Consider the following 114,175-nt stretch of genomic DNA (forward strand, 5'->3'; position numbering starts at 1 on the left):
TCCTCGTGAGGCGCCGGTGACCCTCTACATCGATCCCCCGACCTGGCCGGGCCACGGCCGGCTCTGGTCCCACCTCGTCAGCGACGCGTCGTACGAGGAACTGCACGCCTTCGCCGAACGGCTGGGCGTGCCGCGCCGGGCGTTCGAGCGGGACCACTACGACCTGCCCGCGCACCGCTACGCCGACGCGGTGGCGGCCGGCGCGGTCGAGATCGGTTCGAAGGAACTGGTCCGCAGGCTCACCGAGGCGGGCCTGCGGCGTCCCAAGTACGCGGGCCGTCCCGTCTGACGGCACGGTCGGCAGGGGTGGCAGGGACCCTCGCGCTGCCCGGACCTGCCGACCCGGATCAGCCGCGGCGGACGAACAACCGCGGCTCGGCCGGCGCCTCCCCCCGCGGCTCCCGCGCCGCGCGGTCCGTCTCCAGCGGTGCCGGGGTGAAGCCCGCCCGGCCGGCCACCCGCTGCGAGGCCGGGTTGTCGTCGTCGATCACCGCGCCCAGGGCCTGTACGTCGTCGCGGGCCAGCGCCCACTCCGCCAGGGTGCGCAGCGCCTCTGTGGCGTAGCCGTGGCCGCGGGCCGGCTCGACGAGGTCGTAGCCGACCTCCACGCGGCCCTCCTCGTCGGGACGCCCGTGGAAGCCGATGCTGCCGACCGCGCGGTCGTCGTCCCGACGTACGACGACGAAGACCCCGAACTCCGGCTGGTGGACGCCCGACCCGTACGCCTTGAGGAGCAGCCCGGCGGCGTCCCGCGCACCGGGAAGGGGTGCGCCGCCCAGCCAGGTGAAGCCGCCGTCGCCGCCCGCCCGGAGGTCGGCGGCGGCCGCCGGGGTCAGGCCCTCCAGGGTGAGCCGGTCGGTCGGCAGTACCAGGTTGTTGTGCCAGCGCCACTCGGTGACCGGCGCCCGGCCGGGCAGGTCGCCGCGCCCGGTGGCCCACAGCAGGGCCGGCCAGGGTGCGGCGGCCGGGCGTACCCGGGGGAAGATCCGGGTCAGCACGCCCTCGCACAGCCCGGCGGGCGGCTCGTAGGGCACGCCCAGGCCCTCGGCGATGTCGTGGGTGTGCAGCAGCACCTCCGCGACGCCCATCGCGGCGAACCCCTCGCGGTTCGCGCTGCGGAACGGGTACGGGTGGAAGGCGCGGGCGGAGCGGGGCGTGGCGCGGAGGGTCGCCGCGAGCAGGGCCCCGCCCACCGCGATGACGTCCACGACGTCGGCGTTGCCGGTGCCGTCGTCGGGGGCGACGCGGAAGGGAACGCGGGCGGGGGCCCGGGCGGCCAGCCGGCCGGCATAGGTGAAGAGGTCGGCCGCGATGTGCTCGGCGGACTCCCGGCAGCTCCACTCCACCCGGCCGGCCCGGGTGCCCGCCCAGTCCCGGGCGGTCACCGTCCGCAGCAGCCCCGTGCAGCTCGCGACGGCCGCTTCCACCTGGTCCCCGCCCCATGTCTCCATGGGGGGCAGCGTAGGCGCCGGGCGGGCTCAGTTCGACAGCAGTTCCAGCTCCGCGCCGATGTTGTAGCGGGCGGTCGCCTCCCAGTGCTCCACGCCGTAGGGCGTCCTGAACAGCCTTGGCAGCTCCAGCAGTTGACGCAGTACGGCGGAGCGGCCCGCGCGGAAGGCGTCGTTCGGCACGAAGTGGTACTCCTCGCGCACGGCCGCGGTGTAGGCGGCGTACGCGGAGGGCGGGGCGGCGAGGATCGCGAGGTCGGCGTCGCACAGGACCTGGCCGTCGCGGTCCTCGTCGGCCGGGTCGTGGCCGACGGTCAGCCGTACCAGCCGGGCCACCTCGGCGGTCTTCGCCGCGGACACCCCGGCCTCGGGCAGGGCGCGTTCGGCGAGCCGGGCCGAGCGCTCCTCGTTCTCGGAGCGGTCGGGCAGGTAGACGGCGTCGTGGAACCAGGCGGCGAGACGCACCACGTCGGGGTCGGCGGCGTACGGCTCCAGGGTGTCGACGTGGTCGAGCACGGCGGTCAGGTGGGCGAGCGTGTGGTAGCGGCGCTGGGGCTCCCGCCAGCGGGCCAGGAGGTTGTCCGCGTAGGGGGCTGGGTCCGGCGCGTCGGGGCCGGCCGGGGCACGGGTGGCTTCCAGGGCCCGGGCGAAGCGGCCGCGCAGGGCGTCGTCCGGCGGGGCGAGGGCGGGGTCGTCTGCCATACGGCCATTGTGGCGGCGCCGGCCGGTCCTGGCGGTCCTCGCCCTGGCCGGGCGGCGGGCAGCGTACTCTTTGAATTGGACTAGACCTGTAGTCGCTCCAGACCGATGGAACGCTCCAGACCGATGGAAGGGGTCCTATGAGCTCGCGTGCAGTCCTGGAGGTGATCGCCCTCGACATCGAGGACGCGGTCGCCGCCCAGGCCGGAGGTGCGGACCGGCTGGAGCTGGTCACCGACATGGCCGCCGACGGGCTCACGCCGCCCCTGGCGGCCTTCGCCGGGATCCGGGCCGCCGTCGACATCGACCTGCGTGTGATGCTGCGGCTCGCGGACGGCTTCGCGGCCGGCGAGGTGGACCGGCTGGCCGAGGTCGCGCGCGAGCTGCGCCGGGAGGGCGCCGACCAGTTCGTCCTCGGCTTCCTCGACGCGGACGGCGACGTCGACCTCACGGCGGTGGAGCGGGTCGTCGCCGAACTGGACGGCTGCCGCTGGACGTTCCACCGGGCCATCGACCACGCGGCCGACCGGGACGCGGTCCGCAAGCGGCTGGACGGCGTCACCGGACTGGACACCTACCTCACGGCCGGCGCCTCCGGCGGCGTCGACGAGGGCCTGCCCACCCTCCTCGCGGAGGCGGCACGGTCCACGGAGCCCGGCTACGACCGGCAGCTCCTCGTCGGTGGCGGCCTCCGCCTCGACCACGTCCCGCACCTGCGCGCCGCCGGCCTCACCGCCTTCCACATCGGCGGCGCGGCCCGCCCGGACGGCTGGGCCGGCCCGGTGTCGGCGCGGGCGGTGGCCCAGTGGCGCGAGGCCCTGGACAGCACGGCGTAGCCGCGGATCAGTCCCGCGCGGTCTCCTCGCTCACCCACGCCAGGTAGGCGTCGCTGCCGTGGGTCACCGGTGTCGCGATGATCTCCGGGGTGTCGTAGTCGTGCACGCTCCTGAGGTGCGCCTCCAGGTCCGGGTACCGCTCGGCGGTCGTCTTGTACAGCACCCGCCACTCCTGCTCGGCCTGGACCGCACCCTGCCACCGGTAGACGCTGGTGACCGGCCCGTCGATCTGCGCGCAGGCCGCCACCCGCGCCTCCACGGCACCGCTCGCCAACGCCCGCGCCTTGTCGGCGGTGTCGGTGGTGGTCAGGACGGTCAGGTACTGGGACACGGCGTTCTCCTCCGCTGTCGGCCTGCCGGAACCGTACCCGGCGCACCGGGCGGGGCCGGTCAGCCCAACTGCTCCGGCAGCTCCGCCGCATGGGTCACGATCAGGCCCGACACGGCTCGGGTCAGGGCGACGTACAGGCGGCGCAGGCCGGTGCGTTCGTCGGGTTCGCCGTCGACGACGGCCCGGGGCTCGTCGAGGACGACGTAGTCGTACTCCAGGCCCTTGGCGAGGGAGGCCGGGACCAGGGTGAGGCGGGCGTCGGCGGTCGTCTCCTCGCCGGGAGCGAGGTACGGAGTGCCGGCGGCCGCCAGTGCCTGCGCCAGTACGGGAATCCGCGCGTCGGCGGCGATGAGGCCCACCGAGCCCTCGCGGTGCAGCAACTCCTCGCAGGCGGCGAGTACTTCGGTGTCCGAGGAGACCGGGCGCAGGGCGAAGAAGCCGGGGTTCTCCCGGACCGACGCCACCGGGGTCAGGCCCGGCGCGATGTGCGGGAGCAGCCGGGAGGCGTAGGCGATCACGTCGGTGGGGACGCGGAAACCGGCCGTCAGCTCCTCCACCACCGCGTCCGGCTTCCCCAGGTGCGCCAGCGCCTCGGTCCAGCTCCGGGTCGCCCACGGCGTGGTGCCCTGCGCCAGGTCGCCGAGGACGGTCGCGGAGCCGGTGGTGCAACGGCGGCCCACCGCCCGGTACTGCATCGGGGACAGGTCCTGCGCCTCGTCGAGCACCACGTGGCCCAGCGAGTGGGTCCGCTCCACCAGGTCCGCGGCCTCGTCGACCAGCACCGCGTCCGCCGCCGACCACTTGGCCGATCTCACCGACCGCACCGGCTTCGCCCACAGGATCGTCTTCTGCTCGTCCACGTCGAGGACCCCCGCCGCGTGCTCGGCGAGGAACTCCCCGTCCGTCAGCAGCCGCAGCACCAGCTTCGCCGGGTCGACCGGCGGCCACACCGCCTTCACGGCCGCCTTCACCGCGCTGTTGCGGGCCACCGCGTCCTGCACCCGGTCGTCCGGCGCCTCCCCGGCCCGCTCCATCTGCACCAGCACCGCGTGCGCGATCCGCTGCGGCAGCGCCTCGCGGGCGGCGCCGTAGCGGATGCCGCGGTCCAGCAACTCGCGGACGATCTCCTCCACTTCGTACGCCGGTACCCGCCAGCGCCGCGAACCGCGCACCACCACGACCGGCTCGGCCGGCATCGTCACATGGGAGTACAGGGCGCTGCGCAGCACCCGCGCCATCCGGGCGTCGCCCTTGACCAGCGCCGCCGCCGCGTCGTCGGTGCCCCGCACCTCGACGCGGGCCACCAGGTCGTCGACGGTCGCCTGCCGGACCGCCAGCTCGCCGAGCGCGGGCAGCACCTGCTCGATGTAGTGCAGGAAGGACCGGTTCGGCCCGATGACCAGGGTGCCGGTGCGGGCCAGCCGCTCCCGGTGGGCGTACAGCAGATACGCCACCCGGTGCAGACCGACGGCGGTCTTCCCGGTGCCGGGGCCGCCCTGCACGCACACCGTCCCCGACAGCCCGGACCGCACGATCTCGTCCTGCTCGGGCTGGATGGTGGCCACGATGTCCCGCATCGGGCCGACACGCGGCCGCTCGATCTCCCGCTGGAGCAGCTTGCTGGTGCGGGCGGCCTCGGCCGGGTCGGACAGGTGCTCGTCCTCGTACGCCGTGAGGTCGCCGCCGGTGTAGCCGAACCGGCGGCGCAGCCCCACGTCCATCGGGTCCCTCTTCGACGCGCGGTAGAACGGCTGTGAGACCGGTGCCCGCCAGTCGATCACCATCGGGTCGCCCTCGGCGTCGTGGACGTGCCGCCGCCCGATGTAGAAGCGCTCCCCCTGCGCCCCCTCGGCCCGCTCGGCGCCGGGAGCGTGCAGATAGTCCAGCCGGCCGAAGAACAGCGGGGTGTCGCTGAGATCGGCCAGCGCCTTGATCCGCTCGTCGATCTGGCGGGCCAGCACCTCGGCGTTGACCCAGTTCGCGGTCACGTCACTGATGTCGAGCGCCTCGGCGTCCTCCCGCATGGCCCGCAGCGCGGTGCGCGACGCGGCGAGGTGGGCGCGCTCACGGGAAAGAGGGCCCTCGGCGGCCTCGGCGGCCTCGGCGGATACAGGGGATACGGGGGATGCGGCGGACAACGGGCCGGACAAGGGGGTGCCTCCGGAAGGTTCTGCGGGTGCGGGTGCGGGTGCGGGTGCGGGTGCGCGGGCACGCGGTACGCGGCGGCGACGCGGATACGGTCTCGCGACCTCGGAAGCCGACCGGTTTCCGACCGGACGGCGGCACTCCGTGGGGAGGCGGGGAAGAGCGGAGATTCTAGGACCGGCATCCACCGGAACGCCAATGCTTTGCGCCCGCCCCCGGCCCCAGGTCGTACCCGCCGGCCCGATGCCCCTAGGGGACGCGGCATCCCCCGGACCGATGCCGGTCTTATGCCCGCAATCGCACCATGGAGACATGAGCGCAGCGACCTTCACCCCAGCCCCGGCCCCCGGCCGCCCGTCGGGCGCCACCCCACTGTCCGGCGCGCACCGGCACCGCCTCGGCGACGCGGTGCGCGCTGCCCGCGTCTTCGTGACCACCGCCTTCGAAGTGATCGTCCTCGGCGAGTACGCCGAAGAGGCGGGTGTGCACCGCAGGTAGCCCCGGCCGGCGTCAGCTCTCCGCGAGGAGTTCGTCCGCGTCCACGATCCGGTACGCGTACCCCTGCTCGGCCAGGAACCGCTGCCGGTGGGCGGCGAAGTCCTGGTCGATGGTGTCCCGCGCGACCACGGAGTAGAAGTGCGCCTGGTGGCCGTCGGCCTTGGGCCGCAGTACCCGGCCCAGCCGCTGGGCCTCCTCCTGCCGCGACCCGAAGGTCCCGGAGACCTGGACGGCGACCGTCGCCTCCGGCAGGTCGATGGAGAAGTTCGCCACCTTCGACACCACCAGCACGCTGATCTCCCCCTCGCGGAACGCGTCGAACAGCTTCTCCCGCTGCGCGTTCGACGTCTCCCCCTTGATCACCGGCGCGCCGAGGTGCTCGCCCAACTCGTCGAGCTGGTCGATGTACTGGCCGATGACGAGGATCTGCTGCCCGGCGAACCGCCGCACGATCGCCTCGGTCACCTTCCGCTTCGTCGCCGTCGTCGCGCAGAAGCGGTACTTCTCCTCCGCCTCGGCGGTGGCGTAGGCGAGCCGCTCGGAGTCCGTCAGGTTCACCCGCACCTCGACGCAGTCGGCGGGCGCGATGTACCCCTGCGCCTCGATCTCCTTCCACGGCGCGTCGAACCGCTTCGGCCCGATCAGCGAGAACACGTCCGACTCCCGGCCGTCCTCGCGCACCAGCGTCGCCGTCAGCCCGAGCCGCCGCCGCGCCTGGAGGTCCGCCGTGAACTTGAAGACCGGCGCGGGCAGCAGGTGCACCTCGTCGTAGACGATCAGGCCCCAGTCCCGCGAGTCGAACAGCTCCAGGTGCGGGTAGATCCCCTTCCGCCGGGTCGTCAGCACCTGGTAGGTGGCGATGGTGACCGGCCGGATCTCCTTCTTCGTGCCGCTGTACTCGCCGATCTCGTCCTCGGTCAACGAGGTCCGCCGCACCAGCTCGTGCTTCCACTGCCGGGCCGAGACGGTGTTCGTGACGAGGATCAGCGTCGTCGACTTGGCCTGCGCCATCGCGCCCGCACCGACCAGCGTCTTGCCCGCCCCGCAGGGCAGGACGACGACCCCGCTCCCGCCGTGCCAGAAGTTCTCCACGGCCTGCTTCTGGTACGGCCTGAGCGCCCAGCCGTCCTCGGCCAGCTCGATCGGGTGCGCCTCGCCGTCGACGTACCCGGCGAGGTCCTCGGCCGGCCAGCCCAGCTTCAGCAGCGTCTGCTTGATCTGCCCCCGCTCCGAGGGGTGCACCACCACGGTGTCCGGGTCGATGCGCGCCCCGACCAGCGGCGCGATCCGCTTCGAGCGCAGCACCTCCTCCAGCACCGGCCGGTCGGTGCTGGTCAGCACCAGCCCGTGCGCCGGGTGCCTGCTCAGGGTCAGCCGCCCGTACCGGTCCATCGTCTCGGCGATGTCGACCAGCAGCGCGTGCGGCACCGGGTACCTGCTGTACGACACCAGGGCGTCCACGACCTGCTCGGCGTCGTGCCCGGCCGCCCGCGCGTTCCACAGGCCCAGCGGCGTCACCCGGTAGGTGTGGATGTGCTCGGGCGCCCGCTCCAGCTCCGCGAACGGCGCGATGACCCGGCGGCACTCGTCGGCCTGCTCGTGGTCGACCTCCAGCAGCAGAGTCTTGTCGGACTGGACGATGAGAGGACCGTTCACGTACGCACATCCCTTCCGTACGGCCAAACCTCCAGTGTGCCGCACCAGCGGGCGATCACGGTCGGTCCGGAGTCAGTCGTCCGCCAGTTCCGCCACGCCCGTGATCCGGTGCAGCGGGTAGGTGCGGACCTCGTCCGCCGTGTGGTCGTACGCCGTCACGAAGCCGCCCTCCACCCGCACCGGGGCGATGACCCGCTGGCTGGCGGCGCCTTCGGCGTTGACGTAGCCGATCCACACCGCCTCGCCGGTGAGGACGGCGGCCTGCATGGTGGCGAGGGTCTCGGCCGAGGAGGTGCGGGGCAGCTCACCGGCCGCGAGCGGGGCGCTGTCGACCGGTTTGCGCGGGGCGGTGGAGGCCACGTCACCGGCGCGGACCGCACGGATCGCGGCGGCGAGGAGGGTGGCGTCGGGGACCGGCGGCCCGTCCGGGACCGGCTCGGGCGCGGTGCGCGGCGGGGTGCGGCGGGCGTCGGACCGGGTGATCAGCACATCGCCCTCGGCGGACTCCGCCGCCGGCGCGAACCCCATCGCCCGCAGCCCCTCCAGCAGCGCGGCCGGGTCCGCCTGGGCGGCCAGCACGGTCGGGGCGAGACGGCGCAGGCGCAGCCCGGCGGCCCGCTTGTCGGCCATGATCTCGTTCAGCAGCGCGTCGTCGTCGCAGCGCACGTACGCGGAGGCCGCGCCGACCCGCAGCCGGCCGTGGCGGCGGGCCACGTCGTCGATCAGGTACGTCAGCGGCTGCGGCACCGGCGTACGGGAGTGCTCGGCCAGGAAGGCGTGCAGGTCGGAGGCGGTGCGCCCGGCGTCCAGGGCGCGCCGCACGGAGGCCGGTGTGAACCGGTACACCGTGGCCCCGCCCTTGGACTCCACGTCGGCGAGCACGTCCAGCGTCTCGGCGAGCGGGCGCCGCAGCGGCCCGGGCGCGACCGCGGTGAGGTCCGCCTGCAGCAGCACGTGGTCCAGCGGCTCGGGCAGCAGCGGCGCCAGCAGCCGGACGGCCGCGGCCGAGGCGGCGGCCCGTGCCACCGGGTCGGCGGGCGCCGGCCGGTGGTGCGCCACCGGCAGTTTGTCCCCGGGGGTGTCCGGGATGTCGTCCTCGGCGCCGGCGGGCGCGTCGGCGTGCGGGTCCGTGGGCTCGGGCGGGTGTCCCAGCAGGGCCCGGCCGTGCCCGGCGAGCGCGCCGCGCCCGGTCACGCCCAGCAGTTCGGCCTCCTGCAGCGTCCACTCGGCGAGCCGGGTCCGCAGGTCGTCGTCGTGCCGCTGCGGGCCGCGCAGCGGGCGCTCCCAGCGCAGCCGGGCGAGGACCGACTCCCGGTCGGGTGCCGTGCCCTCGGGCAGCGCGGCGAGCAGGCCCAGCACCCGGTGGCGTACCTCGGGGGCCGCCGACCGGTCCAGGCCCGGGCCGAGCGCCGACAGCGGGCGCTCCTTGGCGTCCCGGCCGCCGACCAACCCCGGCGTCCGGGTCGCCGCCAGCCAGGTCTCCGCCAGCAGGGCCCACCGCTCGGCGGGCGGACGCTCCAGCCACTCGTCGTAGGCCGGGGTGGCGGCGTACCGCTCGTCGGCCTCGCCGTCGGACGCGAGCAGCCCGGCGCAGTACGCCAGCTCCACCCAGAACGCGGCGAGCGGCTCGGGCAGGTCCAGGGCGACCGCGGTGCGCTTGAGGTCGCGGACGCTGAGACCGCCCGACCGCAGCACCGGGGGCCCGCCCTCGTGCCAGTCCTTCAGCAGTTCCTCGACGGTCGCGGTCGCGGCGTACGCCTGGCCGGCCGCCGTCGCGTCCACGGCCCGGGCGGGGTGGACCGCCGCCGGCGCCACGGCCGGCGGCACCGGCTCCGGCGCGCGGTGCGCCCGCCCGCCGCGCAGGTGCAGCGCCGCCTCCCGGGGCAGTACGACCGTGCCCGGCGTCGTCGGCACCAGCAGCGCCCGGTCCAGCAGCCACCGCAGATGCGCCGCCGGCTCCGCCGTGACCTGCCCGTACGGCGGCCCCCACATCAGCCGGCCGAGCACCTGCCGGGACTCCTCCGGGGCCTCGCCGAGCAGCTCCGCCATCCGCGCGCGGTCGGTGAACAGCCCGGTCAGCGCGGCCACCGCGGACACCGGGTCGTGTGTCGACGGCAGCCCGGCCGCCGCCACCAGCTCCTGGATCCGCCCCGGCGACATGCCCGCCGTGGCCTCCCGCAGGGTGGGGCCGAGCCCGGTCGGCGACGGGTGCTGGGGGCCGGGCGCCAGCAGTTCGCGGGCGGTGCGCACCAGCCGCAGCCGGTCGTCGTCGCCCCACACCAGCGCCTGCTCGCGCAGCCCGGCCAGGGCCCGCGGCAGCGCGGCGGCGACCGCCGGGTCCGGCTCGTCGCCGGCCATCAGGCCGAGCAGTTCGTCGTACGTCGCCGGGTCTCCGGCCACCGCCAGCGCCTCGGCCGTCTGCAGCGCGAACCGGTCCAGCCGCTCCAGGGCCCGTACGACGGACGCCCGCGTGCCCGCGCGGGTGGCGAGCTGGGTGAGGTCGGTGGGCACCGGCGTGATGAGGTCCGGCCGGGCGCGCAGCAGGGCGGCCAGGGAGGCGTCGTCCCTGGCGCGGAGCGCTTCCGCCAGGGAGCGGGGGGCGGCCGTCTGGTGCTCGCTCATCCGGCCACGGTAGCGCCCGGGCGTCGCGGTGGGACCTCTTGTTCCGGCGGCCGCGGTCTCGGTGTGGCCGTCCGTGCCCGCGCGGCGCAGCCGCCGCACCGGCGCCGGCCCCGCCCCTCCGGCCGGGGAACGGGACGTTTCCCAGGTGTCTCCCCGGTGAATTCCGTCCGTACGTTCGCGTCAGAACCGGAACTGCGCCGCCCCCGCTCGTCACCCTGCGCGAGTTCGCCTGCACCTGCGGCCAGCCGCCCGCCGGCTCCCCCGCCGCCTTCCTCACCTACCTCACCGAGCAGGGCGGCCGGGACGTGCTGCGCTCCCACGGCAGCCGGCTCTGTTTCCGAGGTGAGCAACCCCCTGGTCTGCGAGCCGGCCTGACGCACCGTACGCGCGTGCCGCGCACCCCCTGCGCTACCTTCGAGCCACGGGAAATCACCGCATCGCACAGCCCCGGAGGGGACTTCGTGGGGATCGAGAGCGACCAGGTCGTCTACGAGTATCTGAGCCGCGTCGGTGACGTGGCGCAGCAGCGGCAGCTGTCGTCGGCCACGCGCATGCGGCTCGTCAACGAGCTGCGCGACGAGATCGACCGGCGCCGCGCCAAGGCGCCCGCCGACTCGCCCGCCGCCGTCCGCCGCATCATCGCCCGGCTCGGCACCCCCGACGACGTGGTCACCGCCGCCTCCGGCACCGGCACCGGCCCCGCGACCCCGTCGCCGTCGGTCCAGGTGCCGCCGGCCCGTCCGACGCCGGCCGTGCCGGTCCAGCGGGACGGTGCCGAGCGGCCCAAGGGGTTGTGGCGCAAGGTGCCGGGCCCCCGGGCCGCCGATCCGGAGCCGGCCGGCGGGCAGGGCGTTCCCGCGGCGGACGCCCCCGGCCTCGCGGGCCTCGACTGGTGGCGGGACGGGCCGCGCGGACCCGTCACCGCGCTCGACGACGACATTCCCGGGTTCGTCGGGGGCATCGAGATCCCCGAGCTGCTCAGGCCGGTGGTGCCGAGGAAGGAGCCCGAGAAGGCAGAGGACGCGGAGGGGGGCGAGAAGGCCGCGGGTGAGCGGGCCGTCGAAGTCGGGGCCGCGCCGGTCGTGACCGAGGACCCCGGGCCGCGCAGGCGCCGCCTCTCCCTTCCCGCCCGCCGCTGGAGCAACCCCCTGCTCCTCCTCGGCGCCGCCTCCCTCGTCGCCGGCGCCGTGCTCGGCAACGGCTTCGCCCTCCTGCTCGGCTGGGTCATCGCGTACGCCTCCCGGCGGCTCACCGACACGGAGACGAAGATCGCCGTGATGTGGCTGCCGGGGGCCGCGCTGGCCGCCGGTGCGGTGTGGCTGTGGGGACGGCGGGACGGGCGGTGGGGGCAGCCGATCATCGACGGGGGCATGGGCGCGGCGGTGGGGGAGACCTGGCCGTGGGTCCTGCGCGGGGCGGCGATCGCCTCCGCCCTGTTCCTGGTCTGGCGCTCGCAGCGCGGTAAGTAGCTCCCCCGGGGCCCCGCGCCCTCGCGCCACTGGCACCCGCACGCCCGGCGGCTCTCGCGCCAGTGGCACCCGCACGCCCGGCGGCCCGTACGCCGGTGGCCCCCGCGCCGGGTGGCCCGCACGCCCGGGCGGCCCACACCCTGGGGCCTCGCGCCCCCCTTGTCCCCGGCCCCGGCAAAATGGACCCCATGGCCACCGTGACCAGCATCCCCGCGCCCACCGTCGGATTCGATCTCGACATGACCCTGATCGACTCCCGGCCCGGCATCCACGCCGTGTACACGGAGCTGGCGGCGCGGACGGGGACGTTCATCGACGCCGACCTGGTGGTCACCCGGCTCGGTCCGCCGCTGGCCCACGAGCTGGCGTACTGGTTCCCGCCCGAGCGGGTCGACACCATGGTGGCCTTCTACCGGGAGCTGTACCCGGACTACGCCATTCACCGCACCGAGGCGATGCCCGGCGCCGCCGAGGCGATAGCGGCCGTACGGCGGGCGGGCGGCCGCGCGATCGTCGTCACCGCCAAGAACGAGCCGCACGCCGAGCTGCACCTGGCGCACCTCGGCATCGAACCGGACGCCGTCGTCGGCAACCTGTGGGCCGAGCAGAAGGCGCGGGCGCTGCGCGAGCACGGCGCGAGCGTGTACGTCGGCGACCACGTCGGGGACGTACGCGGCGCCCGCGCGGCCGGAGCACTGTCGGTCACCGTGCCGACCGGGCCCTGCCCCGAGGCGGAGCTGCGCGCGGCGGGCGCGGACGTGGTGCTGGACGACCTGACGGAGTTTCCGGCGTGGCTCGCGGACTACCGCGGGGCGGCGGCCCGCGCCTGACGCCGCCCGGCCGCCGCCGAGCGCAGCACACCGGCACCGGCCAGCAGGAACCCGACCCCCATGAGCATGCTCAGGCCGAACATGTAGGTGGGGAACGGCTTCGTGCCGAAGAATAGCGGGGCCACCGTGACGAGGGTGGCCAGGGCTCCGGCGAAGAACACCACGGCACCGGCGCGGATCAGCCGGTCACCGGGCGCGGCGGAATTCGTTTGGGTTTCGTCTCGCACCCGACCAGGGTAGTTCCCAGCGCGAAGGAACAACCGGGAGACGTCTTGTCAGCCGTCCCCCGACCATTAGCCTGGGTACCGGCGGGTCACGGTCGACCCGCCTGGGTTGTTGTTGAGCAGCTTTTCCCCGCAGTTTTCCGACGAGTACGAGGACGAGGACAGACGTGCCTACCGGCAAGGTCAAATGGTTCAACGTTGAGAAGGGCTTCGGCTTTCTCTCCCGTGACGACGGCGGTGACGTCTTCGTCCATTCCTCGGTCCTCCCCGCCGGAGTCGAGGCGCTGAAGCCGGGCCAGCGCGTGGAGTTCGGTGTCGTCGCCGGTCAACGCGGCGACCAGGCCCTGTCGGTGACCGTCCTGGACCCCACGCCCTCGGTGGCGGCGGCGCAGCGCAGGAAGCCGGACGAGCTGGCGTCCATCGTCCAGGACCTGACGACCCTCCTGGAGAACATCACGCCGATGCTGGAGAAGGGCCGCTACCCCGACAAGGCGTCCGGCAAGAAGATCGCCGGCCTGCTGCGCGCGGTCGCCGACCAACTGGACGTCTGAGCCGTCCTGTCCGTGTGAGCCGTCCCGTGCGCGCAGTGCCATGCGAGCCGTGCCGTGCGCGCAGTGCCGTCCGTCACGGGAAGGCCGGCGCGTCACGTCACGGGAAGGCCAGCGCGTCCGGGCCGAGGGGCGGGAGCAGGCCCTCGGCCGCCGCGCGGGTGAGCAGCCCGCGCACGGCGGCGTAGCCGTCCTCGCCCAGGTCGTGGGTGAACGCGTTGACGTACAGGCCGATGTGCTGGTCGGCGACGGCCGGGTCCATCTCCTGGGCGTGCTCCATGACGTAGGGCCGGGACACGGCCGGGTCGTCCCAGGCGGCGCGTACGGAGGCGCGGATCGAGTCGGCGAGCAGCCGCAGCGCCGCCGCGCCCAGCGACCGCCGGGCGATGATCGCGCCCAGCGGGATGGGCAGTCCGGTGGTGCGCTCCCAGTGCTCGCCCATGTCGGCGAGCCGGCACAGCCCGTAGCGCTGGTACGTGAACCGCGCCTCGTGGATGACCAGCCCCGCGTCGACCTTGCCGTCCCGCACGGCCGGCATGATCTCGTGGAACGGCATGACGACGATCTCGCCGACCCCGCCGGGAACGACGTCGGCGGCCCACAGCCGGAACAGCAGGTAGGCCGTCGACCGCTCGCTCGGCACGGCGACGGTACGGCCCGTCAGGTCGGCACCGGCCTCCCGGGTGAGCACCAGCGGCCCGCAGCCCCGGCCGAGGGCGCCGCCGCAGGGCAGCAGGGCGTACTCGTCGAGGACGTACGGCAGCACGGCGTACGACACCTTCAGCACGTCGAACTCGCCGCGCTCCGCCATGCCGTTGGTGAGGTCGATGTCCGCGAACGTCACGTCCAGCGCGGGGGCCCCGGGCACCCGGCCGTGGGCGAGGGCGTCGAAGACGAACGTGTCGTTGGGACAGGGGGAGTACGCGGTCCGCAGGCTCATACGGCTGTCCAACTCTCCAGTGCGGGGGCGAGCTTGTCGAAGGCCGCCGTCAGGGCCGTGAGGGCGTCGCCGATCCGCCAGGCGGCCCGGTCCCGGGGGCCCACGGGGTTGGAGACGGCCCGTACCTCCAGCACCGGCGTGCGGTGCAGCGCGGCCGCCTCCGCGACGCCGAAGCCCTCCATGGCCTCGGCCAGCGCGGACGGGTGGCGGCGGCGCAGCTCTGCGGCCCGGGCGGCGGTGCCGGTGGCGGTGGACACGGTCAGCACGGTGCCCACGGCCGCCCCGGTGGCCCCGGCGGCCTCCCGGACGAGCGGGGCGGGCGGCAGGTGGGTGACGGTTCCGAAACCCAGCTCGGTGACCGGCAGGAAGCCGTCGGGCGACTCGGCGCCCAGATCGGCCGCCGTGATCGCGTCGGCGACGACCAGCGACCCCACGGGCGCGTCCGGCTGGAAACCGCCCCCGATCCCGGCGCTGACGACCAGGCCGTACGGCCGCCCCTCGTGGGCGGCGACGGCGAGCGCCGAGCCGACGGAGGCGGCGGCGAGGGCCGGCCCGACACCGGCGACCAGCAGATCTGCGGCGCCCTCGCGCCCGGCCCGCGCCACCGCGTCCCGCTCGGCGGGGACGGCGGTGGCGATGAGGACCCGGCGCGGACGCGCGGACCCGGTGGCCCGTCCTTCGCTCACGTGTACCGCCGTGACTAGTTGTCCTTCTCCAGCTTGAACGACCACAGGCCGGTCGCCTTCTGGCTGTCGTCCTTGCCGTCGCCGGTGCGGATGGACACCAGCGTGGAGTCGCCCTGCGCGCCGTACTGCTCGTTGAAGAAGACGCTGCCCGGGATGGCCCGGTAGGTCTTGGTGCTCTCGTCGGTCAGCTGCTGGCCGTTCATCAGGATCGTCCAGTGCTTGTCGGCCATCTCGGGGTCGACGCCGAACCGCACGGTCTCGTCGGGGTCGACCTTGATCGACTTGATGTCCTTGTCCTTGAGGCACTCGGTGATCTCGGGGTCGGTGAGCACCTCGCCCTCACCGCCACACGTGGCCTCCTCGCTCACCGAGGAGGTGTCCACGGTGATCGTGGCCATCGGGGTCGGCTTGTCACAGGCCGACAGGACGAGCAGTCCGGCGGAAACGGCGCCGGCGGCGGCGACGGCGCGGCGGCGTCGCACAGCAGCGGATTGCAGGGTCATGGCCGAAGGCTATAGGGCGCGCCGGGTGGTCCCTCTACGCGGGGTGGGGCGTCGCTCAGCGTTACGCCACGCGAGTCGCCACGCGAGCCGCCGCCCCACGACCCACGCCGCCGCCCACGTCATCGCCCACGCCGCCGCCCGTGCCACGGCCCCGAAGCCGCCGCGCGGGTCCCGCCGTACGGGCCAGGCCCACGGTCGTGCCGTACGGGTCAGGGGCGTGCCGTACGGGTCACGCCACGCGGGTGCGCCGTGCCCCGCCGTGCCGGGCCGAGCCGAAGAGCCCCCGTACGGTCGTCACCCAGCCGAGCGCGAGCACGCAGGCGGCCACGGACAGGCCCAGCGTCCCGTTCAGCGGCATCGCGATGCCGACCGCGCCGCCGAACACCCACGACATCTGCAGCAGCGTCTCCGAGCGGGCGAACGCCGACGTGCGCACCAGCTCCGGCACGTCCCGCTGGATCAGCGCGTCCAGCGACAGCTTCGCCAGCGCCTGCGAGAGCCCGGCGACCGCCGCCAGGCACGCCACCAGCCACGCGCTGAAGAAGACGGCCGAGACGACCGCCGCGCTCAGCACCACCGCGACCACCGTCACGATGATCAGCTCCGGCGCCCGGGACCGCAGCCCCGCCCCCACCGCCGTGCCCAGCGCGTTGCCCACGCCCGCCGACACGGCCACCATGCCCAGCGACACGGCCGCGCTCTGCCCGGTCAGCGGATGCTCGCGCAGCAGGAACGCCAGGAAGAAGGTGAGGAAACCGGACAGCCAGCGCAGGGCGGCGTTCGCGCCGAGCGCGTGGGTGACGGCTATGCCCACCGTGCGTAGGCCCGGCCGCTTCACCGGCTTGAGGTGCGGCCCGTGCAGGTGCTCCTCGTCGGCGGCGAGCAGCGCGGTGTCCTCGCCCTTGGCCGAGTCCACCTTGTGGGGCAGGGAGAACGACAGGAACATCCCCGCGACGAAGATCACGAAGGCGCCGTAGAGCGGCCACCGCGGCCCGAGGTACTGGAGCCCGGCTGCGACCGGCGCGGCCATCCCGGTGGCCAGCAGCCCGCCCAGCGTCACCCGCGAGTTGGCCCGCACCAGCGAGAACCCGGGCGGCAGCAGCCGCGGCACCACCGCGCTGCGCACCACGCCGTACGCCTTGGAGGCGACCAGCACGCCCAGCGCGGCCGGATACAGCTCGATGCTGCCGGACACCACCGCCCCCGACAGCACCAGCGCCAGCAGCGCGCGGGCGGCCATCGCCCCGGCCATCGCGGCGCGGCGGCCGTGCGGCAGCTTGTCCAGGAGCGGGCCGATCACCGGGGCCAGCACCGTGAACGGCGCCATCGTGATCGCCAGGTACAGCGCGACACGCCCGCGCGCCTCGTCCGTCGGCACGGAGAAGAACACCGTCGAGGCGAGCGCGACGGTGATCATCACGTCGCCCGCCCCGTTCACCCCGTGCAACTCGATCAGCTTGCCCAGGCCCGACTCGCCCGCGCCGTGCGCGTGCGTCGCCCTGCGGATGCCCCGGGCGGTGCCGGTCACCGGGAAGCGCAGGGCGCGGCCCATCGCACGGACGGTCCCGGCGAACCGGCCGGACTCCGTCCCCCGGTCCCTCCCTCTGGAACCCCGTGCCCCACCGATACCGGTGGCGCCGGGGGGTGTCTTCGCGGCTGCCACCCCGCCATAGTGCCCCGAGAACGCCGTGTGTAGTGCCCGGACGGCCGGTGTGCCCCGGTACTTCTTTTCCGGCACCGCCCGCGACTTCGGTCTCCGGGCGGGTACGAATCCCACGTCGGTGTAGGCCGAGCGCCCGTGACCGGGTAGCGTGCGTATCTCAACCATCCCGCACAATGGATGGCACAGGTGCGCCCGAGCGCGATTCGAAACGCGGACGTCGACGCGGCCCCCAGGTCCGCTCCGTCCGCCGCCCGACCGCCGGCGGCAACGGCACCCGACAGACGGCGTAGGAGAGAAGCGATACCTGTGAGCGCAGCGACAACGCGAAGCCGCACCCCCGACCGCTTGTGCGCCGAGGCCGTCGACCTCGCCCGCGCCGCCGCCGAGGAGGCGGCCGCGCCCGGTGTGGTGGGCCCGCACGTCGGGATGGTGTCCGAGGGCGACCGCGTTGTCACGCACTTCTTCGAGTGTGCCGAGCCCGGGTACCGCGGCTGGCGCTGGGCCGCGACCGTCGCCCGCGCCTCCCGCGCGAAGCTCGTCACGCTGGACGAGGTGGCGCTGCTCCCCGGCCCCGACGCGGTCCTCGCGCCCGAATGGGTGCCCTGGAGCGAGCGGCTGCGCCCGGGCGACATGGGCCCCGGCGACCTCCTGCCCACCGACGCCGAGGACCTGCGTCTGGAGCCCGGCTACACCGGCGAGGACGAGCCCCCGCCGAACGCCGCCGTCTCCGCGGAGATGTCCGACCTCGCGGAGGCGGAGGACGCCGACGTGACCGCCGGCGTTCCGGCCGCCCTCCCCACCACACCCCGCCGCGGCTCCCTCGCCGACGTCGCCGAAGAGCTCGGCATGCGCCGCGCCCGCGTCCTGTCCCGCTACGGCCTGCACACCGCCGCCGACCGCTGGGACGAGGCCTACGGCGCCAAGACCCCCATGGCGCAGGCGGCCCCCGCGTCCTGCCTCAGCTGTGGCTTCCTCGTCCCCATCGGCGGCTCCCTCGGCCAGGCGTTCGGCGTCTGCGCCAACGAGTTCTCCCCGGCCGACGGCCGCGTGGTCTCCCTCACCTACGGCTGCGGCGGCCACTCGGAGGCGGCCGTCATGCCCAAGCCCCCGCAGCCGGCCGCGCCGGTCATCGACGAGACCCGCGTCGACCCCTTCCCCCTGCGCCCGACCCGCGACGCGGGCTCGGTCCCGGACGTGACGGACGAGGCGACGGCGGAGCTGGGGCACTCCTGAGGGCGGGGCGTGCGTCTTACTCTCCGTCGGCGAAGATCTCTTCGGCGGAGCTGACGGTGACGGCGTGGCCGAGCCAGCGGCGTAGCGTTTCAGGGGCGCCGCAGCCCTTGACGCGTTCACGGACGGATTCCGGAATGTCCAGGCCGCGTACCTCCAGGATGTGCAGGATGTCCTCGGCCCGGCCCTCGGCCCGGCCTTCGTCTCGGATCTCTTCGGAGAGCGATGACTTGTAGAAAGACAGGTCCACGGCCACTAGTTTGCTCCAAATCTGTGCGGATGGGTGCTTGCCCAGGCCCTGGGCGATGACCTCGACAATGGGATTGGCAAGATCGTCCGGTGTGTCCTTCAGCGCTTTGGTCATGGCCCTCAGGACGGCCTCGGCGTCCGGATGCGCGGCGTGGGCGATGGAGGCCAGCGTGGCGAGGGCCAGGTCCTTGCGGACTTCCGCCGGGTCGGTGATCACCGGCATGTTGTGCGGCCCGGCGACCAGGGGGCGGAGCGTGAGCGTCGGCCACTGGGGAGGGCCGAAATGAACCTCCTGCTCGGCCCACCGCGCGGTCGCGCGGTCCTGGCAGACGACCAGGAGCAGGGGCTGCAGTTCGTACTTGTTGAGCAGGAACGACGCGTAGTACGCCCAGCTCGCGGGCTTCTTCGGGTCCTTCTTGCTCTGCGCCTCGACGGCCAGCAGCAGGGGCGCCTCGCCCTCCGTCTCCAGCCGCAGCAGGGTGTCCACGCGGCGTTCGAGGGGGCGGCTCTCGGTGAGATCCGTCGGCTCGACGGTGACCGACGTGATGGGCGCGAAGGGGATGCCCAGCACCTCGGAGACCCGGGAGAACAGTTCCGGGTGGTCCTGGAAGACGAGCCGGGGTGGGAGGTCGACCCGGACGATGACTGGGGCATCGCCGTCGTCACCACCGTGGGACGACAGTTGAAGCTGCACCGGGAAGCGGCGGGAATGCGGGCGGGCCGGTTCGCGGAGGTGGTCGGCTACAGCGAGGACATGATTCCCGGGAGGTGCACGCTGGGACCGAGGGCGGTATCGAGGTGTTGAAGTTCGAGATCCAGGCCCAGGCTCTCCCGCCGGCGTACACCGATGCCGGCCCCCGCCTTGCCGTCACCCCTCCGCCTGGACCGACTTCCTGTCGTACGCCGTCAGGGGCTGACCTTCTCCCAGAACGCGGTGAGCGCCTGGGCCGTCTCCGTCGGGCGTTCCACGTTGGGAGAGTGGTCGGCGCCCGCGATGACCGCTCGGTCGGCGGCAAGACGCAAGGCCATGTCGTCCTGCCAACCGACCGGCCAGGCGTAGTCGGTGCTCCCGGAAATCACCAGCTTGGGGAGGGGAACGGCGGCCAGCTCGGCGGTGCGGTCGGGCTCGGTGACGAGCCAGCCGCCGGTCGTCGTCAGCTGTTCCGGCACGGTGCTGAGCCAGCGCCGGTTGAGGAACTCGGCGACTTCCACCGGGAGTTCGATGACCTCCGCCTCACCCTCGGCCTCCTGCATCTGCTCCCACAGCGCCTCCTTCCCGAGCACCGGCAGCCACTCCACGAGCTGTCGGACGCGCTGCTGCTGGGCGGGCTGGAGGGCGGCCGGGCCGGAACTCATGACGGTGAGGGACGCCCAGGGCGGGGGCGCCGGGGCGGCGAGGACGGCCGCGCGGGTGATCAGCCCGCCCATGGAGTGGCCGAGCAGGTGGAGCGGCCCCGGTGACTCCACCGCGATCGCAGCCGACTGCGCCAGTACGTCGAGCGCCAGCTCCGACTGCGCGTACGCCGACGGGTCCGCCGGCCCCGGCGATTCGTGCTGGCCCCGGCCGTCGACGGCGACCACCCGGAACCCCGCCTCGCCCAGCGGCCGGAGCAACGGCAGGAAGTCCTCCTTGCTCCCGATGAACCCCGGCACCATCAGCACGGTGCCCGCCCGCTCCACGCCGTCCGGCGGGACGGAGTCGAGGACCGCGAAGGGGCCGCGCCCGGTCTCCAGACGGCGTACCCGGGTCCGTGGCGGGAGGGCGAGGCTCGGGGGTCGGCTCATGGGACGGAGGGTACGGGAGGCCCGCCGACCCGGCCTGGCAGTCGTATCCGGCCCGGCCGCCGTCCCGGCCCCGCCGCCGCACCCGCCGTCGCGGTCGCCGACACCCCCCTCCCGGCCCCGCCGCCGCCCGCTGCCGTCCACCTCCGCCCCCGCGAGCGGTACCTTCGTCCTCACGTCGACGAGGAGAGTGAACGTGAGCAAGTACGTGCGGCCCGCGGCCGAGGGGGCCGATCCGTTCGGGACGGCTCGACTGCGCCGCGGGGTACTCGACGCCTGGGCCACCAGCCCCGCCCGCTTCCGCGAGGACGCCAACGCCGAGGAGGACCTGGTCCTCGGCGGCTACCGCGACCGCCTCGTCGTCGAGCTCGCGCAGAACGCCGCCGACGCGGCGGCCCGCGCCGGGGTGCCCGGCCGGCTGCGGCTGACGCTGCGCGACAACGTCCTCGTCGCCGCCAACACCGGCGCCCCCCTCGACGCGGCCGGCGTAGAGTCCCTGGCCACGCTGCGGGCCTCCGCCAAGCGGGAGACGAACACCGCCGCGGTCGGCCGGTTCGGCGTCGGCTTCGCCGCCGTCCTCGCCGTCACCGACGAGCCCGCCGTCGTCGGCCGGCACGGCGGCGTGCGCTGGTCCCTCGGCGAGGCCCGCCACCTCGCCACCGACGTCGCCCGGCACAGCCCCGGCCTGGGCGACGAGATCCGCCGGCGCGACGGGCACGTACCCCTGCTGCGCCTGCCGTTCGCCGCCGAGGGCATCGCCCCCGCCCCCTACGACACCGCCGTCATCCTGCCCCTGCGCGACACGGCGGCCGCCGACCTGGCCGAACGGCTCCTCACCGCCGTCGACGACGCCCTGCTGCTCGCCCTGCCCGGCCTGAGCGAGGTCGTCATCGAGGCCGGCGACGCCCCGGCCCGCACCCTGCGCCGGGACACCGAGGGCACCGTCATCGCCGTGTCGGACTCCCGGGACGGGCGGACCACCCGCTGGCGCACCGCCGCCGCACACGGCGCGCTCACCCCCGACCTGCTCGCCGACCGGCCCGTCGAGGAGCGGCTGCGACCGCACTGGTCGGTCACCTGGGCCGTGCCCACCGACGCCGACGGCGCCCCCGTACGGCCCGGCACCGCGCCCGTCGTGCACGCGCCCACCCCCAGCGACGAACCGCTCGGCGTGCCCGCCCTCCTCATCGCCTCCTTCCCCCTCGACTCGACCCGCCGGCACGCCGCCCCCGGCCCGCTGACCGACTTCCTCGTCCAGCGCGCGGCCGACGCCTACGCCGAACTCCTCGCCGACTGGCGCCCGGTGACCCCCGCGATCATCGACCTCGTCCCCGGCCCGCTCGGCAAGGGCGAGCTGGACGGCGCCCTGCGCCAGGCCGTCCTGGAACGGCTGCCCCACACGGCCTTCCTGCCACCCGCCGTCGCATCCTCCGAAGCCGGTACGGAAGCCGGTACGGAAGCCGGGACCCGAGCCGGGACCGAAGCCGGAACCGAGGCCGAGCCCGAACTGCCCGAGCTGCCCGAGGCGCTGCGTCCCCGCGACGCCGAGGTCGTCGAGGGGGCCGGCGCCGACACCGTGCGGGTGCTCGCCGAGGTGCTGCCCACCCTGCTGCCCGCCGGTCTCGAGCGCCGGGCCGAGCTGCGCACCCTCGGCGTCGGCCGGATCCCGCTCGCCGACGCCGTCGACCGGCTCGCGGGGCTGGAGAAGTCCCCCGACTGGTGGTGGCGCCTGTACGACAGCCTCGCCGGGGTCGACCCCGACCGGCTCTCCGGGCTGCCCGTGCCCCTCGCCGGAGGCACCTCCCAGGCTTTCGGCACCGGGGGACGGCGGACCACCATCGGACCCCGCCAGGTCCTCCTTCCCACCCCCGACACCACCGGCATCGATCCGGAGGTCCTGGCCCGTCTCGGCCTGAAGGTCGCGCACGCCGACGCCGCGCACCCGCTGCTGGAGAAGCTCGGCGCGCTGCCCGCGACCCCGCGGGCCGTGCTGACCACCCCGCAGGTGCGGGCCGCCGTCGCCGCCTCGCTCGACGACGACGGCGGCGCCTGGGACGAGGACACCCTCGACGCCGAGGAACTCGCCGACACGGTGCTCGCCCTCGTGCGCGAGGCCGGTCTGGAGCCGGGCGACGAGCCGTGGCTGGGCGCCCTCGCCCTGCCGGACGACGAGGGAGAGCTGGCGCCGGCCGGTGAACTGGTCCTGCCCGGCAGCGCCTTCGCGGCCGTGGTCCGGGAGGACGAACTCGCCGCCGTCGACGCCGAGCTGGCCGCCAAGTGGGGCGAGCAGCCCCTCGCCGCCTGCGGGGTCCTCGCCGGCTTCGCCCTGGTCCGCGCCACCGACGTGGTCCTCGACCCCGACGAACTGGAGCCCCGCGAGGGCGACTTCGCCGAACCCGACGACGCCGGACTGCTCGACGCCGTGGACGTGTGGGCCGAGGACGTCCTCGACCGCTTCCCCGGATCGCCGGTCCCGCCGGTCGCCACCGAGCTGGTCGCCGTCCGCGACCTGGACCTGGTCGACGACGACAAGTGGCCGCAGGCACTCGCCCTGCTGTCCCGGCCGCCCCTGCGCGACGCGCTGGTCCAGCCCGTCCGCGTCCTCCTGCACGACGGCACCCACGAGGTCGTACGGCCCTACACCGCCTGGTGGCTGCGCGGTCACCCGGTGCTCGACGGCCGCCGCCCCGCCGGTCTGCTGGCCGCCGGCGGCGACCCGCTGCTGCGCGGGCTGTACGACGAGGCGGACGCGACCGGGTTCGACGACGAGCAGGTCCTGCGGGCCCTCGGGGTGCGCACCTCGGTGGCCGCCCTCCTCGACGAGCCGGGCGGCGCGGCCGAACTCCTCGACCGCCTCGCCGACCCCGGCCGCACGGTGACCGGCGCCCAGCTGCACGGCCTGTACAGCGCCCTGGCGGAGCTGGACCCCGACCAGGTGACGCTGCCGGACGAGGTGCGGGCCGTGGTCGACGGGCGGGTCGAGGTCGTCGACGCCGCCGACGCGGTGGTCGTGGACTCGCCCGACCTGCTGCCCTTCACCGGGGGCGTTCCGCTGCTGCCCGTCCGGCCCGCCCGGGCCGCCGATCTCGCCGACCTCTTCCAGGTGCGCCGGCTGAGCGAGTCCGTCACCGGCGAGGTCGACTCCGAGGGCACCGAGCACGACGTACCGGAGCCGGTGGCGGTGCTCCTCGGCCCGCGCGCGCCGCGCACCTACGTCGAGCACGAGGAGCTGGTCGTCGACGGTGTCGAGATCGACTGGCGGCTGACCGAGGACGGCGTCCTGCACGCGGCCACGCTGGAGGGCGTGGCGGCCGGGCTGTCCTGGGCGGCCGGGCAGTGGCCGCGCCGGTTCGAGGTGGCGGCTCTGCTGGAGGACCCGTCGCGGACGGCGGAGCTGGCCCGGGACCGCTGGTTCGACTGACGGCCCGCCCCGGCCGTCACTCGGCGCCGGGCTCCAGGAAGTAGTCGTAGGTCTCCGGGTCGAGGGGGATGCCGGTCAGCTGCTGGAGGCGCGCCGCGTGGGCCCGCGTCAGCGGGTACACGTCGACCAGCCGGTCGGCGGGCACCCCCAGCACCGCGCCGAGCGCCTCCGCGCCGACCGCCGTGACGTCGGTGGTCGCGTCGGGAAGGTCCCCGTCCTTGGTGTAGCGGGTGAGCAGGAGGATCACGGCGTCACCTTTCGGGAGGGGGTCCGCGGGCTCGTCCGGACACCGGTCCGGTTCGAACAAGTGTACGGTCCTAGGTGGGGAAGCGGTGGTCGACCCACTTCCACACACCTTCCAGGGCGGCCGCCGCCACCACCGCGATCCCGACCGCGACCCACGGCATCTCCATCCCGACCAGCTTCAGCGCGAAGAAGTCCTGAAGCCACGGCACCACCAGCACCACCAGGAACGCCGCCCCCATCGCGGCGACCAGCAGCACCCGCCACCAGGTGTAGGGCCGGGCGATGATCGCCAGCACCCACAGGGAGATCAGGAACAGGGTCAGCGTGGCGGCGCTGGTCTCCGCGTCGAGCGCCCCGGCCCCCGTGTAGTGGTGCCGCGCCAGCAGGTACGTCGCGAAGGTGGCGGCACCGGCCACCAGCCCGCCCGGGATCGCGTACCGCATCACCCGCCGTACGAAGTGCGGCCGGGCCCGCTCCTTGTTGGGGGCGAGCGCGAGGAAGAAGGCGGGGACGCCGATCGTGAGGGTGGACAGCAGGGTCAGATGGCGCGGCAGGAACGGGTACTGCACCTGCCAGCACACCACCAGCAGCCCCAGCAGCACCGAGTACACCGTCTTGACGAGGAAGAGCGTCGCCACCCGGGTGATGTTGCCGATGACCCGGCGCCCCTCGGCCACCACCGAGGGCAGCGTGGCGAAGCTGTTGTTCAGAAGCACGATCTGGGCCACCGCCCGGGTCGCCTCCGAGCCGGACCCCATGGCGACGCCGATGTCCGCGTCCTTCAGCGCGAGCACGTCGTTGACGCCGTCGCCGGTCATCGCGACGGTGTGCCCGCCGGACTGCAGGGCGCCGACCATGTCCCGCTTCTGCCGCGGGGTGACCCGCCCGAACACGGTCGCGTCGTCCAGCGCCCGCGCCATCTCGGTCCGCTCCCGCGGCAGCCGCCGCGCGTCCACCGCGGTGCCCGCCAGCCCCAGCTTGGCGGCCACCGCCCCCACCGACACCGCGTTGTCGCCGGAGATGACCTTCGCGTGGACGTTCTGCTCGGCGAAGTAGCGCAGGGTGTCGGCGGCGTCGGGCCGCAGCCGCTGCTCCAGCACCACCAGCGCGGCGGGCTCGGCGCCGGAGGCCGGATCGGGGTGGTCCAGGTCCTGGGCGGCGCGGGCCAGCAGCAGCACCCGCAGCCCCTGTTCGTTGAGCCGCTCGGTCTCGGCCAGCGCCGGGGCGTCCGCCCCGAGGAGCACGTCGGGGGCGCCCAGCAGCCAGGTGCTGGTCTCGCCGTCGCCCTCGCTGAAGCGGGCGCCGCTGTACTTGCGCGCGGAGGAGAAGGGCAGCGACTGGGCGCAGCGCCAGTCCTCGGCGTCCGGGTAGGCGTCGATGATCGCCTGGAGGGAGGCGTTGGGCCGGGGGTCGGCCTCGCCGAGCGCGCCCAGCACCCGCCGTACGTACGGCTCCTCGTAGCCGTCGAGCACACGGAGCCCGGCGACGTCCATGCCGCCCTCGGTGAGGGTGCCCGTCTTGTCGAGGCAGACCGTGTCGACGCGGGCCAGGCCCTCGATGGCCGGCAGCTCCTGGACCAGGCACTGCTTGCGGCCGAGCCGGATCACGCCGATCGCGAAGGCGACGGAGGTGAGCAGGACCAGGCCCTCCGGGACCATCGGCACGATGCCGCCGACGGTGCGGGCGACGGACTCCCTGATGTCGTGTTCCTTGACCACCAGCTGGCTGATGACCAGCCCGATCGCGGTCGGGATCATCATCCAGGTGACGTACTTGAGGATGGTGGAGATGCCGGTGCGCAGCTCGGAGTGGACCAGGGTGAAGCGGGAGGCCTCCTCGGCGAGCTGGGCGGCGTAGGCCTCGCGGCCGACCCGGGTGGCGCGGAAGGCGCCGCCGCCGGCCACCACGAAGCTGCCGGACATCAGCGGGTCGCCGGGGTGCTTCACGACCGGGTCGGCCTCGCCGGTGAGCAGCGACTCGTCGATCTCCAGGCCGTCGGCCTCGACGCACACCCCGTCCACGACGATCTTGTCGCCCGGTCCGGTCTCGATCAGGTCGTCGAGCACGATCTGCGAGGTCGCGACCTGGCCGGCGACCCCGTCGCGGCGGACGGTGGGTCTGGCCTCGCCGATCACGGCCAGCGAGTCGAGGGTCTTCTTCGCCCGCCACTCCTGGACGATGCCGATCCCGGTGTTGGCGAGGATCACGAAGCCGAACAGGCCGTCCTGGATGGGCGCCACGGCGAGGGTGATCAGCCACAGCACGCCGATGATCGCGTTGAACCGGGTGAAGACGTTCGCGCGGACGATCTCCCCGAGCGTGCGGGAGCTGCGGACGGGAACGTCGTTGACGTCGCCGCGGGCCACCCGCTCGGCGACCTCGGCCGCGGTGAGCCCGGTCGCCGGGTGCACCGGGAGGGCTGCGGGAGCGGCGTCGGCATGCGTCATGCATTCGACGGTACGTGCGGATCCGGGCCTTCACCCGCCGAAGGCGCGGAAGATCCGACCAGGGGAGGAGGCGGGCGACGCCGGGGTACGCGGGACGCCGTAGGCCCGGTGCTACTCGGCGGTGACGGTCTCCTGGCCGGCCGCCTCCGCCGCCGCGGCCCTGATCGCCGCCTCACGCCGGCGGACGTACCAGATGCCGAACAGGCCCAGTCCGCCGCCGGTGAGGCAGGTCCACAGCCACCAGGTGTGCCCGTGGTCGTCGAACCAGCCGTAGAACGGCAGCTGGACGAGGAAGAGGGCGAACCAGATGATCGTGCCGCCGGTGATGGTGGCGACCACCGGGCCCTCCAGGGGCTCCGGCGCCTCGTGCTTGGGGGATCCCGTCATAAACCCGGCCATGGGCACAGCTTACGAGGTGGTCACGTCTACGCGCGGAGATGGTTGTTCCGGACGTCATATGTTCATACTGAAATCGTTTGCGCCTGTCCGCTTCTCTTCGTAGGAATCACCAAACGATGCCCACCTCGGCCCCCGCCAAGGTCCCAGCCCCAGAACAGCCGGGAGCCAGGCCCCCCTCCGGTGCTTTCGACCGCTACTTCCGCATGTCGGAGCGCGGCAGCACCCTGCCCCGCGAGATCCGGGGCGGTTTCGCCACGTTCTTCGCGATGGCGTACATCATCGTGCTGAACCCGATCATCCTCGGCAGTGCCAAGGACATGTACGGACATCAGCTGGACAACGGCCAGCTGGTCACCGCGACCGCCCTCACCGCCGCCCTGACCACCCTGCTCATGGGGGTCATCGGCAACGTCCCGATCGCGCTGGCCGCCGGCCTCGGCGTGAACTCGGTCGTCGCCCTGCAGCTCGCCCCCCGGATGTCCTGGCCGGACGCCATGGGCATGGTGGTGCTGGCCGGCCTCGTGGTCATGCTGCTGGTCGCCACCGGCCTGCGCGAGCGCGTCATGAACGCGGTGCCGTTCGGGCTGCGCAAGGCGATCAGCATCGGTATCGGCCTGTTCATCATGCTGATCGGTCTGGTCGACGCCGGTTTCGTCTCCCGGATCCCCGACGCGGCGCACACCACGGTCCCGCTCCAGCTCGGCTTCGACGGGCACCTCACCGGCTGGCCGGTCCTGGTGTTCATCCTGGGCGCGCTGCTCACGCTGGTGCTGATCGTGCGCAAGGTCTCCGGCGCGATCCTGATCTCCATCGTCACGATGACCGCCCTCGCGGTCCTCATCGAGGCCGTGGCCGACGTGCCGTCCTGGGGTCTGACCACACCGAAGTGGCCCGGCAACCCGGTCGCCAGCCCCGACTTCGGCCTGATCGGCGACTTCAGCCTGTTCGGCGGCTTCGAGAAGGTCGGTGTGCTCACCGGCGTGCTGTTCGTCTTCACCGTGCTGCTGTCGTGCTTCTTCGACGCGATGGGCACGATCATGGGTGTCAGCGACGAGGCCAAGCTGACCGACGCCCAGGGGCAGATGCCCGGTGTCAGCAGGGTCCTGTTCGTCGACGGCATCGCCGTCGCCGCGGGCGGCGCCAGCTCCTCCTCGGCGACCACGGCCTTCGTGGAGTCCACGGCGGGCGTCGGCGAGGGCGCGCGCACCGGCATCGCGAACATGGTCACCGGCGGTCTCTTCGCCGTCGCCCTCTTCCTGACCCCCGTGGCCACGATGGTCCCGGCGCAGGCGGCCACACCCGCGCTGCTCGCGGTCGGCTTCCTGATCCTGTCCGGCTCGGTCAAGGAGATCGACTGGGCCGACTACACCATCGCCATCCCGGCCTTCGTGACGATGGTCATGATGCCGTTCACCTACTCCATCACCAACGGCATCGGCATGGGCTTCATCACGTTCGCCGTCCTGCGCCTGGCCGCCGGCCGCGGCCGCGAGGTGCCGGTCCCGATGTACGTGGTCTCGGCCGTGTTCGCCTTCTACTACCTGATGCCGGCCCTGGGCCTCACCTGAGCCCCCTTCCGGCCGGAACCGGCCGCGCCTGTACCGCGAGCGGGCGGCTCAGGCGCGGCCGTAGAAGTTCTCGGTCTCCTCGACGGCGGTCTGGAACCGCTCGTCGAAGTCATCACGAATGAGCGTCCGGATGACGTAGTCCTGGACGCTCATTCCTCTTCGGGCGGCGTGTTCCCGGAGTCGTTCCAGCAGGTCGTGGTCTATTCGCAGGCTGAGCACACTGGTCCCCATGGGTACGAGGGTCGCGGCACGGTTCGGGCCGGTGGGTGCCGTTCCGCGCTCGTATCACCCGGATGAGTGACCTTGTGCTTCGATGGCCGGAATCACGGGCATCGGGCGCGCGCAGAGCGATCGACCGGGCGCACCCGGGTGGTCTTTAGTCAGGGTAATGAGTTAAGCTAATGAACATGCCGGACCTGACCCATGGCGACGACGACGCCGCCGTGAACTCACTTCGCTCCGCCGTGATGCGACTGTCCCGTCGGCTCAAGCACCAGCGGGTCGACGAGTCGCTGAGCCCGACCGAGATGTCGGTGCTGGGCACCCTCTCCCTCTGCGGCCGCGCCACCCCCGGCGAGCTGGCCCGCAAGGAGCATGTGCAGCCCCCGTCGATGACCCGCATCGTGGCGCTGCTGGAGGCCAAGGGGCTGGTCCGGCTGGAGCCGCATCCCGAGGACCGCCGCCAGAAGGTGGTCACCAAGACCGAGCAGGCCGAGGTGATGCTCGCCGAGAGCCGCCGCAAACGCAACGCGTTCCTGGCGGGCCTGGTCGAGGGACTCGACGAGGACGAGTGGGCGAAACTGCGCGCCGCCGCCCCCGTACTGGAGAAGCTCGCACACCTGTAAGCCGGCGTCGACAAGGAGGCGAACGCTTTTGAGTACGGGAAACGGAGCACACTCCGCCCCCGCACCTACTCCTCACCCCCACCGCGGGTCCTCGATGTTCTCCTCCCTGAAGGTCAGGAACTACCGCCTGTTCTTCATGGGCCAGGTCGTCTCGAACATCGGCACCTGGATGCAGCGCATCGCCCAGGACTGGCTGGTCCTCAGCCTCACCGGATCCGCCACGGCCGTCGGTGTCACGACGGCACTGCAGTTCCTGCCGATGCTGCTCTTCGGCCTCTACGGCGGCGTCCTCGTCGACCGCCTGCCCAAGCGCCGCGCGCTGCTGTTCACCCAGTCCGCGATGGCCGTCACCGGTACCGCGCTGGCCCTGCTCACCCTCACCGGTCACGTCCAGGTCTGGCACGTCTACGTCGCCGCGTTCGCCGTCGGTCTCGCCACCGTCGTCGACAACCCGGCCCGCCAGTCCTTCGTCTCCGAGATGGTCGGCCCGGACCAGCTGCAGAACGCGGTCAGCCTGAACTCCGCGAACTTCCAGTCCGCCCGGCTCGTCGGGCCCGCCGTCGCCGGCCTGATGATCACCGGCGTGGGCACCGGCTGGGCGTTCCTCTTCAACGGGCTGTCCTTCGTCGCGCCCATCGCCGGCCTGCTGCTGATGCGGACGCGTGAGCTGTACGCCGGCCGGCGCGCCCCGCGCGGCAAGGGCCAGCTCCGGGAGGGGCTGCGGCATGTCGCCGGGCGGCCCGAGCTGCTCTGGCCGATCGTCCTGGTCGGCTTCATCGGCACGTTCGGCTTCAACTTCCCCGTCTACCTGTCGGCCTTCGCCGACGACGTCTTCCACGCCGGCGCCGGCTCCTACAGCCTCTTCAACACCCTGATGGCGGTCGGCTCCCTGGCCGGGGCCCTCCTCGCCGCCCGGCGCGGCACCGCCAAGCTGCGGGTCATGGTCGTCGCGGCCGGCCTCTTCGGCGCCCTGGAGCTGATCGCGGCCACCGCCCCCTCGCTCTGGCTGTTCGCGCTGCTGATGACGCCGCTCGGCATGTTCGGCATGACCATCAACGTCACCGCCAACACCGCCATCCAGATGGCCACCGACCCCGCCATGCGCGGCCGGGTGATGTCCATCTACATGATGGTCTTCCTCGGCGGCTCCCCGGTCGGCGCCCCGATCGCCGGCTGGATCACCGACGCGTACGGCGTCCGGGCCGGCCTCGCCGCGGGCGGCGCGGTCTCCGCCGCCGCCGCGGTCACCATCGCCCTGGTCCTCGCCCGCGTCGGCGGCCTGCGCCTCTCCGTCGGCTGGCACCGCGGCCACCCGACGATCCGCTTCGTACCCAGGAACCGGGAGCCGGAGCCGGAACTGGCCGCGGTGGCGTGAACGGTTCTGGGCCGCCGGTACGACGCCGGCGGCCCCTGTTCCGTCGGTACGACGCCCGGCCCTTGCCCCGCCGGTATGAAGCCGGCGGCCCTTGCCCCGCCGGTACGAGGCCGGCGGTCCCTGTCCTGCCGGTGCGGCCCCTGCCCCGCCGGGTGATGCGGCGGCACTCTCGGAGGGCAGACGGGTCACCCGTGCCCGCTCGGGAAGGAAACCCTCGTGAGACTCTTCGCCGCCGTGCTGCCCCCGCCCGAGGTGGCCGACGAACTCGCCGCCGAGGTGGCGCTGCTGCGCCGGCTGCCCGGCGCGGACGGCCTGCGCTGGACCGGCCGCCCCGGCTGGCACTTCACCCTCGCCTTCTACGGCGAGGTGGCGGACGACGTCGTACCGGAGCTGTCGGCACGGCTGGAGCGGGCCGCGCACCGGGGCGGGCCGTTCGAGCTGGCGCTCAGCGGCGGCGGCCAGTTCGGGCACGGGCGGGTGCTGTGGACCGGGGCGCGCGGGGGGCTGCCGGCCCTGCGGCTGCTGGCCGACCGCAGCGAGGCGGCCGGCCGCAGGGCGGGCGTCGCCATGGGCGAGCACCGGCGCTACCAGGCCCACCTGACGGTGGCCCGCAGCCGGCGCGCGGTGGACGTCCGGCCGCACGTCGACGCCCTGCGCGACTTCACCGGCCGCACCTGGACGGTCGCCGAGCTGACGCTGATGCGCAGCGACCTGCCGGCCTCCGGCGTGGCGGGTGAGCAGCCCCACTACGAGCCGGTCGGCCGCTGGCCGCTCGGCGGAGCCGGTTAGGCTCGACACGTGGACCCTAAGACCCGGAACCGGATCATGGCCGGTGCGCTCGTGCTGCTGTTCGTCGTCGTCGCCCTGGCAGCGGCCCTCGGCAGGTGACGCCGGGGGCGCGGCGGTGACACCGGGCCCGGTCGCGGGCCGGCCGTCGTCACCACCCTGTTGCTCCTTGCCTGGAGCGGGCTCGAAGCAGTTGGCTGGTGGCCCATGAAGTACACGCAGCTCGGACGCACCGGACTCAAGGTCAGCCGACTCGTTCTCGGCACGATGAACTTCGGTCCGCAGACAGACGAACCCACCAGCCACGCCATCATGGACGCCGCCCTCGACGCGGGTGTGAACTTCGTGGACACCGCCAACGTCTACGGATGGGGCGAGAACAAGGGCCGCACCGAGGAGATCATCGGCAGCTGGTTCGCCCAGGGAGGCGGACGGCGCGACCGGACCGTCCTCGCCACCAAGGTGTACGGGAACATGGCGGCCGACGGCGACGTCTGGCCCAACCACGACAAGCTCTCCGCGGTGAACATCCGCCGGTCCGTCGACGCCTCCCTCAAGCGGCTGCGGACCGACCACATCGACCTCTACCAGTTCCACCACATCGACCGGTCGACGCCGTTCGAGGAGATCTGGCAGGCGATCGACGTCCTGGTCCGGCAGGGCAAGATCCTCTACGCCGGCTCGTCCAACTTCCCCGGCTACAAGATCGCCCAGGCCAACGAGACCGCCGCCCGCCACGGCCACCTGGGCCTGGTCAGCGAGCAGTGCCTGTACAACCTCGCCGAGCGCCGCGCCGAGATGGAGGTCGTCCCGGCCGCGCGGGACTACGGACTCGGCGTCATCCCCTGGTCCCCGCTGCACGGGGGGCTGCTCGGCGGCGTCCTCAAGAAGGAGGCCGCCGAGGGACGCCGGGCGAGCGGCCGGGCCGCCGACGCGCTCAAGGACACCACGACGCGCGAACGGATCCAGGCCTACGAGGACCTCCTCGACAAGCACGGCCTGGAACCCGGTGAGACGGCGCTCGCCTGGCTGCTGACCCGCCCCGGCGTCACCGGCCCGATCGTCGGCCCCCGCACCCCGCAGCAGCTGGACTCGGCGCTGCGCGCGCTGGAACTGGAGCTGAGCGAGGAACTGCTGACCTCCCTGGACGAGATCTTCCCCGGCCCCGGACCGACTCCCGAAGCCTTCGCCTGGTGAGGCAGCGGGGCCGGGTGAGGCGCGGGCCCGGGCGAGTCACCGGGCCTGGGCGAGTCACCGGGCCTGGGCGAGTCACCGGGCCCGGGTGAGGCAGCGGGCCCGGGTGAGGCAGCGGGCCCGAGGAGGAGCCGTCGCCCTCCGCCCGCACGCGAGGCGGGCCGGAGGCGGCGGCTTCGCCGTCTCCGCACCGGGCCGGGTGTCACTCGCGGGGGAACTCGTCGGTCCTGAGGACGAGGTCCACGGGCGTGCCGGTCATGTCGACGCTCGCCCCGAACGTCACGGACAGCTCCGTCAGGTACTCCCCGTCCTTGGGCTGGGTGTAGAGGTGGCACCTGCCCTGGTACGGGTCGGCGATCAGATAGACGGGGACCTCGGCGAGGGCGTAGGCGGTCTTCTTGGGGCCGTAGTCGTTGGCCGCTGTGTCCTTGGAGATCACTTCGGCCACGAATTCGACGTCCTGGTATCGCCAGCGACCCTTGCCGTCCTTGACCGAGCGCTCGGTCATCGCCGCCACGTCACAGGCGAATCCGTTCAGGTGTCCGGGAAAGTCGATCCGCACGTCCGAGGCCAACCGTCGGCGCGGGTACTTGCTGCGCAGCTGCTCGGCGATGTCGAGGATGATTTCCCAGTGCTGCTGACGCTGCGGCGACATGAAGATGTGCCCCCCGACGATCTCGACCTTCGTTCCCTCGGGGACGGGCAACTTCTCAAGCCACTCGAACATCACGTCCAGAGTCAGCTCGCCGCTCTCCTCGACCATCGCGATCCTGTCTTCAAGGACGGTCACCGTGGCGCTCCTCCCCGGCAGCCCCGCACCTGAGGGCGGCCGCGCGGTTCAACGATACGCAGGGCGGGAGGGACAGGGGCGGAATGGAATATGTCGGTCAACTAGTCCATGACGTCCGGGTCATAAGGCTCCCCCCACCCCCACGCCTGGTACATCGCCTCCGCGAACGCCCCCGCGATCTTCCGCTCCCCGCTCGCGTTCGGGTGCGTGCCGTCGTACGTGTCCAGGTGGATGTCGTACGACGGCGGCCACGACGCCAGCAGCAGCGGCGAGCGCGGCTCGTCGAGGTCGGCGAGCGCCTTCGCCAGGAGTTCATTGAAGCGCGCCAGCTCGGTGGCGAAGGACTCCTCGGTCTCGGCGCGCACGTTCGGGATCACCGGCAGCACCACCATCCGCACGCCGGGCCGCGCCGCCCGCGCCCCCGCCACGAACTCCCGCACGTTCCGCGCCGTCTGCTCGGCGTTCGTGTAGAACCCGAGGTCTATCAGGCCGAGCGACACGAGCAGCACGTCCGCCCGGTGCGCCCGTACCGCGTCCCCGATCAGCGGCGCCATGTGCAGCCAGCCCTCGCCCCAGCCGGCCAGATGGGCACGGGGGAAGTCCGGGTCCGCGTACTCGTACGACGTCGGCGCGTCCGTGGCCTTGTCGTACAGCGTCTCGCGCGGGCCGACCAGCGCGAACGGCCCCCCGTACGTGGTGCGCAGGTGCTGCCACAGCCGGTAGCGCCACGTGTGTTCCCCGGCGCTCCCGATGGTCATCGAGTCGCCGACGGGCATGAACCTGAGCATCCGCTCATGATGGATGATCGGGTGCGGAGCGCGGGACCCGGCGGGGTGTGAGGCCCACCACGCCGTCCGCCCGGCGGGACGGGTGGCAGTCTTGGTCGCATGCGCCGACCGTTCGCCCCGCTCGCCGTCCTCGCCGCCGCCCTCCTCACGGGCGCGTCCGCCGCGCCCGCCTGCGCCTCGGCGGTCTCCGCACCCGCCGCAGCGGCGCCCGCGTCCCTCGCCGGCTCCGCCTCCGCCTCGAGTTCTGCCCTCAGCTCTGCGGCTGCCTCTGCCTCTGTCCCTGCCTCCGCTTCCGCCGACGAAGACGAGGGGTTCACCATCAAGGACCCCCGCATCGTCGAGTCCAGCGGGCTGGCGGCCTCCCGGCAGCACCCGGGCATCTACTGGACCCACAACGACCAGGACACCGGCGCGTACCTCTACGCCGTCGACAGCGCCACCGGGAAGACCGTCGCGACCATCACCCTCACCGGCGTCGGCCGGCCCCGCGACGTCGAGGCGATCTCCATCGGACCCGACAACCAGATCTGGGTCGGCGACATCGGGGACAACGACGGCGTCCAGTGGGACTACGTGTGGGTGTACCGGCTGCCCGAGCCGGCCCGGCTGAAGGACCAGACGATCCGGGCCACGCAGTACGTGGTCAAGTACCAGGACGGCTCGCGCGACGCCGAGTCCCTGGTCGTCCACCCGAAGACCGGCCATGTCTACATCATCGACAAGCACGAGGACGGCGGCCACCTGTACGCGGGCCCGGACCGGCTCTCCACCACCGCCCCCAACGTCTTCAAGCCGGTCGCGCCCATCGACCTGTGGGCCACCGACGCCGCCTTCTCCCCGGACGGTCGGCGGCTCGTCGTGCGCGGGTACTTCGGCGCCGTCGCCTACGACTGGAACGACGGCCGGCCGCGCCGCATCGGCCGCCTCGACGTGCCCCTCCAGCGCCAGGGCGAGTCCGTCACCTACACCGCCGACGGCTCCCGTCTGATGTACGGCAGCGAGGGCGCCGAGAGCACCGTCGTGGCGGAGGACCCGCCCGGCGGCGGTGCCGGCGCCGACGGCAACTCGTCGTCCGGCGGAGGGAGTTCGTCGGGTGCCTCGGGCGCCTCCGGGGGCGGCGGGGGCGGGCTGGACGACGGCCTGACGCGGGGCGCCCTGGCGGTGGCGCTGGTGTGCGGGGCGGTGTTCGCGGTGCGGCGGCTGATCAAGCGGCGGTGAGCGGGTAGTCCCTACGGCCCACTTGACGTGCTCATGTGACGCCGGTTTCCTGGGAGGCACGGGCGGTGGGAGCGCTCCCACCCGATTCCGGGCCCGTCCCTCCCGAGGAGGAGACAGCGACATGTTCCACAGCTTGCGCAGAACGCTGGGCACGGCCGCCGCGGCGCTCGCCCTGGCGTTACCGCTGGGCATCGGCGCACAGTCCGCCCAGGCGGCACAGCCGCGGACGGCGCCGGACACGGCGGCCGGGACGGTGACGGCCGCCGACGCGGGAGCCGGCTACTGGCACACCAGCGGACGGCGCATCCTGGACGAGGCCGGGCAGCCGGTCCGGATCGCCGGCATCAACTGGTTCGGCTTCGAGACCGGCAACCACGTCGTCCACGGCCTGTGGTCCCGCGACTACAAGAGCATGCTCGACCAGATGCGCTCGCTGGGCTACAACACCCTCCGCCTGCCCTTCAGCGACGACATCCTCAAGCCCGGCACCACCCCCGAGAGCATCGACTTCTCCGGCGGCAAGAACGCCGACCTCCAGGGCGAGGACTCCCTCGGCGTCCTCGACCGGATCGTCGCGTACGCCGGCCAGACCGGCCTGAAGGTCATCCTGGACCGCCACCGTCCCGACTCCGGCGGCCAGTCGGCCCTCTGGTACACCTCGGCAGTCCCCGAGTCGACGTGGATCGCCAACCTGAGGTCCCTCGCCTCCCGTTACGCGGGTGACCCGACCGTCGTCGGCATCGACCTGCACAACGAGCCCCACGATCCCGCCTGCTGGGGCTGCGGCGACACGGCCCGGGACTGGCGCCTCGCGGCCGAACGGGCCGGCAACGCCGTCCTGTCCGTCAACCCCGACCTCCTGGTCTTCGTCGAGGGCGTGCAGACGTACAACGGCGTCTCGGGCTGGTGGGGCGGCAACCTCATGGGCGTCGCCGACCACCCCGTCCGGCTCGACGTACCGAACCGGCTCGTCTACTCCGCCCACGACTACGCGACCAGCGTGGCCCAGCAGAGCTGGTTCAGCGACCCGTCCTTCCCGGCCAACATGCTCGGCGTCTGGGACCGTTACTGGGGTTACATCTTCAAGCAGGACATCGCCCCGGTGTGGGTCGGAGAGTTCGGCACGACCCTCCGGTCGACCGTCGACCAGCGGTGGCTGGCCGCCCTGGTGGACTACCTGCGCCCGACCGCGACGTACGGTGCCGACTCCTTCCACTGGACGTTCTGGTCCTGGAACCCCAACTCCGGTGACACCGGCGGCATCCTGAAGGACGACTGGCAGACGGTCGACACCGTCAAGGACGGCTACCTCACGAGCGTGAAGGCACCGGGCTTCCCGGGCGGCGGCGGTGGCGACGGCGGCGGAGACGGTGGCGGGGACGGTGGCGGGGACGGTGGTGACGGTGGCGGTGGCTCCACGGCGGCCTGTGCCGCCGCCTACACCGTCAGCAGCGACTGGGGTGGCGGCTTCAACGCCGAGGTGAAGGTCACCAACACCGGCACCACGGCCATCGGCTCCTGGAAGGTGACCTGGACCTGGTCCGGCGCCCAGCAGATCACCAACATGTGGAACGCCTCGTACACCCAGACCGGTTCCACGGTGACGGCGGTGAACGCCGCCCACAACGGCAGCCTCGCACCGGGCGGTTCGGCGAGCTTCGGCTTCGGCGGCGCGCCGGGCGGGGCGGGCACGCCCAGCGTGACCTGCACGGCGAGCTGACCGCGGACCGAACGGACCGAACGGACCGAACGGACCGAGCCGGCCGGCTGACCGATCCGGCCGACGGGCGCCCGGTGGGCCACCGGGCGCCCGTCTCACGCTGTCAGGTGCTGTCAGGACAAGGAAGACGGCCGTGCCGCCGGTTCGGGGAGCAGGTCACCAGGGCCAGCGACAGATATGCGGGGATGGCCCCGGCCGCAGCGAACCTGACCGCCGCCCCGCAGTCTGCTCCCCGCACCCGCGGGGATGGCCCCACGCCGAGAGCCTGGGCGTGCGACATGGCTGCCTGCTCCCCGCACTCGCGGGGATGGCCCCGGGTCTCGGCGTAGCCCGCTGATCCGGGAGCCGCCTGCAATTCAGCGCCTGAGTACGTACGTTCGCACCGGGTCCTCGGTGACTTCCCGGAGGGGCGGGCCGGGACGGGTGGGTACACGCCAGCACTCCTCGTCGCGGGGCAATGGCAAGCGGTAGCCGGCCGCGCGGGAGCGCTTGGCCCAGCGGCGCCAGCGGGCGTCGCGGGGGTTCGGTAGCCGGTGGACGGGCGGTCCCGAGGTGGGGATCTCGCGTACGGGGGTCAGGGCGGCGCGCCGGGTGAGCAGGCGGGCGGCGGTCTCATAAGCCTGCCGGAACACGCGTCGCCTCCTGCCTCTCCGGGAGCGTGAACCGGGCCCACACGCATTTCCGGAACGGCTCCTGCCGGTGGCCCCAGGCGTCGGCCAACCCCTCCACCAACGCGAGTCCGCGCCCCCGCTCCTCGTCCGCACCGGAGTGGTGGAGCTCCGGGAGGTGCTCCCGGTCGGGGTCCGAGACCTCCAGCGTCAGGTCGGGTCCGTGGAGGGTGAGCGTGACCTCGACCAGGGCGTGCGAGACCCGGCAGTGGGCCACGGCGTTGGTGACGAGTTCGTTCGCCAACAGGGTGATGGTGTCGGCCGGTTCACCGGTGACACCCCAGTCCGCGAGCGCCTTGCGGATGCGCTGCCGTGCGGTCGGCACGTGCCTTTTGCGCTTGGCAATGCGGAAGGTTTCGGTTTCTGGCATGACTGGGAAGCTAGGGCCGCATTCGTAACCAACGCAATGCGAACCAATGAATACATGCAGACGTGTCGCTCGATCGTGTGATGCACCCCGACGTGAGGGGGCATGCATGGCATGGTTTTCCGCAGGAGAGGGGAGGCCCCATGCCCGCAGGTGGACGGCCGACGGTGCGCAGCAGGCGCCTGGGTACGGCACTCAGGCAGTACCGGCAGGCTGCCAAGCTCGACCAGCCGCAGGCCGCCGAGGTCATTGCGTCAAGTCAGGCCAGGATCAGTCGCCTTGAGAGCGGGCATGTCACCGCCCGTGTCATCGAGGTGCGGCTGCTGCTGGACGCGTACGGCGTCGAGGACCAGGAAGTACGCACCAAGCTGGAGGAGTTGGCCAAACACTCCAAGAATCGCGGCTGGTGGCTCGAACACGCCGCGCACCTGCGGCCGGACTACGTTGACCACATCGCGCTGGAGGACGACGCGACCTACATCCGCGAGTGGCAGCCGGCCATCGTGCCGGGGCTCCTGCAAACTCCGGCCTATGCGGAGGCCGTTGTCGCCGGTGGCCCTCACCCCATCGATCCGGAACGGGTCGCCGAGTTGGTGAAGGTGCGTGTGGGTCGACAGGCGAAGATCGAGGAAGGCGGAGCGTCGTACACTGCCATCCTCTGGGAAGCGGTCGTTGCGCATCCGCTCGTGCCCGTTGAAGTTCACCGGGAGCAGCTGTCCGCCATTCTGGAGGCCGGAGAGCGGAAGAACGTCACTGTGCAGGTGTTGCCGTTCACCGCGGGTGCACTGGGTGGCTCTGCCTCCGCCTTCTCTTCCTTCAGTTTCGACGAAGACCCGACGGTGGAAGCGGTCACCCTGGACAACCTGCGGGGTACATCGGTCCTCGAAGGCTCCGAAGACCTCACTGCTTACGCCAATATGTTCGACCTACTACGATCGTCGGCACTGGCACCGGATGCGAGCGCCGAACTCATCCGGGGCATACTGCGGAACTTGAAGGAAGAGACATCGTGACCGAGGTCGTAAGCCCCTTCTGGAAGTCGTCGTACTCGGGCCAGGAGAACAACTGCGTCGAGGTCGCCGACACCGCCCCCGGCGGCCGCGCCGTCCGCGACAGCAAGCAGCACGACGGCCCCCTGCTCACCGTCTCCCGCGACAGCTGGCAGGCATTCCTCCAGCAGTTCGCGTAGGCGTCGCACACGTACGAAGGGCGCCCGGCGAGACAACATCGCCGGGCGCCCTCGTCGTCGTGGGAGAGCCGTTACAGCTTCTCGATCACGTAATCCACGCACTTCGTCAGCGCCTCGACGTCCGCCGGGTCGATCGCCGGGAACATCGCGACGCGGAGCTGGTTGCGGCCGAGCTTGCGGTAGGGCTCGGTGTCGACGATGCCGTTGGCGCGCAGGACCTTGGCGACGGCGGCGGCGTCGACCTCGTCGGTGAAGTCGATGGTGCCGATCACCTGGGAGCGCTTGGCGGGGTCGGTGACGAAGGGGCTGGCGAACTTGACGTCCTCGGCCCAGCCGTACAGCGTGCGGGCGGAGGTGGCGGTGCGCCGGACCGCCCAGTCCAGGCCGCCCTGGCCGTTGATCCACTCCAGCTGCTGGTTGAGGAGGAAGAGGGTGGCGAGGGCGGGGGTGTTGTACGTCTGGTTCTTGCGGGAGTTGTCGATCGCCGTGGGCAGGCTGAAGAACTCCGGGATGTGCCGGCCCGACGCGTGGATCCGCTCGGCGCGCTCGATCGCGGCCGGGGAGAACACGCCGATCCACAGGCCGCCGTCGGAGGCGAACGACTTCTGCGGGGCGAAGTAGTAGACGTCCGTCTCGGCGATGTCGACCGGGAGGCCGCCGGCGCCGGAGGTGGCGTCGACCAGGACCAGCGAGCCGGCGTCCGCGCCCTCGACGCGCTTGATCGGCATGGCGACGCCGGTCGAGGTCTCGTTGTGCGTGTAGGCGTACACGTCGACGCCTTCCCGCGCGACCGGCTCGGGGTGCGTGCCCGGGTCGGCGGAGACGATGTCCGGGTCGGCCAGCCACGGCGCGAGCTTGGCGGCCTTGGCGAACTTGGAGCTGAACTCGCCGAAGGAGAGGTGCTGCGACCTGTTGTCGATCAGGCCGTGCGTCGCGATGTCCCAGAAGGCGGTGGAGCCGCCGTTGCCGAGGATCACCTCGTAGCCCTCGGGCAGCCGGAACAGCTCGGAGACGCCCTCGCGGACCTGGCCGACCAGGTTCTTCACGGGGGCCTGGCGGTGCGAGGTGCCGAGCAGGGAGGTGCCGGTCGCGGCGAGGGCGTCCAGCGCCTCCGTGCGCACCTTGGAGGGGCCAGCGCCGAATCGACCGTCGGCGGGCTTGATGTCAGCGGGAATCTGGATCTCAGCCACGAAGGGGAGCGTAGCCCCTGGGGGAAACCTGGTCGAAACGTCGTCCGTCGGGTGAGACGGATGGTGGACACGGCCGCCGCACGGGCTGCTTTGCTGGAGGCATGACTGGTCTGGAGGCAGTACCGGTGGCCGAGCTGGAGGCCGCGCTGCGTGCCGTGGTCCGCGGTGACGTCGCCTTCGGCGTCACCGCCCGTGCCCTGGTCACCATGGACGCGTCCAACTACCGCCGCGTCCCCCGCGGTGTCGTCGCGCCGCGCGACGCCGACGACGTGGCGGCCGTGCTGGCGGTGTGCCGGGAGCGGGGCGTGCCGGTGGTGGCCCGGGGCGGGGGTACGTCCATCGCGGGGCAGGCCACCGGCACCGGCGTGGTGCTCGACTTCACCCGCCACATGAACCGCCTGCTCGCCCTGGACCCCGAGGCCCGTACCGCCGTGGTGCAGCCGGGCCTCGTCCTCGACCGGTTGCAGGAGGCCGCCGCGCCGCACGGGCTGCGCTTCGGCCCCGACCCGTCGACCCACAGCCGCTGCACCCTCGGCGGCATGATCGGCAACAACTCGTGCGGGTCCCACTCCGTGGCCTGGGGCACGACCGCGGACAGCGTGCGCCGGCTGGATGTCGTCACCGCGCGAGGGCAGCGGCTCCGGCTGGGGCGGGGATGGGGGGCGGCCGGGTCGCCGGAGGGGCTGCGGGAACTGGTCGACGGCGGGCTCGCCCGGCTGCGCACCGGCTTCCCCGAGCTGCCCCGCCGTATCTCCGGCTACGCCCTGGACGCGCTGCTGCCCGAGAACGGCGCCGACGTCGCCCGCTCCTTCTGCGGCTCCGAGGGCACCCTCGGGGTGCTCACCGAGGCCGCCGTACGGCTCGTGGAGGCGCCACGCGCGCGTGCGCTCGCCGTGCTGGGGTACGGCGACGAGGGCGCGGCGGCGGAGGCGGCGGCAGGGCTGCTGACCCAGGGGCCTCTGACCGTGGAGGGCATGGCGGCCGACCTGGTGCGGTCGGCGGCGGAGCTGCCGCGCGGCGGGGCCTGGCTGTTCGTGGAGACCGGTGGTGAGTCTGCGGGTGAGGCACGCGCGCGTGCGGAGGCGGTCGTGCGGGCCGCCGACGCCGTGGACGCGCGGGTGGTGACCGACCCGGGCGCCCAGCGGGCGCTGTGGCGGATCCGGGAGGACGCCAGCGGAACGGCCACCCGGATGCCCGACGGCACGGAGGCCTGGCCCGGCTGGGAGGACTGCGCGGTGCCGCCCGCCCGGCTCGGCCCCTACCTGCGGGACTTCCGTGCGCTGCTCGCCGCCCACGGCCTGCGCGGCACGCCCTACGGGCACTTCGGGGACGGCTGCATCCACGTCCGTATCGACTTCGACCTGCTGACCCCGCCCGGCGTCGCCCGCTTCCGCCGCTTCTCGGAGGAACTGGCCGACCTGGTCGTCGCACACGGCGGCTCGCTCTCCGGGGAGCACGGCGACGGGCAGGCGCGCGCCGAACTGCTGCCGAGGATGTACGGCGAGGACATGGTCCGCCTCTTCGAACGGGCCAAGGTCGTGTGGGACCCCGACGACCTGCTCAACCCGGGCATGCTGGTCCGCCCGGCGCCCCTGGACGCGGACCTGCGCTTCGCGGTGCTGCCCCGCGAGCCCGTCCCGGTCGCCTTCGGCTACCCGGCCGACGGCGGTGACTTCGCGGCGGCGGTACGGCGCTGCGTGGGCGTCGCCAAGTGCCGTACGACGACGGCGTCCGGGCCGGACGTCATGTGCCCGTCCTTCCGCGTCACCGGCGAGGAGGAGCACTCCACGCGCGGGCGCGCGCGGCTGCTGCACGAGATGCTCGCCGGTGAGGTCGTCACCGGCGGCTGGCGGTCGGAGGAGGTGCGGGACGCCCTGGACCTGTGCCTGGCCTGCAAGGGCTGCCGCTCCGACTGCCCGGTCGGCGTCGACATGGCCACCTACAAGGCGGAGTTCCTGCACCACCACTACGCGGACCGGCGTCGCCCGGCCGCGCACCACAGCATGGGCCGGCTGCCCGAGTGGCTTCGCGTGGTGGACCGTGCCCGGCTGGCCCGGCCGCTGAACGCCCTCGCCGCGGTACGCCCCCTCGCGCGGCTGGGGAAGCGGCTGGGCGGCGTCGCCGCCGAGCGGGAGATCCCTGCGCTCGCTCCGGTGACGTTCAGCCGGTGGTGGCGGGGCCGGGGCCCGGAGCCGGAGAGCCGGGCCGCGCCCGGTGACCTGGTGGTGCTGTGGCCCGACACCTTCACCGAGTACCTCTCGCCGTCCGTCGGGCGGGCCGCCGTGCGCGTCCTGGAGGCGGCCGGACTGCGGGTCACCCTGCCGCCGACGGTGCGGCCGCGCGTACGGCCGGTCGGCGACGGCACGTCCCGGTCGCCCGCGGCGCTGCTGAGCGCCGCGGTGACGGCCCGGCGCGGCCGGGTCTGCTGCGGGCTGACGTACGTCTCCACCGGCCAGCTGGACCGGGCCCGTACGGTGCTGCGCCGCACCCTCGACCTGCTGGAGCCGGTGCTGGAGACGGCCGCGCCGGTCGTCGTGCTGGAGCCGAGCTGTGCCGCCGCCCTCCGCGGCGACCTGCCGGGGCTGCTGCCGGACGACCCGCGCGCGGCCCGGCTCGCGGACCGGGTCCGCACCTTCGCGGAGGCCCTCGAACAGCACGCCCCCGACTGGGCGCCACCCCGCGTGGACCGGCCGGCCGTCGGCCAGACCCACTGCCACCAGCACGCCGTGCTCGGCGACGCCGCCGACCGCCGTCTGCGGGCCGCCGCCGGCCTCGCCGGGGACCTCGTCGGCGGCTGCTGCGGCCTGGCCGGCGACTTCGGCTTCGAACGGGGGCACTACGAGGTGTCGGCGGCCTGTGCCGAGGAGCGGCTGCTGCCGGCGGTGCGCCAGGCACCCGGGGGCGCGGCCGTCCTGGCCGACGGCTTCTCCTGCCGCGCCCAGCTGGAGCAGCTGGGCGGGGTGCGGGGGCGGCACCTGGCGGAGGTGCTGGCCGAGGCGCTGGAACGGGAGGACGGTGAGACAGTGGCATAAACGCTTCACACACCTGACCGGGTCCATTACCGTGGACTTCGCAGTGCAGCACGATGAACAATGGGCCGACGGGCGTGCCCCGAACGGCGGCGCCCCGCCCCGGCGGCCCGCCCCCTCGGCCCGACAGCCCCGCCCCTCCGAGCCCCTGGACCGCCCGTGACCGCCCCTGAAGCCGCCGCCACCTCCTCGCCGCAGGCCGTCGCCGGCCGTGCGGTGACCCCGTCCCGCCGGGGCGGCTCCCTCGGGCCCGTCGGCCTGGTGCTCGCCGGCGGAGTGTCCGTGCAGTTCGGCGGTGCGCTCGCGGTGCTGCTGATGCCGCGGGCCGGCGCCCTGGGCGTGGTGGCGCTGCGGCTGTTCGCGGCTGCGGTCGTCCTGCTGCTGGTCTGCCGGCCGCGCCTGCGCGGGCACTCCCGCGCCGACTGGGGCACGGTGATCGTCTTCGGCGTCACCATGTCCGCGATGAACGGCCTCTTCTACCAGGCCCTCGACCGCATCCCCCTGGGCCCGGCGGTCACCCTGGAAGTGCTCGGCCCGCTGACCCTGTCGGTGCTGACCTCGCGCCGCGCGGTCAACCTGGTCTGGGCCGGACTCGCCCTCGCCGGCGTCTTCCTGCTGAGCGGCGGCGGCTTCGGCGGCCTCGACCCGCTGGGCGCCGCCTTCGCCCTCGGCGCGGGCGCCATGTGGGCGGCGTACATCGTCTTCAGCGCCCGTACCGGCCGCCGCTTCCCGCAGGCGGACGGGCTGGCGCTGGCGATGGCCGTCGGTGCGGTCCTCTTCCTGCCGCTGGGGGTCGCCGAGGCCGGCGCCAAGCTCGTCGACCCGGTGACCCTGGGGCTCGGAGCGGCGGTCGCCCTGCTGTCCTCGGTCCTCCCGTACACCCTCGAACTGCTCGCCCTGCGCCGCCTCCCCGCCGCCACCTTCGCCGTCCTCATGAGCCTGGAACCGGCCCTCGCCGCCGCGGCCGGCTTCCTCGTCCTCGGCCAGGCCCTGTCCACCCCGCAGGCCGTCGCCATCGCCCTGGTCATCGGGGCCAGCATGGGCGCGGTGCGAACCCAGGTGGGGAGGCGGAAGTCCCGGCGGGCCACGGGCGAGCACATGCAGAGCCAATAAATCATGCAAGCATGCTTGATTGTTTAGGGGCGTGCTGCCATGCTCCTCCGCATGGCCGACCCGACGCCCGTGTTCGACGACCTGCGTACCGAAAGCGACGAACTCGACCGGCTCGTCGCCGACCTGGGGCCGGAGCGCTGGACGCTCCCCACCCCCGCCCCCGGCTGGACCATCGCCCACCAGATCGCCCACCTCGCCTGGACCGACCACTCGGCCCTGCTCGCCGTGACCGACGCCGACGCCTTCCGCGCGCTGGTGGAGAAGGCCCTTCAGGCTCCGGAGTCGTTCGTCGACCAGGGCGCGGAGGAGGGCGCGCTGCTGCCGCCCGGCGAACTGCTCACCCGCTGGCGCCGGGGCCGCGCCGCCCTCGACCGGGCCCTGCGGGCCGCACCGCCCGGCGCGCGCTTCCCCTGGTACGGCCCGCCCATGTCGGCCGCCTCCATGGCCACCGGACGCCTCATGGAGACCTGGGCCCACGGCCAGGACGTGGCCGACGCGCTGGGCGTCGCCCCCACCCCGACCGACCGGCTCGCACACGTCGTCCGGATCGGCGTGCGCGCCCGCGACTTCGCGTTCGGCGCGCGAGGCCTGCCCGTCCCCGGCGAGGAGTTCCGCGTCGAACTCGTCGCCCCCTCCGGCGCCCTCTGGGCCCACGGCCCCGAGGACGCCCGCCAGCGCGTCACCGGACCCGCGCTCGACTTCTGCCTCCTGGTCACCCAGCGCGCCCACCGGGCCGACCTCGCCGTCCGCGCGGAGGGCGAGGACGCCGACCGCTGGCTGGACATCGCGCAGGCGTTCGCGGGGCCGCCGGGTGCGGGCCGGGAGCCCAAGGGGCAGCAGGCGTGAGGCCGCTGCGCGTAGGCAACGCCTCCGGCTTCTACGGGGACCGTTTCGACGCCGTGCGCGAGATGCTCACCGGCGGGGAGCTGGACGTCCTCACCGGCGACTACCTGGCCGAGCTGACCCTGCTGATCCTCGGCCGGGACCGGGTGAAGGACCCCGCGGCCGGCTACGCCCGCACCTTCCTGCGGCAACTGGAGGACACCCTCGGCCTCGCCCGGGAGCGCGGCGTGCGCATCGTCACCAACGCGGGCGGGCTGAATCCGGCCGGGCTCGCCGGGAAGGTGCGGGAGCTGGCGGACCGGCTCGGCGTCCCGGTGCGGGTCGCCCACGTCGAGGGCGACGACGTCCGCCCCCGCTTCCCGGAGAGCCTCACCGCCAACGCCTACCTGGGCGGCTTCGGCATCGCCGCCTGCCTGCGCGCGGGCGCGGACGTCGTGGTGACCGGGCGGGTGACGGACGCGGCCCTGGTCACCGGGCCCGCCGCCGCCCACTTCGGCTGGACGCCCGACGACCACGACCGGCTGGCGGGCGCGGTCGTCGCCGGGCACGTGCTGGAGTGCGGGGCGCAGGCCACCGGCGGCAACTACGCGTTCTTCCGGGGCCGCGACGTCCGCCGCCCCGGCTTCCCGCTCGCCGAGATCCACGCCGACGGCAGCAGCGTCGTCACCAAGCACCCCGGCACCGGCGGCTTCGTCGACACCGGCACGGTCACCGCCCAGCTGCTCTACGAGACCTCGGGCGCCCGCTATGCCGGCCCCGACGTCACCGCCCGCCTGGACACCGTCCGGATCGCCCAGGACGGCCCCGACAGGGTGCGGATCACCGGGGTGCGGGGCGAGGCGCCGCCCCCGGACCTCAAGGTCGGCCTGAGCCGGCTCGGCGGCTTCCGCAACGAGGTCGTGTTCGTGCTCACCGGCCTGGACATCGAGGACAAGGCGGCCCTGGTGCGCGAACAGATGGACGAGGCGCTCGCCGAGTCGCGCCCGGCCGACGTCCGATGGGACCTGGTGCGCACCGACCGGCCCGACGCCGACACCGAGGAGACCGCGAGCGCCCTGCTGCGGCTCACGGTGCGCGACCCCCGGCAGGAGGCCGTGGGGCGGGCGCTGAGCGGGGCCGCGGTGGAGCTGGCGCTGTCCGGCTATCCCGGCTTCCACGTGTCGGCCCCGCCCGGCAAGGGGGCGCCGTACGGCGTGTTCGAGGCGGCGCGCCTGCCGCAGGGCGATGTCGAGCAGGTGGCCGTGCTGCCGGACGGGCGCCGTCTCGCCGTACGGCCGCCCGAGGCGACCCGCCCGCTCGACGACGTCCCGGAGCCGCCGCTGCCCGAGCCGCCGCCGCCCGGGCCCACCCGCCGGGCGCCGCTCGGGCTGGTCGCCGGGGCGCGCAGCGGCGACAAGGGCGGCGACGCCAACGTCGGGGTGTGGGTGCGCACCGACGAGGCGTGGCGCTGGCTGGTCCACGAGCTGACCGTCGACCGCTTCCGGCAGCTGATCCCGGAGAGCCGCCCCCTGCCGGTCACCCGGCACGTCCTGCCGCACCTGCGCGCCCTGAACTTCGTCGTCGAGTCGATCCTCGGCGAGGGCGTCGCCGCCCAGCACCGTTTCGACCCGCAGGCCAAGGCGCTCGGCGAATGGCTGCGCTCCCGCCACCTGGACATCCCGGAGGCCCTCCTGTGACCGTTCTGACCTCCGCCCTGGACACCGCGGACCCCGGCCACCGGGCCAACCGCGAGGCCATGCTCGCCAAGCTCGCCGATCTGGACGCGGAGCACGCCAAGGCGCTCGCGGGCGGCGGCGAGAAGTACGTCGAGCGGCACCGGCGGCGCGGCAAGCTCCTGGCCCGTGAGCGCATCGAGCTGCTCCTGGACCCGGACACGCCGTTCCTGGAGCTGTCGCCGCTGGCCGCCTGGGGCAGCGAGTACCCGGTGGGGGCCTCCCTGGTGACCGGGATCGGGGTCGTCGAGGGCGTGGAGTGCCTGATCACCGCGAACGACCCGACCGTGCGGGGCGGGGCCAGCAACCCGTGGTCGCTGAAGAAGGCCCTGCGCGCCAACGACATCGCGCTCGCCAACCGGCTGCCGTGCATCAGCCTGGTGGAGTCCGGGGGCGCCGATCTGCCGTCCCAGAAGGAGATCTTCATCCCGGGCGGGGCGATCTTCCGCGACCTGACCCGGCTGTCGGCGGCGGGCATCCCGACCGTCGCGGTGGTCTTCGGCAACTCCACCGCGGGCGGCGCGTACATCCCGGGCATGTCCGACCACGTGATCATGGTCAAGGAGCGCGCGAAGGTGTTCCTCGGCGGGCCGCCGCTGGTGAAGATGGCCACCGGGGAGGAGAGCGACGACGAGTCCCTGGGTGGCGCGGAGATGCACGCGCGCGTGTCCGGTCTCGCGGACTACTTCGCCGTCGACGAGCCGGACGCGCTGCGGCAGGCCCGCCGGGTCGTGGCGCGGCTCAACCACCGCAAGGCGCACGGCGATCCCGGGCCCGCCGCGCCGCCCGAGTACGACCCGGAGGAGCTCCTGGGGATCGTCCCCGGCGATCTGCGCACCCCCTTCGACCCGCGCGAGGTGATCGCCCGGATCGTCGACGCCTCCGACTTCGACGAGTTCAAGCCGCTCTACGGGACGAGCCTGGTCACCGGCTGGGCGAGCCTGCACGGCTACCCGGTCGGTGTCCTGGCGAACGCCCAGGGCGTCCTGTTCAGCGAGGAGTCCCAGAAGGCCGCCCAGTTCATCCAGCTCGCCAACCAGCGCGACATCCCGCTGGTCTTCCTGCACAACACCACCGGCTACATGGTCGGCAAGGAGTACGAGCAGGGCGGCATCGTCAAGCACGGCGCGATGATGATCAACGCGGTGAGCAATTCGCGGGTGCCGCACCTGTCGGTCCTCATGGGGGCCTCCTACGGCGCCGGGCACTACGGCATGTGCGGGCGCGCCTACGACCCGCGGTTCCTGTTCGCCTGGCCGAGCGCCAAGTCCGCCGTGATGGGCCCGCAGCAGCTCGCCGGCGTGCTGTCGATCGTCGCCCGCCAGTCGGCGGCGGCCAAGGGACAGCCGTACGACGACGAGGCGGACTCCGCGCTGCGCGCCATGGTGGAGCAGCAGATCGAGTCCGAGTCCCTGCCGATGTTCCTGTCGGGGCGGCTGTACGACGACGGCGTCATCGACCCGCGCGACACCCGCACCGTTCTCGGCCTGTGCCTGTCCGCCGTGCACACCGCGCCCTTCGAGGGCGTGCGGGGCGGCTTCGGCGTCTTCCGGATGTGAGGGGTCACGTGTTTTCCACTGTGCTGGTCGCCAACCGCGGCGAGATCGCCTGCCGCGTCTTCCGCACCTGCCGCGAGCTGGGTCTCGGGACGGTCGCCGTGTACTCCGACGCCGACGAGAACGCCCTCCACGCGCGCGTGGCCGACGCGGCGGTACGGCTGCCCGGGGCGGCACCCGCCGAGACGTACCTGCGGGGCGACCTGATCGTGAAGGCCGCGGTGGCCGCCGGCGCGGACGCCGTGCACCCCGGGTACGGCTTCCTCTCCGAGAACGCCGACTTCGCGCGCGCGGTGCTCGACGCGGGCCTGGGATGGATCGGCCCGCCCCCGGCGGCCATCGAGGCGATGGCGTCCAAGACACGCGCCAAGGAACTGCTGGGCCTCGCCCCGCTGGACGAGGTCACCGAGGCCGATCTGCCGGTGCTGGTGAAGGCGGCCGCGGGCGGCGGGGGGCGCGGCATGCGGATCGTGCGCCGCCTCGACGACCTCAGCGCCGCCCTGGAGGGCGCACGCGCCGAGGCCGCGAGCGCCTTCGGCGACGGCGAGGTGTTCGTCGAGCCCTACGTCGAGCACGGCCGGCACGTGGAGGTGCAGGTACTCGCCGACGCGCACGGCACGGTGTGGGCGCTGGGCACGCGCGACTGCTCGCTCCAGCGCCGCCACCAGAAGGTGATCGAGGAGGCGCCGGCGCCCGGACTCACCCCGGCGCTCGCGGAGGAGTTGCGCGCGCTGGCCGTACGCGCCGCGCGCGCCGTGGACTACGTGGGCGCGGGCACCGTCGAGTTCCTCGTCGCGCACGACCGGGCGCACTTCCTGGAGATGAACACCCGCCTCCAGGTCGAACACCCCGTCACCGAGATGATCTACGGCATCGACCTGGTGGCCGAGCAGATCAGGATCGCCGAGGGCGCCGTCCTGGCCGACGCCCCGCCCCAGGCGCGCGGCCACGCCGTCGAGGCCCGCCTCTACGCCGAGGACCCGTCCCGCGACTGGGCGCCGCAGACCGGCCGCCTGCACCGCCTGACCGCCCCCGACGGCATCCGCCTGGACACCGGCTACACCGACGGCGACGACATCGGCGTCCACTACGACCCGATGCTCGCGAAGGCCGTCGCCCACGCCCCCACCCGAGCCGAGGCGATCCGCAGACTGGCCGGCGCTCTGGAACACACCACCCTGCACGGCCCCGTCACCAACCGCGAGCTGCTGATCCGCTCCCTGCGGCACGAGGAGTTCACCTCCGCCCGCATGGACACCGGCTTCTACGACCGTCACCTCGCCGCCCTCACCGCGCCCGCCCCCGACCCGCACGCCCCGCTCGCCGCCGCCCTCGCCGACGCGCACGGCCGCTCCCGCTTCGGCGGCTGGCGCAACATGCCCGCACAACCGCAGGTCAAGCGGTACGAGATGGCGGGGCGGGAACACGAGGTCCGCTACACCCACACCCGCGAGGGCCTGCGGGCCGACGGGGTGCGGGTGGTGCACGCGGACGGCTCGGCGGTCGTCCTGGAGGCCGACGGCGTGCGACGCCGCTACGACGTGGCCCGCTACGGCGACCGCGTGTACGTCAACACCACGGCCCTGACCGCCCTGCCCCGCTTCCCGGACCCGACCACCCAGCAGGCCCCCGGCTCCCTCCTGGCACCGATGCCGGGCACGGTCGTCAGACTCGCGGACGGTCTCGTCACCGGATCGGGCGTCCGCGCCGGTGAGCCGATCGTCTGGCTCGAAGCGATGAAGATGCAGCACGTCATCGCGGCCCCGGCGACGGGCGTGCTGACCGCCCTGCCGGTGACACCAGGACAGCAAGTGGAGGTCGGAGCCCTTCTGGCCGTGGTCGAGGAGACCGACCCGGAAGGGACGCGGGGAACAGCGCGAGCAACCACCCACGAGGACCAGCCCGGAGGACACCGATGACCACCCACATCGAACCGCAGGAACACAAGGCGCTGCGCGAGGCGGTCTCGTCCTTCGCCACCAGCCACCACGACCTGGACAACAGGGACCTCTGGCAGAAGGCCGCCAAGCTCGGCTACATCGGCGTCAACCTGCCGGAGGCCTACGGCGGTGGTGGCGGCGGCATCACCGAACTCTCCCTCGTCCTCGAAGAACTGGGCGCCGCCGGCAACCCCCTGCTCATGATGATCGTCTCCCCGGCGATCTGCGGCACCGTCATAGCCCGCTTCGGCACCGAAGCCCAGAAACGGCAGTGGCTGCCCGCGCTCGCCGACGGCAGCCGCCTCATGGCCTTCGGCATCACCGAACCCGACGCCGGCTCCAACAGCCACCGCATCACCACCACCGCCCGCCGCGACCCCGGCACCGGGGACTGGCTCCTCACCGGCCGCAAGGTGTTCGTCTCCGGCGTGGACATCGCCGACGCCACCCTCGTCGTCGGCCGCACCGAGGACTCCCGCACCGGCCGCCTCAAGCCCTGCCTGTTCATCGTCCCGCGCGACACCCCCGGCTTCTCCCGCCGCAAGATCGACATGGAACTCGACAGCGTGGAGAAGCAGTTCGAACTCGTCCTGGACGACGTCCGGCTCCCCGCCGACGCACTCGTCGGCGACGAGGACGCCGGGCTGCTCCAGCTCTTCGCCGGCCTCAACCCCGAGCGCATCATGACGGCCGCCTTCGCGATCGGCATGGGCCGCCACGCCCTGTCACGCGCCCTCGACTACGCCCGCGAGCGCACCGTCTGGAACACCCCCATCGGCGCCCACCAGGCCATCGCCCACCCCCTCGCCCAGGCGCACATCGAACTCGAACTGGCCCGCCTGATGATGCAGAAGGCCGCCGGGCTGTACGACGCGGGCGACGACGCCGGTGCCGGCGAGGCCGCCAACATGGCCAAGTACGCGGCCGGGGAGGCCTGTGTGCGAGCGGTCGACCAGGCCGTGCACACCCTCGGCGGCAACGGCCTCACCCGCGAGTTCGGCCTGGCCCGGCTGATCACGGCCGCGCGGGTGGCCCGTATCGCCCCGGTGAGCCGCGAGATGATCCTGAACTACGTCTCCCACCAGACCCTGGGCCTGCCCAAGTCGTACTGACGGCTCGTAGCGACCGCTCGTAGCGACCGCTCGTTCCGACCGCACCGACCACCACCGTCCGGCACCGCGCTGTGCGAGGAGGAAGCGTGTTCCGCAGCGAGTACGCAGACGTCCCGGCCGTAGAACTCCCCATCCACGAGGCGGTCCTCGGCCGGGCCGCCGAGTTCGGCGACCTGCCCGCCCTGATCGACGGCACCGACGGCACCACGCTCACCTACGAGCAGGTGGACCGCTTCCACCGGCGCGTCGCCGCCGCCCTCGCCGAGGCCGGCGTCCGCAAGGGCGACGTCCTCGCCCTGCACAGCCCCAACACGGTCGCCTTCCCGCTGGCGTTCCACGCGGCCACCCGCGCCGGCGCCACCGTCACCACCGTGCACCCGCTCGCCACGGCCGAGGAGTTCGCCACACAGCTCCGCGACTGCGCCGCCCGCTGGATCGTGACCGTCTCCCCGTTCCTGGAGACCGCCCGCCGCGCCGCCGAACTCTCCGGCGGCATCGAGGAGATCCTCGTCTGCGACAGCGCCCCCGGACACCGCTCCCTGATCGACATGCTCGCCTCCCGCGCCCCCGAGCCGCACCCCGCCATCGATCCGGTCGAGGACGTCGCGGCCCTGCCGTACTCCTCCGGCACCACCGGCGTCCCCAAGGGCGTGATGCTCACCCACCGGCAGCTCGCCACCAACCTCGCCCAGCTCGAACCGGCGATCCCCGCCGGCCCCGGCGAACGCGTCCTCGCCGTCCTGCCCCTCTTCCACATCTACGGGCTCACCGCCCTGATGAACGCGCCGCTGCGCAGCGGCGCCACCGTCGTCGTCCTGCCCCGCTTCGAACTGGAGACGTTCCTGGCGGCCATCCAGAACCACCGCATCACGGCCCTCTACGTGGCCCCGCCGATCGTCCTGGCCCTCGCCAAACACCCGGCGGTCGCCCGGTACGACCTGTCGTCCCTGAAGTACGTCATCAGCGCCGCGGCCCCGCTCGACGCCGACCTCGCCGCCGCCTGCTCCCGCCGCCTGAACCTGCCCCCCGTCGGCCAGGCCTACGGCATGACCGAACTCTCCCCGGGCACCCACGTCGTCCCCCTGGACGCCATGCGCGACGCCCCCGCCGGCACCGTCGGCAGGCTCATCGCCGGCACCGAGATGCGCATCGTCTCCCTCGACGACCCCGGCAAGGACCTCGGCACCGGCGAGCGGGGCGAGATCCTCATCCGCGGCCCCCAGGTCATGAAGGGCTACCTCGGCAACCCCACCGCCACCGCCGCCATGATCGACCCCGACGGCTGGCTGCACACCGGGGACGTCGGCCGGGTCGATGCCGCCGGCTGGCTCTTCGTCGTCGACCGCGTCAAGGAACTCATCAAGTACAAGGGCTTCCAGGTCGCCCCGGCCGAGCTGGAGGCCCTGCTGCTCACCCACCCCGGCATCGCCGACGCCGCCGTCACCGGCACCCCCACCGACGAGGGCACCGAGGTGCCGCACGCCTACGTCGTCCGCGGTCCCACCGCCGCCGGCCTCACCGCCGGCGAGGTCATGATGTACGTCGCCGAACGCGTCGCCCCCTACAAACGCGTCCGCCGGGTCACCTTCGTCGACGCCGTCCCACGCGCCGCCTCCGGCAAGATCCTCCGCAGACGGCTCAAGGAGCGCCCGTGACCCTCGTCGCCCGCACCCGCGTCCGGGGCATCGAGACCCTCACCCTCGACTCGCCCGGAACCCGCAACGCCCTCTCGGCGGCCCTGGTCGCCGACCTCGCCCAGGCACTCACCGAGTGCGCCGCGGACCCCGGCACCCGCGCCGTCGTCCTCACCCACACCGGCACCACCTTCTGCGCCGGGGCCGACCTGCGCGACCCGCCCGCCCCCGACGCGCTCGTGGCGCTGCTCCGGCAGATCGTCGAGCTGCCCCGACCGGTCGTCGCCCGCGTCACCGGACACGTCCGCGCGGGCGGCCTCGGCCTCCTCGCCGCCTGCGACATCGCCGCCGCCTCCCTCGACGCCACGTTCGCCTTCACCGAGGTCCGCATCGGCGTCGCCCCCGCCGTGATCTCCCTGCCGGTCCTGCCCCGCGCCGACCCCCGCGCCGTCGCCCGCCACTACCTCACCGGCGAGCGCTTCGATCCGGCCGAGGCGGTCCGCGTCGGCCTGCTCACGGCTGCCGGCGACGACGTGGACGCCGTACTGCGTCCCGTCCTCGACGGACTGCGCCGGTCCGCACCCGACGCCCTGGCCGAGACGAAGCGGCTGCTCACGACTAGGGTGCTGGAGGCATTCGACCGGGACGCGGACCACCTCACCGCGCTCTCGGCACGGCTGTTCGCCTCCCCGCAGGCCCGCGAGGGGATGACGGCCTTCCTTGAAAGACGGGATCCCCCATGGGTGCTGTGACCACAGTCGACCGCGTCCCCAAGCAGGACCGCAGCCGCGCCACCCGGCAGCGGCTGCTGGAGGCCGCCGTGGCCTGCCTCGCCGAACACGGCTGGGCCGGTTCCACGGTGACCGTCGTCGCCGAACGCGCCGGTGTCTCACGGGGCGCCGCCCAACACCACTTCCGTACCCGCGAGGACCTCTTCACGGCGGCCGTGGAGTACGTCGCCGAGGAGCGCTCCACGGCCCTGCGCGCCCTGTTCCCCGAGGGCGCGGCGGGCGACCGGCGGGCCGTGGTCGCCGCCCTCGTCGACCTCTACACCGGCCCCCTGTTCCGCTCCGCCCTGCACCTCTGGGTCGCCGCCTCCAACGAGGACCAGCTGCGCTCGCGCGTCACCGAGCTGGAGGCCCGCGTCGGCCGCGAGACCCATCGCATCGCGGTGGAACTCCTCGCCGCCGACGAGACCCGCCCCGGCGTCCGCGAGACCGTCCAGGGCCTGCTGGACATGGCCCGCGGGCTCGGGCTGGCCAACCTCCTCACCGACGACCAGCAGCGACGCGAGCGCGTGGTCGAGCAGTGGGCGGCCCTGCTGGACCAGGCACTGGGCTGAGCCGCCCCGACCGCCTACGGGCTGAGCCGCTCCACCCGCCAGCTCCCGTCCGGCTCCGCCACATAGCGCAGCCGGTCGTGCAGCCGGTTCAGCCGGCCCTGCCAGAACTCCACGCTCTGCGGCGCCACCCGGTAGCCGCCCCAGTGCGGCGGGACCGGCACCTGCTCGCCCTCCGGGTAGCGGGCGGCCAGCTCCGCGTACGAGGCGTCCAGCTCCGCGCGCGACGCGACCACGGCGGACTGGGCGCTCGCCCACGCCCCCAGCTGCGAGCCGTGCGGCCGGGTCCGGAAGTAGGCGGCCGTCTCGTCCCGGCCGGTACGCCGCGCCACCCCCTGGACGATGACCTGCCGGGCCATCGGGTGCCACGGGAAGAGCAGCGAGACGTACGGGTTCTCGGCGAGGTCCCGGCCCTTGCGGGACTCGTAGTTCGTGTAGAAGACGAAACCGTGCTCGTCGAACTGCTTCAGCAGCACCGTGCGCGACGACGGCCGCCCCTCGGCGTCGGCCGTGCACACGACCATCGCGTTCGGCTCGAACAGATGCGCCTGGGTGGCGGCCTCCCGGAACCAGCGCGCGAACTGCTCCACGGGCGTGTCGGCCAGATCGGACTCGGCGAAACCCTCCACCCGGTACTGCTTGCGCATCGACGCGGGGTCGGGCACGGGATCACGGACGGGATCGAAAGGGACGGCGTCTCGGTCGCTCACTGTGTCATCTTCCCGCATCCCCGGCCCCGGCAGACCGGCCCTGCCCCGACACTTACGTGGCACTCAGTGCCGCGAGGACTCCCCAAAGGTGGCACTCGGGGATATCGTGCTGGTACCCCTCCGGCCGGGTGACCGTCGGCCGAACGGGGCATCACCACCGCACGGGGCCCCGCCCGGGCACGCGCGGGGCAACCCTCCGGGACGGCCGCCCGGACCGCGAGCCGCCCCACCACACCCCGGCACACCCACAGCCCGGACGCCCCACCCGTCACACATCACGAGGAGCCGCCTGATGTCCGACTTCGTACCCGGACTCGAAGGGATCATCGCCTTCGAGACGGAGATCGCGGAACCCGACAAGGAAGGCGGCGCGCTCCGCTACCGAGGCGTGGACATCGAGGACCTCGTGGGTCACGTCTCCTTCGGCAACGTCTGGGGCCTCCTCGTCGACGGCGCCTTCAACCCCGGCCTGCCGCCCGCCGAGCCGTTCCCCATCCCCGTGCACTCCGGCGACATCCGCGTCGACGTGCAGTCCGCGCTCGCCATGCTCGCCCCCGTCTGGGGCCTGAAACCCCTCCTCGACATCAGTGCCGAGCAGGCCCGCGAGGACCTCGCCCGCGCCGCCGTCATGGCCCTGTCGTACGTCGCCCAGTCCGCGCGCGGCCAGGGCCGGCCCATGGTGCCGCAGCGCGAGATCGACAAGGCCGAGTCCGTCGTCGAACGCTTCATGATCCGCTGGCGCGGCGAGCCCGACCCCAAGCACGTCGCCGCCGTCGACGCCTACTGGACGTCCGCCGCCGAGCACGGCATGAACGCCTCCACCTTCACCGCCCGCGTCATCGCCTCCACCGGCGCCGACGTGGCCGCCGCGCTCTCCGGAGCCGTCGGAGCCATGTCCGGGCCGCTGCACGGCGGCGCCCCCTCCCGCGTGCTGCACATGATCGAGGAGATCGAACGCACCGGGGACGCCGAGGCGTACGTCAAGCAGTCCCTCGACCGCGGCGAGCGCCTCATGGGCTTCGGCCACCGCGTCTACCGCGCGGAGGACCCCCGCGCACGCGTGCTGCGCCGCACCGCCCGCGAACTCGGCGCCCCACGCTTCGAGGTCGCCGAGGCGCTGGAGAAGGCCGCCCTGGAGGAACTGCACAACCGGCGCCCGGACCGCGTCCTGGCCACCAACGTCGAGTTCTGGGCGGCCATCGTCCTGGACTTCGCGGAGGTGCCGGCGCACATGTTCACGTCCATGTTCACCTGCGCCCGTACGGCGGGCTGGTCGGCGCACATCCTGGAGCAGAAGCGGACCGGACGCCTCGTACGGCCCTCCGCGCGGTACGTCGGACCGGGCCCGCGCGACCCGCGCGAGATCCAGGGGCACGGCGACATCGCCCACTGAGCGGGAACCCCCGGGGCGCGGCCCACGCGCCCCGGGGCGACAGCGCTCACGCCGGTGTCAGCAGACCCGGGTGATGCCGTTCCGCCACCAGCGGGTGGGCCCGCAGCTTGCCCTTCAGTTCGTTGTAGCCGTACTCGGCGAACAGCGGGTTGGCCGGGTCTGCGGTGACGCCCGGCGCCGCCGACGCGTGCGGGAAGGGCAGCGGCTCCACGCGCGCGTCGAGGCGCGGGTTGTAGAAGAACGGCACGGAGAACCGCTCCACGGCCGACGGCGGTGACACCACCCGGTGGTTGGTGGCGACGAGGTACCCGTCGGTCGCGACCTCCAGCAGCTCGCCCAGGTTCACCACGAACGCGCCCGGCAGCGCCGGCACGTCATGGAACAGCCCGTCCTCGCGCTGCACCTGCAACCCGCCCACCGCGTCCTGCAGCAGCAGCGTCAGGAAGCCGTAGTCCTTGTGCGCGCCCACGCCCTGCTCGGCGCCGTCGCGCGCCCGCCCGGGGTAGCGCACCAGCTTCAGGTGCGGATGCGCCCGCTCCCCGAAGACCGGGTCGTAGAAGTCCGGCGGGGCACCGATCGCGGCGAGCAGTTCGCGCAGCAGCCGCTCGGCGACCCCGCTGAGCCGGTCGATCCAGTCCAGGGCGGCGGTGCGCAGCTCGGGCAGGGACTCGGGCCACTGGTTCGGGCCCTGCAGCCACCAGTAGGCGGGCTCGTCCGGGCCCGGTGCGCGGGCCGGCCGCTCGGCGCCGATGTCGAGCTGGTCCCGCCAGTCCCGGCGGCCGCCGGTGCGCTCGTCGCCGGTGCGGGTGTAGCCGCGGAAGTGCGGCGAGTTGACGTTGTCGAGGGCGAGCCGCTCGGCTTCGGGCAGTGCGAAGAAGCGCCGCATCGCCGAGTCGAGCCGCGCGGTCTGTGCCGCGCCGACCCCGTGGCCCACCAGCTGGAAGAAGCCGACGTCGTGCGCGGCGGCGTGCAGCCGCGCGTGCAGCACGGCCCGCGCCTCGGGGCCGCCGTCGGCGAGCGACAGGTCGATGATCGGGAGTTGCCGGTACGACGGAGTGGACCGGTGCGACGGGTCGGACGGGTACGTCGGGTTGGACGGGTACGTCAGGGTGTGCGACATGGGTGTGTCCACGTGGAGGTGAGGCGGCGGTGACCGCGGAAGGAAAAGGGGGCCGGACTGCTCAGAAGGAGCGTCGACAGCCCGTGCTCGTGACGCGGACGTAGTCCACGTGGCGGCGTCGAACGAGCGAAAGCATGCCCTCAGGGTACTGCGCGCCGGAGAATCCCCGTATGACGCGCCTCACGGCCGCAAGTCCTCCGGGAAACGCAGACGGCCCGTGGGCTTGGTCCTCTCAAGGAGGAGCCGGCCGGACGTACCGGCAGCCCACGGGCCGGGTGACTGCGTTGGATTGGCCGGCTGCGTGCGTCGCGCGCACGCCGGTCCGGCGCCGAACCGAGTACGACGGCGGGCCGTTAGCCCGCAGTCACCTCGCGCGTCCGGGATTCACTCATGTACCGGATCACCTCCTTTCAGCGATGGCACCCACCCTAAGAACCGGTCGGGCAGTCATCAACAGCTTTTTCGAGAAGCGCGGCCGCGGATCGCGGTCCCAGGCGTCGCGCCGGCCTTCCGGCGACCGTTCCCGGCGTGATCGCGCCGCCGGGGCGGACGGGGCCCGGTGCGGCGCGGGCGGTGGTGCCGGGCGATCACAACGATTCCTTCGCGATATTGCGGGAACCCCGTGTGGGCTGCGTCACGTTCCAGTTGAATGAAGGCCAACAACGGTCCGACGAGGGGCTGACGAGAGGCCGACGAGGGTCGGCCAGGGCCAAGCCTGCAGGGGGTCCACAGGTGAGTGCTTCCCGGCGTAGCGGGACCACGGACGAGCTGGGGCCGGACGAGCCCGAGCCGCCCGAGCGGGGCGGCGCCGCGAGTGCCGAGCACATCGGCGGTTCCGATCTGCTCGCGGCGCTGCTCGACGGCATGGACGCGGCGCTGTGCGCCTTCGACGCCGACGGCGTCGTCACCCACTGGAACCGCGAGGCCGAGCGGATCCTCGGCTGGAGCGCCGCCGAGGCGGTCGGCCGGCAGGGGTTCGCCGGATGGGCGGTGCGCGCGGCGGACGCCGAGGAGATCGAGCGGCGGCTGATGGCGGCGATGCACGCGCCGGGGCGCCAGGTGCACGAGTTCGCGCTGGTGACCAAGGACGGCGGCCGGGTCCTGGTGCGCACGCAGTCCGCCGCCGTACGCGGCCCGGACGGCGAACCCGCCGGCGTGTACTGCGCCTTCAGCGAGGTGCACGCGCAGATCGACCTGGAACGGTCGATCGCGCTGAGCGAGGCGCTGTTGGAGGACGCCTCCTGGGGTGTGGTCCTCGTCGACGCCGACCTGCGCCCCGCCGTCGTCAACGCGCACGCGGCCCGCGCGCTCGGCTCGGGCCGCACCGCCGTCCTCGGGCGCCCGCTCGGCGACCTGCTCACGCACGGTGTGGAGGAGGTGGAGAACGCGCTCACCCACGTGCTGGCCGAGGGCGCGCCGCCCGCGCTCACCGAGATGTGGGTGGGGGTGCGCACCCCCGACGGCGAGCAGCGGCGCTGCTGGCGCAGCGGCTTCCTGCGGCTGGCCTCGCCGCTCGCCGAGGAGCCCGTGCCGCTGGGCGTCGGCTGGCTGTTCCAGGACGTCACCGAGACCAAGCAGGGCGAGCAGGAGGCGTCAGTGCTGCGCTTCCGCACCAACCAGATGCACCGGGCCGCCCGCGCGGCGGCCGAGTGCGAGGACCCGGCGGAGGCGGTCACCGTCCATCTGGACTTCGCGCTGGCCGGTTTCGCCGACCACGCCCTGATCGACCGGGTGGCGGGCGGCACGACGTCCGGCGACGGCGGGACGACGCCGCTGCGGCTGGTGCGCATCGCCGAGACCCCGTCCGGCGGGCCGGGCCCCGCCGCGCTCACCGGCCGGGCCGGTCTGCCCGTGCGGTACGCCGAGGGGCACCCCGCGCTGCAGTGCGTGGCCCGCGCCGGTTCCGTGCGGGCGGGCAGCGGCGCGGTCCCGCAGGAGCGGTCCGCCGAGTGGGCGCGGGGCCGCCAGTGGCCGCAGGACACGGTCCACGCGCTGTGTGCGGCGCTGCGCAGCAGGGGCCGCACCCTCGGCGTCGTCACCTTCCTCCGGGGACGCGGCCGTACCGCCTTCGAGCGCTCGGACACGACCTACGCGGAGGACGTGGCCCTGCGCATCGCCGCCGCGCTCGACCTCGCGGACACGGCCCGGACGGCCGGACCGGAGGAACCCCGGGGGCGCGAGGGCTCCGAGGGGGCCGAGAAGGCCGCGGGATCATGGGGACCTGAGGGACCTGAGGGACCTGAGGGACCTGAGGGGCCTGAGGGACATGGGGGACCTGAGGGACCTGGGGGACCCTGGGCGCAGGGCGAGCGGTAGGCGCGTCAGTGGCGGTAGAAGATCCGGTCCCGGTACTCCTCCATCACGCGGCCGTTCCACTCGTGGCCCCCGTCGACGTTCCCGGAGCGCAGCAGCGGGGGTTCGACGCCGCGGTCGGCGAGGGCACCGGCGGCGGTGGCCATCACGGCCTGGAGGAGGGCCGTGGTGACGACCGTGGAGGCGGGCGCGAAGGGCGCGGGGACGGCGTCGTGGGTCAGCTCGGCGTCACCGACGGCGATCTTCGAGTCGAGGACGATGTCGCAGTGGTCCTTCAGGAAGCTCCCCGAGGCGTGCCGCGACTTGGTCTCGCTCGCGTACGCCACCGAGGTCACGCCGATGACCTTGACGCCGAGGGCGCGGGCGTTGAGCGCCATCTCGACCGGCAGGGCGTTGCGGCCGGAGAGGGAGACGATCACCAGGGCGTCGCCGGCCCGCACGGGTGAGGTGTCGAGGACGGCGCTCGCGAGGCCGTCGACGCGCTCCAGGGCGGAGCCGAGGGTGGCGGGGGTGACGTCGACCCCGACCACGCCGGGGACGGCGAGCAGGTTCATCAGCGCGAGGCCGCCCGCGCGGTACACGAGGTCCTGTGCGGCGAGGGAGGAGTGGCCGGCGCCGAAGGCGAAGAGGCGGCCGCCGGCGGCGACGGTGTCGGCGAGCAGGGTGCCGGCGGCCCGGATCCCGTCGGCCTCCTCGTCGCGGACCCGCCGCAGCAGTCCGATCGCCGCGTCGAGGAACTGGCCGCCGAGCGTACGGTCACTCATCCGAGGGGCCCCTTTGCCGTGTCCGGTGTCCGTGTCGCGGATCACGGTGCGGTCTGGACCAGTGCGGTGTCAATACGGCGTGGGGGCGGTCGGGAACCGGGCGGTTCCTTCCGTGCGGCACGGTTGTCGGCGGCATCCGGCAGAATTGGGCACAGGGCCAGCGCACGCGTTCGCCGGAGAGCCGTCGAGCCTCCGGGAGATCTCATCGAGGGGCACGTATGTCCGGACTGATCGACACGACGGAGATGTATCTCCGCACCATCCTCGAACTCGAGGAGGAGGGTGTCGTCCCCATGCGCGCCCGTATCGCCGAGCGCCTCGACCAGAGCGGTCCGACGGTTAGCCAGACGGTGGCCCGTATGGAGCGGGACGGACTGGTGTCGGTCGCCAGCGACCGTCATCTGGAGCTGACGGACGAGGGCCGTCGCCTGGCCACCCGGGTGATGCGCAAGCACCGCCTCGCCGAGTGTCTTCTGGTCGATGTGATCGGCCTGGAGTGGGAGCAGGTGCATGCGGAGGCCTGCCGCTGGGAGCACGTGATGAGCGAGGCCGTCGAGCGGCGCGTGCTGGAACTGCTGCGCCACCCCACCGAGTCCCCGTACGGCAACCCGATCCCCGGCCTGGAGGAGCTCGGCGAGAAGGACGGCGCGGATCCGTTCCTGGACGAGGGCATGGTCTCGCTGGCCGACCTCGCCCCGGGCGACGAGGCCAAGACCGTCGTCGTGCGCCGGATCGGCGAGCCGATCCAGACCGACGCGCAGCTGATGTACACGCTGCGCCGCGCGGGGGTGCAGCCCGGTTCGGTGGTGAGCGTGACGGAGTCGGCGGGCGGGGTGCTGGTCGGCAGCGGTGGTGAGGCCGCCGAACTGGCGGCGGACGTCGCCTCGCACGTCTTCGTCGCCAAGCGCTGACCTGCGCCCCGGGCGCGGACGGCGGGCCGCCGGGAAAGCGGCGGCCGGAAACCGCAGCGCCGTGTCGCGTCTCGTGCCAGTCTGTCGCTGAGGCACAGCCGAGGCATATGACCTAGGGGGCGGGAAGATGTGCCGCAGACGAGCGGAGGGCCCCGGCGCCCAGTGGCGCCGGGGCCTGTCCTCCCCTGTGCTGACCCGGAGCCCCGAGCTCTCAGGGTCATTCCCGTCGGACCGGTTTCCCCGAGCGGTCCGCCTCCCGCAGAAGATCTCCCCTCGACAACGGCGATCATTCCTTGAGTGTCGTCACTCGTACGAGGGGTGTTGGCCGGGAAGAGAGCGAGTCTCGAATGCGAGTTCGATAATCTGCGCGTGACGTGAGAGCGGCAACGGCAACAGCACCAGTACGCGTGAGAGTGGGCAGCGGCCGAGCGAAGCCAGGGGGTGCCGGACCAGTGGCGCGACGCAGCGACGTGACCGGGGCGGGAGGCGTACGCCTGGCCGCGTGGGAGTTCGGCGACCCGCCCGAGCCGGTGCCCGACCGTCCGATGCCCGTCCCGTTCCCGCCCGGCCGGCCGGCCGGAGCACCGGACGGCCACGGGCAGCGCGCCCCCGGCGTGCTGTTACTGCACGGCCTGATGGGCCGCGCCTCGCACTGGGCGGCCACCGCCCGCTGGATCGCCGAGCGCCACCGCGCCGTCGCCCTCGACCAGCGGGGCCACGGCCACAGCGAGAAGCCCCCGCGGGCCGCCTTCACGCGCGAGGCCTACGTCGAGGACGCCGAGGCGGCGCTCGAACAGCTCGGCCTCGCCCCGGCCGTCCTCGTCGGCCACGCCATGGGCGCCCTGACCGCCTGGCAACTCGCCGCGAAACGCCCCGACCTGGTGTGCGGCCTGGTCATCTGCGACATGCGGGCCTCCGCCCTCGGCGCGGCCTCGCAGCGCGAGTGGACCGACTGGTTCAGGTCCTGGCCCGTACCGTTCGCCACCCTCACCGACGTCCGCAGGTGGTTCGGTGCGGACGACCCCCGGGTCGAGCGGCCCGACCCCGCCCGCGGCGCGTACTTCGCGGAGATCATGCGGGAGTGCGCCGACGGCTGGCGGCCGGTGTTCGACCCCGAGCAGATGCTGCGCTCGCGCGAGACCTGGGTCTACGACGCGCACTGGGAGGAACTGGCGCAGGTGCGCTGCCCGACCCTGGTCCTGCGCGGACCGGACGGGGAGCTGGGGCGGGCGGAGGCGCAGGAGATGGTGCGGGTCCTGCCCCGGGGGGAGTACGCGGAGGTCGCCGACGGGGGACACCTCGTCCACTACGACCGGCCGGCGGCCTGGCGGGACGCGGTGGAGCCGTTCCTGGAGAAGGTGCTCAAGACCTGACCTGCCCCGCGCCCCGCGAAGGGCCGCCCGGGCCGGACCGGCTCCCTCCACCCGTTGTCGACCTGCGATCACCCGTTGCCGACCGGCTGCTGCGGTCACCCGTTGCCGGCCGGTTCCCCCTCCGCCCGATGCCGACCGCCGTTCACCCCTTGCTGACCGCCGTGAGGATCTCCGGCAGCCGGGCCGCCGTCCTCGGTGCCGCCAGCCGCAGCCCCAGCCAGGTCAGCAACGCCCCGTACCCGGCGCCGCACGGCAGCAGCAGCCAACTCCACGCGTTGCCGACCCCGGTGACGTTCCACCAGATGGACACCGCGATGACGGGCGAGCACAGCAGGGCCGCCGCGACCATGCCGCCCACGATGCCCGCCCAGGCGAGCCCCACCTGACCGGGAGCCACGTTCTTGTGGCCCTCCTGGGGGATGGAGTAGGGGAAGCGGGCCGACGTCCAGGCGCCGGTGGCCAGCAGGGCGCCGAGCAGCGCGAAGGAGAGCCCCAGCACCTCGGGCAGCCGGGCCCAGTCGCCGAGGAGCCCGGTCGTCACCACGGTCACCAGCGTCACGTACGGCAGGGTGATCACCAGCAGTGCCAGCGCCCGTCCGCGCAGCTCGACGTACGCGTCCCGCGGGGAGGAGATGGTCATGGCGACCGTCCAGAAGGCGGAGGTGTCCTGGCCGAACTGGTTGTACATCTGGATGCCGAGCATCCCGGCGGCGAAGCAGGCGAAGTAGACCGAGCCGGTGCCCTGCACCGCGTTGAACAGCGGCACGATCAGACCGATGGCCAGCGCGGTCACCCAGGCCGCCTTGGTCTTCGGGTCGCGCCACACGTACCGCAGGCCGCGCTCCATGACGGCCCCCGTCCGCCCCGTGGGCAGCAGCCGGGCGAGACCACCGGAGCGCCGCCGGCCCGCGCCCGGCTCGGCGGCCGGCAGCGTGGACCCGTCGGGCGCGGTCATCAGCCGGTCAAGGCTCGCCGCCCACGCACCCACCAGACCCGCCAGCGCCCCGGCGCACAGCAGGAGCTGCAGCACCGCCGCACCGTACGAGCCGTCGCTCGCCGAGTCGGCCGCGCCGACGGCCGCCGCGGGCGGCACCCAGCGCAGCACGTCCGCGACCGGGTCGAGCTGCCCCAGCCCCGACGTGCCGAGCCGCTGCACACCGAAGTTGACGACCTGCGCGCCGACCGCGACGACCAGTCCGCTGAGCACCGCGAGGTCCCGGCCCCGGCGGCTGGTCAGCAGCCGCATGTTCGCGGCGGCCACGGCCCGCGCGAGGGCCACGCACACCAGCAGCCCGAGCACGACGCCGACGGCCCCGACGGCGTACGCGAACGCCCCGTGCGCCACGGACACCACCGAGCCCGCCAGCAGCAGGACGGTGAACAGCGGGCCGATGCCCACCAGGGAGGCGGCGAGCAGCGCGCGCACCAGAGGGCGGGGCCGCAGCGGCAGCATCACCAGCCGCGTCGGGTCCAGGGTCTCGTCCCCGGCCGGGAAGAACAGCGGCATCACCGCCCACCCCAGCCCCAGCACCGCCACCAGCGGCAGCACCAGGGACGCGGCGTGCTCGTGACCGCGCAGCGCGATCAGCCCGATCAGCTGCAGCGCGGCGAACGCCACGACGAGCACGGCGGAGGCGACGTATACGGCCCGCCGCCCGCCGGACTGCCTCAGCCCGTTGCGCAGCAGCGACAGCTTCAGCCGGACGACGGTCGCGGTCAGCGGGCTCATCGGGTGCCGCCGCCCAGCCAGTCCAGATCCGACCCGGCGTCCCGCCCCGGCGCGCCGACGAGTTCCAGGAACGCCCGTTGCAGCGAGGGCGCGTCGCCCCGGACCTCCGCGAGGGGGCCCTGGGCCCGGATCCGCCCGGCGGCCAGCACCGCCACCCAGTCGCACAGCGACTCCACGAGCTCCATGACGTGGGAGGAGAAGACCACGGTCGCGCCGGAGGCGGTGTAGCGCTCCAGGACGCCCCGGATGGTCTGCGCGGACACCGGATCGACCCCCTCGAACGGCTCGTCCAGGAAAAGCACTTCGGGGTTGTGCAGCAGCGCCGCCGCCAGCCCGATCTTCTTGCGCATGCCGGTCGAGTAGTCCACGACCAGTTTGTGCCGGGCGCCGGCGAGGTCGAGCACGTCCAGCAGCCGGTCGGCCCGCCGGTCCGTCTCCGCCCCCGGCAGACCGCGCAACCGCCCGGTGTAGCCGAGCAGTTCCCGCCCCGACAGCCGTTCGAACAGCCGCAGGCCCTCGGGCAGCACCCCGATCCGCGCCTTCACGACCACCGGGTCCCGCCACACGTCGTGTCCGACGACCTCCACGCTCCCGGCGTCGGGCCGCAGCAGCCCGGTGACCATCGACAGGGTGGTGGTCTTCCCGGCACCGTTCGGTCCGACGAGCCCGATGAAGCGGCCGGCCGGCAGATCGATGTCGATCCCCCCGACCGCGACCTGCTCCCCGAACCGCTTCCAGAGTCCCCGCACCCGAACAGCCGCTGACGTCATGCGTCAAACCCTACGGCGGAGTCAACGGCCGGGCAGAGGCGCGCAACAGCGCGGGCGAGCCCGCCGGACCGGCACCCGCGGCCCTACCGGTCCCGCCCGCACGCGTACGCGAGCGGTGAGATCAGCTCCTCGGCGTCCGGCAGCCACCGGTTGGCCGGCGTCGGCCGGCAGGCCCACTGCACGGCGCCCCGGGACCCGAACCGGGTCGGCGGGGCGGCGACGTACGCGCCCTCGCCGAGCGCCGTCAGATCGAGGGAGGACAACGACCAGCCCAGCTTGCGCACCAGATCGGCGATCTTCACGGCGGCCCCCGGCAGCACGAAGAAGTGCATCCGCCGGTCCGGCGACAACGTCACCGGACCCAGCGTCAGTTCCATCCGCTCCATGCGCGCCAGCGCCAGGAACCCGGCCGTCTCCGGGACGGAGATCGCGTCGAAGGTGCGCCCGGTCGGCAGCAGGATCGACGCGGTCGGCTGCTTCTGCCACATCCGGCGCGCCACGGTCGCGCTGCCGGTGGCCTGGGTCGCCCAGTCGGGCCGGGCGGGATGCGCCCCCGGCGCAGGGCACCCGGCGTCTTCGCAGGAGCAGCGTTGCGCCCCGTCCACGGCTTCCAGCCAGGTGCCGGGAAAGACGTCCCAGTGTCGCTCCTCGGCGTAACGGACGGCGGTCTCCAGCAGCGATTGTCCGCGCTGCTTCGGGATCTGAGCGGCTTCGGTGCCCGCGATGGTGTCTTCCACGATGAACACAACTCTGGCGGTCACCAGGGGTTACGCCCGCGCGCGTGCGCGGGGGAGGTGCATCGCTCCGGGCTCCGGGGCGCATGGGTGCACGGGCGGGGGCGCGTGGAACGAACGGGAGCGGGAGGGGGTAGTCAGGAAGGGGGTCGGCATCCGCCTTTACCCCGGCAATCCTCGCATGCCTCGCATTTTCGTCCTGTGTGCGGGGCATTGATCTTCACGGCCGGATCTTTTCGCTTCATCAGGCTCGCAGGGGGTTATGCCATGGCCGCAAGGCCGCTTGTGGCGCGGCAGCCGAACGAACGGTTGCAGGCGCTCATCCAGGAAGCCGGGTGCTCGAACGCCGGGCTCGCACGCCGGGTCAACATGTGTGGCGCCGAACACGGGCTCGACCTGCGCTACGACAAGACGTCCGTGGCCCGCTGGCTGCGCGGCCAGCAGCCGAGGGGCCGGGCACCGGCGATCATCGCCGAGGCACTGGGCCGCAAACTCGGCCGTACGGTCACCATCGACGAGATCGGCATGGCCAACGGCAAGAACCTCGCCTCCGGCGTCGGCCTGCAGTTCTCGCCGACGGTGCTGGGGGCCATCGAGCAGGTCTGCGAGCTGTGGCGCAGCGACGTGGGGCGGCGCGACTTCCTGTCCGGGTCGTCGGTGGCGGCCTCCGCGCTGGTCGAGCCGAGCCGGGACTGGCTGATCTCCGCCCCGGACGCGCAGGTCGCGCGCTCGGCGGGGCCCCGCGTCGGGCAGTCCGACGTGGCGGCCGTGACCGCCATGACGCGGGCGCTGGTCGACCTGGACCACCAGTACGGCAGCGGGCACGTCCGCCCGGTCGTCGTGCACTACCTCAACAGCGTCGTCTCGGGACTGCTGGCCGGCTCCTACCGGGAGGCGGTCGGCCGCGACCTGTTCGCCGCGGTCGCCCGACTCACCGAACTCGCCGGGTACATGGCCGTGGACACCGGCCAACCGGGCCTGGCCCAGCGGTACTACATCCAGGCGCTGCGGCTCGCCCAGGCGGCGGGGGACCGCGGCTACGGCGGCTACGTCCTCGCCGCGTCCATGAGCCACCTCGCCGCGCAGCTCGGGAACCCGCGGGAGATCGCGCAGTTGGCGCGCGCGGCGCAGGAGGGGGCGCGGGGGCGCGTGACCCCGCGTGCGGAGGCGATGTTCCACGCCGCGGAGGCGCGCGGGCACGCCCTGATGGGCGACGTGCGCGCCGCGCAGGCGGCGTCGGGGCGCGCGGTCTCGGCGCTGGAGGCGGCGGATCCGTCGTCCGGCGACGACCCGGCGTGGATCGCCCACTTCGACCAGGCCTATCTCGCCGACGAGTTGGCGCACTGCCACCGCGATCTCGGCCAGGCCGAGGCGGCGGCACGCTGCGCCGAGCAGTCTCTCGCCGGCCACCCGGAGAGCCGGGCCCGCCGGCGTGCCATCGGTTACGTCCTGCTCGCCACCGCCCAGGTCCAGCAGCGCGAGGTGGAGCAGGCCTGCCACACCGGCCTGCAGGCCGTGGAACTGCTGGAGACCCTGCGCTCCAACCGCGGCGCGGAGTATCTGGAGGACCTCCAGCAGCGGCTGGAACCCTTCCGGGAGGAGGCGGTGGTGAGGGAGTTCGGGGCGCGGCTCGACGTCCAGGTCGCGGCCTGAGCGCCGTCAGCGGGGTCACAGGGCGGCAGGTCGCCTTCTGAGCTGCGTGGCACGGACTTTGGGGGACCCGGTAGCGTGAGCCGACGATTCCGAAGGTCCCCCATCAGCAGGAGTCCCGGTGACGCAGAGTGGACAGGGCGAGGAGCCCTCGTCGCGACCCGCGCGCGAAGGCATCGTGCTGCCCTCCGACGGCGGCGAACCCCTGCTGCCGGGCTTGTCCGGCGGCCCCCAGGGCCCGCCCGGCCACGCCGACGGCTACGGCGGCGGTTACGGCCACGGCGGGTACGGCGCCCCGGCCGGTTACGGCGACCAGGCCGGTTACGGTCACCAAGCCGGGTACGGCGACGCCGGCGCCGACGGCGGCGGCCACCTGCCGGGGCAGCAGCCCGGCCCGCCCGACGCCTCGTACGGCGGCCCGCAGCCCGGCGCGGTACCCCAGCCGGGTGCCGACGGCGGCTGGGGCGGCGGCTGGGACGCCGGCGCGCAGCAGGGCGTGCCCCCGCAGCCCGGCCCCGGCGCGCAGCCCGGCGCCGCGCCGCACGCCGGTCCGGGAGCGCACCCCGGGTCCCCGCCGCAGCAGCTGTCCGCCCCCGGCGGCTGGCCGCTTCCCGCGGACCAGCAGCAGTGGGGCTCCGCCCCGCCGCAGCCGGGGCAGACGGGGGCGGACCCGTGGGGCGGCGGCGCACGGTCCGGCGGCCCCGGCCCGCTGCCGCCCGAGAACGCGCCGCAGCCGCCGTACGGCCAGGGCCGGACCGCGGGCGGGCCGCTGCCGCCCGCCGCGGACGAGGGCGCGACCCAGTACATACCCCCGGTGACCGGCGCGCCGGGCGGCCCCGGCACCGGTCCCGTGGACAACGCCACCCAGTACCTGCCGCCGGTCGCCGCGCGCGCCGACGAGGGCGCCACCCAGTACATACCCCCGGTCCCGTCCGGCGCGCTGCCGCACGAGAACCGGGCGGAGCCGACGCGCTACCCGGGAGCCCAGGCACCGGCCGCCCCCGGCGGCTCCGACGCCGACGCCACCCAGTACATACCGCCGGTGACCGGTGCTCCGGCAGGCCCGCAGGGCGGCTACGGCGGTCCGGGCGCGCCCGGCGGCGACGGACGGCAGCCCCCGGCGGAGTTCGACAACCTCTTCCGCGGGGGTCCCGCCGACGCCGAGGCGCCGGCCGCCTCCACCCAGCAGATGCCGCGCTTCACCGAGCCGCAGTCCGGCGGCCACGGCACCCCGGCCGGCTACGGCGGCCCGCCGCAGGGCGCCCCGGCCCCGCAGGGCTCCTTCATCCCGCCGTCCGCGCGCCGCGCCGTGCACGACGACGCCGACGACCACGGCGGCCGCCGCGGCGGCACCGGCTCCCGGCTGCCGCTGTTCGCGGCGATCGGCGTCGCCATCGCCGTGGTGGGCATCGGCGCCGGCGCCCTGCTGGGCGGCGGGGGCGGAGGCGACGACAAGGACGACGGCAAGACCGTCGCCGCGTCGGCGCCCGCCGGGACGCCGTCGCCGTCGGCGACCGTCGACGAGGCCGAGCAGCAGGCGATCGCCCTGGACAAGCTGCTCGCCGACAGCGGCACCAGCCGGGCCAGCGTGATCAAGGCCGTGTCGGACGTGAAGTCGTGCGGCAACCTCGCGCAGGCCGCCGCCGACCTGCGGGCCGCCGCCCGACAGCGCGCCGACCTGGTCACTCGCCTGGGGGCCCTGCCCGTGGACAAGCTGCCCCAGCACGAGGCGCTGACCACCGCCCTCACCAAGGCCTGGCAGGCGTCGGCGTCCGCCGACAACCACTACGCCGCCTGGGCCGACCAGGTCGCCGCCAAGAAGAAGGACCTGTGCAAGAAGGGCAAGGCGCGGGCGACGGGGGAGACCCAGGCCGGCAACCGGGCCAGCGGCACCGCCACCGCCCAGAAGGGCAAGGCGGCTCCGCTGTGGAACGCCATCGCCCAGCCGTACGGCCTGACCCAGCGCCAGCCCAGCCAGCTCTGAGCCGGCTGCCCGGCGCCGGACGGCCGCCGGGCTCCCCTGGGTTCCCCGAGGCCGCCGGTCAGAGGTCGGCGGCCTCCAGCGTCCGCGTCACGTCGACGAAGCCGTTCCTGGCCGCCACCAGCCGCCCGTCACGGACCACCTGCAACGTCACGTCGGCGTTGACCAGGCGCGGCAGGCCGACCGAGCCGAGCCGCTCGGCGAAGCCCCAGCGCAGCGTCGGCGTGAGGCCGCCCGTGGTGACCTTCAGCCCGTCGTTCAGGGCGCCCCGGACCGTGTCGGCGCTCACCTCGCCGCCGCCGAGCGACTCCACGACCTTCCGGAAGACGGTGTAGGCGAGGTAGGTCGTCTGCACGCCGGTGTCGTCCGGGTCGATCCGGTTGTCGGTGAACGCCTCCTCGTTGATGATCTTCTTCATCTCGTCCCAGCGCTTGTCGCTGGACACCGGGTACCAGCCGGTGACGTACGACCCCTCGTAGGGGCTGCTCGCCCCGCCGGTGGAGTTGATCAGCGTCTGGTCGACGCTGCCGAGGACGGTGCCGGTGCGGACGTCGGCGGCCTTGTCGCCGGTGCGCCGGAAGGAGTCCATGAAGGTGCTGGTGCGGTCCCCGAGCACGGGCACCACACAGCCCTCGCCGTCGTCGCCGCGCCCCGCCGCCCGCAGCGCCCGCTCGGCCTCGGTGGAGTACTCGGTGGCGTCCTCGGCGGCGCGCTGGTCCCGGGCGCCGTCGTGGCCGCGGGACTTCAGGCCGGAGTTCAGCATGCCGGGCAGGGAGTCGCCGGCGATGGTGTCCGGGCGGATCAGGGCGACCTCGCCGCAGGTGCGGGCGAGCTCCTGGCCGAGGCCCGCCAGCAGCGCGGGCTGGCCGCCGTTGACCGGGTAGGACAGCGGACTGGTGAACTCGGCGGTGGTCACGCCGTAGCCGCCGATGTACGGGATGCCGGCGCCCTCCAGATGCGGCAGGAAGGACGCGGAGTACTGGCTGTAGGAGCCGACGACCGCCACGGCGCCCTCCTTGACGGCACGCCGGGCGCAGTCCGCGGCGCCCACCGTGTCGTTGCGGTCGTTGCAGGCCAGCACCTTCAGTTCCCGCCCGTTCAGGCCGCCCTGGGCGTTGATCCAGCGGGCGTAGGCGAGGGCGAAGGCGGGCATGCCGGGCTTGTTGGTGGCCGTGGTGTCCTCCGGCGCCCACGTCATCACGGTGATCGGAGTGTCGCCGGAACCCCCCGTGGTGCCGGGGAGGACTCCGCAGCCGGCGACGAGCGACGCACCGGCGGCCAGGGCGCCCGCGTGCAGCGCGGTGGATCTGAGCCGCCGGGTGAAGCGGCGGTACGTGGGGAGAAGGGGGCTTCGTGTACATCGCCTGCCGGTCATGGACACGCACGATTCCGTCACACCACTAACCCGGGCGTGACCCGAGAGCAACGGAAGGTGACGTGACGGTGAATTGGGGGAGCCGGGGCGCTGCGCGCAGGTCGCGGCGAGGGCGGGACGCGGCCGGTGTGACACGGATCGTACGATCGATGACCGTGCAAGCTCAGGAGAACACTTCCCGTCGCGGCCGTCGCTCATCCACCATGGGCGGCATGCCACTCAACGACATGCCGTGGTGGCGCTGGCGCAGCAATGTGCGCTCCGCGCTGCACATGCTCTCCGACCCGGCGTTCCAGCGGGACGTATGGCTGGCCGGTGCCGACGGTTACGGCGACGTCACCGACGCCGTGTACCGCCTGGTCGAGGACACCTGGCTGGACAACTGGTCCGCCGAGAAGTACGTCGGCACGATCTTCCGCGACTCGCAGGAGGCCGCGCTGGTCGACACCGCCGTGCTGCGGGTGCTGCGGATCATGCACCAGGTCGGGCCGGACGCGCCGGTCGCGGCCTATCTGGAGCACCAGGGCTGGCCGGACGCGGTCCGGGCGGCGCGGGACGCCCACGTGCGGCTCGCGGCGAGCGACGGCGACGACCCGGACGCGCCGCCGCGCAGCCTGGAGGTCCTGCGGATCATGACCCGGGCCGCTTAGGACCCGGCGCCGGGCGGGTCCGCGTTCCGGGACGCCTGCCCGGAGCGGGGCGCGGTATGGGACCCTGTGCTGCATGAACGAGCAGCCCACCCGAGCCGCCGCGGCCCTCGCCGACCAGTACGTCCTCACGCTGTCCTGCCCCGACAAGCAGGGCATCGTGCACGCCGTGTCCAGCTATCTGTTCATGACCGGCTGCAACATCGAGGACAGCCAGCAGTTCGGCGACCACGACACGGGACTGTTCTTCATGCGGGTCCACTTCTCGGCGGAGGCGCCGGTGACGGTGGACAAGCTGCGGGCCAGCTTCGCGGCGATCGGCGACTCCTTCCAGATGGACTGGCAGATCAACCGGGCCGACGAGAAGATGCGCGTCGTGCTGATGGTGAGCAGGTTCGGGCACTGCCTGAACGACCTGCTCTTCCGGGCACGGATCGGGGCGCTGCCGGTGGAGATCGCGGCGGTGGTGTCCAACCACACGGACTTCGCCGAGCTGGTGGGCTCGTACAACATTCCGTTCCACCACATCCCGGTGACGAAGGAGACCAAGCCGGACGCGGAGGCGCGGCTGCTGGAGCTGGTGCGTGAGGAGCGGGTGGAACTCGTGGTGCTCGCCCGGTACATGCAGGTGCTCTCCGACGACCTGTGCAAGCAGCTGAGCGGGCGGATCATCAACATCCACCACTCCTTCCTGCCGAGCTTCAAGGGCGCCAAGCCGTACCACCAGGCGCACGCCCGGGGCGTCAAGCTCATCGGGGCCACGGCGCACTACGTCACCGCCGACCTCGACGAGGGGCCGATCATCGAGCAGGAGGTCGAGCGGGTGGGGCACGACGTCACCCCCGACCAGCTGGTGGCCGTCGGGCGCGACGTGGAGTGCCAGGCACTGGCCCGGGCCGTCAAGTGGCACGCCGAGCGGCGCATCCTGCTCAACGGCCGGCGGACGGTCGTCTTCGCCTAGCCGAGCCCGGCCGACTGCCGAGTCCGGCCCCCGGTGGAAAGGGTGCCCTCCGCCGTCGGCCACCGCCTACATCCGGCTCAGTGACGCCACCGAGAACAGCACGTCTCTGATCGCCCCGCGGTCGCCCACCTGGCCCGCCGCCGCCTCCTCCGGCGGAACGCGGCCTGCCGCGAGATGGCAGAACTCCACGCCGTCCAGGGCCACGTGGGCCACCTCGTGGTCGGCGGAACCGAGGGCGGCGGGGGAGTCGAGCGGGATGTGCCACTGGCCGCCGCCGTGGCCCTCGATCTCCAGACGGAGGCTGCGGCCGGGCCGGCCGGCGGTGACCAGGCCCTGGACCGGTTCGGCGAGACCGGCGCGGCGGCGGGCCGCGAGCGCGTCCGGGAGCAGCCCGGCGGCCCGTTCGATCAGCTGGTTGAGATGGCGGGGCGCGGGCGGCCCGTGGGGGTAGTTCACGGCGTCCGCGATGTCCTCCGCGTGCACCCAGCACTCGAACGCCCGGTCCAGCATCGCGTCCCGCAGCCGCAGTTCCACGCCCGCCCCGAACGCCACCCCGAGCTCCCCGGCACCGCCGTCGGCGCAGGACGCGGTCCGCACGATCGCGTGGGTCTGGTCCCGCCACGGGCCGCGCACCGACCGGGTGTGCGGGAAGCGCGCCTCCTTCCAGTACCTCTCCGTGCGGTCGGCCGGGGTCGCGACCGGGTCGTCCCCGCCGGTGTCGGCGGTGCCGGCGCCCTGGTGCAGCGGGTCCGCCAGGCCGAGCGCCACCGCGACCAGCCCGTCCACCGCCAGCAGGTGCGCGATCACCCCGGCGACCGTCGTACGGCGCCGCCGGGTCGCCTCGCCCTCGTACCACCGCAGCCGTACCGGCGCGTGCCACTCGGCGTCGCCGAAGTCCTGCAGCAGGGCGTCCAGGCGGGCCGTCTCCGCGTCGTAGGGCGCGACCCACTCGGGTACCGGGATGCGCGGCGGGCGCCGGTCCAGGCAGCCGTCCAGGACCCGGGTGCGCAGCCCCGGGTCGAGGTCGAGGCTCTCCGGGCGCTGCAACAGGCCGACCGCCTCGCGCAGTCGGCGCGCCTCGTCCGCGCAGGAGCCGCAGTCGCCGAGGTGCGCCTCGACGGCGGCGGCCTCCTCGGCCGAGCAGGCCGCCAGTGCCCAGGCACCGAGCAGCGCCTTGAGCACCGGGTGCTCCAGACGCGGCGGCGTCGCCGTGTCCCCCTCGTCATTCACGCCGTGCGTGTCCTCCCCCTCGGCACGGTCGGACGGCATCGTGGTGTGGGGCGCCGGAGGCGGCTGGTCAGGTCCGCGTCCGTCGCCTCGATGCCCGCCGTGGTCGGTGCGATCGGTGTGGTGGCCGGTGTGGTGCGTGTGGTCGTCGTCGTGCCTGTGGTCGGTGTGGTGGCCGCCGCGGCGGGCGGGGTGGTCGCCGCGCCCCTCGGTTCTTCCCTGGGACCCGCCGCGGCCGTCGTACGCCTCGTGCCGTCCCGCACCGGTCACGCCGCACCCCCGTACCCGGGCGGGGCGCCGGGGGCCGCGGAGTCGTGGGCGGTGGCCAGCAGCTGCAGGCCGAGGCGGAGGCGGCGACGCGCCTCGTCCTCGGTGATGGCGAGGTCGGCGGCCGCCTGGCGGTAGTCGCGGCGCTGGAAATAGGCCAGCTCCAGGGCGGCGCGCAGTGGGGCCGGCATCGACTGGACGATGTAGTCGGCGCGGGCCGCCACCGAGGCGTGCCGCACTCGGTGCTCCAGCTCCTCGGGGGTGCCGGGGCCGCCGAGGGCGAGGGCGGCGGTCCCGGTGGCACGCAGCCGCTGCACGGCGAGACGGTGGGTGAGGGCGGCGACCCAGGTGCGCAGGGGGCCCTGCCGGGGGTCGTAGGCGTCGGGGTGCTCCCAGACGTGGCGGAAGACCTCGCGGGTGACGCGGTCGGCGGCCTGTTCGTCTTCGAGCACCCGATGGGCGAGTCCGTGCACGAGTGAAGCGAAGCGGTCGTAGAACTCACCGAGGGCGGCTGCCTCGCCGCGGGCCAGCCGCTGCTGCATCGTGCGGTCCCAGCGGGCCGGTGTGTCCTTCGCCGCCATGTGAACCCCCTCACCCCGTGCCTGCGTCAAGCCTGCGTCCTCGGTCCCTCCGAATGTAGTCGGCACGTCCGAAAGCGCACGCCCCTTTGTCGCGATGTGCGCCCCCCGTGCGATCCGTGTCCGCCCTCGATCGAACCGGATCGAATACGACGGAAACAAGCCTCTTTCCTTTGGTTTCTGTTTTCCGGCTCGTGTTTCGGGGAACGGCCGCTGGGCAGCCGCGCTGCAAGGAGGCGAAGGGACCGCTTCCGTACCGGCGAGTGAAGGGCGTGGTGGTGGCTTTCAAGGTGACCTGCGGTGAGCAGGCCGGATGGGCCGTGCTCCAGGTGTCCGGGGAACTGGATCTGATGACCTCGCCGGTGCTGCGGCAGCGGGTGCACGACGAGGTGGCGGACGGGCGGCGACTGGTCGTCCTCGACCTGTCCGAGGTGCGCTTCTGTGACTCCAGCGGCATCGGCGTCCTGATCGCCGCCCGCCGGCTGCTGCGCAGTTGCCAGGGCCGCCTCCGGCTGGTCCTGCCGGCCCGGGGCGCGGTGGAGGGCTCGCACGTCAACCGGGTGCTCGGGGCGCTGGGCGTGCGGCGGCTGTTCGACGTGTACGTGGACGTGGAGGACGCGGTGGCCGAGGGGTCGGAGCCGCTGTCGGCGTAGCGCGAAGAGCCGGGGACGGGACGCGAGACACCGTGTTCCGTCCCGTCCCCGGCTCTTCGCCGTTGCCGGGGCGCCGGACTACGAGGGGCTGTTGTACCGCTCGATCATGTGCATGCTGTTGAAGGTCCAGCTGCCCGCGGGCGCCTCCCAGCTGTGCAGCGGCGAGTTGAGTGTGCCGTCCGCCTTGCTGGTCCAGGTGATGGTCTTGACCCTGCCGTCCGCGTATCCGTAGACGGTGGCGAGGTCGTCGCGGCCGTCGCCGTCGTAGTCGCCCGTGACGATCTTCATGCCGGAGCGGGTGTAGTTCCCGGCCGGGGTGCTCCAGATCTCCGTACGGTCGCCGAACGCCCCGTTGCCGTCGAGGGTGAACCGGATGACCGCGTCGTGGCCGTCGCCGTAGTCGTACCAGCTCACGATGTCGTCGTGGCCGTCGCCGTCGAAGTCACCGGAGTGGATGCTGGCCCGGTCGAAGTTCCAGCCCGTGCTGTTCCAGCCGTGGACGGGCTCGTTGAATCCGCCGTCGGCCTTGGCGAGGAAGGTGATGAGCTTCACCTCACCGCTGGCGTAGCCGTACAGCGTGCCGAGGTCGTCGCGGCCGTCGCCGTTGAAGTCGCCGGTGGTGAACTTCATGTTCGAGGCGGTCCAGCCGTCGGTGCGCTGGAACGAGGAGAACGGCGCGCTGAAACCGCCGACGGCGTTGGCGAGGAAGGTGTGCAGCTTGTCGCTGCCGTCGGCGTAGTCGTACCAGACGGCGATGTCGTCGCGGCCGTCGCCGTTGAAGTCGCCCGCGTTCGCGGTCATGCGCGAGAAGGTCCAGCCCGACGTGACCTTCCAGGAGTGCAGCGGGTTCTGGAAGGTGCCGTCCCCGTTGCCGAGCCAGGTCAGCAGCGCGACGTCCCCGTTGGCGTAGCCGTAGAAGGCGGCCACGTCCGCGATGCCGTCCCCGTTGAAGTCGCCGGTCAGCCGCTTCATGTTCTCGGCCCAGTAGTTGCCGGGGGCGGTGTACCACCCGTGCACGGGGCTGTCGAACCCGCCGTTGTCGGTGGCGAGGAAGGCGTGGATCTTGTCGCTGCCGTCGGCGTAGTCGTACCAGTCGGCCATGTCGCTGCGGCCGTCGCCGTTGTAGTCGTGGCGCGGCGCGCTGTTGCTGGACCACTTGGAGACGCCCTGGGCGTCTCGGACGACCAGGTCGCCGCCGGGCCGCAGGGTGGCGGTGCCGCCGGTGGCGGCGGTGGCGGACTGCCACAGGACGGTGGTGCCGGCGGCGTCGCGGACGACGAGGTTGCCGGTGGTGTCGAGCGCGGCGGTGGCGTCGGGGTGGCCCGCGGTGCCGGCGGACCACAGGGTCCTGCCGGCGGGGGAGACGACGGCCAGGTCGCCGTCGGTGCGCATGGTCAGCCGGACCCGGCCCGCGATCAGACTGTCGCCGGAGGACAGCCGCTGTCCGGCGGTGAGGCGGGAGGCCGGCATCGCGCCGATGTCGTCGACGCGGCCGGCGATGGCGCCGTTGCGGGTCTGGGCGGGGTCGGAGCCGAAGCAGCCGCCCTGCCAGGAGCGGCTGCCGACGCCGACGAGTTGCGGGGTGCCGCCGGTGACGCGGAGCAGCGGGGCTCCGGCGTCGCCCTTGCAGATCGCGTCGTCGGCCGTGGTGCCGTGGATGTCGACTTCGGTGGCGGTGACGGCTTCGACGGTGAAGGAGGCGGTGTGCAGGCCGGTGGGCGCCCACTCCGTCCTGGTGCGTCCGTAGCCGGGAACGGTGAGTGTGTCGCCCTGGGCCGTGGGGGTGGTGGAGACCTTGACCGGGGTGATGCCGGTGGCGGGCTGTGCGAGGCGGGCCAGGACCAGGTCGCGGCCGGGGCGGGGCACGAGGTCGACGATCTCGCTGACGTGTCCGCCGGTGGTGGTCAGGTCGGTGCGGCCGACGGTGGCGACGGTCTTCTCGGCCGGTGCGCCGGGGGCGAGTTCGCCGGAACCGCCGGTGAAGCAGGAGGCGGCGGTGAGGATCCACTGCGGGTCGACGAGAGCGCCGGTGCAGGCGTGCAGGGTGTCCTCCCCGTCGCCTATCTCCAGCCGTGCGGTGAAGGCGTAGCCGCCGTCCGTCACGGCGGGACCCGTGACGGCGTGCGCCGACGCCGGCAGTCCGGCGGTCAGCAGGGCGGCGGCCAGGAGGCCCGTCGCCATGGCGGTACGGCGTGGAACATGTCTGGTCATGAAGCGGTGTTCACTCCTGCCGATAAGTGACGATAAAGGGAAAGAGGAGCCGGGCGAGTGCGAACCGCTTCGCAGTCCGGCAAGGGCGGAGGGGATCTCGCGCGCCCGCCGCCGCATTTCTCGGAATCCGCGAAAGGGGGGCCGCGTCGGTCATCGCCCGTACCGGCCCGGATCGTCCGTCCCGTGGGCCGGGGGCCGGTTTCACTGCTTTCCGCTCGACCGCGGACCGCGCAATGGCGGACGGACCGCCGTGTCCCCGGACGTGGCAGTCTTCTCTCATCGCCGGACATCCCCCCTTGTGTCCAGACGGCGAGCACCGAAATGCAGTGAGCTCGAACGTCTTCACCCTACACACGTAACTCCGGGGTCCGGCGGACGGGTTCGAGGGGCGTTATCACGCCATGTCCGAAAACCTTTCCCGCAGCCGGTACTTGAGCACCTTCCGCAGGGTTTCATTGCGCGGCAGGGCGTCCACCACTTCCAGTTGCTCCGGCAGTTTGTGCACCGACAGACCGCGCGCCCGCAGATACGACGTCACCGTGTCGAGGGTCACCGCGTCCGCCCCGTCGGGCTGTTCGACCACCGCGCAGACGCGCTCCCCGCGGTCGGGGTCGGGCAGGCCGATCACCGCGGTGTCGGCGATGTCCGGATGGGCGCACAGCAGGTCCTCGATCTCCTTGGCCGAGATGTTCTCGCCCTTGCGGATGATCACGTCCTTGCGGCGGCCGGTGAGGACGAGGTGGCCGGTGGCGGTGAGGTGTCCGAGGTCCCCGGTGCGCAGGAATCCGTCCGCGTCGAAGACCTCCGCCGACTGGGCGGGGTCCAGATAGCCCCGGCAGACCGCTTCGCCGCGCAGCCGCACCTCCCCGTCCACGATCCGGATCTCCATGGACTCCGGCGGCCGTCCCTCGGTGGTCGCGAGGTGCTCCGCGGTGTCGTCGGGCGACCCCATGGTGATCATCGGGACTTCGGTCATGCCGTACCCATGGGTGAGCTGGACGCCCATCTCCCGGACGACGGCGTGGTACAGCTCGGGCGGCTTCGGCGCCCCGCCGCCCGCGAGCAGCCGGAGGGAGGGAACGGCCTTCTCGCCCGGCGGCAGTTTGCGCTGCTCGGCGAGGAACATCGAGTAGAACGCGGTGGAGCCGCCGGCCACCGTCACCCCGTGGCGCCGGTACTCCGGCAACGCGTCCGGCAGCGCGAAGTGCTCGAACAGCACCGCCGGGAAGCCGTACAGCAGCAGCATCACCGTGTAGTCGGGGCCGCCGATGTGCGCGTAGGGGAACGCCACCGAGCCGACGTCGTCGGCGGACAGCCGCAGCGCGTGGGCGAGGCAGGCGCCGCCGGCGATCAGTGAGCGGTCGGTGTGCAGCACGCCCTTGGGGTCGGAGGTGGTCCCGGACGTCCAGTAGATCCAGCGGACCGAGGTGCCGTCGCGGGGCGGGGCGGGCAGCGCGTCCGGGTCGCCGTCCGGGAGGGCGTCGTACGCCTCGAAGACCCCCCGGGCGCCCAGCCGCCGGGCCATCTCCGTGTGGTCGAAGCCCCGCCAGACACCCGGCACCGCGAAGTACTCCGCCCGCGACTCGCGCAGCGCGAAGCCGACCTCGCGGTCCCGGTAGAAGGGGATGACCGGTGACTGCACGGCGCCCAGGCGGGCCAGGGCGAAGACCAGGACGACGGTCTCGATGCGGGTGGGCAGCTGCCAGGCGACCACCGTGCCGGGGCGCACCCCCATGGCGTACAGGCCGGCCGCGGTGCGCTCGGCGCGGGTTCGCAGGCCGTCGAAGGTGACGGTCCGGTCCTTCTGGAGCAGGACGGGCCGGTCCGGGGTGAGCCGGGCGCGGCGGTCCAGCAGGTCCCACAGTGTGCGGGCGGTGCCCAGGGAGTGCGGGGTCTCGTTCACGGGTGCCCCCTGCTTGGCTGACGACTCGTCAGGTGCCATGCTATCTGACGAGTCGTCAGATAGTGAGACAGGACTCGTCAAGGAGCACTCCTCAGGGAGAACTCCTCAGAGAGAACCGTCAGCTACCCACGGTCCGGCGGAGGCCAGCCATGGAGACCGAACTGCCCCGTGTCGTCAGCGTCGACGACCACGTGATCGAGCCCGCGCACCTCTTCGACACCTGGCTGCCCGCCAAGTACCGCGACCGCGGCCCCCGGCCGCTGACCGCCGGGATCGGCGAACTCGCCTACATCGGCGGCAAGTACCAGATCACCATGGACCCCGACGGCCCGCCCACCGACTGGTGGGTCTACGAGGACCTGAAGTTCCCGTACAAGCGCAACATCGCCGCCGTCGGCTTCGACCGCGACGAGATGACCCTGGAGGGCATCACCCGCCAGGAGATGCGGCGCGGCTGCTGGGACCCCAAGGCGCGCCTCGCCGACATGGACCTCAACCACGTCGAGGCCTCCCTGTGCTTCCCCACCTTCCCCCGCTTCTGCGGGCAGACCTTCGCCGAGGCGCACGACAAGGAGGTCGCCCTCGCCTGCGTCCGCGCCTACAACGACTGGATGGTCGAGGAGTGGTGCGGCGACAGCGGCGGCCGGCTCATCCCGCTCTGCCTGGTCCCGCTGTGGGACGTGGCGCTGGCCGTCGAGGAGATCCGGCGCAACGCCGCGCGCGGGGTGCGGGCCGTGACCTTCTCCGAGATCCCCACCCATCTCGGGCTGCCGTCCATCCACTCCGGCTACTGGGACCCCTTCTTCGCGGTCTGCCAGGACACCGGCACGGTGGTCAACATGCACATCGGCAGCAGCTCCCAGATGCCCGCCGCCTCCCCCGACGCCCCGCCGGCCGTCCAGGCGTCGCTCAGCTTCAACAACGCCATGGCCTCGATGACGGACTTCCTCTTCAGCGGGGTGCTGGTGCGCTTCCCGAAGCTCATCCTCGCCTACTCGGAGGGCCAGATGGGCTGGATACCGTACGCGCTCGAACGCGCCGACGACGTCTGGGAGGAGCACCGCGCCTGGGGCGGCGTCCGCGACCTGATCCCCGAACCGCCCTCCACGTACTACTACCGGCAGATCTACTGCTGCTTCTTCCGCGACAGGCACGGCGTCGCCTCGCTGGACACCGTCGGCCGGGACAACGCGACCTTCGAGACCGACTACCCGCACGTCGACTCGACCTTCCCGCACACCAAGGAGGTCGCCCTGGACCATGTGAAGGGCCTCGACGACGAGACGGTGTACAAGCTGATGCGCGGCAACGCGATCCGCATGCTCGGCCTCGGCCTCGACGGCAACCCGGCCCGCTGATGGAACTGGCCGGCACCCCCGAGGAGGAGGAGTTCCGGGCCCGGCTGCGCGCCTGGCTCCGCGCGGTGCTGCCCACGCTGCCGCCCGAGCCGCCGCCCGACGACTGGCCCGCCCGCCGCGCCTACGACCTCGGCTGGCAGCGGCGGCTGTACGACGCCGGGTACGGCGAGGTGCACTGGGACGCCCCGCCGGCGGTACGGCTGGTCTTCCTGGAGGAGACGGAGCGGGCGGGCGCGCCCTACGTCGGCGCCAACTTCGTCGGGCTGCTGCACGCCGGCCCGACCGTCGCCGCCGAGGGCACCGACGCGCAGCGGGCCCGCTGGCTGCCGCCGATCCTGCGCGGCGAGGAGGTGTGGTGCCAGGGCTTCAGCGAGCCGGACGCTGGGTCCGACCTCGCCGCCCTGCGCACCCGCGCCCGCCGCGACGGGGACGTCTACCGGGTCTCCGGGTCGAAGATCTGGACCTCGCACGCCGAGGTCGCCGACTGGTGCGAGCTGCTGGTGCGCACCGACCCGGCCGCCGGGAAGCACCACGGCATCACCTGGCTGGCCATGCCCATGGACGCGCCCGGCATCACCGTACGGCCGCTGCGGACGCTCGCCGGGTCCGCCGAGTTCGCCGAGGTGTTCCTCGACGACGTGCCGGTGCCGGTCGCCAACCGGGTGGGCGAGGAGAACGACGGCTGGCGGGTCACCCAGGTGACGCTGTCCTTCGAGCGGGGTACGGCCTTCGCGGGCGAGGTCGTCGCCTGCCGCCGCGTCCTCACCGAACTGGCCCGCGCGGCGCGGCGCAACGGCCGCTGGGACGACCCGGCGCCGCGCCGCCGACTGGGCGCCCTGGACGCCGAGTTCCGGGCGCTGTGGCGGCTCGTGCAGTGGAACGTCAGCGAGGCTGCGGCAGGTGTCCCGGGAGTGGGCGGCTCGGTCTTCAAACTGCGCTACTCGCACGCCCGGCAGGAGCTGTACGAGGCCGCCGCCGAGGTCCTGGGCGACGACGCGCTCGACCTCGACCGGCCCTGGGTGCGCGACCGCCTGTCCGCCCTCTCGTACACCATCGCCGCCGGGACCTCCCAGATCCAGCGGACCATCGTGGCGCAGCGGATTCTCGGGCTGCCGAAGGGACGGTAGAGGCAGGTGCGTTTCCGACTGAGCGACGAACAGCGGGACTTGCGGGACAGCATGCGCGCGCTGCTGACCCGGCGCTTCCCCGCCGAGGCGCTGCGGGCCGCCGTGGCCGAACCCCGCCTCGACCGCGGCCTGTGGCGGGAACTGGGTGCCGCCGGCTTCTTCGCCCTGCGCCTGCCGGAGTCCGGGGGCGGCGTCGGCCTCGGCCTCCCGGAGGCCGCCCTCGCCTTCGAGGAGGCGGGCCGCGCCCTGTTGCCCGGCCCCCTCGTCCCCACCCACCTCGCCGCCGGCCGTGTCCCCGGGGCGGCGACCGGGGAGACGGTGGTGACAGCGGTGGACGGGGGGCTGGTGGAGTGGCTGGAGGAGGCGGACGTGGTGGTGGGGGCGGACGGGGTGATGGGTTCTTACGGGGTGGCGGGTTCTTACGGGGCGACGGGGTCGGAGGTGGTGTCGGGGGCGGGCGGGGCACCGGGGTCACGGGACGAACCGGCCGTGGAACAGGTACCGGGCGTGGAACGACAAGTACCGGGCGTGGGACGGGTACCCGCGGCGGGCGGCTCCGGTGCCCGCGGGCCGCTCGGGGCCGTACCGCTGCGGTCCGTGGACCCGCTGACGCCCTTGCACCGGGTGCCGGGGACGGCGGGGGGCGCGGGCGCGGCGGCCGGTTCGGGCGCCGGCCCCGGAGCGGGGGAGGCCGGCGCCGGTCGGGCCGCCGGGTCCGGTTTCGGCGCGGGTCCCGTCGCCGTGCTGCTGTCCGCCGCCGAGCAGGTCGGGTCGGCCGGCCGGGTGTGCGAGCTCGCGGTGGGGTACGCGCGGCACCGGGAGCAGTTCGGGCGGCCGATCGGGACGTTCCAGGCGGTCCAGCACCTGTGCGCCGAGATGTTCGCGCGGGTGGAGACGGCCCGGGTGGCCGTGTACGCGGCGGCTGTGACCGGCGACCCCCTGGACATCGCCGCCGCGCGCCTGCTGGCCGACGAGGCCGCCGTACGCGGTGCGCGGGACTGCGTGCAGGTGCACGGCGGCATGGGGTTCACCTGGGAGGCGGAGATCCACCTGCACCTCAAGCGCGCCTGGGTGCGTGCCCGGCGTGGCGGCGGCCGCACGGAGAGTGAGGAGGCGCTCGCGGCGGGGCTGGTGCGGGCGGGGGGCGGCTAGCGCCGGCCGCCGCCCTGGGCTGGGGTGGCGGGGGTGGCGGCCGGCCGACGCTCCCGAGCCGGGGCCAAAGGTGTCGCGGATCGTGGCATTCCGTCATCACGCACCGTAGTGGGCCGCCGAGACCGGGTTGTGTCCTTACCGTGCCCCGTCACGTCCTGGAGTCGTGGAGTGGCTCCGGTACCTTCGGGGGATGCGAGTGGTTCCCGGTGCGTGGCGAGCCGGTGTTGCCTGTTCGACTCCCCCCGCGGGGCGTCGCACAGTATGCCGCACGGGTACTCCTTCGCGCTGGAATATGCCTGAAGCGCTTGTTGGGGTGACACAACGTCAACCATCCTGTGCGGTAAGGGATTCACGGTCCGTCACCCCGCTTCCCGCTGTTGTTCTGCGCATGCGGAAAATGGCTACGATCGTGGCCCTCGTCGTCACGGTGTTCGTGTGTCGCGCGTGGTTCGCGTGGCGTGCGCCCGTGTGTCCGCCGGTTCGGATGGTGTGAGCGGTGCAGGTGCTTCAAGTGCAGCTGGAGATCCGGCCCGACCCCGCTGAGGTGGGGCGGGCCCGGAAGTGGGCCCGTTCGCGCCTGGCCGGGTCCGGTATGGGTGACGATGACCCCCTCGCCGAGACGCTGGTCCTGCTCGTCTCCGAACTCGTCACCAACGCCGTGGTGCACACCGGCCGTCCGGCGGTGCTGCGGCTGAGCCTCCCGGCGTCGGACGCGGCGTCGGACCCGGCGAAGGGTGCGGTCACCGTGCGCCTTGAGGTCACCGACCGCAGCGAGCGGGTGCCGGTGCCCCGCTGTGCCAACGGCGACGCGACCGGCGGCCGGGGGCTGGCCCTCGTCGACTGCCTCGCCGACCGCTGGGGATGGAACGTCGAGGGAGCGGGCAAGCGCATCTGGTGCGAGCTGGACCGCTGCGCCGCGTCCGACGCCATGACGGCGGTCGGCGGCAGTGTGGGGCGCCCGGAGGCGGCGTGCGGCGCGTACGAGCCGTACCAGGGGTGCGGGGGCGTCGAGGGGCTCGCCTACGAGGCTGTGTGACCCGCTGGGGCGCGGGGTCGCAGGGAGCGCTGCCGGTCCGTCAGGAGCCCCGGGTCGTGCGCCCGGACGTGCTTCCGTGCGCGCCCGTGGTGAATCGGACCAACCCCCACAAACTTCCGACCCCCTGTTGACGAGACGTGTCCGTTTGATCACGCTTGTGGTCAGCGATTCGCCGCGAGGGGACGACGAGGGGCTCGGTGACGGAGACCCTCGACGAGTGTGGGTCGTGGATTCGGCGCCGTCCCGGCTCAGGGCCGAGGGGGAGCGGGGCGGGTGCGCCGAAGCCGGTCGGGCGGTGCGCGGTGCCGTGCTCGGGGCGGGCGCGGCGCGCCGCCGGCCGGAGGCCGGAACGTCCCGGCGGAAGGCTTCGGGGGCTTCGGGGGGAGCTTCCGAGGGGGGCTTGGGGAGAGCCCCTGGGGGGCCTTCCGCCGGGATCCGCCGGCATCCCGCGGGGGTTCCCGTGCGATCCGGGCGGGCGGACGCGGTCTCGTGCCGTCGGGGGTCGCCGGGGGCGGGGCCGGGTTGCGGGACGGCTACCGGCGCTCGCGTCCCGCCGGGGGCGGGCCGGGCTGCGGGACGGCCGCCGGCGCTCACGTCCCGCCGGGGGCGAGGCGCGGCTACAGGACGGCCACCGGGGCCACCGGCGCTCCCGTGCCGCCGGCGAACGGCTCGGGCGTCGCCGACAGCAGGAAGGCGTACCGGCCACTCTCTCCACAGGCTGTGGACAACTCCTCCAGGTTCCAGTTCTGACCCTGCATCATCCCCATCTCCACCAGGTCCAGGGCGTGCACCGGCAGCCACAGGTCCTCGATCTCCGGGGGGAAGATCTCGAAGGTCAGCGTGTCGTTGGCGACCGCCGCCACATCCCGGGCGTGGAACCACTCGGGGGTGCGGACCGACAGGCCGGGCGACGGATACCCGTAGGCGTGCCGGTCGCCCGCCAGGAGCACCCGGACCTGCCCCGTCCGTACGAGGACGATGTCGCCGGCGCGCACCCGCGTACCGGCGAGTTCCTCGGCCGCCGCCAGGTCGCCCGGGGTGACCGCGTGGCCGCCGGGCAGCCGCTCCACGCCGTGTGCCCGGGCCACGTCCAGCAGTACCCCGCGCGAGACGATGTGGCGCGGCTTGTCGATCCCGGCGAAGGCGGCGCCGGCGTGCGCGGTGATCAGCTCCGCCGGGCGGCCGTTGTAGAGGCGGCCCGAGTGCGAGACGTGGCTCAGCGCGTCCCAGTGGGTGCCCGCCTGCAGGCCCATCGTCACCGCGTCGTCGCTGCACGCCACCGTGCCCGGACCGAACAGCTCCTGGTTGATCTGCACCATGGCGTGCAGGGGGTTGACCCGGCCCGGGATCACACCGGTCTGGACGCCGTCCTCCCGCAGCGGGAGGGCGAGCGCGACGCGTCGGCCGGTGCGGACCTCGGCCGCCGCCGCGCGCACCACCTCGTCGGTGATCAGGTTCAGCGTGCCGATCTCGTCGTCGGCGCCCCAGCGGCCCCAGTTGTTGACGCGCTCGGCGATTGCGTGGAACTCGGCCGGAAGTGTCATCCGGTGCCTCCCCGGGGCTTGTCCTCGCGCGGCTGACCGGTCATAAAATCTAACGGTCCGTCAGATTCTGCGGGAAGGGGCCGGACGTGGGGAACTTCTTGGCCGGCAAGGTCGTGGCCGTGACCGGGGCGGGGCGCGGCATCGGACGGGCGGTGGCCCTCGCCGCGGCGGCCGAGGGCGCCCGCGTCGTCGTCAACGACCACGGCGTCGCCGTGGACGGGGCGGCACCGTCCAGCGAGGTGGCCGAGGCGGTCGTGAAGGAGATCGCCGCGGCGGGCGGCGAGGCCGTCGCGGTCGCCGACGACATCTCGACGATGACCGGCGGGCAGCGGGTCGTGGACACCGCCCTGGCCTCCTACGGGCGCCTCGACGGGGTCGTCTGCGTCGCCGGGATCCTGCGCGAGCGGATGCTGTTCAACATGACCGAGGAGGAGTGGGACCCCGTCGTCGCCACCCACCTCAAGGGCACCTTCACCGTCTTCCGCGCCGCCTCCGCCGTGATGCGCGCCCAGCGGTCCGGGACCCTCATCGGCTTCACCAGCGGCAACCACCAGGGATCGGTGTCGCAGGCCAACTACAGCGCCGCCAAGGGCGGCGTCATCTCCCTCGTGCGCAGCGCCGCCCTCGGCCTCCACAAGTACGGGGTGACCGCGAACGCGGTGGCCCCGGTCGCCCGTACCCGGATGTCCGCGAACGTCCCCGTCGAACTCGCCGAGATGGGGGAGCCGGAGGACGTGGCCGCGCTGGTGACCTACCTGCTGTCCGACCGGGCCCGGGAACAGGGCGTGACCGGACAGGTGTACACGATCGCGGGCGCGAAGCTGGCGGTGTGGGCGCAGCCGCGTGAGCTGCGCGCCGCCTACGCCGACGGCTCCTGGTCCGCCGAGCGGATCGCGGAGGTGCTTCCCGGGTCCGTGGGGGTGGATCCGATGCCGCTGCTGGAGCGGGTGAAGGAGATGGAGCGCGCGGCGAGGGAGGGGGCTCGGCCGAACGCCTCCTGAGGCGGGGCGGGTTGTGCGTCGGCGGGTGCGGGACGCGTCGTGGTCGATCGCGCGGTTCCCCGCGCCCCTGAAGGAGTTGGAGTGAGCGTGGAGTTCGAAGTCGACCCTGCTGACGAGGACCTTCGTGCCGAGGCCCGGGCGTGGCTCGCCGAGCACGTGCCCCACGCCGCCGGCCGGCGGAGCTGGGAGCGCACGCTCGGCGCCGCCGGGTGGGTCGGGATCGGGTGGGGGGAAGGGGGCTACGGCAACCGGGTGGCCTCGCTCGGCGGGCAGGTGGCCTGGGCGGAGGAGTACGTGCTATCCGGGGCGCCCGGGCGGTGCGGGCACATCGGGGAGAACCTGCTGGCACCGACACTGCTCGCGCACGGGACACGGGAGCAGAAGGAGCGGTTCCTGCCGCCCATCGCCGCGGGCGAGGAACTGTGGTGCCAGGGCTACAGCGAGCCGGAGGCCGGGTCCGACCTCGCCGGGGTGCGCACCCGGGGCGAACCGCAGCCGGACGGGACGTACCGGGTCACCGGGCAGAAGATCTGGACGTCGCTCGCCCGGGACGCCGACTGGTGCTTCGTGCTGGCCCGGACCGACCCCGGCTCCCGGCGCCACCACGGGCTGAGCTTCCTGCTCGTCCCGATGGACCAGCCCGGCCGCATCGAGGTCCGGCCGATCCGGCAGATGACCGGGACCAGCGACTTCAACGAGGTGTTCTTCGACGGCGCCCGCGCCGAGCAGCGCGTCGGCGCCGAGGGCGACGGGTGGCGGGTCGCGATGAGCCTGCTCGGCTTCGAACGCGGGGTGTCCACACTGGCCCAGCAGATCGGGTTCGCCGAGGAACTGCGGCAGGTGGTGCGGACCGCCGTGGCCAACCGGACCGCCGCCGACCCCGTCGTGCGCGACCGGCTCGTCGAACTGTGGGGCGAACTGCGGGCCATGCGGTGGAACGCGCTGCGCACCCTCGGCAGTTCCCCGTCCCCCGGAGCACCCAGCGTGGCCAAGCTGCTGTGGGGCGGCTGGCACCAGCGGCTCGGGGAGGTGGCCGTGCGGGTGCGGGGGGCCGGCGCGGGCGTCGGACCGGTCGACTGGTCGGCCGCCGCGCCGTACGAACTCGACGACGTCCAGCACCTGTTCCTGTTCTCCCGGGCCGACACGATCTACGGCGGCTCGGACCAGATCCAGCGCACGATCATCGCCGAGCGGGTGCTCGGCCTGCCCAGACAGCCCAGGCAGTAGGGAGACGGCCGTGATGCGAGGCGTGGTGTTCGACGGGCGGCGGGTCGAGGTCGCCGACGACCTCGGCGTACGCGAGCCCGGCCCCGGGGAGGTACGGGTCGCCGTCGCGGCGGCCGGGCTGTGCCACAGCGACCTGTCGGTGATCGACGGGACGATCCCCTTCCCGGTGCCCGTGGTGCTCGGGCACGAGGGGGCGGGCGTCGTGGAGGCGGTGGGGGCCGGGGTGACGCACGTCGCCGCCGGGGACCACGTGGCGCTGTCCACGCTCGCCAACTGCGGGGCCTGCGCGGAGTGCGACCGGGGACGGCCCACCATGTGCCGGCGGTCCATCGGACGCCCCCAGCGGCCCTTCACCCGGGCGGGCCGGCCGGTGTACCAGTTCGCCGCCAACTCCGCCTTCGCCGAGCGGACCGTCGTCAAGGCGGTGCAGGCGGTACGGATACCACCGGAGATCCCGATGGCGTCGGCCGCGCTCATCGGGTGCGCGGTGCTGACCGGGGTGGGCGCCGTCCTCAACCGGGCCCGGGTGGACCGCGGCGACAGCGTGCTGGTGATCGGGGCGGGCGGGGTCGGACTCAACGTGATCCAGGGGGCGCGGCTCGCGGGCGCGCTGCGGATCGTCGCCGTGGACGCCAACCCGGCGAAGGCCGAGGCCGCCCGCCGGTTCGGCGCCACCGACTTCCTGACCTCGGTGGACGAGGTGCGCGAGATCCTGCCGCACGGCGTCGACCACGCCTTCGAGTGCGTCGGCCGCGTCGAACTGATCCGCGCCGCCGTGGACCTCCTCGACCGGCGCGGCCAGGCGGTGCTGCTCGGGGTGCCGGACGCCCATGCCGAGGCCCGCTTCCTCGTCTCCTCCCTCTTCCTCGACAAGGCCGTCCTCGGCTGCCGCTACGGCTCCTCCCGGCCCCAGCGCGACATCGCCCTCTACGCCGGCCTGTACCGGGCCGGGCGGCTGCTCCTGGACGAGCTGGTGACCGCCACGTACCCGGTCGAGGACTTCGCGAAGGCCCGCGCCGACGCGGAGGCGGGCCGGGTGGCGCGGGCGGTGCTCACGTTCTGACGGCCCTGCCTTGCGTCTCGCACCGTCCGGACCCTTCCCATCTGACGGTCCGTCAGTTTCAATGGAGGGGTGATGGGACACGCAGGAGCGGCCGCCGCCGCCGTCCGGCACCTCCGACCGGTCTCGGCCGCACCGCCGGCCGGGACCGCACCCCCGGTCGAGCCGCCGCCGCGCCCGCGGCTGCGGTGCGTCGGCGAGGACGAGCGGGCGGCCGTCGACCAGGGCGAGTTCCGCCGGGTGCTGGGCCACTTCGCGACCGGTGTCACGGTGATCACCGCCCCCGCCGCACCGGACGAGCCGGCCCCCGCCGGCTTCGCCTGCCAGTCCTTCACCTCCCTCTCCCTCGACCCACCCCTCGTCGCCTTCATGGTCGGCCGCACGTCCACGACCTGGCCGCGCATCGCCCGGGCGGGCGTCTTCTGCGTCAACGTGCTCGGCGCCGCACAGGGTGACCTCTGCCTGGCCTTCGCCCGCAGCGGCACGGACAAGTTCACCGGCGTCGCCCACGACCCGGCCCCCGTCACCGGCTCCCCCCGCCTCACCGGCGCCGCCGCCTGGATCGACTGCGTGGTCCACGCCGTCCACACCGGCGGCGACCACCTCGTCGTCGTGGGCCGCGTCAGCGCCCTCGGCGCCGACGACGACACCGCGCCGCTCCTCTTCCACCGGGGCCGCTTCCGGCGGTTCGGCGACCGGTGATCGGCGAGTGCGTGTCACCGGCGTCCGCGCCGGCCTGCGCCTTCCGGCCCGCGCGGTGACACGTACCCGCCGATGGCCGGCCCCGGTACACGGGCCTCAGGCCGTCGCCGCGAGGGGCGGCGCCGGGCGGCGGCGGATGACCAGGGCCATCAGGGCCGCCGCCGCGCACAGCGCGCCCGAGGCGTACCAGACGACGTCGTAGGAGCCGAAGACGTCGCGGGCGACGCCGCCGAGGAACGCCACCAGGGCCGCCCCGACCTGGTGCGAGGCGAGGACCCAGCCGAAGACGATGGCGCTGTCGTCGCCGTAGTGCTCACGGCACAGCGCGAGGGTCGGCGGGACCGTGGCCACCCAGTCGAGGCCGTAGAAGACGATGAAGAACACCATCGGCGGGTGGACCGTCGGCGCCAGCAGCAGCGGGAGGAACAGGAGGGAGACGCCGCGCAGGGCGTAGTACACCGCCAGCAGGCGGCGCGGCTCGAAGCGGTCGGTGAACCAGCCGGAGGCGATCGTGCCGACCACGTCGAAGACCCCGATCACCGCCAGCAGCGACGCCGCCGCCGTCACCGGCATCCCGTGGTCGTGGGCGGCCGGCACGAAGTGGGTCTGGATCAGGCCGTTCGTCGACGCGCCGCAGATCGCGAAGGTGCCCGCCAGCAGCCAGAAGGGGCCGGTGCGCACCGCCGACAGCAGCACCCGCACCGCGCGCGTCGCCGCCCCCGCCACCGGGGCCGGCTTCGGGACGAACTCCGTCGAGCCGTACGGCTTCAGGCCCACGTCGGCCGGGTGGTCGCGCAGCAGCAGCCACACGAACGGCACCACCGCGAGCGCGGCCAGCGACACCGTGACCGCCGCCGGACGCCAGTCGTAGCGGGTCACCATCCACGACAGCAGCGGCAGGAAGATCAGCTGGCCGGAGGCGGAGGCGGCCGTCAGGATGCCGCTGACCAGGCCCCGGCGCTCGGTGAACCAGCGGTTGGTGACCGTCGCCGCGAAGGCCAGCGCCATCGACCCCGCGCCGAGGCCCACCAGCACACCCCAGCACAGCATCAGCTGCCAGGCCGCCGTCATCCACACCGTCAGGCCCGAGCCCAGCGCGATCACCGTCAGGGCGACGGCGACCACCCGGCGGATGCCGAAGCGGTCCATCAGGGCCGCCGCGAACGGCGCGGTCAGCCCGTACAGCGCCAGGTTCACGGAGACGGCCGCCCCGATCGTGCCGTGCGACCAGCCGAAGTCCGCCTGCAGCGGGTCGATGAGCAGTCCGGGCAGCGAGCGGAAGGCGGCAGCGCCGATGATCGTGACGAACGTGACGGCGGCGACGAACCACGCCCGGTGCACGCGCCGTCCCCGGCGCCGCCCCTCGACGCCGTCCGTCCCTGCTGGTGCTTCGGTTGTCTGGGTCACGCCATAGAGCTTCCGGTCCGCCGCCCCGCGCGACGAGTGGCCCGATGGACAGGGTTCGCTAGGATCGGGCCATGGACCGTGAGCCCGGGTACCGTCCCCACCGCGTCGTCGTCCTCGCCCTCGACGGACTGCTCCCCTTCGAACTGGGCATCCCGCACCGCATCTTCGGCCGCCCCCGCGACGCCCTGCGGCGCCCCCTGTACGAGGTGGTGACCTGCTCCGTCCGCCCGCCGGGCCCCGTCGAGACCGACGCCGACTTCGCCGTCCACGTCGCCCACGGCCCCGAGGCCCTCGCCACCGCCGACACGGTGATCATCCCGGCGTCCTACGAACTCGGCCCGGTCCACGACGACGGCGTCCTCACCGACGAACTGGCCGCCGCCCTCGCCCTGATCCGGCCCGGCACCCGGCTCGCCTCCATCTGCACCGGCGTCTACGTCCTGGCCGCCGCCGGACTCCTCGACGGCCGGCCCGCCACCACCCACTGGGCCGACGCGGACCGGCTCCAGCGCATGTTCCCCCGTGTCAGGGTCGACCCCGACGTGCTGTTCATCGACGACGGCGACGTCCTCACCTCGGCCGGCGTCGCCGCCGGCATCGACCTGTGCCTGCACATGGTGCGCCGCGACCACGGCACCGCCGTCGCCAACGACGTCGCCCGCCGCACCGTCGTACCGCCGCACCGCGACGGCGGGCAGGCGCAGTACATCGAACGGCCGGTGCCCGACCCCCAGCAGGCCACCACCACCGCGGCCCGCGCCTGGGCGCTCGGCCGGCTGCACGAGCCGATCCAGCTGCGCGACATGGCCGCGCGGGAGGCGATGTCCGTACGGACCTTCACGCGCCGCTTCCGCGAGGAGACCGGCGTCAGCCCCGGCCAGTGGCTCACCCAGCAGCGCGTGGAACGCGCCCGGCACCTGCTGGAGACCACCGGCCTGTCCGTCGACCAGGTCGCCCGGGACGCGGGCTTCGGCACCGCCCAGTCGATGCGCCAGCACCTCCAGGCGGCGCTGGGGGTGACGCCGACGGCGTACCGGCGGACGTTCCGGGCGGGCGCCGGACCTGCCGGACAGCCTGTGCCGCGACGGGACCCGGGTGCCAGAGTGGGGGACACCACGTCCTCGTAGAGCAGGAGATCGTCCGGCATGGCCGTCATCCACCACACCGTTCTCAGACCGAGCAAGCTGGAACTGCTCGCCGCCTGGCTGCCCTCCCGGCCGTGGTACCGCGGCGGCGCGGCCGGGCCCGAGCTGGTGAAGTCCGGCGGGTTCCGGCTGGACGACCCGGAGGGCGAGGTCGGCATCGAGTTCATGGTGGTCACGGACGTCTCCGGGCCCGAACCGGTCCCGTACCTGGTCCCCCTGACCTACCGCGGGGCCCCGCTCGACGGGGCCGAGCACGCCCTGGTCGGCACCATGGAGCACGGCGTCCTGGGCCGCCGCTGGGCCTACGACGGCTGCCACGATCCGGTACTGGCCGCCCAGCTGACGGCGCTGCTGGAGGGCCGGGCGCAGGCCCAGGACCAGAACACCAGCGATCTGCCCGACCGCGAGATCACCGCGTCCTACGACGGTGCGGGCCCCCTCGGCGACGCGGTGACCCCTGCCGTCGCGGACGACGAGGACGGCACCGAGCTGACCGTGTCCGAGGACGTGGTCCTGCGCCTGCGGAGGACGCCCCGCGCCACCCCGGAGGGCGCGCCCGTCCTCCCGCAGGGGGCGATCGGCCATGTCACCGGCGCGTGGCAGCAGCCTGACGGCACCCACGCCCGGGGGCTGTTCGCCGTGCTCCGCCCACGAGCCTGAGACGGTCCCCGCGACGGGCGCGCGGGCGGCGGGAGTTGCGAGCCCCGCGGCCCGGGCGGGCGTCAGCGGCCCCGGAAGTCCGGTGAGCGGCGTTCGGTGAAGGCGTGCAGGCCCTCCTGGGCGTCGTGGGTCGTCATGTTGATCTCCTGGGCGGCCGCCTCCGCCGCGAAGGCCGTGGCGCGGTCGGTGTCGAGGGAGGCGTTGACGAGGTGCTTGGTGAGGGCGAGGGCCCGGGTGGGGGCGGTGGCGAGGCGGGCCGCCCATGCCTGGGCCGCCTTCGCCAGCTCGCCGTCCGGGACCGCCCGGTTGACCAGGCCCAGGCGTTCGGCGTCGGGTGCGGTGAGCGCGTCGCCGAGGAACATCAGCTCCTTCGCGCGGTGCGGGCCGACGAGGCGGGGCAGCAGGTACGCCCCGCCCGCGTCGGGGACCAGGCCCCGGCGGACGAACACCTCGATGAACCGCGCCGAGTCGGCGGCCAGCACCAGATCGCAGGCGAGTGCGAGATGCGCGCCGAGCCCGGCCGCCGTCCCGTTCACCGCCGCGATCACCGGCTTCTCGCAGTCCAGGACGGCGGAGATCAGGCGCTGGGCGCCCAGCCGGAGGGTGCGGGCGACGTCACCGGCCACGCGTGCGGCCTCGGTCACGCGTGCGGCCTCGGTCACGCGTCCGGCCCCGGCCGCCGGGCTCGCGCCCCGCACGCCCCGCAGGTCCGCCCCCGCGCAGAACCCCCGCCCCGTCCCCGTCAGGACGACCACCCGGACGTCCGGGTCGGCCGACGCGGCGGTCAGCAGCGCGATCAGCCCGTCGCGCATGGCGGGGGTGAGGGCGTTGAGCGCCTCGGGCCGGTCGAGGGTGATGTGGGTGATGCCGCCGTCGGTGGTGGTCCGCACCCCGGCGGTCACCGGCACACCGCCAGCGCGTCCAGCGCCACCGCGCCCTGCCCGCGGTCCAGGACCATCAGCGGGTTGATGTCCAGCTCGGCGAGCAGACCGTCCAGTTCGAGGGCCATGCGCTGGACGCGCAGCACCACCTCGACCAGGGCGTCGGTGTCCGCCGGGGGACGGCCCCGCACACCGTCCAGCAGCGCCCGCCCCCGCAGCTCGGCGAGCATGTCCCGGGCCTGCTCCTCGCCGAACGGCGGCACCCGTACGGCGGTGTCGCGCAGCACCTCCACCAGCACCCCGCCGAGTCCGACCGTCACCGTGGGTCCGAAGAGGTCGTCCTGGGCCACGCCCACCACCATCTCCACGCCCCGCTCGACCATCTGGCAGACCAGGATGCCGTCCAGGGACACGTCCTCGTAGCGGGCGGTGTCCGTCAGCTCGCGGTAGGCGTCGCGGACCTGGCTGGCCGAGGTCAGGCCGACCTTGACCAGGCCCAGTTCGGTCTTGTGAGCGATCCGGGCGCCGGACGCCTTCATCACCACCGGGTAGCCCACCTGCCCCGCCGCCCGCACGGCCGCCGCGGCGCTGGTGACCAGCTGCTCGCGCGGGACGCGGATGCCGTACGCCCGCAGCAGCTGCTTGGCCGCGTGCTCGCTGAGCCGGCGGCCCGGCTGGAACAGGTCGCGGACCTTGCGCAGGGACGGTGAGGGGGTGCGGGGCGCCTCGTCGAAGGGGGAGCGGTAGGAGCGGGTGAAGCGGTGGTGGTCGAGGTGGGCGCGGACGGCTGTCAGACAGTTCGCCACGGTGCGGAACGTGGCCACCCGGGAGGAGCCGAGCAGGACGTCGCGGTAGGCGGGCTCGGTGCCGACGGGGGAGCCCCACACCACGCAGACCAGCTTGTCGGTGTGCTCGGCCGCGTCCACCAGGTCCCGCACCAGCCGGTCGCTCAGCGGTGGGAACGGGCCGGTGACCGGGCAGATCAGGACGCCGATCGACGGGTCGTCGAGGATCGCGTCGATGATCTTCCGGCCGCGCTCGTCGCCGACCGGATGGCCGCCGCTGTCGACCGGGTTGGCCACGTTCAGGTACGCGGGGATCCACCGGTGCAGCTCCGCCTGCCGGGCCGCCGACAGCCGGGGCAGGTGCAGCCCGGCCGCCGTCGCCAGGTCGGCGACGTGGGCGCCGGTGCCGCCGGAGATCGAGTAGACGGCGACGCCGTCGGCGCGCGGCGGGCGGGCCCGCGCCAGCAGGGCGGCGGTGTCCTGGAGTTCGTCGAGGCCGTCGACGCGGATCACGCCGTACTGGCGCATCGCGGCGTCCACGACGTCGTCGGCGCCGGTCAGCTTCCCGGTGTGGGAGGCGGCGGTGCGGGCGCCGGTCTCGGTGCGGCCCACCTTGACCGCGACGACCGGTACCCCGCGCCGGGCGGCCCGGTCGGCGGCGAGCAGGAAGGCGCGGCCGTCCTTCAGCCCCTCCACGTAGGCGGCGATGGCGCCGACCTCCGGCTGTTCGGCGAAGTAGGAGAGGAAGTCGGCGGTCTCCAGGTCGGCCTCGTTGCCGGTTGGCGCCCAGTGGGAGAGCCGGACGCCGAGCTCCTGGAGGGCGAAGACCGGGCGCCCCTGGTGACCGGACTGGGTGATCAGCGCGATCGCCGGTCCGGTCAGGTCGTCGCGGAAGTGCTCGAAGGCGTTGAGGTTGGTGTTGGGGCCGAGCAGCCGCAGCCCCGAGCGGCGCACGGCGGCCGCGAGGCGGGCCTGCGCCGCGGCCCCCTCCTCCCCGGTCTCCGCGAAGCCGGAGGCGAAGGCGACCGCGAACCGCACCTTCGCCTCGGCCAGTTCCTCGATCACCGGCAGCGGATCGGAGACCAGCAGCACGGCCAGGTCGACCCGCTCGGGCAGGTGGGCCACGCTCGGCGCGCAGGGCAGGCCGAAGACCGTGGCGCGGGTGGGGTGCACGGGGTGCAGCCGGGCCCCCACCCGCTCGGCCCAGGCCACCAGCTGCCGGGTGATCCCGGCGGCCGGCCGCCCCTCGGCGTCACTCGCGCCGACGACGGCGACGGACTCGGGGCGGAAGAACCGGTCGAGGTCGGGGACGTCCGCGTACAGCGGCCGGCCGCTGACGTCCAGGTCACCCGCGTCGGCGGGCCGGCCGTGGACGGCGGGCCCGGGCGGTTCGCCGCACGCGAGGACGCGGGCCCGGCGGGAGTCGGTGGTGAGGGTGCCGTGGGTTGATCCGAGCATCGATCCGCCCCGCTCCTGTGTGACTGCCGAGTAAGCTGACGTCCTGTCAGATTAGCGAACTGACGGGGCGTCAGGAATACGGCTGCGCAGAGCAGAATGCGGGGCGGGCGACCCTGGGGCGTCGCGCCCCGGGGTGTCGTTGCGCCCGGGGTGTCGTTGCGCCCGGGACGTCGTCACGCCCGAGGCGTCGTCACGCCCGGGACGTCGTCACGCCCGGGTGTCACGGGTCAGCCGCCGAGCCGCGCCGTGTCCGGGCCGCTGCGCGCGGCCACCGCCTTCGCGATCTTCACCGCGTCCATCGCCAGCTCCCGGAACATCCCGCTGATCGGGTTGGTGAACCCGGTGAAGTAGAGCCCAGGGGCGTTCTGAGGCGTACGCGGTCCGTGCACCGCCGGTCTGCCCCGGCCGTCCAGCACGTCCAGGTGCCCGACCAGGCCCTCCAGCGCGCGCTCGTACCCGGTCGCCGCGATCACCGCGTCCGGCGAGATCCGGGTGCCGTCGGCGAGCAGCACCTTGTCGTCCTCGAACCCTTCGACGGCCGCGACGACCTCGACCTTCCCCTTGCGCACCGCGTCGATCAGACCGACGTCCTGCACCGGCACCGCGCCCTGAAGGACCCGGCTGTACAGCCCGGTGTCGGGGCGCGGCAGGCCGTACGCCGTCAGGTCCGGGGTCAGTTTCGCCACCGGCCGCGCGAGCCGGTCGACCAGGCGTACCGGCAGCCGGCGTACGAGGACGCCGGAGTACTGGGCCGCCCAGCCGGCCGTGGAGCGGCGCACGATGTGCGGCGCCGTGCGCACCGCCAGCCGGACGCGCGAGGCCCCGCTCTCGGCCAGGTCCACGGCGATCTCCGCGCCGGTGTTGCCGACGCCGACGACCAGGACGTCCCGGCCGGCGTACGGCGTGCCGTTGCGGTAGGCCGAGGCGTGCAGCAGCTCGCCGCCGTACGTGTCCGCGCCCGGCCAGTCCGGCAGGCGCGGGGTGTGGTTGTAGCCGGTGGCGACGACCACCGCGGCCCCGGTCAGCTCCCGGCCGCCGGTGGCGTGCAGCAGCCAGCCGGTGCCGTCGGGGGCGCGGTCGACGCGGGAGACCTCGACGCCGGTCACGATCTCCAGGTCGTGGTACTCCGCGTACTTCTCCAGGTAGCGCACCACGTTGTCGCGGGACACCCACCGCCCGAACCGGCGCGGCATCGGCAGGCCGGGCAGGGCGGACAGCCGGCGCGTGGTGTGCAGGTGCAGCCGGTCGTAGTGGCGTCGCCAGGAGGCGCCCACCCGGTCCGACTTCTCCAGCACGACGGCCCGTATGCCCCGGGCCCGCAGCGCGTACGCGGCGGCGAGCCCGCCGGGGCCGCCGCCTATGACGTAGACGGGGTGCGCGGCGGGCGGGGCGGAGGTGGTCCCCGACGGTGCTGAGGGTGCTGACGGTGTGGAGTCGGCCATGCTCGCGAGCGTAATCACATGCCGCGTTGATGGGTATCGGTCAAGACCGGAATTGGTTGCGGATTGATCACGGATGGGCGGGAAGTGTGCGGGTCGTGTGGCGTGGGTCTCCTTGCGTCGGCGTCCACCACTTCCCGGGGCCGTAAATCTGACGTACCGTCAGATTCATGGACTCGATCTGGCTGGACGGTGCTCAGTGGCTCGCGGTGCTGCGGATCGGGCTCGGTCTGTGGTGGCTGGAGAGCTGGCGGCACAAGGACAAGAAGAGCTGGTTCGAGGGCTCGGGCATCGCCTGGGCGGCCGGCGTGGCGGCCAAGCACCGCTGGACCGCGGTCCGTTCCGGCTTCGACACCGTGGTCCGGCCCCGGCCCCGGACCATGGCGTACGTCGTCGCGTACGGCGAACTCGCGGTCGGCCTCGGCCTGGTGGCCGGCGTCCTCACCCCGGTCGCGCTGGCCGGGGGCCTCGCCCTCAACCTGCTCTACTTCGTCCTGATGATCCACGACTGGGCCGAGCAGGGGCAGAACTCGATGATGGCCCTGATCTCGGTGGTCGGCCTGTTCGGGATGGCGTGGCAGACGTGGTCGGTGGACGCGGCGCTGGGGTGGTTCTGATGGGGAGCCCGGAGGCGGTCGGCCGGTCGGAGGCCCTGGAGGCGGAGGCGGAGGCGGTCGGCCGGTCGGAGCGACCGGGGGCGGAGGCCCGCTACGACATCCCCGAGACCGACGCCTTCACGCGCGCGTACTGGACGGCCGCCGCCGAGGGCCGGCTGCTGGTCCGCCGCTGCCGTGCCTGCGACCGGGTCCACCACTACCCCCGCGAGTTCTGCCCGCACTGCTGGAGCGAGGACGTCCGGTGGGAGCGGGCGAGCGGCCGGGCGGCCCTCTACACCTGGTCGGTCGTCCACCACAACGACCTGCCGCCGTTCCGTGACCGCACGCCGTACGTCGCGGCCGTGGTGGAACTGGCGGAGGGCCCGCGCATGATGACCGAGGTGGTCGAGGCCGTGCCCTCGGACCTGCGGGCGGGCATGGACCTGTCGGTCGCCTTCCGGGACGGTGTCCCGGTCTTCCGGCCGTCGTAGCCGGCCCGTCCCCGCACCTGACCGCGCCCCCGCCGGGAAACCGGGTGAAACCCGCGGCCGTGGCCGCTTCAATGACCGCATGGACACGGACCGCACCCCAGCCCCCGCCCCGGCCCCCGAACTCCACGGCCACGGCCTGCGCCTGTGCACCTGGGACGTGGAGCGCGACGACCACGTCGAGGCCTGGTGGCACGGCCAGCGGGACCCGGAGTTCAAGCGCTGGAACACCCCGCTGGTGTTCGTGACCGACATGGACAGCTCCCGTGACTCCCTGCGCCGCTGGGCCGAGCGGACCGCCGACGGCGAGGGCGTGGCCTTCCGCGTGGCCGACGCGGCGAGCGGCACGACACTGGGCCAGATCAGCGTCAGCGCCGTCAACCGCACCACCCGCAGCGCCATCGTCGGCTACTGGGTCCTGCCCGAGGCGCGCGGTCACGGCGTCGCGACCCGCGCCCTGCGGCTGATGGCCCGCTGGGCGTTGGCCGACTTCGGCCTGCACCGGCTGGAGCTGGGCCACGCCGTCGGCCACGAGGTGTCCTGCCGCGTCGCCGAGAAGTGCGGCTTCCGGTACGAGGGCACGCTGCGCGGCGCGATGTTCGAGGCGGGCCGCCGCGACGCCTTCCGCGACATGCACCTGCACGCCCGCCTGACGACGGACCCGGAACCGAACCCGAACCCGGCGCCGAACCCGGCCCCGAACACGGACCCGGAACAGACTCCCTGAGCCCCCTGGGGACGAGACGGGCTTCGCTCGAAACCCCATCCGTCACCTGCGTATCAAGCACGGCGTTTCGGCCACCCGCGCCGGCTCCGGGGGCCGTACGCCACCGCGACCGGCCCGCACCGCCCCCGGAACCGCGGGCCTGCGCGGAGTCCGAAATCGAGCGCGTTCGAATCACCCGCCCTCTCGTTGAGCCGGGCACCGCCGGACCACCCAGGTGCGGCGAAACGGCTTGAGGAGGAACGCGGGTGACCGTGACCGAGAACCCAGGGAACAGGCAGAACGCCGGAGCCGGCCCCGAGAGTGCGGCGGGCACACCGCCCTACCCGCCGCCCGCGACCCTCACCTACGGCGGCAAGTGGGGCAAGAACCCGCTGGCCGAGGCCAGTTTCGGGCGGATGTGCGCCCGGCTGCCCGGCGTTCTGGGCCGCACCGCGCGCATGGCCTGGGCCGTCGACCGGCCCGCCGTCGCCCTGCTCCTCGTCTGCCAGTTCCTCACCGGCGCGGCGGCCGCCGTCGTCCTGGGTTTCACGGCACGCGCCATGACCCACCTCCTCGGCACCGGCGAGGTGTCCGAACGCCTGCACGCCGCCCTGCCGGCCCTGGTGGTCGTCACCGTCGCCGCGGCGACCGGCCGGATCAGCGGCGCCCTCGCCTCCTACGCCGACGGCCGGATCACGCCCCGCCTGGTCACCGAGGCCGACGTGGCGCTCGTCGCCGCCGTCTGCCGGGTGGAGGCCGCCGCGTACGGCGAGGACGGGTTCGCCGACCGGCAGGAGGCCGCCGAGGTCGGCGTCACCCGCACCACGTACATGGTCAAGGACGCCCAGCGGTTCATGGCCGCCCTCACCCGCATGATCGCGGCGGCCGGCGTGATCACCGCCCTGCACCCCCTCCTGCTCCCCCTCCTCCTGCTCGCCGTACTGCCCACCGGCCTCGGCGCCGTGCTCTCCGCCCGCGTCGACTACGAGACCCACTACGCCAACGTCGGCGACCGGAACGTCCGCGGCATGATGCGCACCTGGGCGACCTACTCCCGTTACACCGACGAGGTCCGCGCCAACGGCATGACCGGCTACCTCGTCCACTGGTACCGCGCGCTGTCCGAACGCATCGACGAGCGCACCCTGACCGCGGCCCCCCGCACCCTGCGCATCGTTCTCGCGACCTCCGCCCTCGGCGGGGCGTTCCTCCTGGTCACCTGGGCCTGCCTGGCGTGGCTGGCGATGACCGGCCGGATCGCCCTCCCGGTCGCCGCCACCGCCGTCGTGGCCGTCCAGACGACCCTCGGCGCCCTCTCGCAACTCGTCCAGAACGGGGCGGCGATGTTCCACACCTCCCTCTACCTGGCCGACATGCGCGCCTTCCTCGACCTGGCCGCCGAACGGGCCCCGAAGCGAGGCGAGTCGACGATCCCGGCGGACGTCCCCGAGATCGCACTGGACGAGGTGGTGTACCGCTACCCCGGCAAGGCGGAACCGGCACTCGACGGGGTCTCGCTCACCCTGCGCCGGGGCGAGATCCTCGCCGTCGTCGGCGAGAACGGCTCCGGCAAGTCCACCCTCACCAAACTCATCACCGGCGTCCTCCTGCCCGACAAGGGCACCGTCCGCTGGGCCGGCACCGACCTGGCGACGGCCGACCCGGATTCCCTGTGGACCCGCACCGCCCTCGTCCCCCAGAACTTCGCCTGGTGGCCCCTGCGCGCCCGCGAGAACATCACCCTCGGCCAGCCCCGCACCCACGACGACGCCCCGGTCTGGGAGGCCGCCGACGCCGTCGGCATGCGCGAGGCCGTCGAGAAGCTCCCGCACGGCCTGGACACCCTCCTGGCCCGCGAACTCTTCGGCGGCGCCGAACTCTCCGGCGGCCAGTGGCAGCGCCTCGCCTGCGCCCGCGCCCTCTACCGCCGCACGCCGCTCCTCATCCTCGACGAGCCCACCTCCCAGATGGACCCGCGCGGCGAGCACCAGATCTTCCTGCGCGTCAAAGGCATCGCCGCCGAACGCATCACCATCGTCGTCACCCACCAGCTGGAGAACACCCGCCTCGCCGACCGGATCGTCGTCCTCCAGAACGGCCGCATCACCGAGGAGGGCACCTACGACGAACTGGCCTGCGCCAACGGCCTGTTCGCGGAACTCCTCACCCTGTCGAAGGACCGCTAGGACGGCCGGGACCACGTGCAGGGTCCGAGACTCGATGCGCAATTTCGGCCGAGGGTGCGCAATGAACGCGCAAACCCAGGGCTCGGTGAGCATGCGCTACGGTTCGCGGCCGTCGTTGTCGATCTCTTGCGGCCTTTCGGGCAGTGGCCCGGAACCGGTGGGTGCGACCACGAGCGCGGCGAGTTCCGCGGCGAGATCGGATGGGACGGGGTCACCGGTAACGAGCAGTCTGAGATAGACCGGACCGAGCAAGACCTCGATGGCCAGGCCCACGTCCGTCAGGCGCAGCCGCCCCTGTTCCTCGGCGCGTCGCAGCACCTCGTGCAGGATCTCTCGCCGCTCCCGCTCCACCGCGCGCAGAGCGGCGGCGAGCTCGGGCGATCGGGGCAGTTCACTGACCAGTCCGGCGATGACCCGCCCCAGAGATGTGCCGGTGAGAAGCCGGATCGTGTTGGACAGCACGGTCACGAGATCCGCCAGCGGGTCGGCGGTGTCGGGGGCTTCGGGGTTGGCCTGGGCGAAAGCCTCCCGGACCGCGGCCGCGATCAGCTCCGTACGGTCTTTCCACCGTCGGTAGACCGTGGGCCGGGAGACGCCCGCGCGGGCGGCCACCGCGTCTACCGACACCCCGGCCGCCCCGCCCTCCGCCAGCAGTTCGACAGTCGCTCGCAGGATGCGCTCCGAGGCTTCGCTGCTGCGCGGGCGGCCCGGCGCGGACGTCCGCTCAGCCACCGGCCACCACCGGCCCGCGGGCCGCGACGCCCCTGTCGTACGCGGCGAATCCGTCCTCGATCCCCATCGCGACCTGCTTCACCTCCACATACGGCACGGAGAACAGATCGGTGTCCCGGACCGCTTCCCAGAACATGTAGTAGGCGGAGAGGTCCTCGGTCTCCACGAACAGGATGTCGCTGTACTCGGCGCAGAATGCCTCCGCGTCGAACCAGCGCAGCCTGATCCCCTCGGCGCGGGCGGCCAGCGCCTTGACCGTCTCCCAGACGGCGGCGCGTTCCGCCCGCTCGAGCCGGAGCCAGGCGGGCTGGAACCGCAGCATGTTCATCACGATGTAGGTCATGGCGCTTCTTCTCCTTCACGGGATCTCACCCGACCGAGGAGAGATAGATTACAGTACTGCTATGTAATTCAAATCGTCGAAGGAGGTTCAGTCGTGTCGGCAGGACTGACTGTGATCACTGGCGGCACCGCGGGCGTGGGACTGGCCCTGGCGCGCCGGCTCGCACATCAGGGCGAGCAGGTCGTCGTCTGTGGGCGGGACCGGACCCGCGTGGCAGCAGCCGACGCCGTACCGGGCATCGAGGCCCTGCGGTGCGACCTCACGGTGGAGAGTGACATCGCCTCCCTGGCGGCAGAGCTGCACGCGCGAGGAGGCGTCCGACTGCTGGTCAACAACGCGGCTGTGCAGTTCGGTTACCGAGTCGCCGAGCACGACCGTGACGCCATGCTGCGCGACGTGGACACGGAGATCGGCACGAATCTGACCGGCCCGGTCAAGCTCACCGCACTGGTCCTGCCGCTGATGCTGCCCGGCAGCGCCATCGTGAACATCACATCGGCCCTGGCCCTGACACCCAAGCGCAGCGCACCCCTGTACTGCGCCACCAAGGCCGCACTGCGCAGCTACACCACCGCCCTGCGCTACCAGCTCGCCGACGACGAACGCGGTATCCGGGTGACGGAGGCCGTGCTGCCCCTGGTGGACACGGCCATGACGGCCGGCCGGGGCAGTGGCAAGATCAGCCCGGAACAGGCCGCCAGGGAGCTGCTGGACGGCCTCGACCGCAACCGCCCCGTCGTCCGCGTGGGCAAGGTCCGCGCCCTGGCAGCCCTTCACCGCCTGTCCCCCGCACTCGCGGCGCGCCTACTCCGGGACAGCTGACCACCCTTCCCGCGCTGTGCCCAGATGCGGAGCGTGACACCCAGACGAGGCGCACAGTTGCCGATTGCGCACCGCCCACCAACGGCCTCCACACCTCACTGTGCGCGCCGCGCACCTCCGTTGCAGGTCGCAGCCTTCCCGATGCGCACGACTCCGCGGAAGCTACAGCCACACCTGCACCGGTTCTCCACCAAGATCGCTACAACCTTTTCCGGCTGTGGCGCACATCACCGCGACCCCACGGGCGTTGGCCGGATCTGCCCCCCTTTCTGAGGTGGACGGCGCCTGCCGGCTGCGGCTTCGATGAGGGCGGCGACCGCAGGGGGGCGGCGACATCTCTTCCCTGGCGCGGGCCGTGCGCGGCGGCGGGGGCCGGCCCTCCGCCGGGGAGGCCGTTCGAGCCTCGCGCCCGGCTCCGCGTACCGCGGGTGGACCGACGACCGCGGCAGTCCGTCGACGGCCGGGACCACACCCGGCCGGGATCAGTGGAGCAGAAGGGGAGCCGTGATGCCACAGCCTTCGGGGCGGGCGTTCAGCAGACGTCAGATCATCGGTATTTTCACCGGGATGGCGGCCGGGGCCGCGATACCCGCCTGGACGATCGGGGCGGCCCGTCCGGCCTTCGCGGCGGGCGAGGCCGGCACCGCGGCGATGCCGGAGGGCACGGGCCTGCCGGACACCGACCGCGGCAAGGTCGTCTGGGCCTACCGCTCGGGCGGCCGTGCCGTCCGCACGGCGGCCGCCGCCGCCCTGGTGGGCACCGCGGCGGACGTGACGGCGTTCCTGGAGCAGAAACTGCCCGCGGCCCGCGCCGAGGACAACCGCTTCACCCTCACCAAGTCCCTGGTCTCGGCGGGCCGGGCGACACGCGAGGGCATCGACGGCGCACTGTCCGCCGGAGACGCGGCGGTCGAGACCTTCCTCAAGGGCGGCTTCCGGACCGCGGTCCACGAGGACCTCCGCGTGGCCGCCACCACCGTCATGTCCCACGGCGACCGTGCCGTCAAGCGCGCGGCGTCCGCCGTCCTGGACACCGACGAGGACTTCGCGCTGCGCGCCTTCCTCAGCGGCGGGCAGTTCACCGCCCACGAGGAGGACGAGCGCGTACAGGTGCTCACCATCCTCATGTCGGCGTCGCCGCAGGTGGCCGAGTACGCGCAGCGGGCGCTGGACGACGGGTCGCCGAGGGCGGTCCGCTGGTTCCTGGAGACGGGCCAGTACATCGCCCGGGCGCGGGACGAGGAATCGGCGACGATCGAGCAGCTCGTCGAGGTCGTCGAGAAGGAGGGCCGCCGCGCCGGCCGGAAGACCGACGAGGCCCTGGAGCTGTCCGCCCAGGCGGTCGAGGCCGCCGAGAAGGCGAAGGCCGCCGCGCTGGAGGCCAAGGCCGAGGCCGAGGCCGCCGAGCAGGACGTCCAGCGCTCGGCCGCCGCGGCGAACAAGGCGGCGCAGGCCGCCAAGGGCGCCGCCGCGGCCGCCTCGACCGCCGTGTCGGCGTCGCGCACCGCGCAGGCCGCATCGCGTCGCGCGGTCGCCGCCGCACAGGCCGCCGCTGCCGCCGCCGCGTCGGCGGGGCGCGCCGCGGCCCGCGCGTACCGTGCCGCGATCGCCGCCTCCAAGGACGCCTCGAAGGCGTCCGCGGCCAGGTCGGCGGCGGAGGCCGCGCGGAAGATGGTCGGCTACGTCCGCTCCGTGGCCCTGAAGGCCGACATCGCCGCCGTGGCCGCCGCCGCGGCCGACCAGGCCGGCGCCGCCGCCGCCGGTTCGGCGGTCAACGCGGCCGCCGCCGCCCGCGCCTCCGCCGACGCGGCCGTGGCCTCCGGCGCCGCGCAGTCCGAGGCCGCCGCCGCGCAGCGGGCCGCCGCCGAGGCCGAGGCCGCCGCGAACCGCGCCACGCAGGCCGCGGGCCGGGCCCGCACCCTGGCCGGGAAGGCGGCCGCCGCCGCCCGCACGGCCCGGGACGCCGCCAACAGCGCCGCCGACCACGCCGAGAAGGCGGCGGACGCCGCCGAGGAGGCGGCCGACCATGCCGGCGAGGCGGTCGACTACGCCAACCGTTCGACGGCCGCCGCCGACGCCGCCCTCGAAGCGGCGAACAAGGCGGCCGACGCCGTCGCCGAGGCCCGCGAGGTCGAGCGGGCGGCCCGCGACGCCGAACTCGCCCGGCTGGCCGAGGAGACCGAGGAGGCGATCGAGCGGGCACGGCTGGAGGCGACCGCCGAGACCGACCTGCTCGAACAGGCCAACCGCCGGCGCACCCAGGAGGCGCGGCTCTCCGACGAACTCCTCGCACTCATCGGCACCGCGGAGTCGGCGCTGAGCGACGGGAACACCGCCGCCGCCGTGACGGCCGGGCGCAAGGCCGCGGTCCAGCTCATCGACCGGTCGGGCACCTGGACCGGGCAGGCCGCCGAGTTCGCGCTGGCCGGGTCGGACGAGGACGTCGTCCACTGGGTCGAGGCCGACCGCGTCATCGCGATGAACCAGGACGACGCCGAGAACGCGGCGGCCATCGCCGCGGTGTCCACGAAGAACGTGGCCACGGCGGCCCACGACGCCCTGCAGACCGAGGACGCCGCCCGGATCCGGGGATTCCTGGAGAGCGGGGCGGTCGCCGCGGCCAGGGAGGACAACCAGGTCGAGATCCTCACCCTGCTGTCCGACGCCTCCACCGGCAAGGCGGTGCGCGCCGCGGCCCAGGCGGCGCTCGACGCCGGAACCGCCGAGGCCCTGCACACCTTCCTGCACGTCGAACGCGCCGCCGCCGTCCACGAGGACGACCGGGTCGCGGCCACGACGCTCCTCGCGAACGGCGGCCCCTACGTCAAGGCGGCCGCCCAGATCGCCCTCGAGGGCGACACGCACATGCTCCGCCAGTTCGTCGGGACGACGCAGTACGACTTCGCGCGGCTCGACCACGACCACGCGACGCACGTCAGCGCGATCCGCGCGGCCATCGCGCGCGCCGCGAAGATCGCCTGGGACGCCATGGAGGACGCGGCCCGCGCCTCCGAGGCGGCCGCACTCGCCCGCAACGCCGCCTCCGACGCCACCGACTGGGCCAACCGCGCGCAGGGCTACGCCGCTGACGCCAAGGCGTCCGCCGACGAGGCTCGCCAGAACGCCGAGGCCGCCGAGGGCTCCGCGGCCGCCGCCGCGCAGTCCGCCGAGACCGCGCGCCAGGCCGCCGCGGCGGCGCGCCAGGCGAGCAGCGTGGCGCGGCACGCGGCGACGCGGGCCGTGCAGTCCGCCACCGTCGCCGCGTCCTACGCCGCGGACGCCGCCGCGTCGGCGACGGCCGCGCGCAAGGCGTCGCTGGAGGCGGGCAAGGACGCGGCCGCCGCCGCGCAGGCCGCGTTCGAGGCCAAGGTGCTCGTCATCCAGGCCGCGATCCGCCAGGCGATCCAGGACGCCCTGGACAACGCGACCGTTCCCATCAACCCCGAGGAGAACGGCCTCCCGGAGGGCGCCGAGAGCTGCCTGACGCCGTTCGGCGACCCGGTGCCGTCCGGCAACGACACCAACCCCTGGGAGCTGGGCTGGAGCTGGCTCACCGGTGACGGCCCCCGGTCGCAGTGCTTCGGCCCGGACGACGAGTTCACCAAGCTCTACCGCGACCACCAGTTCACCAAGGAGGCCATCGCCTTCTTCGCCTCCCGCACCAAGTCCGGTGACTACGAGCTGGGCCACACCTACATGTACGACTACCAGCTCGGCGGCTTCGACGGCGTGGGCAAGTACCTCACCGACTACGGGACGCTGACCACGGCCGGCCTCACCGGCAACCTGGCGTACACCTTCCTCGGCTCGCACTACGTGCGGATGACGCCCATCCGCGAGAACGCGGACGGCTCCGTGGTGTGGCGCTACACCGCGTTCAACGAGTCGGACATCGAGTCCGCGACGCACCCGCCCGTCATCGGCTACACGGACTGGTGGAGCGACACCGTCGGCTCGCTGGTCGACAAGATCGTCGGTGACTCCGGTCCGCTGTCGCCCAAGACCCAGGTGATCCAGTTCGACGTTACGCTGGGGCCGTGACAGGCAAGAAGGCCGTCGGCCGCTGGCCGGCCGCCGCCCTGACCGCCGCCGCGCTGCTCCTCTCGGGGTGCACGGGCTCGGACTCGGTCGACGTCGGCGAACTGCCCGGCGTGTACCGCGACGCCGCGTCCGGCGGCGAGATCGTCCTCGATCCCGACGGGACGTTCGCCGCCACCCACGTCCCGGGCGACGCGATCGGCGGCGGCCGTACCGCCCCCGCCGACTTCGCCGGCCGGTGGGAGTACGTCGACAGCAGCGTGGCCGCCGACTTCGTCTACCTCACGGTCGACGACGGCGGCCTCGGCAAGGCCGGTGGCCTGAAGGTCTACCCGAGCGGCAGCACCCTGGAGTTCCACCCCGACCCGGACGCCCCACCGTCCCTGGTCCTCACCAGATCGCCGTCCTCGTAGTCCCCCACGCCCTCGGTCCGGCCCGGCTCCCAGCCCCGCCGGACCGAGGCGCGCCGGACCGGGCGCGTCGGCAACGGTGACCGCGTGGAACTCCGCCGGTCAGCCGTGCTCAGCGGCAACGCCGGCGAACAGGACGGCTGCCGCACCGAGAACACGTCGGCGCGTCCGAGAACAGGAGTCGAGGCCCGGTCGGCAGGCTCAGCGGTCGGCGGTGCCGGGTGGTACGACCCATTCGGCGGCTTGGCCGGTGAGGGAGGCGATCATGTCGAAGTCGCCGTCGTAGTGGAGGACTGTCCGCCGGTGCAGTTCCGCCGTAGCGGCGATCAGAAGGTCGGGGAGGGGCAGCGCGCGGTGGAAACCCGCGTTGAGAGCGTGGTGTTGGACCTCCAGGGCGCGGGCGAAGGTGTGTTCGTCGGCGTGGAGGTAGTCGAAGGCATGGGGCCAGGTGCTGATCCGGATCGCCTCCGAGTTGTCCCGTGCGGAGTGGATCATCTCGTACTCGGTGGGCCGGCACACGGCCAGGAGGTAGCGCTCGTGCAGTGGCTTGAGTACCTCCTGACGTCGGGTCTGGCCCAGCGGGCGAGGGCGGACTTGTCGATCAGGTAGCGGTCCTGCATCAGGCGGCCCGCCCTCCGTCGCGGTCGCCGCTGCGCTTGAGGGAGCCGTCGGGGTTGCGGGGACCGGTGTTCTTCACGATCTCGCTGAAGTCCAGCTCGCCGGCGTCGATGGCGTCGAAGCCCTCCTGCCGCAGATGTCGCTTGACGGCGTCTTCCATGGCGAGGCGGACAGCTTTGGCTTTGGTCTTGGTGCCGAAAATGCGCATGGCCTCGCGGACCATGTCTTCGTCGAGGTCGATGACGGTTCTGGCCATCAGGATGGTCCCTTCGGGGAGGCTTCTGTGCTTCAGCTGTACGTGCCGCCTGTGCTCGTCTCCTTGAAGAACTCCAACGACTCCCGCTGCCAGAGGTAGACGGTCCAGGGTGAGGGCTCTGCGGCCGGGTCCGTCCGGGCTCGTTCGCAGGCTTCCTCCGATTCCCTCGCCGGTGACTCCACCGACTCCGTGGTCCACGCCTGCGGGGCGATGGGGCATCGGCGGGCAGCGGACTGAGACGGGAGCCGGTCGAGTTGTTGTCAGGCGTCGCGCCACCACGGGGGGCGGATGGTCTCGTTCTCGTCGGCGGCGCAGTTGACGCCGTGGACGACCTCTGAGCCGGCCAGGTCCCAGCCGGTGATGCCGTTGCCCTGCCGGGCCAGTTCCACCAGGCGGGCGCGGTGGGTTCCGCTGCCGATGTCCACGTCGCACGTCTCGACGCTGGTCCAGGAGCGTCCGTCCAGGGCGGCGGTGATCGCCACGGCGGGCAGGACGATGCCGCCGAGCAGCAGTCCGGCGATCCACAGGGCGTCGGCTGCACGCTGGGGGGCGGTCTCGGCCCGGTTGCCGGTGCGGCGGCCCGTGGTGTCCTCACGGCGGCCGGTCTTGTAGTCGACCATCACCCCCACCCTCAGTACATAGGAGGCCAGGCCGGTGGCCAGGCCCCAGCCCAGGCCGTTGAACGCACCGACCACCACCCCCAGGGCTGCCGGAACCACGGCGGCAGTGGCCGCGGTCACCGCCATGGGGGTGACCCGATGTCCGAGGGCACCGCCCCTGGCCGCGAAGTGGGCGTAGGTGGCGCGCGAGACGACCACGGCCAGCACCGTGGCCAACAGGGCCTCGTTCAGGAACATGCCGATGAGGATGTCCGCCCAGTTGCCCGGACCCATGGCGATCAGCGCGTCCCTGGCCGCATCACCGCCGCCGAGGGTCCAGGCCAACTTGAGCGCCGGGACCGCGAGCACCACTGCCAGCAGCACCACGTGCCCGGCCCTCTCCCGGTAATCCCCGGGCGCCCTCTCTTCACTCATGCGACGAGTCTCACGGACCACCCGGCACCGGCAAGGTCCGACACACGTACACACCTACGTCACCCTGACGAGCCGAAGTCAGTAACGGTGACGCAGACGATGACGGCGACTCGTGCAGACGCACCCTTTGATGAAGAACTGCAAACCCGAAGTGATCGACCAGTTCCCGGAGATGTACAACAACAACTGGCGTCGCGCATTTGGAATGGAGCTCCGGTGATCCTCACGGAAGGCGGCAGTCGGGTCGCGATCCGGACAGACGAGGAGTCTGCCGCGTACGTCGGCGTGGATATCGTATGCGGCGAGCGTGCGGCTGCGCCGGAATCCGGTCATGCGGCGCGGGCCGTCGTGGAACTGAGCCGAGCATTGGGCGGCGTGACGATGCGGGCGTTGCTCGGTGCCGAGTTCTCGCCGGATCCTCGGGGGGCGGTGACCGTGTTCGAAATTCCTTTCGGCGAGTCGGCGGGGCTTGGTGCGGTCACCGGCTGCGGAAGTGAACTCGGCCCTCCGCTGGTAGCCGGATTGCCCAGCGACTTCGCCGCAGCAGCTCTCGACGGACTGGCCGGGGACACGGGGGTCGCTGCATTGCCGGCCGGGCTGTTGCGCGTGGGCCGCGCGGGCTTCGACGAGGTCGGTTCCTCCGAGATGGCGTTCAAGCTCGCTGGACGACTGCTGCGGTGCGTGGTCGACGCTCTGCTGCGCGGCCGGGATCCATACAACGCAGTACGGGCTGCGGTCGGCGCCTGGTGACGGCGTGTTCCACGGTGCGGAGGGCCGGGCTGACGCAGGTCCGGTGCGGCTCGCGCCCGCAGGGGATGCCGATATCTGTTACGGCCACAGCAGCCGACGCCGCCAACCCCCGCTGTCGCGCCTGCACTCCAGCCGTACGTGCCGCCTGTGCTCGTCTCCTTGAAGAACTCCAACGACTCCCGCTGCCAGAGGTAGACGGTCCAGGGTGAGGACTCTGCGGCCGGGTCCGTCCGGGTTCGTTCCCAGGCTTCCTCCGATTCCCTCGCCAGTGACTCCACCGACTCCAGTGGCTCGCTCTGGTGGCCGGGGAGGGCGGAGGCAAGGGCGCCCGTCGATCCGGCGCGGAGATCGGCCCGGGCTGCCGCCGTACCGGTCACGACCGGGCCCTTGACCCGCGCTGACCCGGACGGCTCACCGTCCAGGGTCCTCGCCAGGTCGACGGCTCCGTCGGCATGACGGCGGTCGGCCCGCAGCCGATACCAGGTGCGAACACGTCCTCAGAGCAGGTGATCGGCGTTCCCGGCCTTGATTCCCAGGATGAGCGCGCGGAGGGCTTCGCGGGTGTCGGTGAGCGGGGCGTCCTCGTGTCCGGCGACGGCGATGTAGGCGTTGCCGGTGGGGTCGGTGCCTATGCGGAAGCAGTTGGCGCCCTCGGCGCAGTACGGGTCTTCCCAGGTGATCTCGTTCATCGTGGGTTCCTCAGAAGTCGCTGGCGATCCGGCGCATGAAGTCGCGCGATGCGGCGGGTGGGAGTGATGCCGTGTCCATCCAGTCCAAGTGGGCACGATACTTGTCGAGTTGTGACTGGCCGTGCAGGAATTCCGGCCCGTGAGCCGAGTCCAGCTCCACGGTGTCGAGTTGCGGTACTGGTCCCTCGGCGTAGATCACCGCCTGCCCGGCCCCGGGGAAGGCTCCGGCCCGGAACGGGATCACCCGCACCTCGATGTTCTCCCGCTCGGACGCCTCGCAGAGGTGGTCGAGCTGCGCCCGCATCACTCTGGCCCCGCCGAACTCGACGCGCAGGGCGGCCTCGTGGACATACCCGATGTAGTCGATGGGGCGGTCTCGGTGCAGCACCTGCTGGCGCTGCATGCGGAGGGCTACGCGCAGTTCGACTTCACCGGGTGACAGGGGTGGCAGCGCGGCGGCGAAGAGAGTGCGGGCGTAGGCGTCGGTCTGGAGCAGCCCAGGTACATGCATCGCCAGACCTGCCCGGATCCGCCGTGAGTGCCACTCCAACTCGGCGATGTCCATGAGTGCAGCCGGGAGTTGGCCTCGGTAGGTGTCCCACCAGCAGGGGGTGTTGTCCGCTGCCATCTCGGCGAGTGCGTCGACGTAATCCTGGTCGTAGCAGTCGTAGTTGCAGGCGAGAGTGCGCAGCCGGTCCGGAGTGATGATGCGGACCCCCGCCTCGATGTTGGAGACCTTGGTCCGGTCGATGCCGAGCAGCCCGGCCGCGTACTCGGTGCTCACTTGCGCCGCGAGGCGCATCTTGCGCAGCTCCGCGCCCAGGCGCTTCTGGCGCTGGGTGGGTGTCGCCCTTGGCGGCATGTGTCGATTCCCTCCCTTGGTTGCGGCGCCAGTCTGCCGGTTGGCGCGGTGGCAGTGCACCAGAGTGGTGGCAATTTTGTTCAAGCAGTGGCAACGTGCCACCATTTCGCTCTACAGTCTGTGACGCAGCGACCACGCAAAGCGCATAGTCGCCTCGGAAGTGCATCACGTGGACCCGCCCGCGTCCTCCTCCCCTGGGAGGGGTGGGTCCGCGTCAGGGAGACAGGCCACCGGGGCTGCCGAATGCCTCTCCGCTCACCCTTCGTACCCGCTCAGGGAGTTGCCGTGCATCCAGACACCGCGTCCTGCCGGACGCCCAAACTCACCCCCGCCGATGCCCCGTTCACTGCCGTCGGCCCCGAATCCCTCGCCTGCAGCCTCACCCTCCCGGCAAACCCTCGAAGTCCCGGCATCGCCCGAGCGGCAACCCGTACCGTCCTCCAGGCCCACGGCCTGCCCGAGACGACCGACGCCGTCGTCCAGGTCGTCAGCGAACTGACCGCCTGCGCCTGCCGTTTCTCCACCACACCGGAGATCTACATCTCCCTCCGCTACCGGGACACGGCTCTACGCGTCACCCTTTACGACGGCCACCCCCGCCACACCCACCCCCGACTCGACGCCGCCTGCCGGACCCACCGCCGCCTCGCTCTCCGCGTCCTCGATCAGGTGGTCCACGCCTGCCGGGGTGACTGGGGCATCGGCGGCCCGCGCGCCGACCCGGTGGGCGGCACCAGGATGTGGGCGGTGCTGCCTCACGAAGGTGCAGCGGGCTACGCGCCGGGGCGGGCGGGCACGCCGGTGACGGCGGATCCCAGCCGGTGACCGGCACTCTGTTCGCCGCGCTCCACTGCTGCTGACGGCGGCCGCACGCTCCGAACCGTGGCGATGCAGATGCGGGCCGGGCCCTGGTGGGCCGGCCCGCATCACCTGTCTCTCGTCACCCGACGGCTAGAAGATGCCGGTGATCAGGGTTCCCCAGCCGGCAGTACCGGCGAGGTAGGGCTTGCGGTGCGTGGTGGGGCCGCCGGGGTAGGTCAGGAGGCAGCCGGTGGGGCAGGTGGTGGAGGTGAGCGTTCCCCCGCTGTCGACGTACTGGATCTGAAGGTCGGGGTCGGCGGGGGTGGTGGCCCAGAAGTCGCCGTACTCCTCGTTGGCGGTGGGCTGGAACTGCTTGAACTGGGTCACCTGGCCCCAGTCTTCGACGGACGAGTCGACGACGGTGCCCTGGATGTTGCCGGGCGAGGTCAGGTACGGACGCGAGGTCCATCCGCCGCTGCCGTACTCCGTGGGCGTTCCGAGGGAGAACGTGCAGGAGTCGGGGCAGGTGCCGGTGAGCTGGCCCGGGTACAGGTAGAGCTTGCCGTCGGAGGGGTTGCGGCCGATCAGGTCACCGACTCCGTCGCCGTTGATGTCGTCGACGGCGAGGTTGGTGAAGTCCCGCCATCCGCCTGTGCCGATCACGGTAGGCGTGGCACTGAAGGGCTGGGTCTGGTCCTGGCCCCCTTCGACGAAGTTGCCGCTGTAGAGGTACAACTTGGCGTT

At 73.5% G+C, this 114,175-nt stretch carries 100 protein-coding genes and 2 pseudogenes (1 of these 102 running past the window's edge); 57 read left to right on the top strand and 45 right to left on the bottom strand.

The features are described 5' to 3' along the window. On the top strand, positions 1-9 hold the end of the coding sequence (locus AC3ET3_RS13575) for a hypothetical protein (RefSeq protein ID WP_432138819.1). The gene continues 390 nt to the left of window position 1, outside the view; the window shows 9 of its 399 coding nt (coding positions 391-399); the start codon falls outside the window, past its left edge; the stop codon is at positions 7-9. Between the two features lie 7 nt (positions 10-16). After that, positions 17-289: a DUF4031 domain-containing protein gene (locus tag AC3ET3_RS13580; RefSeq protein ID WP_432138818.1), complete on the top strand. Its 273-nt coding sequence runs from the start codon at positions 17-19 to the stop codon at positions 287-289. Positions 290-347: 58 nt separating this feature from the next. On the opposite strand, the gene AC3ET3_RS13585 is transcribed toward AC3ET3_RS13580, so the two are convergent. Continuing rightward, the gene (locus AC3ET3_RS13585; protein ID WP_432138817.1) at positions 348-1,451 is read right to left on the bottom strand and encodes a GNAT family N-acetyltransferase; all 1,104 of its coding nucleotides are present in this window, start codon (positions 1,449-1,451) and stop codon (positions 348-350) included. Positions 1,452-1,478: 27 nt separating this feature from the next. After that, positions 1,479-2,150: an HD domain-containing protein gene (locus tag AC3ET3_RS13590; protein WP_435612198.1), complete on the bottom strand. Its 672-nt coding sequence runs from the start codon at positions 2,148-2,150 to the stop codon at positions 1,479-1,481. A 137-nt stretch (positions 2,151-2,287) separates the two neighbouring features. On the opposite strand from AC3ET3_RS13590, the gene AC3ET3_RS13595 reads away from it, so the two are divergent. Next, positions 2,288-2,983, top strand: a complete 696-nt coding sequence (locus AC3ET3_RS13595; protein WP_432138815.1) for a copper homeostasis protein CutC — start codon at positions 2,288-2,290, stop codon at positions 2,981-2,983. 7 nt (positions 2,984-2,990) lie between these two features. Here the strand turns inward: AC3ET3_RS13595 and cutA are convergent, their stop codons facing one another. Beyond that, positions 2,991-3,314, bottom strand: a complete 324-nt coding sequence (gene cutA, locus AC3ET3_RS13600) for a divalent-cation tolerance protein CutA (RefSeq protein WP_432138814.1) — start codon at positions 3,312-3,314, stop codon at positions 2,991-2,993. A gap of 59 nt (positions 3,315-3,373) precedes the next feature. Beyond that, on the bottom strand, positions 3,374-5,452 hold the full coding sequence (locus AC3ET3_RS13605; RefSeq protein ID WP_488191827.1) for a HelD family protein: 2,079 nt from the start codon (positions 5,450-5,452) through the stop codon (positions 3,374-3,376). A 319-nt stretch (positions 5,453-5,771) separates the two neighbouring features. Here AC3ET3_RS13605 and AC3ET3_RS13610 point away from each other — a divergent pair, with 319 nt between their 5' ends. Continuing rightward, on the top strand, positions 5,772-5,957 hold the full coding sequence (locus tag AC3ET3_RS13610) for a hypothetical protein (protein ID WP_432137308.1): 186 nt from the start codon (positions 5,772-5,774) through the stop codon (positions 5,955-5,957). A gap of 12 nt (positions 5,958-5,969) precedes the next feature. On the opposite strand, the gene AC3ET3_RS13615 is transcribed toward AC3ET3_RS13610, so the two are convergent. Next, the gene (locus AC3ET3_RS13615; protein ID WP_432137309.1) at positions 5,970-7,613 is read right to left on the bottom strand and encodes a DNA repair helicase XPB; all 1,644 of its coding nucleotides are present in this window, start codon (positions 7,611-7,613) and stop codon (positions 5,970-5,972) included. A 72-nt stretch (positions 7,614-7,685) separates the two neighbouring features. After that, positions 7,686-10,235, bottom strand: a complete 2,550-nt coding sequence (locus AC3ET3_RS13620) for a helicase-associated domain-containing protein (protein WP_435612199.1) — start codon at positions 10,233-10,235, stop codon at positions 7,686-7,688. A gap of 461 nt (positions 10,236-10,696) precedes the next feature. Between AC3ET3_RS13620 and AC3ET3_RS13625 the strand changes: the two genes are divergently transcribed. Both AC3ET3_RS13625 and AC3ET3_RS13630 read left to right on the top strand, forming a co-directional pair. Then, on the top strand, positions 10,697-11,704 hold the full coding sequence (locus tag AC3ET3_RS13625) for a hypothetical protein (RefSeq protein ID WP_435612200.1): 1,008 nt from the start codon (positions 10,697-10,699) through the stop codon (positions 11,702-11,704). 188 nt (positions 11,705-11,892) lie between these two features. Next, a complete protein-coding gene (locus tag AC3ET3_RS13630; protein ID WP_432137312.1) occupies positions 11,893-12,534 on the top strand; it encodes an HAD family hydrolase in 642 nt (213 codons plus the stop codon). Here AC3ET3_RS13630 and AC3ET3_RS13635 read toward each other — a convergent pair. Beyond that, positions 12,507-12,761 (bottom strand): hypothetical protein, encoded by a 255-nt coding sequence (locus tag AC3ET3_RS13635; RefSeq protein WP_432137313.1) that lies wholly within the window; start codon positions 12,759-12,761, stop codon positions 12,507-12,509. The genes AC3ET3_RS13630 and AC3ET3_RS13635 overlap by 28 nt on opposite strands. A gap of 164 nt (positions 12,762-12,925) precedes the next feature. Between AC3ET3_RS13635 and AC3ET3_RS13640 the strand changes: the two genes are divergently transcribed. Next, positions 12,926-13,309: a cold-shock protein gene (locus tag AC3ET3_RS13640; RefSeq protein ID WP_432137314.1), complete on the top strand. Its 384-nt coding sequence runs from the start codon at positions 12,926-12,928 to the stop codon at positions 13,307-13,309. 97 nt (positions 13,310-13,406) lie between these two features. On the opposite strand, the gene AC3ET3_RS13645 is transcribed toward AC3ET3_RS13640, so the two are convergent. From AC3ET3_RS13645 to AC3ET3_RS13660, 4 genes are all read right to left on the bottom strand, one after another. Then, positions 13,407-14,246, bottom strand: a complete 840-nt coding sequence (locus AC3ET3_RS13645) for a 1,4-dihydroxy-6-naphtoate synthase (RefSeq protein WP_432137315.1) — start codon at positions 14,244-14,246, stop codon at positions 13,407-13,409. Further along, the gene (locus AC3ET3_RS13650) at positions 14,243-14,932 is read right to left on the bottom strand and encodes a futalosine hydrolase (RefSeq protein ID WP_435612201.1); all 690 of its coding nucleotides are present in this window, start codon (positions 14,930-14,932) and stop codon (positions 14,243-14,245) included. Before AC3ET3_RS13650 ends, AC3ET3_RS13645 begins: the two co-directional genes overlap by 4 nt. A gap of 14 nt (positions 14,933-14,946) precedes the next feature. Further along, on the bottom strand, positions 14,947-15,414 hold the full coding sequence (locus AC3ET3_RS13655) for a DUF2771 domain-containing protein (protein WP_432137412.1): 468 nt from the start codon (positions 15,412-15,414) through the stop codon (positions 14,947-14,949). A 250-nt stretch (positions 15,415-15,664) separates the two neighbouring features. After that, positions 15,665-17,098 (bottom strand): MFS transporter, encoded by a 1,434-nt coding sequence (locus tag AC3ET3_RS13660; protein ID WP_432157545.1) that lies wholly within the window; start codon positions 17,096-17,098, stop codon positions 15,665-15,667. Between the two features lie 306 nt (positions 17,099-17,404). Between AC3ET3_RS13660 and AC3ET3_RS13665 the strand changes: the two genes are divergently transcribed. Continuing rightward, a complete protein-coding gene (locus AC3ET3_RS13665; RefSeq protein WP_432137318.1) occupies positions 17,405-18,331 on the top strand; it encodes a DUF3027 domain-containing protein in 927 nt (308 codons plus the stop codon). 16 nt (positions 18,332-18,347) lie between these two features. Here AC3ET3_RS13665 and AC3ET3_RS13670 read toward each other — a convergent pair whose 3' ends face one another. After that, positions 18,348-19,220: an RpnC/YadD family protein gene (locus tag AC3ET3_RS13670; protein WP_432137413.1), complete on the bottom strand. Its 873-nt coding sequence runs from the start codon at positions 19,218-19,220 to the stop codon at positions 18,348-18,350. On the opposite strand from AC3ET3_RS13670, the pseudogene AC3ET3_RS13675 reads away from it, so the two are divergent. After that, positions 19,176-19,337 (top strand): annotated as a pseudogene (locus AC3ET3_RS13675) (helix-turn-helix domain-containing protein); the annotation flags it as partial. The gene AC3ET3_RS13670 and the pseudogene AC3ET3_RS13675 sit on opposite strands and share 45 nt — an antisense overlap. A 146-nt stretch (positions 19,338-19,483) precedes the next feature. Here the strand turns inward: AC3ET3_RS13675 and AC3ET3_RS13680 are convergent. Further along, the gene (locus tag AC3ET3_RS13680) at positions 19,484-20,362 is read right to left on the bottom strand and encodes an alpha/beta fold hydrolase (protein WP_432137319.1); all 879 of its coding nucleotides are present in this window, start codon (positions 20,360-20,362) and stop codon (positions 19,484-19,486) included. 193 nt (positions 20,363-20,555) lie between these two features. Between AC3ET3_RS13680 and AC3ET3_RS13685 the strand changes: the two genes are divergently transcribed. Then, positions 20,556-23,780 (top strand): sacsin N-terminal ATP-binding-like domain-containing protein, encoded by a 3,225-nt coding sequence (locus tag AC3ET3_RS13685; RefSeq protein ID WP_435612202.1) that lies wholly within the window; start codon positions 20,556-20,558, stop codon positions 23,778-23,780. Positions 23,781-23,796: 16 nt separating this feature from the next. Here AC3ET3_RS13685 and AC3ET3_RS13690 read toward each other — a convergent pair whose 3' ends face one another. From AC3ET3_RS13690 to AC3ET3_RS13700, 3 genes are all read right to left on the bottom strand, one after another. Then, the gene (locus AC3ET3_RS13690; RefSeq protein WP_432137321.1) at positions 23,797-24,027 is read right to left on the bottom strand and encodes a DUF7683 domain-containing protein; all 231 of its coding nucleotides are present in this window, start codon (positions 24,025-24,027) and stop codon (positions 23,797-23,799) included. A gap of 70 nt (positions 24,028-24,097) precedes the next feature. Continuing rightward, positions 24,098-26,473, bottom strand: coding sequence for an HAD-IC family P-type ATPase (locus AC3ET3_RS13695; protein ID WP_432137322.1), 2,376 nt, complete (start codon positions 26,471-26,473; stop codon positions 24,098-24,100). Positions 26,474-26,584: 111 nt separating this feature from the next. Continuing rightward, positions 26,585-26,872, bottom strand: a complete 288-nt coding sequence (locus AC3ET3_RS13700) for a DUF2530 domain-containing protein (protein ID WP_432137323.1) — start codon at positions 26,870-26,872, stop codon at positions 26,585-26,587. A 116-nt stretch (positions 26,873-26,988) separates the two neighbouring features. Between AC3ET3_RS13700 and AC3ET3_RS13705 the strand changes: the two genes are divergently transcribed. Beyond that, entirely contained in the window at positions 26,989-28,440 is a 1,452-nt protein-coding gene (locus tag AC3ET3_RS13705) for an NCS2 family permease (protein ID WP_435612203.1), read from the top strand. Between the two features lie 48 nt (positions 28,441-28,488). Here AC3ET3_RS13705 and AC3ET3_RS13710 read toward each other — a convergent pair whose 3' ends face one another. Beyond that, positions 28,489-28,671 (bottom strand): ribbon-helix-helix protein, CopG family, encoded by a 183-nt coding sequence (locus AC3ET3_RS13710; RefSeq protein WP_432137325.1) that lies wholly within the window; start codon positions 28,669-28,671, stop codon positions 28,489-28,491. Positions 28,672-28,847: 176 nt separating this feature from the next. Between AC3ET3_RS13710 and AC3ET3_RS13715 the strand changes: the two genes are divergently transcribed. The 4 genes from AC3ET3_RS13715 (at position 28,848) to AC3ET3_RS13730 (ending at position 32,643) form a co-directional block, all read left to right on the top strand. Beyond that, positions 28,848-29,285 (top strand): MarR family winged helix-turn-helix transcriptional regulator, encoded by a 438-nt coding sequence (locus AC3ET3_RS13715; RefSeq protein ID WP_432137326.1) that lies wholly within the window; start codon positions 28,848-28,850, stop codon positions 29,283-29,285. Between the two features lie 28 nt (positions 29,286-29,313). Further along, positions 29,314-30,660 carry an MFS transporter gene (locus AC3ET3_RS13720; protein ID WP_435612204.1) on the top strand — a complete coding sequence of 449 codons (1,347 nt, stop codon included), beginning with the start codon at positions 29,314-29,316 and terminating at the stop codon, positions 30,658-30,660. Between the two features lie 216 nt (positions 30,661-30,876). Beyond that, positions 30,877-31,449, top strand: coding sequence for an RNA 2',3'-cyclic phosphodiesterase (thpR, locus tag AC3ET3_RS13725; protein ID WP_435612205.1), 573 nt, complete (start codon positions 30,877-30,879; stop codon positions 31,447-31,449). A 204-nt stretch (positions 31,450-31,653) separates the two neighbouring features. Further along, positions 31,654-32,643, top strand: coding sequence for an aldo/keto reductase (locus tag AC3ET3_RS13730; RefSeq protein WP_432137329.1), 990 nt, complete (start codon positions 31,654-31,656; stop codon positions 32,641-32,643). 199 nt (positions 32,644-32,842) lie between these two features. Here AC3ET3_RS13730 and AC3ET3_RS13735 read toward each other — a convergent pair whose 3' ends face one another. Next, entirely contained in the window at positions 32,843-33,430 is a 588-nt protein-coding gene (locus AC3ET3_RS13735; protein ID WP_432137330.1) for a Uma2 family endonuclease, read from the bottom strand. Between the two features lie 101 nt (positions 33,431-33,531). After that, positions 33,532-34,218: a GDSL-type esterase/lipase family protein gene (locus tag AC3ET3_RS13740; protein ID WP_432137331.1), complete on the bottom strand. Its 687-nt coding sequence runs from the start codon at positions 34,216-34,218 to the stop codon at positions 33,532-33,534. A gap of 99 nt (positions 34,219-34,317) precedes the next feature. On the opposite strand from AC3ET3_RS13740, the gene AC3ET3_RS13745 reads away from it, so the two are divergent. Together AC3ET3_RS13745 and AC3ET3_RS13750 are read left to right on the top strand one after the other, a co-directional pair. Further along, the gene (locus tag AC3ET3_RS13745) at positions 34,318-35,436 is read left to right on the top strand and encodes a WD40 repeat domain-containing protein (protein WP_432137332.1); all 1,119 of its coding nucleotides are present in this window, start codon (positions 34,318-34,320) and stop codon (positions 35,434-35,436) included. 121 nt (positions 35,437-35,557) lie between these two features. Next, positions 35,558-37,156 carry a cellulase family glycosylhydrolase gene (locus AC3ET3_RS13750; RefSeq protein WP_435612206.1) on the top strand — a complete coding sequence of 533 codons (1,599 nt, stop codon included), beginning with the start codon at positions 35,558-35,560 and terminating at the stop codon, positions 37,154-37,156. A 612-nt stretch (positions 37,157-37,768) separates the two neighbouring features. Here the strand turns inward: AC3ET3_RS13750 and AC3ET3_RS13755 are convergent. Then, on the bottom strand, positions 37,769-38,194 hold the full coding sequence (locus AC3ET3_RS13755; protein WP_435612207.1) for an ATP-binding protein: 426 nt from the start codon (positions 38,192-38,194) through the stop codon (positions 37,769-37,771). A 140-nt stretch (positions 38,195-38,334) separates the two neighbouring features. Between AC3ET3_RS13755 and AC3ET3_RS13760 the strand changes: the two genes are divergently transcribed. Both AC3ET3_RS13760 and AC3ET3_RS13765 read left to right on the top strand, forming a co-directional pair. After that, complete coding sequence (locus tag AC3ET3_RS13760; protein ID WP_435612208.1) at positions 38,335-39,204, top strand: helix-turn-helix domain-containing protein; 870 nt, start codon at positions 38,335-38,337, stop codon at positions 39,202-39,204. Continuing rightward, complete coding sequence (locus AC3ET3_RS13765) at positions 39,201-39,380, top strand: DUF397 domain-containing protein (RefSeq protein WP_432137336.1); 180 nt, start codon at positions 39,201-39,203, stop codon at positions 39,378-39,380. Before AC3ET3_RS13760 ends, AC3ET3_RS13765 begins: the two co-directional genes overlap by 4 nt. A 71-nt stretch (positions 39,381-39,451) precedes the next feature. Here the strand turns inward: AC3ET3_RS13765 and serC are convergent, their stop codons facing one another. Next, entirely contained in the window at positions 39,452-40,570 is a 1,119-nt protein-coding gene (serC, locus tag AC3ET3_RS13770) for a phosphoserine transaminase (protein ID WP_432157527.1), read from the bottom strand. 101 nt (positions 40,571-40,671) lie between these two features. On the opposite strand from serC, the gene AC3ET3_RS13775 reads away from it, so the two are divergent. From AC3ET3_RS13775 to AC3ET3_RS13820, 10 genes are all read left to right on the top strand, one after another. Continuing rightward, a complete protein-coding gene (locus AC3ET3_RS13775; protein ID WP_435612209.1) occupies positions 40,672-43,602 on the top strand; it encodes an FAD-binding and (Fe-S)-binding domain-containing protein in 2,931 nt (976 codons plus the stop codon). A 156-nt stretch (positions 43,603-43,758) separates the two neighbouring features. Beyond that, on the top strand, positions 43,759-44,712 hold the full coding sequence (locus AC3ET3_RS13780) for an EamA family transporter (RefSeq protein WP_432137339.1): 954 nt from the start codon (positions 43,759-43,761) through the stop codon (positions 44,710-44,712). A gap of 51 nt (positions 44,713-44,763) precedes the next feature. Further along, on the top strand, positions 44,764-45,558 hold the full coding sequence (locus AC3ET3_RS13785) for a TIGR03084 family metal-binding protein (protein ID WP_432137340.1): 795 nt from the start codon (positions 44,764-44,766) through the stop codon (positions 45,556-45,558). Next, entirely contained in the window at positions 45,555-47,231 is a 1,677-nt protein-coding gene (locus AC3ET3_RS13790; protein WP_435612210.1) for an acyclic terpene utilization AtuA family protein, read from the top strand. Before AC3ET3_RS13785 ends, AC3ET3_RS13790 begins: the two co-directional genes overlap by 4 nt. After that, positions 47,228-48,826 carry an acyl-CoA carboxylase subunit beta gene (locus tag AC3ET3_RS13795; RefSeq protein ID WP_432137342.1) on the top strand — a complete coding sequence of 533 codons (1,599 nt, stop codon included), beginning with the start codon at positions 47,228-47,230 and terminating at the stop codon, positions 48,824-48,826. Before AC3ET3_RS13790 ends, AC3ET3_RS13795 begins: the two co-directional genes overlap by 4 nt. A gap of 8 nt (positions 48,827-48,834) precedes the next feature. Next, positions 48,835-50,742, top strand: coding sequence for an acetyl/propionyl/methylcrotonyl-CoA carboxylase subunit alpha (locus tag AC3ET3_RS13800; RefSeq protein ID WP_435612211.1), 1,908 nt, complete (start codon positions 48,835-48,837; stop codon positions 50,740-50,742). Next, positions 50,739-51,875: an acyl-CoA dehydrogenase family protein gene (locus AC3ET3_RS13805; protein ID WP_432137344.1), complete on the top strand. Its 1,137-nt coding sequence runs from the start codon at positions 50,739-50,741 to the stop codon at positions 51,873-51,875. Before AC3ET3_RS13800 ends, AC3ET3_RS13805 begins: the two co-directional genes overlap by 4 nt. An 86-nt stretch (positions 51,876-51,961) precedes the next feature. Then, positions 51,962-53,530 (top strand): 4-coumarate--CoA ligase family protein, encoded by a 1,569-nt coding sequence (locus AC3ET3_RS13810; RefSeq protein ID WP_435612212.1) that lies wholly within the window; start codon positions 51,962-51,964, stop codon positions 53,528-53,530. Continuing rightward, complete coding sequence (locus tag AC3ET3_RS13815; protein WP_432137346.1) at positions 53,527-54,261, top strand: enoyl-CoA hydratase family protein; 735 nt, start codon at positions 53,527-53,529, stop codon at positions 54,259-54,261. The genes AC3ET3_RS13810 and AC3ET3_RS13815 overlap by 4 nt, the downstream gene beginning before the upstream one ends. Further along, a complete protein-coding gene (locus AC3ET3_RS13820; RefSeq protein WP_435612213.1) occupies positions 54,249-54,851 on the top strand; it encodes a TetR/AcrR family transcriptional regulator in 603 nt (200 codons plus the stop codon). Before AC3ET3_RS13815 ends, AC3ET3_RS13820 begins: the two co-directional genes overlap by 13 nt. Before the next feature lie 14 nt (positions 54,852-54,865). Here AC3ET3_RS13820 and pdxH read toward each other — a convergent pair whose 3' ends face one another. Then, positions 54,866-55,576, bottom strand: a complete 711-nt coding sequence (pdxH, locus tag AC3ET3_RS13825; protein WP_432137348.1) for a pyridoxamine 5'-phosphate oxidase — start codon at positions 55,574-55,576, stop codon at positions 54,866-54,868. Positions 55,577-55,850: 274 nt separating this feature from the next. Between pdxH and AC3ET3_RS13830 the strand changes: the two genes are divergently transcribed. Continuing rightward, a complete protein-coding gene (locus AC3ET3_RS13830) occupies positions 55,851-56,951 on the top strand; it encodes a citrate synthase 2 (protein WP_432137349.1) in 1,101 nt (366 codons plus the stop codon). 46 nt (positions 56,952-56,997) lie between these two features. Here AC3ET3_RS13830 and AC3ET3_RS13835 read toward each other — a convergent pair whose 3' ends face one another. Next, on the bottom strand, positions 56,998-58,071 hold the full coding sequence (locus AC3ET3_RS13835) for an isopenicillin N synthase family dioxygenase (RefSeq protein ID WP_432137350.1): 1,074 nt from the start codon (positions 58,069-58,071) through the stop codon (positions 56,998-57,000). A gap of 732 nt (positions 58,072-58,803) precedes the next feature. Between AC3ET3_RS13835 and AC3ET3_RS13840 the strand changes: the two genes are divergently transcribed. Then, positions 58,804-60,387: a PAS domain-containing protein gene (locus AC3ET3_RS13840; RefSeq protein WP_435612214.1), complete on the top strand. Its 1,584-nt coding sequence runs from the start codon at positions 58,804-58,806 to the stop codon at positions 60,385-60,387. A gap of 5 nt (positions 60,388-60,392) precedes the next feature. Here the strand turns inward: AC3ET3_RS13840 and AC3ET3_RS13845 are convergent, their stop codons facing one another. Next, on the bottom strand, positions 60,393-61,148 hold the full coding sequence (locus AC3ET3_RS13845; RefSeq protein ID WP_432137352.1) for an SIS domain-containing protein: 756 nt from the start codon (positions 61,146-61,148) through the stop codon (positions 60,393-60,395). Between the two features lie 218 nt (positions 61,149-61,366). Between AC3ET3_RS13845 and AC3ET3_RS13850 the strand changes: the two genes are divergently transcribed. Both AC3ET3_RS13850 and AC3ET3_RS13855 read left to right on the top strand, forming a co-directional pair. After that, positions 61,367-62,059: an iron-dependent transcriptional repressor DtxR gene (locus tag AC3ET3_RS13850; protein WP_432137353.1), complete on the top strand. Its 693-nt coding sequence runs from the start codon at positions 61,367-61,369 to the stop codon at positions 62,057-62,059. Positions 62,060-62,511: 452 nt separating this feature from the next. After that, positions 62,512-63,432 (top strand): alpha/beta fold hydrolase, encoded by a 921-nt coding sequence (locus AC3ET3_RS13855; protein ID WP_432137354.1) that lies wholly within the window; start codon positions 62,512-62,514, stop codon positions 63,430-63,432. A gap of 142 nt (positions 63,433-63,574) precedes the next feature. Here the strand turns inward: AC3ET3_RS13855 and AC3ET3_RS13860 are convergent, their stop codons facing one another. The 3 genes from AC3ET3_RS13860 to AC3ET3_RS13870 form a co-directional block, all read right to left on the bottom strand. Further along, positions 63,575-65,161, bottom strand: coding sequence for a transporter (locus AC3ET3_RS13860; RefSeq protein ID WP_435612215.1), 1,587 nt, complete (start codon positions 65,159-65,161; stop codon positions 63,575-63,577). Next, complete coding sequence (locus AC3ET3_RS13865; protein ID WP_435612216.1) at positions 65,158-65,931, bottom strand: ABC transporter ATP-binding protein; 774 nt, start codon at positions 65,929-65,931, stop codon at positions 65,158-65,160. The genes AC3ET3_RS13860 and AC3ET3_RS13865 overlap by 4 nt, the downstream gene beginning before the upstream one ends. Before the next feature lie 83 nt (positions 65,932-66,014). Further along, entirely contained in the window at positions 66,015-66,677 is a 663-nt protein-coding gene (locus tag AC3ET3_RS13870) for a bifunctional DNA primase/polymerase (protein WP_432137414.1), read from the bottom strand. A gap of 255 nt (positions 66,678-66,932) precedes the next feature. Between AC3ET3_RS13870 and AC3ET3_RS13875 the strand changes: the two genes are divergently transcribed. After that, positions 66,933-68,318 (top strand): NsdA family TPR-like regulatory protein, encoded by a 1,386-nt coding sequence (locus tag AC3ET3_RS13875; RefSeq protein WP_432137357.1) that lies wholly within the window; start codon positions 66,933-66,935, stop codon positions 68,316-68,318. A gap of 118 nt (positions 68,319-68,436) precedes the next feature. Beyond that, on the top strand, positions 68,437-70,299 hold the full coding sequence (locus AC3ET3_RS13880) for a hypothetical protein (protein WP_435612217.1): 1,863 nt from the start codon (positions 68,437-68,439) through the stop codon (positions 70,297-70,299). Between the two features lie 58 nt (positions 70,300-70,357). Here AC3ET3_RS13880 and AC3ET3_RS13885 read toward each other — a convergent pair whose 3' ends face one another. Further along, positions 70,358-71,671 (bottom strand): ABC transporter substrate-binding protein, encoded by a 1,314-nt coding sequence (locus AC3ET3_RS13885; protein ID WP_432137359.1) that lies wholly within the window; start codon positions 71,669-71,671, stop codon positions 70,358-70,360. Between the two features lie 149 nt (positions 71,672-71,820). Between AC3ET3_RS13885 and AC3ET3_RS13890 the strand changes: the two genes are divergently transcribed. Both AC3ET3_RS13890 and purU read left to right on the top strand, forming a co-directional pair. After that, complete coding sequence (locus AC3ET3_RS13890; RefSeq protein ID WP_432137360.1) at positions 71,821-72,321, top strand: SCO4402 family protein; 501 nt, start codon at positions 71,821-71,823, stop codon at positions 72,319-72,321. A gap of 73 nt (positions 72,322-72,394) precedes the next feature. Next, the gene (gene purU, locus AC3ET3_RS13895; RefSeq protein ID WP_432156390.1) at positions 72,395-73,279 is read left to right on the top strand and encodes a formyltetrahydrofolate deformylase; all 885 of its coding nucleotides are present in this window, start codon (positions 72,395-72,397) and stop codon (positions 73,277-73,279) included. Positions 73,280-73,345: 66 nt separating this feature from the next. Here purU and AC3ET3_RS13900 read toward each other — a convergent pair whose 3' ends face one another. Continuing rightward, on the bottom strand, positions 73,346-74,776 hold the full coding sequence (locus AC3ET3_RS13900) for a zf-HC2 domain-containing protein (RefSeq protein WP_435612218.1): 1,431 nt from the start codon (positions 74,774-74,776) through the stop codon (positions 73,346-73,348). Beyond that, positions 74,773-75,354 (bottom strand): sigma-70 family RNA polymerase sigma factor, encoded by a 582-nt coding sequence (locus tag AC3ET3_RS13905; protein ID WP_432137363.1) that lies wholly within the window; start codon positions 75,352-75,354, stop codon positions 74,773-74,775. The genes AC3ET3_RS13900 and AC3ET3_RS13905 overlap by 4 nt, the downstream gene beginning before the upstream one ends. A gap of 269 nt (positions 75,355-75,623) precedes the next feature. Between AC3ET3_RS13905 and AC3ET3_RS13910 the strand changes: the two genes are divergently transcribed. After that, positions 75,624-76,004, top strand: a complete 381-nt coding sequence (locus AC3ET3_RS13910; protein ID WP_432137415.1) for an STAS domain-containing protein — start codon at positions 75,624-75,626, stop codon at positions 76,002-76,004. Positions 76,005-76,082: 78 nt separating this feature from the next. On the opposite strand, the gene AC3ET3_RS13915 is transcribed toward AC3ET3_RS13910, so the two are convergent. Further along, on the bottom strand, positions 76,083-78,215 hold the full coding sequence (locus tag AC3ET3_RS13915) for an FG-GAP-like repeat-containing protein (RefSeq protein WP_435612219.1): 2,133 nt from the start codon (positions 78,213-78,215) through the stop codon (positions 76,083-76,085). Between the two features lie 394 nt (positions 78,216-78,609). Further along, positions 78,610-80,118, bottom strand: a complete 1,509-nt coding sequence (locus AC3ET3_RS13920; RefSeq protein WP_435612220.1) for a class I adenylate-forming enzyme family protein — start codon at positions 80,116-80,118, stop codon at positions 78,610-78,612. A gap of 149 nt (positions 80,119-80,267) precedes the next feature. Between AC3ET3_RS13920 and AC3ET3_RS13925 the strand changes: the two genes are divergently transcribed. The 4 genes from AC3ET3_RS13925 (at position 80,268) to AC3ET3_RS13940 (ending at position 84,791) form a co-directional block, all read left to right on the top strand. Further along, positions 80,268-81,476, top strand: coding sequence for an amidohydrolase family protein (locus AC3ET3_RS13925; protein WP_432156387.1), 1,209 nt, complete (start codon positions 80,268-80,270; stop codon positions 81,474-81,476). After that, a complete protein-coding gene (locus AC3ET3_RS13930) occupies positions 81,476-82,603 on the top strand; it encodes an acyl-CoA dehydrogenase family protein (RefSeq protein WP_435612221.1) in 1,128 nt (375 codons plus the stop codon). Before AC3ET3_RS13925 ends, AC3ET3_RS13930 begins: the two co-directional genes overlap by 1 nt. A 6-nt stretch (positions 82,604-82,609) precedes the next feature. Then, the gene (locus tag AC3ET3_RS13935; protein WP_432137368.1) at positions 82,610-83,755 is read left to right on the top strand and encodes an acyl-CoA dehydrogenase family protein; all 1,146 of its coding nucleotides are present in this window, start codon (positions 82,610-82,612) and stop codon (positions 83,753-83,755) included. Positions 83,756-84,266: 511 nt separating this feature from the next. Next, positions 84,267-84,791 carry an ATP-binding protein gene (locus AC3ET3_RS13940; RefSeq protein ID WP_432137416.1) on the top strand — a complete coding sequence of 175 codons (525 nt, stop codon included), beginning with the start codon at positions 84,267-84,269 and terminating at the stop codon, positions 84,789-84,791. Positions 84,792-85,408: 617 nt separating this feature from the next. Here AC3ET3_RS13940 and AC3ET3_RS13945 read toward each other — a convergent pair. Next, the gene (locus AC3ET3_RS13945) at positions 85,409-86,335 is read right to left on the bottom strand and encodes a cyclase family protein (protein ID WP_435612222.1); all 927 of its coding nucleotides are present in this window, start codon (positions 86,333-86,335) and stop codon (positions 85,409-85,411) included. Positions 86,336-86,421: 86 nt separating this feature from the next. On the opposite strand from AC3ET3_RS13945, the gene AC3ET3_RS13950 reads away from it, so the two are divergent. From AC3ET3_RS13950 to AC3ET3_RS13965, 4 genes are all read left to right on the top strand, one after another. Further along, positions 86,422-87,336: an SDR family NAD(P)-dependent oxidoreductase gene (locus tag AC3ET3_RS13950; RefSeq protein ID WP_432156383.1), complete on the top strand. Its 915-nt coding sequence runs from the start codon at positions 86,422-86,424 to the stop codon at positions 87,334-87,336. 87 nt (positions 87,337-87,423) lie between these two features. Next, on the top strand, positions 87,424-88,563 hold the full coding sequence (locus AC3ET3_RS13955) for an acyl-CoA dehydrogenase family protein (protein ID WP_435612243.1): 1,140 nt from the start codon (positions 87,424-87,426) through the stop codon (positions 88,561-88,563). A gap of 13 nt (positions 88,564-88,576) precedes the next feature. Then, on the top strand, positions 88,577-89,626 hold the full coding sequence (locus AC3ET3_RS13960; RefSeq protein WP_432137371.1) for a Zn-dependent alcohol dehydrogenase: 1,050 nt from the start codon (positions 88,577-88,579) through the stop codon (positions 89,624-89,626). A gap of 72 nt (positions 89,627-89,698) precedes the next feature. Next, on the top strand, positions 89,699-90,325 hold the full coding sequence (locus tag AC3ET3_RS13965; RefSeq protein ID WP_432137372.1) for a flavin reductase family protein: 627 nt from the start codon (positions 89,699-89,701) through the stop codon (positions 90,323-90,325). A gap of 96 nt (positions 90,326-90,421) precedes the next feature. Here AC3ET3_RS13965 and AC3ET3_RS13970 read toward each other — a convergent pair whose 3' ends face one another. Next, positions 90,422-91,732 carry an MFS transporter gene (locus AC3ET3_RS13970; RefSeq protein WP_435612223.1) on the bottom strand — a complete coding sequence of 437 codons (1,311 nt, stop codon included), beginning with the start codon at positions 91,730-91,732 and terminating at the stop codon, positions 90,422-90,424. 71 nt (positions 91,733-91,803) lie between these two features. Here AC3ET3_RS13970 and AC3ET3_RS13975 point away from each other — a divergent pair, with 71 nt between their 5' ends. Continuing rightward, complete coding sequence (locus AC3ET3_RS13975) at positions 91,804-92,859, top strand: GlxA family transcriptional regulator (protein WP_432137374.1); 1,056 nt, start codon at positions 91,804-91,806, stop codon at positions 92,857-92,859. An 18-nt stretch (positions 92,860-92,877) separates the two neighbouring features. Beyond that, positions 92,878-93,537 carry a maltokinase N-terminal cap-like domain-containing protein gene (locus AC3ET3_RS13980; protein ID WP_432137375.1) on the top strand — a complete coding sequence of 220 codons (660 nt, stop codon included), beginning with the start codon at positions 92,878-92,880 and terminating at the stop codon, positions 93,535-93,537. A 62-nt stretch (positions 93,538-93,599) separates the two neighbouring features. Here AC3ET3_RS13980 and AC3ET3_RS13985 read toward each other — a convergent pair whose 3' ends face one another. From AC3ET3_RS13985 to AC3ET3_RS13995, 3 genes are all read right to left on the bottom strand, one after another. Next, positions 93,600-94,445 carry an enoyl-CoA hydratase/isomerase family protein gene (locus tag AC3ET3_RS13985; protein WP_432137376.1) on the bottom strand — a complete coding sequence of 282 codons (846 nt, stop codon included), beginning with the start codon at positions 94,443-94,445 and terminating at the stop codon, positions 93,600-93,602. After that, entirely contained in the window at positions 94,436-96,661 is a 2,226-nt protein-coding gene (locus AC3ET3_RS13990) for an acetate--CoA ligase family protein (protein WP_435612224.1), read from the bottom strand. Before AC3ET3_RS13990 ends, AC3ET3_RS13985 begins: the two co-directional genes overlap by 10 nt. A gap of 227 nt (positions 96,662-96,888) precedes the next feature. After that, a complete protein-coding gene (locus tag AC3ET3_RS13995; protein WP_435612225.1) occupies positions 96,889-98,103 on the bottom strand; it encodes a flavin-containing monooxygenase in 1,215 nt (404 codons plus the stop codon). Positions 98,104-98,270: 167 nt separating this feature from the next. On the opposite strand from AC3ET3_RS13995, the gene AC3ET3_RS14000 reads away from it, so the two are divergent. The 4 genes from AC3ET3_RS14000 to AC3ET3_RS14015 all read left to right on the top strand — a co-directional run bounded on the left by AC3ET3_RS14000 (position 98,271) and on the right by AC3ET3_RS14015 (position 102,076). Then, a complete protein-coding gene (locus AC3ET3_RS14000) occupies positions 98,271-98,717 on the top strand; it encodes a DoxX family protein (protein WP_432137379.1) in 447 nt (148 codons plus the stop codon). Continuing rightward, the gene (locus AC3ET3_RS14005) at positions 98,717-99,187 is read left to right on the top strand and encodes a Zn-ribbon domain-containing OB-fold protein (protein WP_435612226.1); all 471 of its coding nucleotides are present in this window, start codon (positions 98,717-98,719) and stop codon (positions 99,185-99,187) included. Before AC3ET3_RS14000 ends, AC3ET3_RS14005 begins: the two co-directional genes overlap by 1 nt. Positions 99,188-99,266: 79 nt before the next feature. Next, a complete protein-coding gene (locus tag AC3ET3_RS14010) occupies positions 99,267-99,911 on the top strand; it encodes a GNAT family N-acetyltransferase (RefSeq protein ID WP_435612227.1) in 645 nt (214 codons plus the stop codon). A gap of 245 nt (positions 99,912-100,156) precedes the next feature. Continuing rightward, positions 100,157-102,076: an ABC transporter ATP-binding protein gene (locus AC3ET3_RS14015; RefSeq protein WP_435612229.1), complete on the top strand. Its 1,920-nt coding sequence runs from the start codon at positions 100,157-100,159 to the stop codon at positions 102,074-102,076. Between the two features lie 96 nt (positions 102,077-102,172). Here the strand turns inward: AC3ET3_RS14015 and AC3ET3_RS14020 are convergent, their stop codons facing one another. Both AC3ET3_RS14020 and AC3ET3_RS14025 read right to left on the bottom strand, forming a co-directional pair. Next, on the bottom strand, positions 102,173-102,808 hold the full coding sequence (locus tag AC3ET3_RS14020) for a TetR/AcrR family transcriptional regulator (protein WP_435612230.1): 636 nt from the start codon (positions 102,806-102,808) through the stop codon (positions 102,173-102,175). Then, entirely contained in the window at positions 102,801-103,151 is a 351-nt protein-coding gene (locus AC3ET3_RS14025) for a darcynin family protein (protein ID WP_432137383.1), read from the bottom strand. Before AC3ET3_RS14025 ends, AC3ET3_RS14020 begins: the two co-directional genes overlap by 8 nt. 93 nt (positions 103,152-103,244) lie before the next feature. On the opposite strand from AC3ET3_RS14025, the gene AC3ET3_RS14030 reads away from it, so the two are divergent. The 3 genes from AC3ET3_RS14030 (at position 103,245) to AC3ET3_RS14040 (ending at position 108,424) form a co-directional block, all read left to right on the top strand. Further along, on the top strand, positions 103,245-103,973 hold the full coding sequence (locus AC3ET3_RS14030; RefSeq protein ID WP_432137384.1) for an SDR family oxidoreductase: 729 nt from the start codon (positions 103,245-103,247) through the stop codon (positions 103,971-103,973). A 507-nt stretch (positions 103,974-104,480) separates the two neighbouring features. Continuing rightward, positions 104,481-108,014, top strand: a complete 3,534-nt coding sequence (locus tag AC3ET3_RS14035; protein WP_435612231.1) for a hypothetical protein — start codon at positions 104,481-104,483, stop codon at positions 108,012-108,014. Beyond that, a complete protein-coding gene (locus AC3ET3_RS14040; RefSeq protein WP_432137386.1) occupies positions 108,011-108,424 on the top strand; it encodes a hypothetical protein in 414 nt (137 codons plus the stop codon). Before AC3ET3_RS14035 ends, AC3ET3_RS14040 begins: the two co-directional genes overlap by 4 nt. Before the next feature lie 198 nt (positions 108,425-108,622). On the opposite strand, the pseudogene AC3ET3_RS14045 reads toward AC3ET3_RS14040, so the two are convergent. The 3 genes and pseudogenes from AC3ET3_RS14045 to AC3ET3_RS14055 all read right to left on the bottom strand — a co-directional run bounded on the left by AC3ET3_RS14045 (position 108,623) and on the right by AC3ET3_RS14055 (position 110,329). Then, positions 108,623-109,041, bottom strand: a pseudogene (locus AC3ET3_RS14045) (PIN domain-containing protein). Next, a complete protein-coding gene (locus AC3ET3_RS14050; protein ID WP_432137387.1) occupies positions 109,041-109,295 on the bottom strand; it encodes a type II toxin-antitoxin system VapB family antitoxin in 255 nt (84 codons plus the stop codon). The pseudogene AC3ET3_RS14045 and the gene AC3ET3_RS14050 overlap by 1 nt, the downstream one beginning before the upstream one ends. Before the next feature lie 260 nt (positions 109,296-109,555). After that, a complete protein-coding gene (locus AC3ET3_RS14055; protein ID WP_432137388.1) occupies positions 109,556-110,329 on the bottom strand; it encodes a hypothetical protein in 774 nt (257 codons plus the stop codon). 87 nt (positions 110,330-110,416) lie between these two features. Between AC3ET3_RS14055 and AC3ET3_RS14060 the strand changes: the two genes are divergently transcribed. Next, positions 110,417-111,079, top strand: a complete 663-nt coding sequence (locus tag AC3ET3_RS14060) for a hypothetical protein (protein WP_432137389.1) — start codon at positions 110,417-110,419, stop codon at positions 111,077-111,079. Between the two features lie 497 nt (positions 111,080-111,576). On the opposite strand, the gene AC3ET3_RS14065 is transcribed toward AC3ET3_RS14060, so the two are convergent. Both AC3ET3_RS14065 and AC3ET3_RS14070 read right to left on the bottom strand, forming a co-directional pair. Further along, complete coding sequence (locus AC3ET3_RS14065) at positions 111,577-111,768, bottom strand: hypothetical protein (RefSeq protein ID WP_432156370.1); 192 nt, start codon at positions 111,766-111,768, stop codon at positions 111,577-111,579. A gap of 10 nt (positions 111,769-111,778) precedes the next feature. Continuing rightward, positions 111,779-112,630: a helix-turn-helix domain-containing protein gene (locus AC3ET3_RS14070; RefSeq protein ID WP_432137391.1), complete on the bottom strand. Its 852-nt coding sequence runs from the start codon at positions 112,628-112,630 to the stop codon at positions 111,779-111,781. A gap of 285 nt (positions 112,631-112,915) precedes the next feature. Here AC3ET3_RS14070 and AC3ET3_RS14075 point away from each other — a divergent pair, with 285 nt between their 5' ends. Beyond that, entirely contained in the window at positions 112,916-113,455 is a 540-nt protein-coding gene (locus tag AC3ET3_RS14075) for an ATP-binding protein (protein ID WP_432156369.1), read from the top strand. A gap of 126 nt (positions 113,456-113,581) precedes the next feature. Here AC3ET3_RS14075 and AC3ET3_RS14080 read toward each other — a convergent pair whose 3' ends face one another. After that, entirely contained in the window at positions 113,582-114,166 is a 585-nt protein-coding gene (locus AC3ET3_RS14080) for a hypothetical protein (RefSeq protein ID WP_435612232.1), read from the bottom strand. Between the last annotated feature and the right edge of the window lie 9 nt (positions 114,167-114,175).

The organism is Streptomyces sp. bgisy159, assembly GCF_057707805.1.

Excerpts from the sequence above, each read along its gene's own strand:
- AC3ET3_RS13585 (WP_432138817.1), bottom strand. The coding sequence starts at position 1,451 with ATGGAGACATGGGGCGGGGACCAGGTGGAAGCGGCCGTCGCGAGCTGC.
- AC3ET3_RS13590 (WP_435612198.1), bottom strand. The coding sequence starts at position 2,150 with ATGGCAGACGACCCCGCCCTCGCCCCGCCGGACGACGCCCTGCGCGGC.
- AC3ET3_RS13595 (WP_432138815.1), top strand. The coding sequence starts at position 2,288 with ATGAGCTCGCGTGCAGTCCTGGAGGTGATCGCCCTCGACATCGAGGAC.
- AC3ET3_RS13610 (WP_432137308.1), top strand. The coding sequence starts at position 5,772 with ATGAGCGCAGCGACCTTCACCCCAGCCCCGGCCCCCGGCCGCCCGTCG.
- AC3ET3_RS13620 (WP_435612199.1), bottom strand. The coding sequence starts at position 10,235 with ATGAGCGAGCACCAGACGGCCGCCCCCCGCTCCCTGGCGGAAGCGCTC.
- AC3ET3_RS13630 (WP_432137312.1), top strand. The coding sequence starts at position 11,893 with ATGGCCACCGTGACCAGCATCCCCGCGCCCACCGTCGGATTCGATCTC.
- AC3ET3_RS13645 (WP_432137315.1), bottom strand. The coding sequence starts at position 14,246 with ATGAGCCTGCGGACCGCGTACTCCCCCTGTCCCAACGACACGTTCGTC.
- AC3ET3_RS13680 (WP_432137319.1), bottom strand. The coding sequence starts at position 20,362 with ATGAGCCGACCCCCGAGCCTCGCCCTCCCGCCACGGACCCGGGTACGC.
- AC3ET3_RS13695 (WP_432137322.1), bottom strand. The coding sequence starts at position 26,473 with ATGACGCATGCCGACGCCGCTCCCGCAGCCCTCCCGGTGCACCCGGCG.
- AC3ET3_RS13700 (WP_432137323.1), bottom strand. The coding sequence starts at position 26,872 with ATGGCCGGGTTTATGACGGGATCCCCCAAGCACGAGGCGCCGGAGCCC.
- AC3ET3_RS13705 (WP_435612203.1), top strand. The coding sequence starts at position 26,989 with ATGCCCACCTCGGCCCCCGCCAAGGTCCCAGCCCCAGAACAGCCGGGA.
- AC3ET3_RS13710 (WP_432137325.1), bottom strand. The coding sequence starts at position 28,671 with ATGGGGACCAGTGTGCTCAGCCTGCGAATAGACCACGACCTGCTGGAA.
- AC3ET3_RS13715 (WP_432137326.1), top strand. The coding sequence starts at position 28,848 with ATGCCGGACCTGACCCATGGCGACGACGACGCCGCCGTGAACTCACTT.
- AC3ET3_RS13730 (WP_432137329.1), top strand. The coding sequence starts at position 31,654 with ATGAAGTACACGCAGCTCGGACGCACCGGACTCAAGGTCAGCCGACTC.
- AC3ET3_RS13740 (WP_432137331.1), bottom strand. The coding sequence starts at position 34,218 with ATGCTCAGGTTCATGCCCGTCGGCGACTCGATGACCATCGGGAGCGCC.
- AC3ET3_RS13745 (WP_432137332.1), top strand. The coding sequence starts at position 34,318 with ATGCGCCGACCGTTCGCCCCGCTCGCCGTCCTCGCCGCCGCCCTCCTC.
- AC3ET3_RS13750 (WP_435612206.1), top strand. The coding sequence starts at position 35,558 with ATGTTCCACAGCTTGCGCAGAACGCTGGGCACGGCCGCCGCGGCGCTC.
- AC3ET3_RS13755 (WP_435612207.1), bottom strand. The coding sequence starts at position 38,194 with ATGCCAGAAACCGAAACCTTCCGCATTGCCAAGCGCAAAAGGCACGTG.
- AC3ET3_RS13760 (WP_435612208.1), top strand. The coding sequence starts at position 38,335 with ATGCCCGCAGGTGGACGGCCGACGGTGCGCAGCAGGCGCCTGGGTACG.
- AC3ET3_RS13775 (WP_435612209.1), top strand. The coding sequence starts at position 40,672 with ATGACTGGTCTGGAGGCAGTACCGGTGGCCGAGCTGGAGGCCGCGCTG.
- AC3ET3_RS13785 (WP_432137340.1), top strand. The coding sequence starts at position 44,764 with ATGGCCGACCCGACGCCCGTGTTCGACGACCTGCGTACCGAAAGCGAC.
- AC3ET3_RS13805 (WP_432137344.1), top strand. The coding sequence starts at position 50,739 with ATGACCACCCACATCGAACCGCAGGAACACAAGGCGCTGCGCGAGGCG.
- AC3ET3_RS13820 (WP_435612213.1), top strand. The coding sequence starts at position 54,249 with ATGGGTGCTGTGACCACAGTCGACCGCGTCCCCAAGCAGGACCGCAGC.
- pdxH (WP_432137348.1), bottom strand. The coding sequence starts at position 55,576 with ATGCGGGAAGATGACACAGTGAGCGACCGAGACGCCGTCCCTTTCGAT.
- AC3ET3_RS13830 (WP_432137349.1), top strand. The coding sequence starts at position 55,851 with ATGTCCGACTTCGTACCCGGACTCGAAGGGATCATCGCCTTCGAGACG.
- AC3ET3_RS13835 (WP_432137350.1), bottom strand. The coding sequence starts at position 58,071 with ATGTCGCACACCCTGACGTACCCGTCCAACCCGACGTACCCGTCCGAC.
- AC3ET3_RS13845 (WP_432137352.1), bottom strand. The coding sequence starts at position 61,148 with ATGAGTGACCGTACGCTCGGCGGCCAGTTCCTCGACGCGGCGATCGGA.
- AC3ET3_RS13850 (WP_432137353.1), top strand. The coding sequence starts at position 61,367 with ATGTCCGGACTGATCGACACGACGGAGATGTATCTCCGCACCATCCTC.
- AC3ET3_RS13860 (WP_435612215.1), bottom strand. The coding sequence starts at position 65,161 with ATGAGCCCGCTGACCGCGACCGTCGTCCGGCTGAAGCTGTCGCTGCTG.
- AC3ET3_RS13865 (WP_435612216.1), bottom strand. The coding sequence starts at position 65,931 with ATGACGTCAGCGGCTGTTCGGGTGCGGGGACTCTGGAAGCGGTTCGGG.
- AC3ET3_RS13875 (WP_432137357.1), top strand. The coding sequence starts at position 66,933 with ATGGCCGCAAGGCCGCTTGTGGCGCGGCAGCCGAACGAACGGTTGCAG.
- AC3ET3_RS13885 (WP_432137359.1), bottom strand. The coding sequence starts at position 71,671 with ATGACCGGCAGGCGATGTACACGAAGCCCCCTTCTCCCCACGTACCGC.
- AC3ET3_RS13890 (WP_432137360.1), top strand. The coding sequence starts at position 71,821 with ATGACCGTGCAAGCTCAGGAGAACACTTCCCGTCGCGGCCGTCGCTCA.
- purU (WP_432156390.1), top strand. The coding sequence starts at position 72,395 with ATGAACGAGCAGCCCACCCGAGCCGCCGCGGCCCTCGCCGACCAGTAC.
- AC3ET3_RS13905 (WP_432137363.1), bottom strand. The coding sequence starts at position 75,354 with ATGGCGGCGAAGGACACACCGGCCCGCTGGGACCGCACGATGCAGCAG.
- AC3ET3_RS13915 (WP_435612219.1), bottom strand. The coding sequence starts at position 78,215 with ATGACCAGACATGTTCCACGCCGTACCGCCATGGCGACGGGCCTCCTG.
- AC3ET3_RS13925 (WP_432156387.1), top strand. The coding sequence starts at position 80,268 with ATGGAGACCGAACTGCCCCGTGTCGTCAGCGTCGACGACCACGTGATC.
- AC3ET3_RS13930 (WP_435612221.1), top strand. The coding sequence starts at position 81,476 with ATGGAACTGGCCGGCACCCCCGAGGAGGAGGAGTTCCGGGCCCGGCTG.
- AC3ET3_RS13945 (WP_435612222.1), bottom strand. The coding sequence starts at position 86,335 with ATGACACTTCCGGCCGAGTTCCACGCAATCGCCGAGCGCGTCAACAAC.
- AC3ET3_RS13960 (WP_432137371.1), top strand. The coding sequence starts at position 88,577 with ATGCGAGGCGTGGTGTTCGACGGGCGGCGGGTCGAGGTCGCCGACGAC.
- AC3ET3_RS13965 (WP_432137372.1), top strand. The coding sequence starts at position 89,699 with ATGGGACACGCAGGAGCGGCCGCCGCCGCCGTCCGGCACCTCCGACCG.
- AC3ET3_RS13975 (WP_432137374.1), top strand. The coding sequence starts at position 91,804 with ATGGACCGTGAGCCCGGGTACCGTCCCCACCGCGTCGTCGTCCTCGCC.
- AC3ET3_RS13980 (WP_432137375.1), top strand. The coding sequence starts at position 92,878 with ATGGCCGTCATCCACCACACCGTTCTCAGACCGAGCAAGCTGGAACTG.
- AC3ET3_RS13990 (WP_435612224.1), bottom strand. The coding sequence starts at position 96,661 with ATGCTCGGATCAACCCACGGCACCCTCACCACCGACTCCCGCCGGGCC.
- AC3ET3_RS13995 (WP_435612225.1), bottom strand. The coding sequence starts at position 98,103 with ATGGCCGACTCCACACCGTCAGCACCCTCAGCACCGTCGGGGACCACC.
- AC3ET3_RS14000 (WP_432137379.1), top strand. The coding sequence starts at position 98,271 with ATGGACTCGATCTGGCTGGACGGTGCTCAGTGGCTCGCGGTGCTGCGG.
- AC3ET3_RS14005 (WP_435612226.1), top strand. The coding sequence starts at position 98,717 with ATGGGGAGCCCGGAGGCGGTCGGCCGGTCGGAGGCCCTGGAGGCGGAG.
- AC3ET3_RS14010 (WP_435612227.1), top strand. The coding sequence starts at position 99,267 with ATGGACACGGACCGCACCCCAGCCCCCGCCCCGGCCCCCGAACTCCAC.
- AC3ET3_RS14025 (WP_432137383.1), bottom strand. The coding sequence starts at position 103,151 with ATGACCTACATCGTGATGAACATGCTGCGGTTCCAGCCCGCCTGGCTC.
- AC3ET3_RS14035 (WP_435612231.1), top strand. The coding sequence starts at position 104,481 with ATGCCACAGCCTTCGGGGCGGGCGTTCAGCAGACGTCAGATCATCGGT.
- AC3ET3_RS14050 (WP_432137387.1), bottom strand. The coding sequence starts at position 109,295 with ATGGCCAGAACCGTCATCGACCTCGACGAAGACATGGTCCGCGAGGCC.
- AC3ET3_RS14055 (WP_432137388.1), bottom strand. The coding sequence starts at position 110,329 with ATGAGTGAAGAGAGGGCGCCCGGGGATTACCGGGAGAGGGCCGGGCAC.
- AC3ET3_RS14065 (WP_432156370.1), bottom strand. The coding sequence starts at position 111,768 with ATGAACGAGATCACCTGGGAAGACCCGTACTGCGCCGAGGGCGCCAAC.
- AC3ET3_RS14070 (WP_432137391.1), bottom strand. The coding sequence starts at position 112,630 with ATGCCGCCAAGGGCGACACCCACCCAGCGCCAGAAGCGCCTGGGCGCG.